The organism is Nonomuraea sp. GTA35 (assembly GCF_041950525.1).
Lineage (GTDB): Bacteria > Actinomycetota > Actinomycetes > Streptosporangiales > Streptosporangiaceae > Nonomuraea.
The window spans coordinates 359168-473991 of sequence record NZ_JBGNUV010000009.1 but is presented as its reverse complement, the minus strand read 5'-3'; the positions used below and the strand labels follow the sequence as shown (position 1 = coordinate 473991).

The 114824-nt window shown below is 69.3% G+C and carries 105 protein-coding genes, 2 tRNA genes and 3 pseudogenes (1 of these 110 cut by a window edge); 63 read left to right on the top strand and 47 right to left on the bottom strand.

From position 1 onward, the window contains the following. Both ACBJ32_RS36565 and ACBJ32_RS36560 read left to right on the top strand, forming a co-directional pair. Positions 1-547, top strand: partial view of a hypothetical protein gene (locus ACBJ32_RS36565; RefSeq protein ID WP_375130627.1) — the 3' portion only. It extends 275 nt beyond the left edge of the window; only the last 547 of its 822 coding nucleotides appear in the window; its start codon lies off the left edge, out of view; its stop codon occupies positions 545-547. A gap of 58 nt (positions 548-605) precedes the next feature. Further along, positions 606-1601 carry a WD40 repeat domain-containing protein gene (locus tag ACBJ32_RS36560; RefSeq protein WP_375130626.1) on the top strand — a complete coding sequence of 332 codons (996 nt, stop codon included), beginning with the start codon at positions 606-608 and terminating at the stop codon, positions 1599-1601. Positions 1602-1673: 72 nt separating this feature from the next. On the opposite strand, the gene ACBJ32_RS36555 is transcribed toward ACBJ32_RS36560, so the two are convergent. The 4 genes from ACBJ32_RS36555 to ACBJ32_RS36540 form a co-directional block, all read right to left on the bottom strand. Beyond that, entirely contained in the window at positions 1674-2579 is a 906-nt protein-coding gene (locus ACBJ32_RS36555) for an AAA family ATPase (protein ID WP_375130625.1), read from the bottom strand. 2 nt (positions 2580-2581) lie between these two features. Then, on the bottom strand, positions 2582-4060 hold the full coding sequence (locus tag ACBJ32_RS36550) for a Mu transposase C-terminal domain-containing protein (RefSeq protein WP_375130624.1): 1479 nt from the start codon (positions 4058-4060) through the stop codon (positions 2582-2584). Positions 4061-4139: 79 nt separating this feature from the next. After that, positions 4140-4796 carry a recombinase family protein gene (locus ACBJ32_RS36545; protein ID WP_375130638.1) on the bottom strand — a complete coding sequence of 219 codons (657 nt, stop codon included), beginning with the start codon at positions 4794-4796 and terminating at the stop codon, positions 4140-4142. A gap of 631 nt (positions 4797-5427) precedes the next feature. Next, positions 5428-6624, bottom strand: coding sequence for a hypothetical protein (locus ACBJ32_RS36540; RefSeq protein WP_375130623.1), 1197 nt, complete (start codon positions 6622-6624; stop codon positions 5428-5430). A 74-nt stretch (positions 6625-6698) separates the two neighbouring features. Here ACBJ32_RS36540 and ACBJ32_RS36535 point away from each other — a divergent pair, with 74 nt between their 5' ends. Continuing rightward, the gene (locus ACBJ32_RS36535) at positions 6699-7298 is read left to right on the top strand and encodes a hypothetical protein (RefSeq protein WP_375130622.1); all 600 of its coding nucleotides are present in this window, start codon (positions 6699-6701) and stop codon (positions 7296-7298) included. Between the two features lie 135 nt (positions 7299-7433). On the opposite strand, the gene ACBJ32_RS36530 is transcribed toward ACBJ32_RS36535, so the two are convergent. Genes ACBJ32_RS36530 through ACBJ32_RS36520 form a run of 3 tightly spaced genes read right to left on the bottom strand, consistent with a single transcriptional unit; the run spans position 7434 to position 11674 of the window. Next, entirely contained in the window at positions 7434-8780 is a 1347-nt protein-coding gene (locus ACBJ32_RS36530; protein ID WP_375130621.1) for a caspase family protein, read from the bottom strand. A 56-nt stretch (positions 8781-8836) separates the two neighbouring features. Then, entirely contained in the window at positions 8837-10078 is a 1242-nt protein-coding gene (locus ACBJ32_RS36525) for a hypothetical protein (protein ID WP_375130620.1), read from the bottom strand. Positions 10079-10099: 21 nt separating this feature from the next. Then, positions 10100-11674, bottom strand: a complete 1575-nt coding sequence (locus tag ACBJ32_RS36520) for a hypothetical protein (protein WP_375130619.1) — start codon at positions 11672-11674, stop codon at positions 10100-10102. A 359-nt stretch (positions 11675-12033) separates the two neighbouring features. Between ACBJ32_RS36520 and ACBJ32_RS36515 the strand changes: the two genes are divergently transcribed. Together ACBJ32_RS36515 and ACBJ32_RS36510 are read left to right on the top strand one after the other, a co-directional pair. After that, on the top strand, positions 12034-12369 hold the full coding sequence (locus ACBJ32_RS36515; protein WP_375130618.1) for an ArsR/SmtB family transcription factor: 336 nt from the start codon (positions 12034-12036) through the stop codon (positions 12367-12369). Positions 12370-12378: 9 nt separating this feature from the next. Continuing rightward, positions 12379-13608, top strand: coding sequence for a GNAT family N-acetyltransferase (locus tag ACBJ32_RS36510; protein WP_375130617.1), 1230 nt, complete (start codon positions 12379-12381; stop codon positions 13606-13608). A 799-nt stretch (positions 13609-14407) separates the two neighbouring features. Here ACBJ32_RS36510 and ACBJ32_RS36505 read toward each other — a convergent pair. After that, on the bottom strand, positions 14408-14779 hold the full coding sequence (locus ACBJ32_RS36505; protein ID WP_375130616.1) for an ArsR/SmtB family transcription factor: 372 nt from the start codon (positions 14777-14779) through the stop codon (positions 14408-14410). Between the two features lie 60 nt (positions 14780-14839). Then, on the bottom strand, positions 14840-15193 hold the full coding sequence (locus ACBJ32_RS36500; protein ID WP_375130615.1) for an ArsR/SmtB family transcription factor: 354 nt from the start codon (positions 15191-15193) through the stop codon (positions 14840-14842). Positions 15194-15517: 324 nt separating this feature from the next. On the opposite strand from ACBJ32_RS36500, the gene ACBJ32_RS36495 reads away from it, so the two are divergent. From ACBJ32_RS36495 to ACBJ32_RS36470, 6 genes are all read left to right on the top strand, one after another. Further along, complete coding sequence (locus tag ACBJ32_RS36495) at positions 15518-16519, top strand: PstS family phosphate ABC transporter substrate-binding protein (protein WP_375130614.1); 1002 nt, start codon at positions 15518-15520, stop codon at positions 16517-16519. Further along, positions 16516-17463 (top strand): phosphate ABC transporter permease subunit PstC, encoded by a 948-nt coding sequence (pstC, locus tag ACBJ32_RS36490; RefSeq protein WP_375130613.1) that lies wholly within the window; start codon positions 16516-16518, stop codon positions 17461-17463. Before ACBJ32_RS36495 ends, pstC begins: the two co-directional genes overlap by 4 nt. Beyond that, a complete protein-coding gene (gene pstA, locus ACBJ32_RS36485) occupies positions 17460-18353 on the top strand; it encodes a phosphate ABC transporter permease PstA (protein ID WP_375130612.1) in 894 nt (297 codons plus the stop codon). Before pstC ends, pstA begins: the two co-directional genes overlap by 4 nt. A 9-nt stretch (positions 18354-18362) precedes the next feature. Further along, positions 18363-19199: a phosphate ABC transporter ATP-binding protein PstB gene (pstB, locus tag ACBJ32_RS36480; protein WP_375130611.1), complete on the top strand. Its 837-nt coding sequence runs from the start codon at positions 18363-18365 to the stop codon at positions 19197-19199. Positions 19200-19221: 22 nt separating this feature from the next. After that, complete coding sequence (locus ACBJ32_RS36475; RefSeq protein ID WP_375130610.1) at positions 19222-19971, top strand: response regulator transcription factor; 750 nt, start codon at positions 19222-19224, stop codon at positions 19969-19971. Positions 19972-20083: 112 nt separating this feature from the next. Then, entirely contained in the window at positions 20084-20458 is a 375-nt protein-coding gene (locus ACBJ32_RS36470) for a metalloregulator ArsR/SmtB family transcription factor (protein WP_375130637.1), read from the top strand. A gap of 226 nt (positions 20459-20684) precedes the next feature. On the opposite strand, the gene ACBJ32_RS36465 is transcribed toward ACBJ32_RS36470, so the two are convergent. The 5 genes from ACBJ32_RS36465 to ACBJ32_RS36445 all read right to left on the bottom strand — a co-directional run bounded on the left by ACBJ32_RS36465 (position 20685) and on the right by ACBJ32_RS36445 (position 25640). Continuing rightward, on the bottom strand, positions 20685-22178 hold the full coding sequence (locus ACBJ32_RS36465; protein ID WP_375130609.1) for an alkaline phosphatase PhoX: 1494 nt from the start codon (positions 22176-22178) through the stop codon (positions 20685-20687). Between the two features lie 203 nt (positions 22179-22381). Continuing rightward, positions 22382-23734, bottom strand: coding sequence for an FAD-dependent oxidoreductase (locus tag ACBJ32_RS36460; RefSeq protein WP_375130608.1), 1353 nt, complete (start codon positions 23732-23734; stop codon positions 22382-22384). A gap of 22 nt (positions 23735-23756) precedes the next feature. Then, positions 23757-24158 (bottom strand): arsenate reductase ArsC, encoded by a 402-nt coding sequence (locus tag ACBJ32_RS36455; protein WP_375130636.1) that lies wholly within the window; start codon positions 24156-24158, stop codon positions 23757-23759. Positions 24159-24162: 4 nt separating this feature from the next. Next, complete coding sequence (gene arsB / locus ACBJ32_RS36450) at positions 24163-25272, bottom strand: ACR3 family arsenite efflux transporter (RefSeq protein ID WP_375130607.1); 1110 nt, start codon at positions 25270-25272, stop codon at positions 24163-24165. A gap of 26 nt (positions 25273-25298) precedes the next feature. Beyond that, positions 25299-25640: an ArsR/SmtB family transcription factor gene (locus tag ACBJ32_RS36445; protein ID WP_375130606.1), complete on the bottom strand. Its 342-nt coding sequence runs from the start codon at positions 25638-25640 to the stop codon at positions 25299-25301. A 323-nt stretch (positions 25641-25963) separates the two neighbouring features. Here ACBJ32_RS36445 and ACBJ32_RS36440 point away from each other — a divergent pair, with 323 nt between their 5' ends. Together ACBJ32_RS36440 and ACBJ32_RS36435 are read left to right on the top strand one after the other, a co-directional pair. Next, on the top strand, positions 25964-26617 hold the full coding sequence (locus ACBJ32_RS36440) for an arsenate reductase ArsC (protein ID WP_375130605.1): 654 nt from the start codon (positions 25964-25966) through the stop codon (positions 26615-26617). 219 nt (positions 26618-26836) lie between these two features. Beyond that, entirely contained in the window at positions 26837-27448 is a 612-nt protein-coding gene (locus ACBJ32_RS36435; RefSeq protein WP_375130604.1) for a low molecular weight phosphatase family protein, read from the top strand. 139 nt (positions 27449-27587) lie between these two features. Here ACBJ32_RS36435 and ACBJ32_RS36430 read toward each other — a convergent pair whose 3' ends face one another. From ACBJ32_RS36430 to ACBJ32_RS36390, 9 genes are all read right to left on the bottom strand, one after another. Next, positions 27588-28892 (bottom strand): M28 family metallopeptidase, encoded by a 1305-nt coding sequence (locus ACBJ32_RS36430; protein WP_375130603.1) that lies wholly within the window; start codon positions 28890-28892, stop codon positions 27588-27590. Continuing rightward, positions 28885-29166 (bottom strand): hypothetical protein, encoded by a 282-nt coding sequence (locus ACBJ32_RS36425; RefSeq protein ID WP_375130602.1) that lies wholly within the window; start codon positions 29164-29166, stop codon positions 28885-28887. Before ACBJ32_RS36425 ends, ACBJ32_RS36430 begins: the two co-directional genes overlap by 8 nt. 163 nt (positions 29167-29329) lie before the next feature. Beyond that, positions 29330-30388: an ArsO family NAD(P)H-dependent flavin-containing monooxygenase gene (locus ACBJ32_RS36420; RefSeq protein ID WP_375130601.1), complete on the bottom strand. Its 1059-nt coding sequence runs from the start codon at positions 30386-30388 to the stop codon at positions 29330-29332. Further along, on the bottom strand, positions 30385-30783 hold the full coding sequence (locus tag ACBJ32_RS36415; RefSeq protein WP_375130600.1) for a metalloregulator ArsR/SmtB family transcription factor: 399 nt from the start codon (positions 30781-30783) through the stop codon (positions 30385-30387). Before ACBJ32_RS36415 ends, ACBJ32_RS36420 begins: the two co-directional genes overlap by 4 nt. Before the next feature lie 32 nt (positions 30784-30815). Beyond that, positions 30816-32054 carry an MFS transporter gene (locus tag ACBJ32_RS36410; RefSeq protein ID WP_375130599.1) on the bottom strand — a complete coding sequence of 413 codons (1239 nt, stop codon included), beginning with the start codon at positions 32052-32054 and terminating at the stop codon, positions 30816-30818. Beyond that, on the bottom strand, positions 32051-32323 hold the full coding sequence (locus tag ACBJ32_RS36405) for a hypothetical protein (RefSeq protein ID WP_375130598.1): 273 nt from the start codon (positions 32321-32323) through the stop codon (positions 32051-32053). Before ACBJ32_RS36405 ends, ACBJ32_RS36410 begins: the two co-directional genes overlap by 4 nt. A 14-nt stretch (positions 32324-32337) precedes the next feature. Next, positions 32338-33750, bottom strand: coding sequence for an FAD-dependent oxidoreductase (locus ACBJ32_RS36400; RefSeq protein WP_375130597.1), 1413 nt, complete (start codon positions 33748-33750; stop codon positions 32338-32340). Positions 33751-33774: 24 nt separating this feature from the next. Further along, positions 33775-33933 (bottom strand): hypothetical protein, encoded by a 159-nt coding sequence (locus tag ACBJ32_RS36395; RefSeq protein WP_375130596.1) that lies wholly within the window; start codon positions 33931-33933, stop codon positions 33775-33777. 116 nt (positions 33934-34049) lie between these two features. After that, positions 34050-34391: an ArsR/SmtB family transcription factor gene (locus ACBJ32_RS36390; RefSeq protein ID WP_375130595.1), complete on the bottom strand. Its 342-nt coding sequence runs from the start codon at positions 34389-34391 to the stop codon at positions 34050-34052. Positions 34392-34444: 53 nt separating this feature from the next. On the opposite strand from ACBJ32_RS36390, the gene ACBJ32_RS36385 reads away from it, so the two are divergent. The 3 genes from ACBJ32_RS36385 to ACBJ32_RS36375 are packed head-to-tail and all read left to right on the top strand — an operon-like array spanning position 34445 to position 37792. Next, positions 34445-35512: a flavin-containing monooxygenase gene (locus tag ACBJ32_RS36385; RefSeq protein ID WP_375130594.1), complete on the top strand. Its 1068-nt coding sequence runs from the start codon at positions 34445-34447 to the stop codon at positions 35510-35512. A 1-nt stretch (position 35513) separates the two neighbouring features. After that, entirely contained in the window at positions 35514-36368 is an 855-nt protein-coding gene (locus ACBJ32_RS36380; RefSeq protein ID WP_375130593.1) for a hypothetical protein, read from the top strand. Continuing rightward, positions 36368-37792: an FAD-dependent oxidoreductase gene (locus ACBJ32_RS36375; RefSeq protein ID WP_375130592.1), complete on the top strand. Its 1425-nt coding sequence runs from the start codon at positions 36368-36370 to the stop codon at positions 37790-37792. The genes ACBJ32_RS36380 and ACBJ32_RS36375 overlap by 1 nt, the downstream gene beginning before the upstream one ends. A 406-nt stretch (positions 37793-38198) precedes the next feature. Here ACBJ32_RS36375 and gltX read toward each other — a convergent pair whose 3' ends face one another. The 3 genes and pseudogenes from gltX to ACBJ32_RS36360 all read right to left on the bottom strand — a co-directional run. Then, positions 38199-39614, bottom strand: coding sequence for a glutamate--tRNA ligase (gltX, locus tag ACBJ32_RS36370; protein ID WP_375130591.1), 1416 nt, complete (start codon positions 39612-39614; stop codon positions 38199-38201). A gap of 100 nt (positions 39615-39714) precedes the next feature. After that, on the bottom strand, positions 39715-40635 hold the full coding sequence (locus ACBJ32_RS36365) for a hypothetical protein (RefSeq protein ID WP_375130640.1): 921 nt from the start codon (positions 40633-40635) through the stop codon (positions 39715-39717). 207 nt (positions 40636-40842) lie between these two features. Next, positions 40843-41022 (bottom strand): annotated as a pseudogene (locus ACBJ32_RS36360) (helix-turn-helix domain-containing protein); the annotation flags it as partial. Between the two features lie 1093 nt (positions 41023-42115). On the opposite strand from ACBJ32_RS36360, the gene ACBJ32_RS36355 reads away from it, so the two are divergent. The 5 genes from ACBJ32_RS36355 (at position 42116) to ACBJ32_RS36335 (ending at position 46905) form a co-directional block, all read left to right on the top strand. After that, positions 42116-42922 (top strand): hypothetical protein, encoded by an 807-nt coding sequence (locus ACBJ32_RS36355; protein WP_375130590.1) that lies wholly within the window; start codon positions 42116-42118, stop codon positions 42920-42922. A 296-nt stretch (positions 42923-43218) separates the two neighbouring features. Beyond that, positions 43219-44277, top strand: coding sequence for a DUF4192 domain-containing protein (locus ACBJ32_RS36350; RefSeq protein WP_375130589.1), 1059 nt, complete (start codon positions 43219-43221; stop codon positions 44275-44277). 153 nt (positions 44278-44430) lie between these two features. Continuing rightward, positions 44431-44961, top strand: coding sequence for a hypothetical protein (locus ACBJ32_RS36345; protein WP_375130588.1), 531 nt, complete (start codon positions 44431-44433; stop codon positions 44959-44961). An 81-nt stretch (positions 44962-45042) separates the two neighbouring features. Continuing rightward, a complete protein-coding gene (locus ACBJ32_RS36340) occupies positions 45043-46065 on the top strand; it encodes a DUF932 domain-containing protein (protein ID WP_375130587.1) in 1023 nt (340 codons plus the stop codon). A 354-nt stretch (positions 46066-46419) separates the two neighbouring features. Further along, positions 46420-46905: a hypothetical protein gene (locus tag ACBJ32_RS36335; RefSeq protein WP_375130586.1), complete on the top strand. Its 486-nt coding sequence runs from the start codon at positions 46420-46422 to the stop codon at positions 46903-46905. A 135-nt stretch (positions 46906-47040) separates the two neighbouring features. Here the strand turns inward: ACBJ32_RS36335 and ACBJ32_RS36330 are convergent, their stop codons facing one another. From ACBJ32_RS36330 to ACBJ32_RS36300, 7 genes are read right to left on the bottom strand one after another with little or no spacing between them, the layout of a single operon-like run. Further along, positions 47041-47673 carry a C40 family peptidase gene (locus tag ACBJ32_RS36330; protein WP_375130585.1) on the bottom strand — a complete coding sequence of 211 codons (633 nt, stop codon included), beginning with the start codon at positions 47671-47673 and terminating at the stop codon, positions 47041-47043. Then, the gene (locus ACBJ32_RS36325) at positions 47670-48503 is read right to left on the bottom strand and encodes a replication-relaxation family protein (RefSeq protein ID WP_375130584.1); all 834 of its coding nucleotides are present in this window, start codon (positions 48501-48503) and stop codon (positions 47670-47672) included. Before ACBJ32_RS36325 ends, ACBJ32_RS36330 begins: the two co-directional genes overlap by 4 nt. Continuing rightward, positions 48500-50863, bottom strand: coding sequence for a type IV secretory system conjugative DNA transfer family protein (locus tag ACBJ32_RS36320; RefSeq protein WP_375130583.1), 2364 nt, complete (start codon positions 50861-50863; stop codon positions 48500-48502). The genes ACBJ32_RS36325 and ACBJ32_RS36320 overlap by 4 nt, the downstream gene beginning before the upstream one ends. Then, positions 50860-52581: a VirB4 family type IV secretion system protein gene (locus tag ACBJ32_RS36315; protein ID WP_375130582.1), complete on the bottom strand. Its 1722-nt coding sequence runs from the start codon at positions 52579-52581 to the stop codon at positions 50860-50862. The genes ACBJ32_RS36320 and ACBJ32_RS36315 overlap by 4 nt, the downstream gene beginning before the upstream one ends. Next, the gene (locus ACBJ32_RS36310) at positions 52578-53504 is read right to left on the bottom strand and encodes a PrgI family protein (RefSeq protein WP_375130581.1); all 927 of its coding nucleotides are present in this window, start codon (positions 53502-53504) and stop codon (positions 52578-52580) included. Before ACBJ32_RS36310 ends, ACBJ32_RS36315 begins: the two co-directional genes overlap by 4 nt. Continuing rightward, positions 53501-54952 (bottom strand): conjugal transfer protein TrbL family protein, encoded by a 1452-nt coding sequence (locus ACBJ32_RS36305; protein ID WP_375130580.1) that lies wholly within the window; start codon positions 54950-54952, stop codon positions 53501-53503. Before ACBJ32_RS36305 ends, ACBJ32_RS36310 begins: the two co-directional genes overlap by 4 nt. A 13-nt stretch (positions 54953-54965) precedes the next feature. Next, entirely contained in the window at positions 54966-56192 is a 1227-nt protein-coding gene (locus ACBJ32_RS36300; RefSeq protein WP_375130579.1) for a pilin, read from the bottom strand. A 236-nt stretch (positions 56193-56428) separates the two neighbouring features. Here ACBJ32_RS36300 and ACBJ32_RS36295 point away from each other — a divergent pair, with 236 nt between their 5' ends. The 3 genes and pseudogenes from ACBJ32_RS36295 to ACBJ32_RS36285 all read left to right on the top strand — a co-directional run. Further along, complete coding sequence (locus tag ACBJ32_RS36295; protein ID WP_375130578.1) at positions 56429-56905, top strand: hypothetical protein; 477 nt, start codon at positions 56429-56431, stop codon at positions 56903-56905. Next, entirely contained in the window at positions 56902-57906 is a 1005-nt protein-coding gene (locus ACBJ32_RS36290; RefSeq protein WP_375130577.1) for a DNA-methyltransferase, read from the top strand. Before ACBJ32_RS36295 ends, ACBJ32_RS36290 begins: the two co-directional genes overlap by 4 nt. A 248-nt stretch (positions 57907-58154) precedes the next feature. Next, a pseudogene (locus tag ACBJ32_RS36285) lies at positions 58155-59222 on the top strand (recombinase family protein); the annotation flags it as partial. Positions 59223-59793: 571 nt separating this feature from the next. Here the strand turns inward: ACBJ32_RS36285 and ACBJ32_RS36280 are convergent. Further along, positions 59794-59879: transfer RNA gene (locus ACBJ32_RS36280), tRNA-Leu, on the bottom strand. 399 nt (positions 59880-60278) lie between these two features. Here ACBJ32_RS36280 and ACBJ32_RS36275 point away from each other — a divergent pair. Both ACBJ32_RS36275 and ACBJ32_RS36270 read left to right on the top strand, forming a co-directional pair. Beyond that, the gene (locus ACBJ32_RS36275; protein WP_357880973.1) at positions 60279-60839 is read left to right on the top strand and encodes a hypothetical protein; all 561 of its coding nucleotides are present in this window, start codon (positions 60279-60281) and stop codon (positions 60837-60839) included. A gap of 317 nt (positions 60840-61156) precedes the next feature. Beyond that, the gene (locus ACBJ32_RS36270; RefSeq protein ID WP_375130576.1) at positions 61157-63244 is read left to right on the top strand and encodes a chaplin family protein; all 2088 of its coding nucleotides are present in this window, start codon (positions 61157-61159) and stop codon (positions 63242-63244) included. A 118-nt stretch (positions 63245-63362) separates the two neighbouring features. On the opposite strand, the gene ACBJ32_RS36265 is transcribed toward ACBJ32_RS36270, so the two are convergent. Next, positions 63363-63530 (bottom strand): DUF5703 family protein, encoded by a 168-nt coding sequence (locus tag ACBJ32_RS36265; RefSeq protein ID WP_236667176.1) that lies wholly within the window; start codon positions 63528-63530, stop codon positions 63363-63365. A 207-nt stretch (positions 63531-63737) separates the two neighbouring features. On the opposite strand from ACBJ32_RS36265, the gene topA reads away from it, so the two are divergent. The 11 genes from topA to ACBJ32_RS36210 all read left to right on the top strand — a co-directional run bounded on the left by topA (position 63738) and on the right by ACBJ32_RS36210 (position 76930). Further along, the gene (topA, locus tag ACBJ32_RS36260) at positions 63738-66455 is read left to right on the top strand and encodes a type I DNA topoisomerase (RefSeq protein WP_375130575.1); all 2718 of its coding nucleotides are present in this window, start codon (positions 63738-63740) and stop codon (positions 66453-66455) included. A gap of 120 nt (positions 66456-66575) precedes the next feature. After that, positions 66576-67826 (top strand): metallophosphoesterase, encoded by a 1251-nt coding sequence (locus tag ACBJ32_RS36255; RefSeq protein WP_375130574.1) that lies wholly within the window; start codon positions 66576-66578, stop codon positions 67824-67826. Positions 67827-67901: 75 nt separating this feature from the next. After that, entirely contained in the window at positions 67902-68459 is a 558-nt protein-coding gene (locus tag ACBJ32_RS36250; protein ID WP_357880984.1) for a helix-turn-helix transcriptional regulator, read from the top strand. Positions 68460-68600: 141 nt separating this feature from the next. Then, positions 68601-70643: a dTMP kinase gene (tmk, locus tag ACBJ32_RS36245; protein WP_375130573.1), complete on the top strand. Its 2043-nt coding sequence runs from the start codon at positions 68601-68603 to the stop codon at positions 70641-70643. Between the two features lie 9 nt (positions 70644-70652). Beyond that, positions 70653-71828, top strand: a complete 1176-nt coding sequence (locus ACBJ32_RS36240) for a DNA polymerase III subunit delta' (protein ID WP_375130572.1) — start codon at positions 70653-70655, stop codon at positions 71826-71828. A gap of 228 nt (positions 71829-72056) precedes the next feature. Beyond that, positions 72057-72584: a sigma-70 family RNA polymerase sigma factor gene (locus tag ACBJ32_RS36235; protein ID WP_375130571.1), complete on the top strand. Its 528-nt coding sequence runs from the start codon at positions 72057-72059 to the stop codon at positions 72582-72584. A gap of 119 nt (positions 72585-72703) precedes the next feature. After that, entirely contained in the window at positions 72704-73657 is a 954-nt protein-coding gene (locus ACBJ32_RS36230) for a permease-like cell division protein FtsX (protein ID WP_375130570.1), read from the top strand. Between the two features lie 109 nt (positions 73658-73766). Next, a complete protein-coding gene (locus ACBJ32_RS36225; RefSeq protein WP_375130569.1) occupies positions 73767-74612 on the top strand; it encodes a stage 0 sporulation family protein in 846 nt (281 codons plus the stop codon). A gap of 172 nt (positions 74613-74784) precedes the next feature. Further along, positions 74785-76284 (top strand): alpha/beta hydrolase, encoded by a 1500-nt coding sequence (locus ACBJ32_RS36220; protein ID WP_375130568.1) that lies wholly within the window; start codon positions 74785-74787, stop codon positions 76282-76284. Between the two features lie 57 nt (positions 76285-76341). Then, a tRNA-Thr gene (locus ACBJ32_RS36215) sits at positions 76342-76418 on the top strand. 38 nt (positions 76419-76456) lie between these two features. After that, positions 76457-76930, top strand: coding sequence for a DUF6461 domain-containing protein (locus ACBJ32_RS36210; RefSeq protein WP_375130567.1), 474 nt, complete (start codon positions 76457-76459; stop codon positions 76928-76930). A gap of 112 nt (positions 76931-77042) precedes the next feature. Here the strand turns inward: ACBJ32_RS36210 and ACBJ32_RS36205 are convergent, their stop codons facing one another. Continuing rightward, positions 77043-77624, bottom strand: coding sequence for a dihydrofolate reductase family protein (locus ACBJ32_RS36205; protein WP_375130566.1), 582 nt, complete (start codon positions 77622-77624; stop codon positions 77043-77045). A 66-nt stretch (positions 77625-77690) separates the two neighbouring features. Beyond that, complete coding sequence (locus ACBJ32_RS36200; protein ID WP_375130565.1) at positions 77691-78530, bottom strand: helix-turn-helix domain-containing protein; 840 nt, start codon at positions 78528-78530, stop codon at positions 77691-77693. A gap of 66 nt (positions 78531-78596) precedes the next feature. Here ACBJ32_RS36200 and ACBJ32_RS36195 point away from each other — a divergent pair, with 66 nt between their 5' ends. Both ACBJ32_RS36195 and ACBJ32_RS36190 read left to right on the top strand, forming a co-directional pair. Next, positions 78597-79238, top strand: coding sequence for a class I SAM-dependent methyltransferase (locus tag ACBJ32_RS36195; RefSeq protein WP_357881003.1), 642 nt, complete (start codon positions 78597-78599; stop codon positions 79236-79238). Between the two features lie 85 nt (positions 79239-79323). Beyond that, entirely contained in the window at positions 79324-80910 is a 1587-nt protein-coding gene (locus tag ACBJ32_RS36190) for a sulfatase (RefSeq protein WP_375130564.1), read from the top strand. A gap of 151 nt (positions 80911-81061) precedes the next feature. Here ACBJ32_RS36190 and ACBJ32_RS36185 read toward each other — a convergent pair whose 3' ends face one another. Continuing rightward, positions 81062-81973 (bottom strand): LLM class flavin-dependent oxidoreductase, encoded by a 912-nt coding sequence (locus ACBJ32_RS36185; RefSeq protein WP_375130563.1) that lies wholly within the window; start codon positions 81971-81973, stop codon positions 81062-81064. A 119-nt stretch (positions 81974-82092) separates the two neighbouring features. Between ACBJ32_RS36185 and ACBJ32_RS36180 the strand changes: the two genes are divergently transcribed. From ACBJ32_RS36180 to ACBJ32_RS36140, 9 genes are all read left to right on the top strand, one after another. Then, positions 82093-82767 (top strand): hypothetical protein, encoded by a 675-nt coding sequence (locus ACBJ32_RS36180; RefSeq protein ID WP_375130562.1) that lies wholly within the window; start codon positions 82093-82095, stop codon positions 82765-82767. Between the two features lie 83 nt (positions 82768-82850). Continuing rightward, complete coding sequence (locus ACBJ32_RS36175) at positions 82851-83381, top strand: DUF305 domain-containing protein (protein ID WP_375130561.1); 531 nt, start codon at positions 82851-82853, stop codon at positions 83379-83381. A gap of 58 nt (positions 83382-83439) precedes the next feature. Next, the gene (locus ACBJ32_RS36170; RefSeq protein WP_357881014.1) at positions 83440-84138 is read left to right on the top strand and encodes a FadR/GntR family transcriptional regulator; all 699 of its coding nucleotides are present in this window, start codon (positions 83440-83442) and stop codon (positions 84136-84138) included. A 19-nt stretch (positions 84139-84157) separates the two neighbouring features. Further along, positions 84158-85408 (top strand): ABC transporter substrate-binding protein, encoded by a 1251-nt coding sequence (locus ACBJ32_RS36165; RefSeq protein WP_375130560.1) that lies wholly within the window; start codon positions 84158-84160, stop codon positions 85406-85408. Then, entirely contained in the window at positions 85405-86256 is an 852-nt protein-coding gene (locus ACBJ32_RS36160; RefSeq protein ID WP_357881021.1) for a sugar ABC transporter permease, read from the top strand. Before ACBJ32_RS36165 ends, ACBJ32_RS36160 begins: the two co-directional genes overlap by 4 nt. After that, positions 86253-87065, top strand: a complete 813-nt coding sequence (locus ACBJ32_RS36155) for a carbohydrate ABC transporter permease (RefSeq protein WP_375130559.1) — start codon at positions 86253-86255, stop codon at positions 87063-87065. Before ACBJ32_RS36160 ends, ACBJ32_RS36155 begins: the two co-directional genes overlap by 4 nt. After that, the gene (locus ACBJ32_RS36150; protein WP_375130558.1) at positions 87062-89995 is read left to right on the top strand and encodes a glycoside hydrolase family 38 C-terminal domain-containing protein; all 2934 of its coding nucleotides are present in this window, start codon (positions 87062-87064) and stop codon (positions 89993-89995) included. Before ACBJ32_RS36155 ends, ACBJ32_RS36150 begins: the two co-directional genes overlap by 4 nt. Continuing rightward, positions 89992-91224: an enolase C-terminal domain-like protein gene (locus tag ACBJ32_RS36145; RefSeq protein WP_375130557.1), complete on the top strand. Its 1233-nt coding sequence runs from the start codon at positions 89992-89994 to the stop codon at positions 91222-91224. Before ACBJ32_RS36150 ends, ACBJ32_RS36145 begins: the two co-directional genes overlap by 4 nt. Before the next feature lie 9 nt (positions 91225-91233). After that, positions 91234-92670, top strand: coding sequence for a S10 family peptidase (locus tag ACBJ32_RS36140; RefSeq protein WP_375130556.1), 1437 nt, complete (start codon positions 91234-91236; stop codon positions 92668-92670). Here the strand turns inward: ACBJ32_RS36140 and ACBJ32_RS36135 are convergent. The 5 genes from ACBJ32_RS36135 to ACBJ32_RS36115 form a co-directional block, all read right to left on the bottom strand. Then, a complete protein-coding gene (locus ACBJ32_RS36135) occupies positions 92629-93459 on the bottom strand; it encodes a hypothetical protein (RefSeq protein ID WP_357881034.1) in 831 nt (276 codons plus the stop codon). The two genes, ACBJ32_RS36140 and ACBJ32_RS36135, sit on opposite strands and share 42 nt — an antisense overlap. 80 nt (positions 93460-93539) lie before the next feature. Next, on the bottom strand, positions 93540-93959 hold the full coding sequence (locus ACBJ32_RS36130; protein WP_357881037.1) for a peptidase inhibitor family I36 protein: 420 nt from the start codon (positions 93957-93959) through the stop codon (positions 93540-93542). 248 nt (positions 93960-94207) lie between these two features. Next, positions 94208-94978, bottom strand: coding sequence for an SDR family NAD(P)-dependent oxidoreductase (locus ACBJ32_RS36125; RefSeq protein WP_375130555.1), 771 nt, complete (start codon positions 94976-94978; stop codon positions 94208-94210). After that, positions 94975-95994 carry a DUF4432 family protein gene (locus tag ACBJ32_RS36120; RefSeq protein ID WP_375130554.1) on the bottom strand — a complete coding sequence of 340 codons (1020 nt, stop codon included), beginning with the start codon at positions 95992-95994 and terminating at the stop codon, positions 94975-94977. Before ACBJ32_RS36120 ends, ACBJ32_RS36125 begins: the two co-directional genes overlap by 4 nt. After that, the gene (locus ACBJ32_RS36115) at positions 95991-97157 is read right to left on the bottom strand and encodes a DUF4185 domain-containing protein (RefSeq protein ID WP_375130553.1); all 1167 of its coding nucleotides are present in this window, start codon (positions 97155-97157) and stop codon (positions 95991-95993) included. Before ACBJ32_RS36115 ends, ACBJ32_RS36120 begins: the two co-directional genes overlap by 4 nt. A 124-nt stretch (positions 97158-97281) precedes the next feature. Here ACBJ32_RS36115 and ACBJ32_RS36110 point away from each other — a divergent pair, with 124 nt between their 5' ends. The 4 genes from ACBJ32_RS36110 to ACBJ32_RS36095 all read left to right on the top strand — a co-directional run bounded on the left by ACBJ32_RS36110 (position 97282) and on the right by ACBJ32_RS36095 (position 102491). Further along, a complete protein-coding gene (locus ACBJ32_RS36110; protein ID WP_375130552.1) occupies positions 97282-98892 on the top strand; it encodes an ABC-F family ATP-binding cassette domain-containing protein in 1611 nt (536 codons plus the stop codon). 64 nt (positions 98893-98956) lie between these two features. Continuing rightward, the gene (locus ACBJ32_RS36105) at positions 98957-99760 is read left to right on the top strand and encodes a hypothetical protein (protein WP_375130551.1); all 804 of its coding nucleotides are present in this window, start codon (positions 98957-98959) and stop codon (positions 99758-99760) included. Between the two features lie 135 nt (positions 99761-99895). Continuing rightward, positions 99896-101311, top strand: coding sequence for an RNA polymerase sigma factor (locus ACBJ32_RS36100; RefSeq protein ID WP_375130550.1), 1416 nt, complete (start codon positions 99896-99898; stop codon positions 101309-101311). 79 nt (positions 101312-101390) lie between these two features. After that, a complete protein-coding gene (locus tag ACBJ32_RS36095; protein WP_375130549.1) occupies positions 101391-102491 on the top strand; it encodes an NlpC/P60 family protein in 1101 nt (366 codons plus the stop codon). Between the two features lie 6 nt (positions 102492-102497). On the opposite strand, the gene ACBJ32_RS36090 is transcribed toward ACBJ32_RS36095, so the two are convergent. Continuing rightward, positions 102498-102989, bottom strand: a complete 492-nt coding sequence (locus tag ACBJ32_RS36090; RefSeq protein ID WP_043615308.1) for an inorganic diphosphatase — start codon at positions 102987-102989, stop codon at positions 102498-102500. 83 nt (positions 102990-103072) lie between these two features. On the opposite strand from ACBJ32_RS36090, the gene dacB reads away from it, so the two are divergent. The 11 genes from dacB to ACBJ32_RS36035 all read left to right on the top strand — a co-directional run bounded on the left by dacB (position 103073) and on the right by ACBJ32_RS36035 (position 112886). Then, complete coding sequence (dacB, locus tag ACBJ32_RS36085) at positions 103073-104497, top strand: D-alanyl-D-alanine carboxypeptidase/D-alanyl-D-alanine-endopeptidase (protein WP_375130548.1); 1425 nt, start codon at positions 103073-103075, stop codon at positions 104495-104497. Positions 104498-104566: 69 nt separating this feature from the next. Next, positions 104567-105643 carry a zinc-dependent metalloprotease gene (locus ACBJ32_RS36080; protein WP_357881064.1) on the top strand — a complete coding sequence of 359 codons (1077 nt, stop codon included), beginning with the start codon at positions 104567-104569 and terminating at the stop codon, positions 105641-105643. A gap of 195 nt (positions 105644-105838) precedes the next feature. Then, a complete protein-coding gene (gene tilS / locus ACBJ32_RS36075; protein ID WP_375130547.1) occupies positions 105839-106840 on the top strand; it encodes a tRNA lysidine(34) synthetase TilS in 1002 nt (333 codons plus the stop codon). 10 nt (positions 106841-106850) lie between these two features. After that, positions 106851-107402 carry a hypoxanthine phosphoribosyltransferase gene (hpt, locus tag ACBJ32_RS36070; protein WP_253755145.1) on the top strand — a complete coding sequence of 184 codons (552 nt, stop codon included), beginning with the start codon at positions 106851-106853 and terminating at the stop codon, positions 107400-107402. 237 nt (positions 107403-107639) lie between these two features. Further along, positions 107640-109634, top strand: coding sequence for an ATP-dependent zinc metalloprotease FtsH (gene ftsH, locus ACBJ32_RS36065; protein WP_357881070.1), 1995 nt, complete (start codon positions 107640-107642; stop codon positions 109632-109634). Beyond that, the gene (gene folE / locus ACBJ32_RS36060) at positions 109631-110209 is read left to right on the top strand and encodes a GTP cyclohydrolase I FolE (RefSeq protein WP_357881073.1); all 579 of its coding nucleotides are present in this window, start codon (positions 109631-109633) and stop codon (positions 110207-110209) included. The genes ftsH and folE overlap by 4 nt, the downstream gene beginning before the upstream one ends. 120 nt (positions 110210-110329) lie before the next feature. Continuing rightward, positions 110330-111136 (top strand): dihydropteroate synthase, encoded by an 807-nt coding sequence (gene folP, locus ACBJ32_RS36055; RefSeq protein WP_357881169.1) that lies wholly within the window; start codon positions 110330-110332, stop codon positions 111134-111136. Continuing rightward, positions 111133-111579, top strand: coding sequence for a nuclear transport factor 2 family protein (locus ACBJ32_RS36050; protein WP_357881076.1), 447 nt, complete (start codon positions 111133-111135; stop codon positions 111577-111579). The genes folP and ACBJ32_RS36050 overlap by 4 nt, the downstream gene beginning before the upstream one ends. Then, complete coding sequence (folB, locus tag ACBJ32_RS36045; protein WP_357881079.1) at positions 111569-111934, top strand: dihydroneopterin aldolase; 366 nt, start codon at positions 111569-111571, stop codon at positions 111932-111934. Before ACBJ32_RS36050 ends, folB begins: the two co-directional genes overlap by 11 nt. Then, entirely contained in the window at positions 111931-112434 is a 504-nt protein-coding gene (folK, locus tag ACBJ32_RS36040) for a 2-amino-4-hydroxy-6-hydroxymethyldihydropteridine diphosphokinase (protein WP_375130546.1), read from the top strand. Before folB ends, folK begins: the two co-directional genes overlap by 4 nt. After that, complete coding sequence (locus ACBJ32_RS36035) at positions 112431-112886, top strand: DUF3180 domain-containing protein (RefSeq protein ID WP_375130545.1); 456 nt, start codon at positions 112431-112433, stop codon at positions 112884-112886. The genes folK and ACBJ32_RS36035 overlap by 4 nt, the downstream gene beginning before the upstream one ends. Here the strand turns inward: ACBJ32_RS36035 and ACBJ32_RS36030 are convergent. The 3 genes and pseudogenes from ACBJ32_RS36030 to ACBJ32_RS36020 form a co-directional block, all read right to left on the bottom strand. Then, the gene (locus ACBJ32_RS36030) at positions 112883-113068 is read right to left on the bottom strand and encodes a hypothetical protein (protein ID WP_375130544.1); all 186 of its coding nucleotides are present in this window, start codon (positions 113066-113068) and stop codon (positions 112883-112885) included. The two genes, ACBJ32_RS36035 and ACBJ32_RS36030, sit on opposite strands and share 4 nt — an antisense overlap. Continuing rightward, the gene (locus ACBJ32_RS36025) at positions 113061-114188 is read right to left on the bottom strand and encodes an acyltransferase (RefSeq protein WP_375130543.1); all 1128 of its coding nucleotides are present in this window, start codon (positions 114186-114188) and stop codon (positions 113061-113063) included. Before ACBJ32_RS36025 ends, ACBJ32_RS36030 begins: the two co-directional genes overlap by 8 nt. Continuing rightward, positions 114185-114824, bottom strand: a pseudogene (locus ACBJ32_RS36020) (NADH-quinone oxidoreductase subunit D); the annotation flags it as partial. The pseudogene ACBJ32_RS36020 and the gene ACBJ32_RS36025, both read right to left, overlap by 4 nt.

The following is a 114824-nucleotide window of genomic DNA, read 5'->3' as shown; positions in this document are numbered from 1 at the left end:
CTGTGCAGGGTTTCATTCCTGGGCTGCCAAGAATTCCGGAATCGACGGAGGCCAGACGACACTCAGGGTCTACGCGCAGGGTCGTTCAGAGAAGGCGGCGGTCATCACTGGAATAAACATTAATGTGTTGGAGAAGGGACCGCCAAGCCAAGGAATACCTGCCTCCTGTCCGACTGCCGGAGAAGTAACGTTCCGAACGTTTACCATCAATCTGGATGTCTCTCCCCCCAAGATCTCCTACGACTCGAATTCAGGCGCTCCATTTTCGTTCACCTTGGCAAAAGGTGAAACTGAGGCATTCACGATTACTGCTATCAGTAAACGTGCAACCTACCGATGGGCTTTGAGCTTGAATGTATTGGTCGAAGGGGAGCAGGCAACGGTACCCATCGGATCGCCAACAGGATTCACCACAACCGCCTTCAAAGTCCAAAGATATTGGGAGTGGGACTTCCATACAGCATGGACGCTCGTACGAGCCGACGGCAAGATTGCGAGACCTCTTCGCCTGATTCCCTCAGACGAGCCGTTACCTCCTTTAGACTGAAGGTGGAGCGATGATTTACGCTCGACTTCTACTTCCCCTAATTGGTGTAGTGGTGGGTATGCTAATCGCCCTGGCCCTTGTTGGCGAGGAAGTGCCTCCAACCTTGTTCGACGCGCCTCCGAAACGACTGCCGGAAACTTTAGATGGGTCCCATGTAACTGCGATTGGCTTCACCAGGGACAGCAGAATCGCCGTTGGCACAGAGACGGGACGAATCGAGATAAGGGAACACGATGGCAGTCCTACAGTTGCCGGCGGCCGTCAGCTAGATCTCTCCTCGATAGTTGCACTCGCCTTCTCGAGTGACGGAAAATACGTTGCAGCCGCGACTCTAAGATCTGTTTATATAGTCGACCTTTTCAGGTTGCAGACGATAATAAAGGTGAACCCCTTTGATGCGGACGATTATTTAGCCGGCATCAACTCTATAGCTCTGAACTCTCATGCGACACATCTTGCAGTAGGAGATCTGAATGTCACCGTTTATGATATACGCTCAAGAAGTCGCATAGCAGTCTTATCTTCCACTCCTTTTGGAGAATATGGAGAGCGTGGTGAATATAAAAGTTTGTCGTTCACGGACGAGTTTCTGTATGCCAGTGATGTTTTCGGGACTGATGTTTGGGCCAGTTGGACATGGAAGCTCGCTTCGAGTTTTCAATGCAGTTGCTTTCACGAACTAAAATGGAGCCCTGATCAACGGTGGGCAAGCTTCGGAACCGCTGACGGGCATGTCTTGCTATGGGATGGGGCTAGCAAGAGGCCCACAAAGGACGTAACCGCTGCAATCGCACCAGGCGTTTATACTGGCGATACCGCGGTCAGCAACGACGCTTCAATGCTCTTCGCAGGTTTGAGTACGGGCGAGGTTCTCGCATGGACCCACGGCGGCGATCTCCCGGCCGGGCGTGTGCGGGTCGGGACACGTCCGCTCCTCTGGCTGAGGCTCAGTCCGGATGGGCGGCAGGTTATCGCGGGCGAAGAGAGCGATGAGTTCATCGATGCGGCGAGAGCCTACCGGCACGATCTTTGGATGGTCGCCGTGAGACGCTGAAGGGCGGCGGGAGCATGCGTGGCTCATAATCTTGTTGGGAATCGAAACGATTTGCGACGCGAGGTCCTCTGCCTACAGGGAGCCGATGACGAGGGATTCGCGGGCGGTCTCGACGACTTCCTTGGTGATGGTGTGCAGGTCGTTGATCTCCAGGATGCGGCTGATCTGGGCGAAGAGGCGTTGGAGGAGCCGGAAGTTGCCGGTGGTGATGCGGTGCACGGCGGCGACGGCTTCGGCGTCGGTGAAGTCGTCGGCCGACAGGGGTAGTCCGAGGGCGGCCCAGTGGCGTTGCAGGACGAAGGTGAGCTCGTCGGCGGACAGCGGCCGGTATTCGTGGACGAATCCGATCCGGCTGTAGAGCTGGGGGTAGCGGGCCAGGCGTTTCTCGATGCCAGGCATGCCGATGAGGATCATGCCGAGGCGGCTGCGGTCGTAATGGTCGCGCAGCTGTTCCAGGCCCGCGGTTTTGAGCCGGTCGGCCTCATCGACGATGAGCAGTTCCGCGAAGGGGGTCAGCGCGTGCAGGCCATGGAAGGTGCGCCGGTCGTAGGGGTCAGGAGCGCGGATGCTGCTGAAGAACATGCTCATGTTGGTGAGCTCTTTGTCGATCAAGCGTGGAGTGGCGCTGACGGTTGGGGTGTAGAGCAGGGTGTGCCAGTCGTGGCGGTCCTGGCCTTCCCCCTCTCGAGCGCGAGATCCATGAAGAAGGGGGGCGAGTTCGTGCCAGTGGGCGTAGCGCCGAGCTGACAACGTCTTGCCAACTCCGGGCGGTCCGTAGCACAACCCGATGTAGCGGTCGCGGCGGACGGCGTCGGCGAACTCGGTGAAGCGGCGGTGTTCTTTGGTGAGGATGAAGTCGACCTCGTCATCGGGAACGTCGGGGATATCGGGGCCGGACAGTTGCGGGCCCGACGTGGCTCTCTCGACCCGGGCCGCCAGTTCCTTGAACTGCTCAGATTCGGTGTCGTCCCAGTTCACGGTCACTCCTCTCGGTACCGCTTGAGCCGCGACTTTGCCGGTGGCTTCGGGGCCGGCGCCTGGGCGGTGATGGGGAGGCCGGGCGCGACGGGTTGATGGGCTTCGATCAGCCGGTCGACGATGCTGGTCCGCTCGGTGATCTGGGAGCGCAGGTCGCGGCGGCGCGCGGTTCGGGCGGCGGTGATCTCTTTGAGGCTGATGGTGCGGTCGGCCAGCTCAGGGCAGATGGCCCGGCACAGGAAGCGGTCGTGGTGGAAGACGCGGATCTCGGCCATGTCGCGGGGGTCGTAGCGGATGACGACGTCGTCGCCGACGTAGGCGGCCAGCACGGGGTCGAGGTAGCGCAGGGCTTGGAAGTGGATGCCGTCGGGGTGGATCTTGCGGGGTTTGGCCACGGTGAGCAGCAGCAGGTCCAGTTGGTCGAGGGAGTCGGGCATGCGGGGGATGAACGCGCCGTCCTCCCAGCGCTGCTGTGGTGGCGTGCCGGTCTCGCTGTGCGGGGTCGCGTTGTAGACCTCGCGGATGAACGCGTTGATGGCGCTGTCCAGTTCGGCCAGGCTGAGGCGGGCTTGGCCGGCCCGGTCGGGGGTGCCGCGGGGCGCGTGGCCGGGCAGGGCCGGCAGGCACATCTGGTTGAGGGTGGAGAAGATCCGTTCCACCTTGCCCCGGCCGCGCGGCTGGCCGGGCAGCGAGAAGTAGGCCCGGATACGCAGGTCGGCCATGACCTGTTCCAGGTGGGCCGAGGTGAAGTCGGAGCCGTGGTCGACGTGGAAGGCGTCCGGGATGCCGCACACGTGCCAGTCCGGCTCGCTCTTGCGCCAGATCGCTTGGCGGAAGGCCAGCGCGGTGGTCAGCGCCGAGGGCGCGCTGAGGTTGACCGCGTATCCGGCGATGGCCCGGGAGTGGTCGTCTTCGATGACGGTGAGCCAGGGCCGGGCCGGTTTGCCGGAGGGTGCGATCACCCACAGGTCGAGCTGGGTGTGGTCGGCCAGCCAGATCTGGTTGGGCCGTTCGGCTTCGCGCCGGTACACCAGGTCGTACAGCTCCTGGTAGCGGCGCGTTCCTTGTTGTGCCAGCACCGTCAGGGCCGGGTCCAGGCTGCGGATAATGGCGTACACGGCGGCGTAGCTCGGCACCGGCCAGTGGTGCTCGGTGGCCACCGTGGCGACCTGGCGGTGGATGGTGGCGATGCTGGGCGCAGGCCGCCGCAGCGCCAGCCCTTCGATCAGCAACTGGAGCTCGTCCGGAAGGCGTCGGGTGCCAGCATCGCGTCGGGTACGGCGGGCCAGGCCGACCAGGCCGTCGCGGCGGTAGTCGGCCAGCCAGCGCTGCAGCGTGCGATACGGCCGACCGGCATGCGCGGCCACCCGGGCCAGCGGAACATCGTCGTCCAGATGCGGGCGCAGGATGCGATAGCGCGCCAGTGCCTGCTCGCGCTGCGCGCCGCTCAACTCGGCCAGTGACGACTGCGGTGGGTCCATCTCCTCACCGTCGCGCCGCAGGCCGCACTCGTACAGCCCTCATCCCAGACGTCGGCGAACAAGAGTGAAGATCCAGGCTCTACCGGTCGCCCGTCAGCTGGTGGAGGGCCGGGGACTCGGCCAGGGCCGGCCGGTCGCCGGTGGTGAGCTCGGGCACGTATTTGTAGATGGTGGAGCGGCTGACGCCGAGCAGCCGGGCGATGCTGGAGACGCTGTTGCCCGGGTGGGTGAGCAGGTCGCGGGCGTGGCGGATCTGCTCGGGGGTCATCGCCGGCGGGCGGCCCAGGCGCTGACCGCGGGCGCGGGCGGCCTGCAGGCCCTCGCGGGTGCCTTCGACGATGAGTTCGCGGATGAACTCCGCGAGCGCGGCGAAGACGTGGAAGACCAGCCGGCCGCCGGGGGTGGTGGTGTCCAGGGCTTCGTGCAGGGAGCGGAAGCCGATGCCGCGCTTGCGCAATTCGGCGACGATCGAGATGAGGTCTTGCAGGGAGCGGCCGAGCCGGTCCAGGGAGGGCACCACGAGGGTGTCGCCTTCACGGAGGTAGTTTAGCGCTTTGGCCAGTTCTTCGCGTTCGGCGTTCTTGCCGGATTTCTTGTCGGAGAAGATCCGCATGCATCCGGCTGCCTTGAGCGCGGTGGTCTGACGGTCGAGAAGCTGGCCAGCGGTGGAGACCCGGGCGTAGCCGATCAGGGCGCCGGAGGTGTTGGCGGGTTCGGCGGCCAACGGATCCTCGATGACAAGATCATTGGCGGGGGTGCCGGTGCTTCCGGCGGCAGTCGGGGTGATCGTCACCGCATCGTTGTATGAGAAACGGCGCCGTTGGAGTTGTTGGACACTCGAACTTTTCAACACGTTTCTTGGACACTCTAGCGGTGGCGATCACGGGATCGAAGTCATCTAAGTGATCTTGTCGAAAAACGTTCGATTCTCCGACACCCCACTCCAGGTCGTCCCAACCCCACGGCCGCGCAGGAGAACCATCCGACCTGAAGCCGTACTGCTGCGGCGCCAGGTCGTCGGGGACCCCGTGCTCGGCGCACAGCACTTCGCTTGCAGGCGACCAGCATCGCCTCCAACTGCGGGATGGGCCTCATTCCGGTCGCAGGCAGACTCGTACGCGATGGCGAGGCTGTTGCGGCTCATCAGAGAGTGTCGGGATGGTCAGGCCCCGCCAGCTCACAGTCGGCTCGAGGCGTTGAAGCGCAGCGGCGACATCATTAGCACCCGCTTGCCCGGCCGAACCCGTGCCTGCGCCCAGGACTGCTCCCGATCGGCCAACGTCGCCTCGCACAGGGGGATGGCCCGGCTCCGATCGCCCGTCGCCCGGTAGGCGCCGGCCAAGTCGTTGCGGAAGGAGCCCGGGGCGTCAGTCCTCACTGCCGACGACCGGCCTGAACCAAAACCACAATCCCGCCACGACAAGCGCACCCAGCCCGATGACGCCCAGCAGGAGACCTTCGACGCGGAGAAAGACGACCGCGAGCACGAGAAGGGCCGCCATCAGGCTGATCGTGGCCGGGGTGAACAGGCCCCACCATATTCGTTGCATGTTCTGGTAGAGCACCCAGGCAGCGGAGCTCGGCGGACGGCGTACCAGGCCGCGTCCCCGGAGGCGAGGTCGGAAGGGGAGAGGGACCGACTCTGCCCAGAACCGGGACGGCATGGTGAGGCGATCATACGCGTAGATCGTCGCGAGGTAGAGGGCGACGGACATCAGCAGGAATCCTGCCGCAAGCCGGGCCCCGGCCGGGCCAGGACCGCCCGCCGTTTCGAGCGCCTTCCAGCGCGCTGCGTCGAGGAACAGGGTGAGAAGCACGCCGAGCAAGAGCGTGATCACGCCGCCCAGCAGCTTCGCCACCTCCACCTTGGACTTGATCTTTTCGCGAAGATCCGCCTCTGCCTGGATGTCCGAGGGGGTGATCGCCCAGAGGAGGCGCGGCCGCCGTCGGCGGCGGCCCGCCCCTCGCTCCGCGAAAGCCAGACATACGATCTCACCCGATGCGATCGGCAGCCGCAGCCGCCTCAAGTGGAAACGTCCGGGACCGTCCTCGTCGCGTGCGAGTTCGTCGGCGAGGCGACCCAGCTGGGGCTGATGCCCCATGACCAGGACGGCGTTCTCCTTGCCTGCGGTGTTCGTGGCGGTCCCCCGAATATCCTCTATCAGGGTTGTGTTCCTCTGCCCGCTCAGGCCCTGCTCGACTCCCAGACGGCCGTCCTCGCTCACGCGGAACGAACAGAGGTTCGGAACGGTCACCGAATAGACTTCGCCCGGTGAGAGGTCGTCCAGGGATCGTGGGTCCGGCGAAAGGTCACCCAGGGTCCGGCCAAGCAGGACCATCGTCGAACGTGCCTCACGCGTGGGGGCGACGAAGGCGGCGGCGATTCGGATGCGGCCGGTTGGCTGCTCCACCAGGGGCGGCTGCCAACGTAGGTGCTCCAGGAGCCGGTCACCGACCAATTCCGTTGGATAGGGAGAATTCGCGTCCGCCGGATTGGTCCGGACCAGTTGGTGTCTTGTGTGTTTCGCATGCCGGCCGAGGAGGACATAATAGGGTTCACTCATGCTGGACTCCATAAATTGATCGTGTCTGGGATGTGTTCGCTCGCGTTTCGTCGTGATGTATCCGGAGGTCCGCAATGGTGCTGGCAGATCTCGATTTCGGGCAGACGGTGGTGGCGGGGGCGCTCAACTCCCTTTTCACCGCGCTTCTCGTGGGCGGTTTCGCGGCGCTAGCCGTGGCGCGATACCAGGCCCGCGCCTCCGACCGGAGGCGGGCGGCCGAGGAGCGACACGAGGCCGACATGCTGGCCCGGCAGCTCGAATACCAAAGCCGGGAAGCCCTGCGCGCGACGTATGCGAAGCTGCTCGTCGCGCAACGGCGATCGCGCGAGGCCTCGCTCGGACTGTCCAAGGCCGACCCTTCCCAGCGCGACCAGCTCGAGCAGCTCGAGCAGGAGGCCGTGCAAGCCCGTGATGAGTTCATCGACTCTTATCACCACCTGAATCTCGACGTCTCGCCAGAGATGTGGCGCGACGTACGCGCACTGAGAAGAGTGCTCGAAGACATGCTGAAGCATGCCAGGCAACACGACTCGGGCACGTGTGGAAATCTCGTGGAGGTCGCCAGAGACGCTCGCCAGAATCTTGAACGCAGTTTCCGCATCCGGCTCGGATACGAGCCGCTGCAGCGCCGCAAAGATTTGAAAGCCTATGACGTCAAGATTGCCGCTGAGTGACGGAACGTTCAGAGCATCGGGGCGAATTCGACGCGGGCAGTGGCCCGCTCCACTATGCCGTCCGCGCTGACCCCCGCGTCACCGAGGTGGTCGCCTAGCGGAGCACCCCTCGCAGACGCCCCGCCAGGCCCGGCTTCAGGTGGAGAAGGGGCGCACGTAGAGCATGTTCTCGGCGCCTCTGCCATACGTCGTCAGCACCGGGGTCGCGTCGGCCCTGCTGCGGTCCAGCAGCGCCCGGTGGAACTGGCTGTAATTGCCGGTGAAACCGCCGCGGTTCCAGGCGGTGATGATGTTGTAGGTAAACAGGCTGTACACACTTCCGGCGGGGGTGGTCTGCGCGTCGTTGCAGGCGGCCAGCGTGAGCATGGTTGCCTGGATCTCGGCCTGCTCTTTGGGCCCGGCCGCGTCCCTGACGGAGTCGTAGACGTCCTGGTTCTTGTCGTAGATGCCGGTCAAAGAATCGATCAGCTTGCCCTTGCCGGTCGTGCCGTCGGCGTAGAGATCTGCCAGTACCTCGAGCCCCTCGCCGACCGCGAGCGGGGCGATGCCTGCGCCGTCGGCTGCGGGCGGGGGTGGGGGCGGGGGCAGATCTTTGTCCAGCCGGGTGCGTAGTTCCTCCTCGGCCAGAGGGATGGTGCTGTACTTCTCGCCGCCCGAGGTCACGGTCTTGGTGCTCTCCTCGTAGGCCGTGGCGGCCTTCTCCATCTGCTCCAGGCGCTCGGCACGCCGCTGCCGGCGGTCCTGCTCCGGGGTGGGGGATCCGATCCTCTTGGCGGCGGTGCCGCTGTGGCAGGAGTCGAAGACGCCGATGACCCGCACCCCCCGCTGTAGCTCCGCCATCAGCGCGTAGAACTCGTCGTCGACCAGCATGCGGTCGTAGAAGCAGAAGGTCTCGTCGAGCCCGTCGGCCTCGGCGTCCGAGCCGTTGTCGGTGACCTGCGAGCCGTGGCCGGAAAAGGTGAACAGGAGCGTGTCGCCGGTGAACAGGTTGGCCGCGGCGTAGCGCATGAGCCCGGTGAAATTTGCGACGGTGGCGTTCTCGTTCTCGAAGATCGTGGCACGGTAGCCAACGGCCTCGGCGAGCGAGGCCATGCCGCGCGCGTCGTTGACGCAGGAGGGGAGCGCGAACGACTCGCCATAGTGGTCGGCGTCCAGCTCGTCTACGCCGATGTGCACGCTGATCCCGATCGGCTGGCGGCTCACGGCGGTCGAGTAGATGGCGTCCAGTTGCACGATGGTCTGCTTGCCGACGACGCCGTCGGCGAACAACCCGTAGTCACGCTGGAACGTCTCGACCGCCGTGGCGGTGCGCGCGCCGTAGAAGCCGTCGGCCTCGACGGACAGCATGTAGGACGAGTTCAGGTCGGCCAGCGCGGTCTGTACGGCACGCACCGCGCTGCGGTGCGTCTCGCCCCGGCCCATGGGCTTGTCGTTGCTCGCCACGAGCTCCAGGCGGGCACGGGTGTCAATGGTGGGCGTCACGGTGAAACGATGCGACGTCAGCATGGGGACCACTCTTCTTTCTGATCTTGGGAAAGTCACCAGGTGTAGGCGGGGTTCGGGCGGGGGGAGGAGGGCAGCTGGACGCAGCCGAACCCCACGATCAGGCACTCTGACGGCGCGGGAGGTACGGGGGTGGGGGTGCCGGACCGTGTCAGCCTCCTGATCCTGTCGATCTGCTCGATCCAGTCGGCGCGTCTCAGGACGGGTGAGCGGCGCCAGGACTGCCGCTGTGGTCCGATCACGAGTGGCGGCCGGCCTGGGCGCGGGCGGGGGCCTCCCACGATGCCCGTCCGGGGGAATTTCAGGGCGTTACCCGGCGGGCGCACGGTGATCGGCCGGGACGGCCCGCTCACAGCCTTGCGGCCGCTGATCTGCATGCCCACGACGTAGACCGACTGTACGTATCCCGGCATGAGCCCGGCGCGGCCGAGGCCGTCGGAGACGATCTCACCCGCCGCGAGCCGCCAGTCGTCCGCCTCGTACAAGCTTGCGGAGAACCAGGGCCGGCCGAGCTCCAGCACGGTGTAGCCGAACTCGCAGGTCCCCTGGGCCTGGCTGCTGAGGAAGGTGCCGCCCAACCCCGTCAGCTCACCGGGCACAGCAGCGCGCAGTTCGGAGAAGGGGACCCCGCTTCTTGCCCAGGTCGCCTCCTGGGCGGCGGCCAGCGGTGCGAAGTACGTCGGCGCGAAGCTCACCTCGCCCGCCCTGGGCAAGGTCTCCTCCGCCAGGTCGCCGCGCTCGCGCACGGCGTCGTCGACCGACGAGCGCCTAGCCAGCCGGGCCAGCAGCGCCAGTGCGTTCTCCACCTCGGACTTGAACCCGAGCGCCAGCCAATCGGCGTAGGCCTGCTCGATCTCCTCGGCGGGCCGCTGATCTAGCTCCAGCCGGTCCACCACCGCCTTCATCTCGCGGTAGGCCAGCAGTTTCTCCGAAATCGTCGGCCGTCCCGAGGCGTCACGCGGGTAGAGCAAAGCCCGGGCTAGGGCCAGCGCCTCGGCCTCTTGAGGAGTCAGCGGCTCCAGCGCGAACTGCATGCTGGAGAGCGTTTCCCGGTGGACGATCCAGAGCGCACGGGCGGGGCCGTACGGCTCGGCGGGGCGGCCACGGCGCGGCACGAAGTTGGCCATCAGCGCAAAGTCGGCCTCCACCGCCGGATTCTGCCGCGTCACGAGCGCGTCCAGCAGCGAGGGCTGGATGGGCAGCGGCCGTGGTGGCACCGACAGGAAGCCGTGATAGGACCGGCGCGCATCGATCCATGCGGCGATCGCGACGTGCATGCCATCGGGGAGCATCGGTGCTCAGAGCCACTTCTTGACGTCCGACGAGGGGTTGGGCCCCGCCGGTGTCGGCGTGCTCATGAAGGCCACGAGCTGCAGAGCGCGCATTGTGATCGAGGTCTCGGTCAGTTGGTAGGAAGACTCGCTGCTGACCCTCGACTGGCGGTAGCCGCCGCCGATCACGAAGGGTCCGATACCTACGGTGCCGCCGGCGGCGATGTCGTCGCGCTTGGTGTGCATGTAACTGGCCAGGTCGCTGGAGTGGATGGTGAGATTTCGCAAGAACATTGCAGTGACCGCATGGCAGGGCAGGGCTCCGGTCGGCGCCTCCGGATCGCCGTCCGACAGCCGGTCGGTCTGGTATTTGTCCACGAACTCGGTCTTGAGCCGCCAGCCACGCGAGGGAAAGAAACCTGGGTTGAACCACGGCCGCACGATCTGGACCTGGGTGTACTCGAACTCCATGCCGAACGTGCTGGACTTGAACCTCATCTCCGTCTCCGTCCGGCCGCCGCTGCCGCCGCCGGAGAAGTTGACGATCCCGAGGGGGAAGCCCACGCGCGCGGCGTCGCCCCGCGAGGTGCTGGTGTACTGGCTCGCCGAGTGCAGCTCGAGGTTCTTGAAGGTCGTCCAGCCGTCGTTCCTGGCGAAGCTCCCCGGCACCACAGTGGCGGGGAAGAAGGGATAGCCGAAGGAACCCTGGACGTTGTCGTCGATCTCGTCGACGTCGGAACGGAGCCGGGCCACCCACTGCACCATGCTCGTGCCGAGGATCTGGTCGAGGACGGCCTGGGCCCGCTCGACGTCGTTCTTGTAGCCCTGCGCCTCCCAGTCGGCCCTGGCCCGCTGGGCCCGCGAGCGGTAGATGCCGCCGCTGCGCGACCACTCGATAAGGTCGGAGGCCGATCCCGACTGCGAACGGGCGAGCCTGGTGGCGTAGTCGACGACGGCGTTTTCGTAGCGGGTGCGGTAGTCGGCGTAGGTCTTCAGGATGCGCGACTCCTGGATGACCGTGCGCTTTTCGCCAGTCAGGAAATCGGTCGTCTCCACGGTCTCCTGCAGCAGGGCGCGCATCTTCTGGATGGCTTCCAGCTTTTCCGGGCTGAGGTCGTCGTCGGCCACCTCGCAGAGCGAGAGCACGTCGCGGTAGACCTGAGAGAGGGTACGGCCGGCCTGCCCGTAGACAACCTGGGCGTGCCGGTGTTTGCCCTGGTCACGGTCGAGCCGCCAGCTATGTTGCGCCGGGCCGGATTGAACGATGGGGATGAAGTCGACGAGCCTGGACCAGTTCTCCCAGGTGCCCAGGAGGAATCCCTGGTACATGGCCTTCGCCTGCTTGATGACCTCGTCGCGAGGCATTCCAGGGTTGTCGCCCTGAATGGTCTCGGCCAGCTTCCTGAAGAAGTCCAGGGTCAGCGGCGAGGGCCCCGAGAAGGGGCCCGCGATGGCGAAGTCGAATTCGCTCGGGTGGAAGACCATTCCGGGTTGAATGAAATTGATGAGCATGTTGCCGGGAAGGGGCATTTCCGCATCCCCCCCGGTGAGGCCGGAGTAGAGCTCGTCTATTACCCGAGCCATCATGTTTTTGAGGTTCATCGCATGCTCCTGCCCCTGGTGACGATGATGGCCTCAACACAAGCACCTCAGCAAGAGCATGCCAAGGTCCGATTTTTGACACGATATTAGAAACTGCCACCCTGGTCTACTTAAGACCCTTCCACTCCAAGGGAATCAGGCGTTTCCGATCGGCTGAGAAGCGCGAGCAGGAAGGCGTGGACTCCTCAACGTCATGCAGGCCTGAACATATAGCGCCATTTATCACGCAAGGTCACAGCCGCGCCGCCATGATCGCTCATGTACGGGATAAGAGGCCGTTATCACGTACATAGAGCCCCCTCGGGAGGGATAGCATCGGGCTTCCACTTTCTTCCTTAATCGAATATCGTCGATTGACGATGAACGAGAACAAGGGGCCCTTGCCGCGCGCGGAGGCCGAGGAGTATGCCAGCTGGTTCAAGGCGCTGGCCGATGCCACCCGGATCCAGATCGTGTCGCTGCTGGCGCGGCGGCGCCAGCCGATGAGCGTGGGCGAGATCGTGGCCGCCTCCGGAGTGGGGCAGTCCACGGTCTCGCACCATCTGAAGATCCTGGCCGAGGTGCGGTTCGTCCTGGTCGAGAAGCAGGGCACCTCCAGCCTGTACCGGATCAACGAGAACTGCGTGAGCTGTTTCCCCACCGCTGCGGACGTGGTGATGGGCAACCCCGTGCCGGCCACGCCGGTCTGCGACTGAGGAGAACTCATGGCCCACGACGAGATCGTCGACCACTACTCCGCCCTGGCCCGCACCGCGCTCACCGGGCAGCGCATCACCGACTGCGACCCCGCCGCCTTCACTGACGGCGGCTTCGGCCCGGCCGGCTACGACGACACCGCAGAGCTTCCCGACGGGGCGGTCCGGGCCAGCCTGGGGTGCGGCAACCCGGTCGCCGTCGCCGAACTCCGCGCCGGGGAGACGGTGCTCGACCTCGGCTCCGGTGGCAGCATCGACGTGCTGCTGTCAGCGCGCCGCGTCGGCCCGCACGGCACCGTCTTCGGCCTGGACGCCAGCCCGGCCATGGTGGAGCTGGCCCGGCGCAACGCCGAGCAGGCGGGCACGTCCAACGTGCGGTTCCTGAACGGCACGATCGAGGCGATCCCGCTGCCCGGCCACGCGGTCGACGTGGTCATCTCCAACTGCGTGATCAACCTGTCCGACGACAAGGCGGCGGTGCTGGCCGAGGCGTTCCGGGTGCTGCGGCCCGGCGGCCGGTTCGGCGTCAGCGACGTCGTCACCACGCAGGCGCTCGACGAGCAGGCGCGGCAGCGGGCCGAGCAGCGCATCGGCTGCGCGGCCGGATCGCTCACCGTGCAGGAGTACCGGGACCTGCTGGCCGCAGCAGGCTTCGTCCAGATCGCCATCACATTGAGCGCCGATCACGGCGACGGGGTGCACTCGGCCATCGTCCAGGCAGTCAAGCCCGCCATCGGGCCCGGCCTGGAGATCCGGCCGATGCGCGAGGGCGACGCCGCCGAGGTGCTGGCGATCTACCAGCACGGGCTGGACACCGGCCAGGCCAGCTTCGAGACCACCGCCCCCAGCTGGGAAGGGTTCACCGCGAGCCGGTTGCCGCAACTGGGGTACGTGGCGACCGATGGCGACTCTGGCGAGGTGCTCGGCTGGGTGGCTGCCTCGGCGGTGTCGTCCCGCCCGGTGTACGCGGGGGTGATCGAGCACAGCATCTACGTCCACCCCGGCTGCCAGGCGCACGGCATCGGCCGCGCGCTGCTGTCGGCGTTCATCGCCGCCGCCGAGGACGCGGGCGTCTGGACGATCCAGACGAGCATCTTCCCCGACAACGCCGCCAGTCTGTCGCTGCATCAGGCGCTCGGCTTCCGCGTCGTGGGCACCCGCGAGCGCATCGGCAGCCACCATGGGCTGTGGCGTGACACGGTCCTGCTCGAACGCCGCAGCGACCGCGCTGGACGATAAGGCCGGGCGGGCAGGGGTGGCCTTCTCCCGGGGTGTGGCGTCAGGTTGCTCCGGCGTACGGAGCAACACGATGTGGACGCGGTTGAGCTGTCCTCTGCGTGGGCTGGCGAACAGGCGAGGAGATCGCCTGAGGCAGCCGTAGCTGTGTGGCCACAGCTACGCGGCCGCCGAGCACAGACGGGCCGACGTTCGCGTAGTGGCTGTACGGCTTCCAAGTGATCATCAACGCGCAGGTCAGGATGAGCCCGGTGCTCTGGGCAAGCATGATTCCCCAGCGGCGACGTTTCCACGCCAGCGCACCGGTCAGCGCCAGAACCAGGGCCACGGCCGTCAGGGACGTGTAGGCGACGGTCGTACGGGACTGCGTCCCCGCCTACCACTCCGCGCGGGCCGGGTTACCTCCGATGCACCGGAGGCTGCCTTCGTAGCAGAGCAGGCCCTGGTGCCGTACACGCTCCAAGATCCAATCGATCGCGGTGAGGAGTACCGCGTCCGCGAAGAGGACGGCGGTGACGGTCATGACTTGTCTGTCAACGGCCATGGAGATCCCACAAGTAGATGGCATGGGGCTTTTCGGTGCCTGGCGGCAACGCGAGAAACGGGAATGTGCCTGGGCGGGCCCGCTGATCGGCTGCTGCGATGCCGCCTGGCCGGGCTCGACGCAGACTTTGCCGCCTGTCCGCCCTGCAAGCGGAACTCACCTTGTCGTCGGCTGCCCTGTGTCCCGGATGAAGGCCGAGCCGCGGCCAGCGTCATGGGGCCGAAGGCAGCCGCAGCGGCCTGTTGTGATGCTGCAGGCTCAGACGCGTGCGAGTGTGTGGGGCAGGCGGGACAGCAGGTCTTGGCCGTCATGGGTGGCCCGATAGAAGAGCTGGGAACCATGCGGGCGCGCATCGAGCAGGCCGGCTTGCCGTAGCGCCTGGAGATGCTGGGCGACGATGGATGTAGGCAGGTGGAAGACGGCGTTGACATCGTTGTTGATGTCGCGAACCCAGGCCTGCCCGTGGGCGAGGACGAGACTCAGGATGCGCAGCCGTACGGGGTCGGCGGCTACCTTGAGCTGCTGGGCGAGCCTGACGGCTGCCGCACGGGGCAGGGGTGGTCCCGGGTGTGAGCCGGCACAGCAGGGGGCCGCTGGGAGAAGAGGCGCCGCCGCTTGACTTATAGACACACGTCTATCTTGATGGGCGTCTATATGGTTTGTCCAGCAGCCGCAACGCCCCCGCTGGTGTCATTGGGGGATGAGGCTCCGCAAGGCGTGCAGTCGCTGCGGGATGATGGCGTACCAGGCCCACTTGCCGCGCTTTTCTCGGGTCAGCAGCCCGGCGTCGACCAGGATCTTCAGGTGGTGGCTGACGGTGGGCTGGGACAGGCCGAGCGGTTCGGTCAGGTCGCAGACGCACGCTTCGCCGGCATCGCTTGCGCTGATCATGCTGATCAGCTGCAGCCGGGTGGGGTCCGCGACGGCCTTCAACGCGCCGGCGAGTTGTTCGGCCTGTGCCCGTGAGAGCGGTTCGGCGGCGACGCCGGCCTGGCAGTCGTCGGGCTCTGTCCGGCGGGCAAGGGTGATCTCGTCCTGGTGCACCAATCAAGTGTATGGATCGATGGTGGCCGATGAGTGATCAGAAGGTGATCGAATTCTGACGCCCGCCATGAGCTGCGCCGGCTCGCTGTTCCGGTGCGGCGAGCAGGGTCGCGGCGGCGGGTGGTGTGCGGAGGAGACTGTGGATGCCGCTACCCATCGGACCGTGCCCTGATTGCGGCGAGCAAGCTAACACATTGATATAGGTCGATGAATTTATCGCCAGATCAGCCCGTGTTTGCCGGTTGTTCACATAGGCGAGCTTCGATGCGTGGGTGATGGAGCCTGGTCGGGGCCGGGCCTTGTATCGAGGAAAAGGGATAGATCGTGAGAGATCGAGTGCGGACGGCGCGTGCCTTGCTTGCGGTGGCGGTGTGCGCTGTCGCGCTGGCGGCCTGCGGCGGCAACAACCAGAACCCGGGCGGCACCACCGGCGCCGAGGCGACCGGCGGAGCCGGGACGGCGGCCAAGGAACTGTCCGGTGACGTGAAGGTCGATGGCTCGTCCACGGTTGCGCCCCTGTCCACGGCGGCGGCCGAGTTGTTCGCCGAGCAGCAGGCCAAGGTGCGGGTCACGGTCGGCACCTCGGGCACCGGCGGCGGCTTCGAGAAGTTCTGCAACGGCGAGACCGACATCTCCAACGCCTCACGCCCGATCAAGGACGAGGAGAAGACGGCCTGCCAGGCCAAGAACATCGCCTACGAGGAGTTCTCCGTCGCCAACGACGCCCTGACCGTCGTGGTGCACAAGGACAACACCTGGGCCACCTGCCTGACCGTCGACCAGCTCAAGAAGATGTGGGAGCCCGGTTCCAAGGTGAACAACTGGAACCAGATCGACCCCAAGTTCCCGAACGAGCCGCTCAAGCTGTTCGGCGCCGGCACCGACTCGGGCACCTTCGACTACTTCACCGACGTGATCAACGGTGAGGAGGGCAAGAGCCGCACCGACTACAGCCCCAGCGAGGACGACAACGTCACCGTCCAGGGCGTGGCCGGCTCCAAGGGCGGCCTGGGCTACTTCGGCTTCTCCTACTTCGAGGAGAACGCCGACAAGCTCAAGGCCGTGCAGATCGACGGCGGCGACGGCTGCGTCGGCCCGAGCGTGCAGGCGGCGCAGGACGGCACCTACAAGCCGCTCTCGCGGCCGCTGTTCATCTACCCCAAGGCCGAATCCCTCAAGAGGCCGGAAGTGCTCGCCTTCGTCGAGTACTACGTGGCCAACCACAAGCAGATCGCCGAGGACGCCAAGTTCATCCCGCTGAACGCCCAGCAGGAGACGGAGCTGAAGGCCGACCTGGACAAGCTGAAGGCCCAGGCCGGCGGATGAGCACCACCGATACCGCGTCCTCCCCTCCCGGCCCGAAGGGGCCGCTGGGGAGGGCGCGTTCGCGCTACGGGGAACGCACGGTGCAGGTCGTGCTGGTGGCCGCCGCGCTGGTGTCGGTGGCCACCACCGCGGGCATCGTGGTCTCGCTGGTGCCGCCCACGATCGAGTTCTTCGAGGCGGTCGGCTTCGCGGAGTTCTTCACCACGACCCAGTGGGCGCCGCTGTTCGAACCGCCCGCGTACGGCGTGCTGCCGCTGGTCGCCGCGACGTTCCTCATCACGATCATCGCCATCGTGGTGGCGATCCCGCTCGGCCTGGGCGCCGCTCTCTACCTGAGCGAGTACGCCCACGCCCGCACCCGCAAGATCTTCAAACCGGTCCTGGAGGTCCTGGCCGGCGTGCCGACCGTGGTGTACGGGTTCTTCGCCCTGCGCTTCGTCACGCCCACCCTGCAGGCCTACCTTCCGGCCGGTCTGCAGCCCGACATCTTCAACGCCCTGTCGGCGGGGCTGGTGATGGGCGTGATGATCGTCCCGACCGTGGCGTCGTTGTCGGAGGACGCCATGTCGGCCGTGCCCCGCGGCCTGCGCGACGGCGCCTACGCGCTGGGATCGTCGACCCGGCTGGTGGCCGTGCGCGTGGTGCTGCCGGCCGCACTGTCGGGCGTGGTGGCCTCGTTCGTGCTGGCCATCTCCCGCGCCATCGGCGAGACGATGATCGTGGCGATCGCGTCGGGCAACAAGCCCGCGCTGTCGTTCAACCCGCTGGACGCCATGCAGACGATGACCGGCTTCATCGCCCAGGCCGGCTCAGGCGACCTGCCGACCGCCTCGCTCGACTACAAGACCATCTTCGCCGTCGGCGCCCTGCTGTTCCTGATCACGTTCGCGATGAACTTCATCAGCGCCCGCCTGGTGCGCCGTTTCCGGGAGGTGTACGAATGACCGCCCCCACCCTTCCCGGCCAGCGCACGCCATTGCTCGCCCGCAAAGGCGTTCCCTGGGCCGACGTGGCCTTCAAGCTGCTGCTGCGTCTGTGCATGTTCATCGCGGTGGCGTTCCTGGTGACGCTGCTGGTCTATGTCGTCTACAAGGGCTGGTCCCGTCTCGACCCCCGGCTGTGGGAGAACTTCCCCTCCATCCGTCGACCCGAGCGGGCGGGCGCGAGGTCGGCGCTGTTCGGCAGCCTGTGGGTGATCGGCATGACCGCGGTGTTCTGCCTGCCGGTCGGCATCCTGGGCGCGATCTACCTGGAGGAGTACGCCGACCACCGCCGCTGGTACAACCGGCTGATCGAGCTGAACATCGCCAACCTGGCCGCCATCCCGTCCATCGTCTACGGCATCCTCGGCCTGGGCATCATCGCCCGCGGCTTCGGTTTCGGCACCACCGTCATCACCGCCTCGATCACGCTGTCGCTGCTGGTCCTGCCGATCGTCATCATCGCCTCCCGCGAGGCGATCCGCGCGGTTCCGAACTCGATCAGGAACGCCTCCTACGGGCTCGGCGCGACCAAGTGGCAGACGATCTGGCGGCAGGTGCTGCCCTCGGCGGTGCCCGGTATGGCCACCGGCTCGATCCTGGCTCTGTCGCGGGCGGCGGGTGAGGCGGCGCCGCTGCTGCTGCTCGGCGGCCTGACCTACGTCGCCTACACCCCCGACGGGCTGCTCAGCGGCTACACCGTGCTGCCGATCCAGATCTACGGCTGGATCAGCCAGTCCCGTACCGAGTTCCACGACCTGTCCTCGGCGGCGATCGTGCTCCTGCTCGTCGTGATCATCGCGATGAACTCCATTGCCATCTTCGTCCGTAATCGCTCCCAGAAGCGGTGGTGAACCCTTTCCATGAGCTCCGACATCACAGTGAAGGCCGGCGACGACGTGACCAGAGAACTGGGTGACATCCTGGACCCGGTCTTCACCCTGGAGGACCTGTCGGTCTTCTACGGCGACTACGAGGCGGTGCGCGGCGTGAACATGCGCATCGCCCCCAGGGAGATCACCGCGCTGATCGGTCCGTCCGGTTGCGGCAAGAGCACCGTGCTGCGCTGCTTGAACCGGATGAACGACCTCATCCTGGACGCCCGCGTCGCGGGCAAGATCACGTACTACACCGAGGACCTCTACGGCGAGAGCGTCGACCCCATCGAGGTGCGCCGCCGGATCGGGATGGTGTTCCAGAAGCCCAACCCGTTCCCCAAGTCGATCTACGACAACATCGCCTACGGCCCCCGCATCAACGGCCAACGCCGGGGCCTGGACGACGTGGTCGAGGAGGCGCTGCACCGGGCGGCCCTGTGGGACGAGGTCAAGGACAAGCTCAAGCAGAACGCCCTGGCCCTGTCCGGCGGCCAGCAGCAGCGCTTGTGCATCGCCCGCGCCATCGCGGTCAAGCCCGACGTGATCCTCATGGACGAGCCCTGCTCCGCGCTCGACCCGATCGCCACCACCAAGATCGAGGACCTCATGCAGGTCCTGTCACGCGACTACACGATCGTGATCGTCACCCACAACATGCAGCAGGCCGCCCGGGTGTCGGAACGCACCGCCTTCTTCACCGCCGAGGTCGACGACAAGGGCGTGCGGCACGGCCGCCTCGTCGAGTTCGACAACACCGCACGCATCTTCAGCAACCCCGCCGACAAGCGAACCGAGGGCTACATCACCGGACGCTTCGGCTGAGCAGAAGGAGAGCCGAGCACCCATGAGCCGCGCCAATGCCGCTGCTGCTGCCACTGCCGCAGTGTCGCTGCCCGCCCCGCGCAGCAGCAAGGAGAGCACCAGGACCGGGCCCCTGCTGCTGGTCGCCGACCCGCGCGCAGAACTGGACGGCCTGGCCGAGCACGGGGTCACGGTCCTGCACTGCAGCGACGGCATGGAGGCGCTGCTGCGTATCGGCGCCGAGCAGCCCGACATCCTGCTGCTGGGCGCGGACCTGCCCGGCATCGACGCGGTCACGCTCATCGCCACCCTGCGCCGGCGCATGGACCTGCGGATCATCTTCGGTGTCGGGGCCGACGACGCCGAGATCGCGATGCGGGCCCTGCAGGCGGGCGCGAGCGCGTGCGTGGCCCGGCCGTACCGCATCCCGGAACTGCTGCCACTCCTGCAGGTCGCGCCCGGCTCGGAAGAACCGCTGCGGGTCGGCGAGGTGGAACTGGACGAACTGGCCCACGTGGTCCGGGTGGCCGGCGAACCCGTCCACGTGCCGCTGCGCGAGTTCGAACTGCTCGCCTACCTTATGAAGAACGCCGGCCGGGTGGTCACCCGGCACGAGATCAGCCGCCACGTGTGGCACAGCACCGTCTCCCCGCCCAACAACACCATCGCCGTGCACATCAAACGCCTGCGCCGCCGGATCGGCGACGACGAGAAGAATCCTGCCCGCATCCACACCGTGCGCGGCCTCGGCTACCGCTACGCGCTGCCCGACGACCCGGCCCAGGACGCCTGAGAGTGCCGCCGGCTGGGCCTGGCCACCCGCCGCAAACCGGGGATTGCTCGCGAGGGCTCGCCGGCACCACTGGACATGCCGCCCCCACACCCCCAAAAATAGATGAGTGTCTATGTATGAGGTGGGGCGGCCCCTCCTGCCTGCCGCTGAGGCCTGTTCCGGCTCAGCGGCCGGTCCGCCGATTCCTGCGCAGCTGGCCGCCGACCTGGCACGCCGGCTGCGTGTACTGGCCGACCCGGCCCGCCTGCGCCTGATGAGCATCCTGCTCACCCACGAGCACGGCAGAGCGGGCGTGCACGAGCTCACCACCGCCTTTGAGCTGGCCGAACCGACGATCAGCCACCATCTGAAGGTGCTGCGCGACGCCGGCCTGGTGGGCCATGAAAGGACGGGTGTGCGCTCCTTCTACTGGGTGACGTCGGCCGGGCAGGACCTGTTCCAGCACCTGGTGCAACTGCTGGACGACCCGCCTGGCGCCAGGCCATGACGATGACGCTTCCCCGCCCTGGTTGCCGTACCTGAACCACTCCGGCTGTCTTGGAGGTCCGCGTGCCGGAGCCGGACACAACGACGCCGACAGTTGGGCGATCACCGTCCCTGCGATCATCGCGCCCGCGTTCCTCGACGGCTCCGGCACGCTCGGCACCGACGGGCGCGATTCGTGCCGGCGAGGGCCGCCCGGCAGGGCCGGGCCCTCGCCCCCTCGGGGGCGTCTACAGGGGTCCGCGCTGCCAGGGGCCGCGGATGGCGTAGGTACGGCCGGGCGGCTCCAGTGCGGTGGTGCTGCCCAGGGTGTTGACGAACATGGCCGAGCCGTCCGGGCTGAAGCAGGCGCCCGCGAACTCGCTGTCGTCGCTGATGTTGACCGCGAACTCGAACGGCTGGCCGCCCGGATCCAGGCCGATCAGCCGGTTGACGTTGGCCAGGCCGGGTGCGAGCGGGTGCGGGTCGGCGTCGGCGTCGGAGGCGTCGTCCTCGCACAACACGATGCCGCCGCGCGGGGTGAAGACGAGGTTGTCCGGCGAGTCGAGCATCTTGCGGCCGGGCGACTCATACACCAGGACGAGCGTGCCGCCGTCACGCCCGCCGTCATACCGGCCGGGGATGTACTGCCACACCTGACCGTAGCCTTCGACGAAGCCGTCAGCGTTCGGTGCGTCGCCGTTCTTGGCGTCGCCGCCGCTGGTGGAGTTGAAGAAGACGCTGCCATCGCCGTACCAGCAGCCCTCCAGGCGGTTGAACTTCGCGCCGCCCTTCGCGAGCCCCTGCTGGGTGCAGGTCTGAGCGCCGCCTTCCAGGTCGGGGTCGGGGTCGTCGATGCGCACCCACTCGACCGGCAGCCGGGCGCCCATCTTCTGGCCTTCGCGGCAGTCGTAGCCATCGCGGCCCCGGATCTTGAGCATCTCCAGCACACCACCGGCGGCCAGGTTGCGCGGGTCCCGGGGGCGGAAGCGGTAGAAGCCGTCGGGCTTGCCGGAGTCGTCCTCGGTCTCGTACACATACCCGGTGCGCGGGTCCACCGCGACGGCCTCATGAGAGAAGCGGCCCATCGCCGTCAGCGGCTGGGACGCTGCAGGCTTGCCGGGCTTGGGGCCCTGCAGCGGCACCTCGTAGATGTAGCCGTGCTTGCGTTGCCAGCCCTGCGCGGGGCCGGCGGTGGTCTCCTCGCAGGTGAGCCAGCCGCGCTGGTGGATCATCATGCCGCCGGCGCAGTTGACGATCGTGCCGTTGAGGCTGACGAAGTGGCTGAGCACCTCGCCGCTGCGCAGGTCCACCTCCAGCGTGGTGGTGCCGGCCACGCCGAGCTCGTCGTAGCGCTCGGAGCCTTCGACGTACACGCGACCGGTCGGGGAGCCGGGCGTGGTGCGGACCTCGTGGTTGCGGATGAGGCGGACGGTGTGGCGGCGGCTACCGGGGAAGGCCGCCATCCCGTCGTGCGCGATCGGCGTGGGCACCCCGTCGCTCATCGGGGTGCCGGTCTTGCCGAGGACGATGTAGGAGAATCCGGCGGGCAGCGCGAGCAGTTCCTCCCCGGTGTTGCGGGACTTGGTGCGGCGCAGCTGGCCATAGCCGACCTTGTCCGGGTGGAAGGGGGCGCGGCCGTCCTCGGCCCAGGCGGCGTGCCCGCCGAGCGTGGTCGTCGCGACCCCGGCGGCCAAGGCGCCGCCGGTGGTGGCCAGGAAGGACCTGCGGTCTACGGAATCCATGATGATTCCCCTCATGAAGGATCAGAGCCACTCGATCCTTCAAGTATTGACAGACATCTATGTGTCTGTCCGGAGATCACCCGATGAACACGCTTTGATGGACAGATGTCGCCCGCAACGCCTGTGTCTCCGGGCTGCCGGCTGATGAGCTCGGCGGCCGGGCCACCACCCGCGCTGTCACAGCCGCGGTTTCCGGATGCGTGCTACGCCTGCGTCAGCCAGTGGCGGGCCGCGTGCTGCAGGGCGTCCCACGGGCTGCCGAGCGGCGGGGTGTAGGCGAGGTCCAGGTCGAGAAGTGCGCCGATGGTGATGCCGTGGTGGATGCCGGTGGCCAGGATGTCGATGCGTTTGGCGATCACGGCGCCGCGGCGTCCGATCAGCTGGCCGCCGAGCAGCCGCCCGGTGGTGCGGTCGCCGGTGAGGCGGACCTGGATCGGGGTGGCGCCAGGGTAGTACGCCTTGTGGTCGTCGGCGGTGGCCGCCACGGTCAGCGGCGACAGCCCCGCCTCGGCGGCTTCGGTGTCGCGCAGGCCGGTGGCGGCGGCCACCAGGTCGAAGACCTTGACCACCTGGGTGCCGAGCACGCCGGCGAAGATCCGGTTGCCGCCGGCGGCGTTCTCACCGGCGACGCGGCCCTGCTTGTGCGCGGTGGTGCCGAGCGGGAGGTAGGCCGGCTGCTCCAGCAGGCGGTGGTGGGTGTGCACGCAGTCGCCGGCCGCGTAGATGTCCGGGAGGGTGGTGCGCATCCGGCGGTCGACGGCCAGCGCCCCACCCGCTCCGGTCTCGGCTCCGGCCGCGGTGGCCAGGTCGGTGTCCGGCCGTACGCCCGTGACGACCAGAACCAGGTCGCCGTCGTACCGCTGGCCGTCCTGGTCGCTCGCCCTCAGGCCGCCGTCATCGCGGCGGGCGATGGCGGCCACGGTGACGCCGCAGTGGACGGCCACGCCGTTGCCGGTCAGCTCGGCGGTCAGGTGGGCGGCCTGGCCGGCGTCCAGGGAGCGGGCCATCACCTGGTCGAAGCGCTCCAGCACGGTCACCTGCAGGCCGCGGGTGGTCAGGGCTTCGGCCATCTCCAGGCCGATGTAGCCGGCGCCGATGACGATGGCCGTGCGCATGCCGGGCCGCTTCAGCGAAGCCATGAGGTTGGCGGTGTCGTCCATGGTGTGCAACTCGTGCACGCCATCCTCGGGGCCGAGCGCGTCCAGTCCGGCGATCGGCGGCCTCTGGGGGCGGGCGCCGGTGGCCACGACGAGCCGATCGTAGTCGTGCCGCCGGCCGGAGGCGGTGGTGACGGTGTGCGCGGCGGCGTCGACGGCCACGGCCCGCTCGCCGAGGTGCAGCTGCAGTCCGGCTGCCTTCAGCTCCTCGGCGCCGCGGTGGGCCAGGTTTCGGGCCTGCGGCACCTCGCCGGAGACGTGGTAGGGGATGCCGCAGATGGAGTAGTTCGGGTAGTGGTCGGCGACCAGCAGGTTTACCTCGATGCTGTCGTCTGTGGCGCGCGCGCCCAGGCCGGCCTCGATCCCCGCATCGCTGCCCCCGATGATCAGCAGGCGCATGGTGCTCGTCTTTCTGGACCGGTCAGCCGGTCAGCTCGCCGATGAGCTTGTCGATGCGGGTACGGATCTGATCGCGGATGGCCCGGACCGCCTCGATGCCCTGGCCGGCAGGGTCCTCCAGCTTCCAGTCCTCGTACCGCTTGCCGGGGAAGATCGGGCAGGCGTCGCCGCAGCCCATCGTGATCACCACGTCGGAGGCCTCGACCGCGTCGACGGTGAGGATCTTGGGTTGCTCGGCGGTGATGTCGATGCCCACCTCACGCATAGCGTCGACCGCGACCGGGTTGACCTGGTCGGCGGGCGCCGACCCTGCCGAACGCACCTCGATGCGGTCGCCGGCCAGGTGCGACAGCCACCCTGCCGCCATCTGGGAGCGGCCGGCGTTGTGCACGCAGACGAACAGCACGCTCGGCTTGTCGGAAATCTTCTCAGCCACGAATCGGCTCCTTGGGCGCGGTGGTGAACAGGCGGCGGCCGGCCAGGCTGACGTAGACCAGGCCGACCAGGACGGGGACCTCGATGAGCGGGCCGACCACGCCGGCCAGGGCCTGGCCGGAGGTGACGCCGAAGACGCCGACGGCCACGGCGATGGCCAGCTCGAAGTTGTTGCCGGCGGCGGTGAAGGCGAGCGTGGTGGTGCGCTCGTAGGACAGGCCGATTGCGCGGCCGGCCAGGAACGAGCCGCCCCACATGACGAGGAAGTAGGCCAGCAGGGGGAGCGCGATGCGGGCCACGTCCAGGGGGCGCTCGCTGATGGTGTGGCCCTGCAGGGCGAACAGGATGACGATGGTGAACAGCAGCCCGTACAGGGCCAGCGGGCCGATCCTGGGCAGGAGGCGTTCCTCGTACCAGGTGCGGCCCCTGGCGCGTTCGCCCCAGGTGCGGGTCAGGTAGCCGGCCAGCAGCGGGATGCCGAGGAAGATGAGCACGTACTGGGCGATGTCCCACATCGACACGTCCAGCGCGGCCTCGGGCAGGCCGAGCCAGCCGGGCAGCACCTGGAGGTAGAACCAGCCGAGTGCGCCGAACGCGATCACCTGGAAGACGGAGTTGATCGCGACCAGCACGGCGGCCGATTCGCGGTCGCCGCACGCGAGGTCGTTCCAGATGAGCACCATGGCGATGCACCGGGCCAGGCCGACGATGATCAGGCCGGTGCGGTATTCGGGCAGGTCGGGCAGGAAGGTCCAGGCCAGCGCGAACATCAGCGCCGGGCCGGCGATCCAGTTCAGCAGCAGGGAGGAGATCAGCATGCGGCGGTCGCCGGTGACGGTGTCGAGCCGGTCGTAGCGGACCTTGGCCAGCACCGGGTACATCATCAGCAGCAGGCCGAGCGCGATCGGCAGCGAGATCTCGCCGATCTTCACCGCCTCCAGTGCCGTGTCCAGGCCCGGGACGAACCGGCCGAGCAGCAGTCCGGCGGCCATGGCCGCGCCGATCCACACCGGCAGGAACCGGTCCAGCACCGACAGGCGGCCGACGACGGCCGTGGTGATCTCCTGCGCGGGCGCCTGAGCGCGGGCAGCATCCGAAGACATGTCGTTCTTTCGTGGTCGGGCGGCCGTCAGACCGTGGCGGGGACGTTCAGCAGAGCAGACAACTGGGCCAGGCTGTCGGGGACGAGCCGGTAGTAGATCCAGGAGCCACGCCGCTCGGAGGTGAGCAGGCCGACATCGCGCAGCACCTTCAGGTGGTGGCTGATCGTCGGCTGGGTCAGGTCGAAGACGTCGGTGATGTCGCAGACACATGCTTCGCCACCCTCATGGGCGCCCACGATCGACAGGATGCGCAGCCGGACCGGATCACCCAGGGCCTTGAAGACGCGGGCGAGCTCGGCGGCCTTGCCGGTGTCGAGTTGCTCGCGCACCAACGGTGGGCTGCACTCCAGGATCGGCAGCGGCTCCACGTGACCCCCTGATATAGACGTTTGTCGAACTCGGCTCCATATTGACATATGTCTATACATCCTTGTCAACCCAGCCCCCTGCCCTTGACCGCGACCTGGATCGCAGAGGAGGCAATGGCCAGTAAGTCCGCCGCGCGCGGGCGGCCGCCCCAAGGCGCGGTGGGAGCAGATCTCGCCCGGCTGCCACGCAAGTGGTGTCCGCCCTCGCGGGCGCCGGGCGGCGAGGAAACTGTTCATCTTCCCTTCGTCTGCCGGTCCATCGCCGATGTCAGCATGAGCTCCATCACATAGATGCCTATCGATGCGAATGGATGGGAGTGCTCATGAACGGCACCTACAAGCGCGACGATCTGACTGTTGATCAGCAACTCGCCCTGGCGAGCGCGGCCGGGCGGCTGGGCGAGGAGTTCGGCGGGACGTTCGGCACCGAGACCATCGAACGCTTCCTGCACACCAGCTATGACCAGTTCGCCGGCCGGGCCACGGTGGCGCACTTCCTGCCGCTGCTGGCCGAGCGCTTCGCCCGCCAGCGCTTGCGGGCCCTGGCGCGCGTCGAAGGCGAAGACGACGCGGGCACCCCGATCGTGCTGTTCTTGTGCGTGCACAACGCCGGCCGCTCCCAGATGGCGCTCGGCCTGTTCACCCGGCTGGCCGCAGGTCGTGCGATCGCCTGGTCGGGCGGATCCGACCCCGTCGACGAGATCAACCCCAGCGCCATCGAGGCCATGCGCGAGCGCGGCATCGACATTCTCGGCGAGTTCCCCAAGCCCTGGACCGCCGAGATCGTCCAGGCTGCGGACGTGGTGGTCACCATGGGCTGCGGCGACGCCTGCCCCATCTACCCCGGCAAGCGCTACCTGGACTGGGAACTGGACGACCCGGCGGGCAAGACGCTGGAGCAGATCCGCCCGATACGCGACGAGATCGAGCACCGCGTGCGCGCTCTTCTCGACGAGCTCGGCGTGCCCGCCGCTTGACCGCCGAGCCATCACTGGGCGTCGATCGGCGGCAGGGGACCATCCCCCACCCTTGCAACACATCGATATCCGTCTATATTGAGAGCGCGTTCTCCACCTGATGTCGATGGGATGAGCTTCGATGGAGCCTTTCACAGCGCCCGGCCGGGCCGGTCTCCCGCCGCGGTGGGAGCCTGCGGCACCGAGGGCATGCCGATGGAGCTGAGCCGGCCTGATGCCATGCTGCGCAGAATCGCCCAGCAGCTGCTGCCGCGCTTTCCGGGGATCTTCTCGATCGAGACGGTCGAGCGGTACGTGAGCCAGTCCTACGACTCCCTCGCCCGCGGCGCCCGCATCCGGCAGCACCTGTTCACCCTCACCCAGCGTCTGGCCGAGGAGCGGCTCACCGCACTGGCCCAAAGCCGGGGCCAGATCGGCAAACCGGTGTGCGAGGTGCTGTTCGTCTGCACCCACAACGCCGGCCGCTCCCAGATCGCCGCGGCCCTGACCAACCATCACGCGGCCGGCCGCGTCCACGTACGGACGGCGGGCACCGACCCGGCCCACGAGATCGAGCCCACCGTGCTCGAGGCGCTGGCTCTCATGGGCGTCACCGTCTCCACCGAGTTTCCCAAGCCGCTCACCGATGAGATCGTCCTGGCCGCCGACGTGATCGTCTCCATGGGCTGCGGCGACGCCTGCCCCCTCCACCCCGGCAAGCGCTACCTGAACTGGGACTTCTCCGACACCCGCGGCAAAGCGCTGCACGAGGTCCACGACCTGTGCCTGGAGATCGATCTGATGGTGCGCGACCTGCTGGACGAGTTGATCCCACACCCTGCCGCCCAGTAGGGCCGCCTGCTGGCGCCCTTCGGATATCGGGCGTTCGTGTGCGAGGAGGTCGACATGGCCCCTGATGCCTGCCATCGAACTGGCGTTGGCCAAATGATGCCCCAGGTGACGGAAACGGTTCCCCGCTCTGGCGGTCCTCCTAGGCGCTGAGCAGCATGACGGTCGCCACCAGCAGCCGGGCGGCGGCCACCAGCGTGTCCGACTCAATGCGATCTGGGGTCTCAGCCGGAGTCTGGTAGCCGGGCATGCCCATGCCAACGCCGATCGAGGCCAGGCCGGCGGCGGCGTAGCGGCGGTTGTCGGAGGCCATCGCGCCCGCCTTCAGCGGCACGCCGGTCAGGCGGGCGGCCTGGTCCAGGGTGGCCAGCAACGCGTGGGCGGGTCCGCCCGCCTCGACAGCTGCGGCCTCGTGCAGCTGCGCGGCACCGTCGAGGTTGATCACGAGCGTGTCCGGCGGCAGGGTGGGGGCGTGGTGGGCTGAGCCCCACGCGCCCGCCTCCTCCGCGTCCAGGAAGGCCACCGTCAGCTCCAGCGCCCCGCGCCGCGCGGCGGTCAGCACGCGGGCGGCCTCTAGGACCGCGGCCACCCCGGAGGCGTTGTCGGCGGCTGCGGGCAGGCGCTGGTCGGGGTCGTCGCCGACGCCGTCGTAGTGCGCGCTCAGCAATACCCGCAGCCTCGCGTTCCCGCCGACGGACCCGTCGTCGCCACGTCGGTGGCCGCCGGTCTCGGTGCGGGGAAAGCGCGCGTAGATGTTGCGGCCTCGGGTGGCGATCTGCCGCAGCGGCATGGAGCCGGTCACCTGGACCGGGCCGTTGTCCAGGGCTTCGCCCAGATGCCGGTGGGCCTCGGGGCGCACGGCGATGACGGGCACCGCGCGGGCAGGCGGCCCGGCGATCATCTTGGGCATCCAGCCGTCGGTGTCGGTGCCGCGTACGGTCAGCACTCCGGCCGCGCCCTGTGCTTCGGCCAGTTCACACGCTCGCCCCCAGGTGGTGGCGTCGGCCAGCACCCATCGGCCGCGCAGGCCGGTCTCCGGACCAGTCTCGGGGCCGGTCACGAGATCGGTCTCGGGGACCTTGGTCAGCAGGGCGGTGCGCGGGTGCGGCAGTTCGGCGGAGGCCAAGTGCTCGACGAAGTCGCGGCGGTGCTCCAGGTGCCGCGTCCGCCCGGCGCCGCTCCATTCGAGTACGGGCGTCGCGTACAGCTCGCGTACCCCTGCCACGTCGAACTCCGACAGCTGCACTTGGGCGCCCAGCTCGCCGAGTCGCGCGGCGAGCCAGGAGGCGGCGGCGCGGCCGCCGGGCGAGCCCACGCGCCGCCCGGCGTAACGGTCGCTGGCCAGCTCGCGCACCGTGGCGTGCATGCGGGTGGCCGACACCGCCTCCACCAGGGCGGCCAGATCAGGCCCGCCCTGGCCGAGCCGGATGCTGTGCTGGTCATCCACAGCACCCGGAGCCGCCCTGAACCCCGTCCTGAGAGCCGGCCGGGTGAGCGACCGGAGCGGGGGCCTGGCCGCAGCAACCGCTCTGGGCGGCCTGGCTGGCGGCGGCCGGGCTGCCGCAGCAGGCCGTCGCCGCAGCGGCCGGCTCGTTGCTCTCCCCGGCGACGCCGGACGGCTGGCCGGCGGAGGAAGGGGAGCCGCAGCAGCCTCCGGAGGCGGGTGGGGTGAAGGCCTCTTCCAGGTCGCCGAGGAAGCCGCCGCTGGTCTGGTTCGTCATCGTGGTCTCCCTATCGAGCAGAGTGGATCGCCCACCCCACCCCTAAGAGTTAGATGGATGTCTAATCAGTCGTCACGATCTCACGCTGTTTCGATGTCCGTCAAGATAGATGTGAATCTAATTAGAGAATGGTCGGGGTTCGCCAGGCGTGGCGCGAAGCTCTCTACAGCTGGGCGGTGATCTCGGCGGCGAGCTGCCGAGCGGTGCGGCCTGCGCCGATCAGGGTGGCCGAGGCGGGTCCGGTCCAGTCACCGTAGCCGAGCAGGTGCAGGCGGGGTTCGCCGATCGCCTGGGTGCCGCGGGTGGGGATGAGCCCGTCCGGACCGCGCAGGCCCAGGGGCGCCAGGTGGCCCAAGACTGGCCGGAAGCCGGTGCACCACAAGATCACGTCGCAGGCCAGGGTGCTGCCGTCGGCCCAGGCGACGCCGCGCGGGGTGATGCGGGTGAACATGGGCTCGGCCTTGAGCACGCCGCGGTCGCGGGCCTCGCGCACCGGTGGGACGGCGACAATGTCGCCCAGGTCGGCGATGCCCGCGGCGGGCTCGCCCGTCTGGCTGGCGCGGTGGCGGCGGGTGGCCAGGTCGAACAGGGCGCGGCCGTCGACCTCGTCCGGCAGAAGGCGTGGCGGGCGCTGGGTCACCCAGGTGACCTCGGCGAACGTGGACACCTCGGCCAGCAGCTGGGCGGCGGAGTTGCCGCCGCCGACGATGACCACGCGTTTGCCGCGCAACGGCTCGGGGCCGAGGTAGCCGGCGGTGTGCAGGTGCTTGCCGCCGAAGTCACGCAGGCCGGGATAGTACGGGATGTAGGGGCGCCACCAGGTGCCGGTCGCGCTGATCACGGCCTTGGCCTGCCAGGTGCCGTGGCCGGTCTCGACCAGGAGGTGACCATCACCGCGCCGCACCGCATGCACCCTCACCGGGCGCAGCACCGGCAGGTCGTAGCGGCGTTCGTAGTCGGTCAGGTAGGTGACGACCTCGGCGGCGCTGGGGTAGCCGCCGCCGGGTGGGATGGGCATCATGCGGCCGGGCAGCGAGCTGTACTGGGCCGGGGAGAACAGGCGCAGGCTGTCCCAGGCGTGCCGCCAGGCGCCGCCGCCGCTGTCCTGGGCGTCGAGGATGACGAAGTCGGTCTTCGCGCGGCGCAGGTAGTAGCCGGCGGCCAGGCCCGCCTGCCCGCCGCCGATCACCAGGACGTCGACAGTCCGAGGGGCGGCCGTCATGCGGGCAGCAGCTCCAGCTCGCTGCGTCCCGCCGCGGGCTGAGGCACGGGCCCAAGAACGGGCTCGGTGAGGGGGGCGAACAGGGCGCCGAGCCGGTTCACCGCCTCAGGGATGATGCGGTAGTACACCCAGGTGCCACGCCGCTCGCCGTCGATCAGCCCGGCCGTGCGCAGCACCTTGAGGTGGTGGGAGATGGTGGGCGCGGTCAGGTCGAAGGCGTCGGTCAGGTCGCACACGCACGCCTCACCGCCGGCATGGGAGCCGATCATCGACAGCAGCCGCAGCCGTACCGGGTCGGCGACCGCCTTGAGCATGACAGCGAGCTCGGCGGCGGTGTCCTCGGCCAGCGGTTCGCGGGCGATGGGGGCGCAGCACTGGCCGGTGGGGACGGTCATGACAACCCCTCCTGATTCGAAGTCTGTCGAAATTATAGGCGGTGGTAGGCGACCAGCGCGAACGCGGAGATCGCGCAGGCGGCGGCCACCGCACCCATCACCCAGCCATAACCGGCGGCCTGGGCGAGGGCGAGGGCGCCGAGCGGGGCCAGCGCCTTGTCGGCGACGGAGAAGACGGCGATGCGGCCGGCCAGGCTGGCGTAGGCGGCGGTGCCGTAGCGGCCGACCAGCAGGTGCGGCAGGGTGATGGAGGCGATGCCGAAGCCGAGCCCGAACAGCAGCACCGCGCCGATCGCGCCGGCGACGCTGCGCCCGATCAGCGGCAGGGCGAGGGCGGCCACGCCTTGCAGGGCGAAGATGGCGGCGGCGATGAGGGCGGCTGGCAGCCGGGTCTGCAGACCGGTGGTGACCAGCCGTCCGGTCACCGACAGCACCCCCAGCAGCCCGGCCAGCGTGGCGGCCAGCACGGGCGGGTGACCGAGATGAATCAGATAGGTGATGAGCAGGACCGCCACGGTGGCGACCGCGCCGCCGCTGGCGGTGAAGGCGATCACCAGCAGCCAGAACGGCCGAGCGCGGGTGGCCGCCTTGACGATGGCGGCCCGCTCCTGGGCTGTGGCGGACGCCTGTGTGCTTGCCGTACGGGTGCGGCGGCGTAGCACGAGGGCGTGTAGCGGGATCGCCGCCGTCCCGTAGATCAGTGCCAGGATCACCAGCGCCGTACGCCAGCCGTACCGGTCGACCAGCAGGCCGGTCAGCGGCAGGAAGATCGAGGAGGCGAACCCGGCCACGATGGTCAGCGCCAGCAGCCCGTTGGCCCGGCCGCGCTCGTCGGTGGCGTGGAGGGAGACGATGACCGCGAACGCCGCCTCGTACAGCACCATGGAGCAGGCGACCCCGACGAGCGCGAACACCGCGTACAGCTGCGGCAGGCTCTCCACCCGTGACCAGGCCAGCACCGCCGCGGTGCCGAGCAGCGACCCGGCGGTCATCAGGGCGCGCCCGCCGCCGGCGTCCAGCAGGCGGCCGACCAGCGGCGCACACACCGCGGCGATCAGGATCGACAAGGTGAGCGCCGCGGCGATCTGCGCGGGCGTGGCGTGCAGGTCCCGGGCCATGGGAGCGAGGAAGACGGAGAAGGCGTAGTAGAGCACGCCGTAGCCGATGGTCTGGGTGACGGCCAGCGCGGCGATGACCGGCCAGCCGTGCCGCCGACGTCGCTGAGCGCCGTCCCCGAGGACGGGGACGGCGCTCGAAGCGGGGGCGCTCACTCGCGCTCGCCGGGACAGGCGATGAGCTGCCTGCCGGTTGCGGTCGTGGCCCAGGCGCCGCCCGCGGTTTCGGTGATGAAGCCCTGGGCGTGCAGGCGCCAGGCCAGGGTGCCCGCCATCCGGGTGATCGCGCGGGCGTAGCCGGGGTTGGTGCTCGGCCGCCGGGCCTGCAGGAGGTGGCGGCCCAGGCGTTCGGTCTCCAGCCGTCCGTGGTCGCAGATGAGGCGTAGCGCCTCCTTCTGGGCGGCGGTGGGGTAGCCGTCGGACATCGGGGTGGGTCCTTTCAGCCGCAGCAGCCGCCGGACTCGGCAGTGGCACCGACGGTGGCGAGGGGGAGCGGGGTGGACAGCAGGCCGCCGCTGATGCCGGTGGCCAGGCCGACCCGCTGTTCCTGGGCCTCAGCGAGGTTGGAGGAACACACGCCGGTCTCGGGCAGGTCGAGCTGCACGTCGCGGGCCGCCTCCCAGTCCCCGGCCAGCGCCGCCACGACGGAGCGGACCTGCTCGTAGCCGGTGGCCATGAGGAACGTCGGCGCGCGGCCGTAGCTCTTGACGCCGACGGCGTAGTAGCCGGGCTCGGGGTGCGCGAGCTCGTCCACGCCGTGGGCGGGGACGGTGCCGCAGGAGTGCTGGTTGGGGTCGATCAGCGGGGCCAGGGCGCGGGGGGAGCCGAGCACCGGGTCGAGGTCGAGGCGAAGTTCGGAGGCGATGGAGTGGTCGGGGCGGTAGCCGTTGGCCGACACGATGCGGTCCACGGTGACGCTCTGCTCGTGGCCGGAGGGGTCGCGGCTGATCACCTCGACGCCCTGGCCGGTGGGGTGGACGCGGTGGGTGAAGAAGCCGGTCAGCAACTGGATGCGGCCGGAGGTGACGTGGGCGCGCAGCCGGGTGCCGAGCGCGCCGCGGGCCGGCAGCGCATCGGCCTCGCCGCCGCCGTAGGTGCGGGTGGCGTTGCCGGCCCGGATCGCCCAGGTGATCGGGGTGCGCTCCAGTTCGGCCAGCGCGAGCAGGGTGGTGGCGGCCGAGTGGCCGGCGCCGACGACCAGCACTCGCTGGCCCTCGTAGCGGTCGCGGTCGGCACCGAGGACGTCGGGCAGGGCGTGGTCGACGAACACCTCGTTCTCACCGTGGGCGGGCAGGCCGCTCGCGCCGAGCACGTTCGGGCTGGTGTAGGTGCCGGAGGCGTCGATGATCGCGCGTGCCGGCAGTTCGGTGCCGTCGGCCAGGCGGATCAGGAACGGCGCGTCGTCGCGACCGGCGGTGCGGACCCGGTCGTAGCCGAGGCGGCTGATCGCGCTCACCTTCGCCCCGAGCCGTACCTTGTCGCCGAACAGCTTGGCCAGCGGCGCGAGGTAGTCGTCGATGAGCTCGGCGCCGGTGGGCAGCCACTCGGGGTCCGGAGCACTCCAGCCGTCGGCCTCCAGGAGGCGGCGGGCGGCGGCGTCGATGTTGTACTTCCACGGGCTGAACACCCGCACGTGGCCCCACTGGGCCACCGAGGCGGCGACGCGGTCGCCTGCTTCGAGGATCGTGTAGTCGATGCCGCGCTCGGCCAGGTGGGCGGCGGCGGCCAGGCCGACCGGGCCGGCGCCGATCACGACGACGGGCAGGTGGCCCGGCTGCCCGGAGGCGGCCTGCTGAGGGGTGGCGAACTGCTCGATCTCGACGGCAACGGTGCCGCAGCAACTATCACTCATGACGGCTCTCCAGATGGGCGCGGGTCAGCGGAAGGACAGGGCAAAGGTGCGGGCGCGCTCGATGGCGGCCTCAGCGCGGCAGGTGCGGTCGCACACCTCCGCGGTCGCCTCGTTGAAGGTGAAGCCCGAGACGTCACCCGAGGTGTCGGCGGGGCGGCGCAGGCGGGTGAGCAGAGCGCGCATCGCGCACCTCCTGAATAGAAGCTCATCTAAACAGCTCAGATTCTGGACCACTGATTAGAGGATTGTCAAATTAGATGAGCGCCTAAGCTGAGGCGTGCGGCCGGCTCCGTGCCCGGTCAGCCGCAACCGCCGGCAGAGGGGCCGTCTCCCGGCGGGCAGCAGGCGGCCAGGGCGGCCTGCAGGTCGGCCAGCGCCTGCCGTGTCCCGTCGGGGTTGGCGCGGTAGTAGACGGTCTTCCACTCGCGCCGTGAGGTGAGCACGCCGCCCTCGCGCAGCGTGGCCAGGTGGGTGGAGGTGGCCGACTGGGCCAGCGACAGGCGTTCGGCCACCTGGCTGACGGTCAGCTCCACCCCGCCCTCGAACAGGAACAGGATCTGCTGGCGGGTGTCGCTGGCCAGCGCCTTGAGGAAGCCGCGCGCCGCGTCGGTGAGCTGGATGCCGCTGCCTGCCGTCTGCATGGCACGACTCTACCGTATTGTCATTTCTGGATATGAGGATATGATCCGTCGGCATGGACACCATCGTCATCGGCGCCGGCCAGTCCGGCCTGGCCGCCGCCCGCGCCCTGCGCGCCGCCGGCCGCACCCCCGTCATCCTCGAAGCCGGCCCGACGCCCACCGGCTCGTGGAGCAGCTACTACGACAGCCTCACCCTGTTCTCGCCCGCCCGCTACAGCGCCATGCCCGGCCAGGACTTCCCCGGCGACGGCGACCACTACCCCACCCGCGACGAAGTCGTCGCCTACCTGCAGCGCTACGCTGGCAGCCTGGACGCCGAGATCCGCACCGGCACCCGCGTCACCGCCGTGGAAGCCGACGGCGCGGGCGGCTTCCTCGTCCACACCGCCGCCGGGGACACCCTCCGCAGCATGGGCGTGATCGCGGCCAGCGGCTCCTTCGGCAACCCCAACATCCCCGCCCTGCCCGGCAAGGACGGCTACACCGGCCAAGCCCTGCACGTGGCCGGCTACCGCAACCCCAAGGACTACGCCGGGCAGCGCGTCGTGGTGGTCGGCGGCGGCAACTCCGCCGTCCAGATCGCCTACGAACTGGCCGAGGTGGCCGACGTCACGATCGCCTCCCGCCAGCCACTGCAGCTCATGCCGCAGATCGTCGGCGGCAAGGACGTGCACTACTGGCACACCACCACCGGCTTCGACCAGCTCCCGCCCGCCTGGCTGGCCCGCGTCGCCAGCGGCACCCTGGTCATGGACACCGGCGACTACGCCGCCGCCCTGGCCGACGGCCGCCTGCAGCGCCGTGCGATGTTCACCGCCTTCGACGGCGACCAGCTCATCTGGGCCGACGGCGAGCGCGAGCGCGTCGATGCGGTGATCTACGCGACCGGCTACCTGCCGCACCTGGACTACCTGGCCCCGCTCGGCACCCTCGACGAAACAGGGCTGCCCCTGCACACCGGTGGCCTGTCCACCACCCACCTCGGGCTCGGCTACGTCGGACTGGAGTTCCAGCGCTCCTTCGCCTCCAACACCCTGCGCGGCGTGCACCGTGACGCCGAACACGTGGCGGCGCCGATCGCCGCCTACGCCGGCGGAGTCCTGGCTGCCTACGGCCTGTGACATGGATTCTCCGCTGATCACCCTGGCGCTGGTCGTGCTGCTGCTGGCTACCATGCTGACCGTCGGCACCTCGCTGACGCTCGCCGGCTTCGCGGCACTGCTCCGCCGCGCGCTCGCCCTGACGGCGGCCGTGCTGGTGAATGTCGTGGCGGTACCGGCGATCGCGGTCCTGCTCGTCCGCTTGCTGCGCCTGGACGGCGCGATCGCCTACGGGGTGGTCCTGGCCGCCGCCGCGCCTGGCGGCGGCACCGGAGCCCTGCTCACCTATCACGCACGCGGCGACCTGGCCTTGGGAGTGAGCCTGCAAGGCACGCTCGCCGTCCTGGGCCTGCTCGCCGTGCCTGCCTGGAGTCTGGCCGCACCGTACGCAGGCGCACCCGTGGGAGGGGACGCGGGGCTCCAGGTGGTGGCGATGTTGCTGGCCCAGCTCATCCCGATCCTCGCCGGGATGTGGCTGCGCGCCCGATCGCCCGGCACCGCCGACCGGGTACAGAAGGTCAGCAGGCGGGTGGCCGACGTGCTGCTGGTGACCTCGACCCTCTACATCCTCATCACCACCGCAGACCGGCTGACCACCATCCCGATCTCCGGCTGGGCCGCCTTCGCTCTGCTGACGCTCCTGTGCCTGCTGGCCTATGCCACCCCGGGCCTCGAGAGCCCGTCGGCCCGGCGGGCCGTCGCCATGACCACCACCATCCGCAACCTGTCCCTCGCCCTCCTGGTCGCCGGCCTGTCCGCCGACGCGGCCCTCGTCAGCCTAATCGTGCTGGCCTACGGCCTGGTGATGTACGCCGTGGCCGGCCTGGCCCTGGCGCCGCTCCGCAGAACCGCTCGTCTTGGAAAGGACTTCGCCTGATGAACACCGCTTTGCCCGTGGCCGTCATCGGCGCCGGCCCCGTGGGCCTGGCCGCCGCAGCCCACCTGGCCGAACGCGGCCTGCCCTTCGCCGTCCTGGAAGCCGGGCCCGTCGCCGGCTCCTCGGTACGCCAGTGGGGACATGTGCGCATGTTCAGCCCGTGGCGCTACAACACCGATGCCGCCGCGACACGCCTGCTGCGCGCCTCCGGCTGGACGCCGCCCGATCCCGAGGCGCTGCCCACCGGCCAAGACCTCGTCTCCGCCTACCTCGAGCCACTGGCCGGCCACCCCTCGATCGCTCCGCACCTCCGCTACGGGGCGCGCGTGGCGGCGATCAGCCGCCTGGACATCGACCGGCTCCGCACGGCGGGCCGCGAGAACGCCCCGTTCGTCCTACGACTGGAGGACGACAGCGAGATCCGCGCGCGGGCGGTGATCGACGCCTCCGGCACCTGGGCAACACCGAACGTGCTCGGCGCCAACGGGCTGCCCGCCCGCGGCGAGCGCGAAGCGGCCGACTGGATCCACCATGCCCTGCCCGACGTGCTCGGCGCCGACCGCCACCGGTTCGCCGGCCGCCACACGATCGTGGTCGGCGCCGGGCACTCGGCCGCCACCACGCTGCTCGCGCTCGCCGACCTGGCCGAGCAGGCGCCAGGCACCCGCGTCACCTGGGCCATCCGCGCCGACGCGCCGGAGCGCGCCTACGGCGGCGGCGAAGCGGACGCCCTGCCCGCCCGCGGCTCCCTCGGCTCCGGACTGCGCCTGCTCGTCGACAAGGGCCTGGTCGACCTGGCTGAAGGCTTCAAGGTCAACGCCGTCCGCGTCCTGACCGACGGCACCGTCGAGCTCCGCTCCCGGCAGCACGCCGGCTCCGATCGCACCATCAAGGCCGATCATGTCGTGGCCGCCACCGGCTACCGGCCGGACCACTCCATCGCCGCCGAACTGCGGCTCGACCTCGACCCCATCCTCGGCACCACCCGCCTGCTCGCCCCGCTGATCGACCCCAACGACCACTCCTGCGGCACCGTCCGCCCGCACGGCGTGGACGAGCTGGCCCACCCCGAGCCCGGCTACTACGCCATCGGGATGAAGAGCTACGGCCGCGCCCCCACCTTCCTGCTGGCCACCGGCTACGAGCAAGCCCGATCCGTCATCGCCGCCCTGGCCGGCGACTGGGCAGCGGCGCGAGAGGTCCAGCTCGACCTGCCCGAGACCGGTGTCTGCTCGATCACCCTGGCCGTGCGCGCCATCACCGACGACTTCGGCCTGCCGCCCGACACCCCCGCCAAGCTCATGGCCGCCACCACCCGGCACCTCGGCCACCAGGCCAACCCCGCCGACGCGGTCATGGCGGCGGCGACCGAGCTGGGCATAGACCCGGCAGCGGCCGTCAAACTGGCAGCCCTGGCCGGATAGCCGCCACGGCTAGGCGCAACCTAGGCGCTTCATCTCCTGCACCGGCAACGCCGACAGCGTCCCCCGGCCGAGGCCGACCGGCAGGCCACCGCCGCGACGGTCGCCACTGGGCCGCCGGCAGACCTGCGGCGGGAGGCCTCCACCAGCCTGCTGGGGCTGCGCCCGATCGAGGTGATCGAGCCGGTCGACTTGGCCGCCATGGACGTGCGGGAGGAGGGCCGCCCGTGGTGCTGCTGCCCGAGGCCGACCCGCCCGGCGCGGGCAGCAGCACGCGATGAACGGCCCCCGCACAGCGGGGGGCCGGTTGCTTGTGCGGCCGCCTCTTCTCACAAGCCCTCGCCGGAGGCGACGCAAGCGTACGTGCGCAGTTGTGGCAAGCACTAACGCACGCCGCACGGCCGCTCGTTCACACCTCAGACAATCGCAACAGCGCGGCATCGAGACGCGCCAGCGTTTGATCGCGGCCGAGGACTTCCAACGACTCGAACAGGGGGAGGCCGACAGTCCGGCCCGTGACCGCGACTCGGACCGGAGCCTGCGCCTTGCCCAGCTTCAACTCATGTCTCTCGCCGACCGCCGTTAGCACGATCTTCAGCTCATCGGCGTGCCAACCAACGTTGGCATAGGCGGCACGCACGTCGCGTAGCAACTCCGCTGCCCCCGGCTTCATGGCCTTGGACCAGGAAGCTTCGTCGAACACCGGCTCGTCCAGGAACAGGAAATCCACGTTACCGGTGATCTCCGACAGGAGCGTCAGCCGGGTTTGCGCCAGAGGCGCCACTTCGGCGAACACGGCTGCGTCGAACGCCTCAGCCCGCCAGGGCGCACGGGGCTGGGTCAGCCAGGGCGCGCAGGCGGCGATGAACGCCTCGGGTGACAGTGCCCGGATGTACTCGCCGTTGAACGCCGTCAGCTTCTTCACGTCGAAGAACGCCGGCGAAGTGTTCACGTCCTCGATCCGGAACAGCCGCTCCATCTCCTCGTACGGCATGATCTCCCGATCGTCGCCCGGCCCCCAGCCCAGCAACATCAGGTAGTTGACCATCGCCTCCGGCAGGAACCCGTCGGCCAGGTAGTCCTCCAGCGCCACCTTGTCGCGCCGCTTCGACAGCTTCTGCCGCTTCTCGTTCACGATGACCGGCAGGTGCCCCCACACCGGTGGCGTGGCACGCAGGGCTTCCCACAGGAGCTGCTGCTTGGGCGTGTTCGACAGGTGCTCCTCGCCCCGGATCACCTGCGTGATGCCCTCGTCCAGGTCATCGACCACGTTGGCCAGCAGGAACACCGGCGACCCGTCGCCTCGGGCGATCACGAAGTCCTCGATCGAGGCGTTGGGGAAGATCGGCTTACCGCGGACGAGATCCTCCACCACGGTCTCGCCCTCGTCCGGCGTGCGGAATCGCAGCGCCCGCCCCTCGGCGAACTCCAGCCCGCGCTCACGGCAGAACCCGTCGTATCCCAGATGCTCAGACCCGGTCCGCTCCTTGAGCTGCTCGCGGGTGCAGTCGCAGTAGTACGCCCGCCCCGTCGCATACAGCCGCAGGGATGCCTCCTGGTGCCGCCCGGCGTTTTCGGACTGGAAGTACGGGCCCTCGAAGGTCGGGTCAGCGGAGCTGATCCCGATGGCCGCCAAGGCATCGATGATGCCCTGAGTCCACTCCGGCCGGTTGCGTGCTGTGTCGGTGTCCTCGATGCGAAGAACGAACGTGCCGCCGGATTGTCGCGCCACTGCCCAGTTGTACAGAGCCGACCGCGCCCCACCCACATGGAACATTCCAGTAGGGGAAGGCGCAAAACGCACGCGAACCGGAGACGTAGACACGCTGCAACTCTACCGACCGTGATGCGAGAGGTCTGGCTAATATCCGCTGCTCATGGCCATCGAAAAGGCAGTGGCTCCACAGTCCGGTCGAGCCATGGCCCTATACGGGGACGTTGTCGTGGTCGGGAGTCAGCATCGCGCGAAGGTCATTTACCGCGGGACGGCTTCGCTGATCGAACGGTACAGCCCGCAACACCATGCGTCCGGTCTCCATGACGAACACGTGGCGCAGATCCGATGGCAGCGCGTCGATCGCTTCAGCGGCATGGCGCATACCGCTGTCCACGGCTCCTCGGGTGACCATGCCCAGGGCTGCATGAAGATCGGCATTAGTTCGGTAGGGGCTGTTCTCCCGGGCGGCCCAATCGGCAGTCAAGCGGAGCAGCTCCTGCCGGGCAGCTTCGGCGAGCGTCTCTTCTCCTGCTGCGGAGTGGACCCAGCTTCGGGTGAAGTGGGTGTCCGCGCTGGTCCAAACTCCCTGTGCGTCCCCTCCTGCGCCCTGGTCAGCATGACGGAGCAGCACGTGCATCGTCTCGGACGCCTCACCCGAACGGCCCAGCATGGCGAGTGCCTTGGCCTTGGCGCCCACGAGCTTCAAGCACGGGTTGGGGATCACGATGCGGTGCGCATGCTCGACGAGCCGCAACACGGTGGTCGGAGAGCGCTGCCCGTATAGGCCGCAACTGGCTTCTTCAGCGCGGATCAACACGTTCAGGCTGTCGTCGCGGGAAGCGTCGGCCGCCTGGCGAGCGGTGTGCCACCAGCGCAGAGCAGCCCCATGGTCGCCCAATCGGGTCAGCGCGTTGGCCTGGATGGATGACAGCATGGCGGCCGTGCGATGGAGCTCGCGAAGGTCCTTGGCGGTGGACGTCTCCATCTGCTGACGCAGCGCGTAAAAGTCGATCACGAGATCGGTGACCACCTGTGCCGCCGGGCGGGTTCGCAGGCCGTGCAGGTGGTCGGCGCACGCGATGTTCCAGTCTTCCGCGCTCCGTTCAGCGCCGAGCGTCCACTCGAGCATCTGCCGAACCTGTTCGGTGGATCCGAGAGCCCCCATGCCGGCGCTCGCGGCCAACTGAAGTAGCCGTCGGCGTTCCGTGGCGTCCTCCCCAGCGTCGTCACAAATGCCGGTTCCGTCCATAATAGGCGCGGAGCACGCTATGCCGAGAGGGGTACGCGATTCCGTGGCGCGAGATTCGGCAACATCTCTCTCAAAAGCCGCAATAAGCTCACCACGCGCATTCGTGGCGACATCCAGCGCCTCAACCACTCTGATGGACGGCGTTCCGCGCCCGTTTTCTAGCTTATGGACGTAGCTGCAGGAGACACCAGCGGAGGTTGCTACCGCCTGCAGCGTTCTATGGCCGCGCCGACGGCGTAGTGCCTCCCCGAACGTTTCTGCCGACATGGCGCCTCCTTCGCGTCACTGTGTTTCCTGTCTTGCACTCTGCCGGTGAAAAGGAGTGGAAGAAAGTGTCTAGCCACTCTCTGGACGTGGCCCGCGTGTACTGGCCACGCTACTACTCAACAGCGCAAACGTCATTGCGATTCACTCGGGCAGAAGGGGCGACGAAGATGACGGGTGAACCACTGGAACGACGGAAATTCGCACCGGCGGTGGAGCCGGTCCCTTCTCGAACATCTCCCACTGCCAGCGGCCAACACGGAAATTCGGCGCTCGTGTGGGAGCCCTATCAGCCGCGACCTGGCGCACGCCTCCGCATTAGGGGTACCTCATGTTGTGGCAGATATGAGTTCGGTTCCGTGGCCGGCCAGTACTTGATTCTGCGCAGCTCCGCGGCAGGGCACGAGGAGACGGGGCGCGGACGATATCGGCAAGCTCTGGCGATCTGGGATGCGCTTGTCACTTCGGATCATGCCTGTGGGGAAGGCTGAGGCGGCGATCCCCGAAGAGGCGGCCACGGCCTCGCGTCCAAAGGCTTTCCCCAAGCTGTAGGTTGATGAGCAACCCCGGTTCTCGCCTGCAGCGCCCGTCCTGGCGCATCCTGCCTGCCGGGACGGAAGGACCGTGAGGCTGCGCTCTGGGACAGCGCAGCCTCACGGTCTTTTCTGCTGTCTGCCCTCGGCCAACCGGATGACCGGTCGTAGGCCAATGGTCGGCCACCTAAGAGTGGCCGACCTGGTGGTGGTGTAACCCCAGGTCGATGCACTTGGCGGTGCCTCGGCCGCCGCCCCGACTGTGCCGGCGTATCCCAGCATTCAGAAGAGCGGGGGTGGGCTCCTTGCCTATGGATCGACCACCTGAACTTTCGATTTGCCACGACCTCATTCTGTCCACCCATTCTTCTGTATTTTTAGGAATCGGCTGCATGGTTTCCATTGTTGGATCCTCAGTTAAATGCGAATGGACTTCCAGTTTCCTGTTCAGATTAATGGTAAAGACTCGCCGAATGTCGTTGATCCGCGCCTCGTTTCGGGATTGAATTGAAGTGAACAAAGGCAGTGCGGCACAGAATGTGCCGTAGAAATGGAGGCAGGTCATGTCGTACGCGGCTTCTGGTAAGAGCGTTCCCGCCAACGTTCCCGGAGAGAGCCTCACTCCGGAAGACATGGCGCGGGTGACGGCCGAGGACTGGGCAGAGATTCGGCGGTTGTCGGGCGGCTACTGCCGCACGGTGGACGCCACCCGATCCCGTAAGCGGATGGACGGAAGCGCCACGATCGTCAAGCAAGGGCATGCCCCGTACGGCACCGACGACGTTTCGGACGACGTCACTCAGGACGCGGTGCTGCTCTTCGCCCAGCGACTCAGGGACATCTCCGCGTCGTGCCGCAGGGCCACTGAGAGCACGGCAGAGACCCCCGCCTGGGTCTACGTCCGGCGCGACGGAGGCGAAATGACGATTTCTCGTGTGACGCTACGGAGGTGGGCAGTCCGTGACGCCGCTGCAAGGAACGGTTACCGAGTGGACGTAGTTCCCAGCGAGGTCGATGCCACACCTGGTGCGCAGCTCATGCGACCGGTGCCCCGCGCGGAGAACGTCACGCGAGCGGCTACGGCGTTCTGCGCCGCCCAGAACAGCGCCATCATCTTCCGGCAGGCGTTCGGGGACGGTCAGGACTTCCCGATCCTCCAAGACGTGATGGAGATCGCGGCGCAGGCTGACGATCTGGGGCGGGCGGGCATCCTGAGCCAAGTCGCGCAGAAGCGTTACGGCGGTGCATACGGTTCCCGGCGGGCGGTGATCCGGGCACGTGACGCCGCGCGCGCGGAGTGGAAGGAACTGTCCGAGCGTATCGACGACGCGCGGGACGCGCTTACCGGCCACGAATCAACGGAGGATTAGCCGAAGAGCAGAAAGGGCCTCAGAGTATCTCTGGGGCCCTTTTTTGGTGTGGAGGAGAAGGTGTCTGATGGCGGACGGTTGGATGGACTCGGCAGCCGTATTTAAGTGCGAGCGAGAATCGCGGGTTGCCGCCGATGGTGAGCGGTGCCGCCCTTAGATTGCAGCATTAGTCGCTGCGACTACGGACGGTCGAGCCATTCCGGTCCCCGTATTTAGGTGTGAGGCAATGCGCTACCTCGCTCGCAATGCCGCGTAGTCCTGAACAACAGCAGGACTTGTCATGTCTGGGAGGATCCATGAGCACTGCGTCCGAGCTCACCAACGCCATCACGATCAGGAAGCCTGCCGATGCGGTCGCCATCGTCCCGTATCTGCTGGGGTACCACCCGCAACTGAGTCTGGTGGTGCTGGCCATCGATGACGCCCGGGTGAGGGGCACCATGCGCCTGGACCTCGCCCTGGACGCAGCCAAGATGGCGGAGCGCATCCAGCTCCTGACCGACGTGCTGGCCGGTAACCACATTCATCAGGCGCTGCTCATCGGCTACGGAAACGGTTCCCTGGTCACACCGGCTGTGGACGCCGCCATGGAAGCTCTTCGCGAAGCCGGGATCAGCATCAGCGAGGCCCTGAGAGTCGATGACGGCCGCTATTGGTCTTACGTCTGCACGGACGCCACGTGCTGCCCTCCAGAAGGAGTCCCATTCGACCTCAGCGGCAGCGCTCCTGCCGCTGCCGCCGTGGTGGCGGGTATGCGGGTGCTTCCGGACCGGGAGTCCTTGGCCGCGACCCTCGATCCGCCCGCCGACTTCGATCGGGACAGCGCCCGGCGTGCCATGCGCGAGGTGTGCGACCAGGCCAGGCAGGCGTGTAAGGACAGTTCGGACTGGTTCCGGGACGGCGTGCAAAGCATCGTCACTGCCTTGGATCGCGTCCAGGCCGGAGAAGCCTTGGCCACCGAGACGGCCTCCTGGCTCGGCGTTCACCTGACCGCGAAGCCCGTTCGCGACATGGCCATGACGTACATACGCCAATACGGCCCAGAGACACACGTGCGTCTGTGGACCGAGGTGATCCGCAAGGTTCCGCCCGAGTTCGCGGCCGCCCCCGCGACCCTGCTGGCATTCGCCGCGATGTGCAGGCGAGACGGATCGCTGGCGAACATCGCTCTGGAGCGAGCGTTGTCGGCCAGTTCTCGCTACACCCTCGCGCTCCTGCTGCTGGAGGGGCTCAGGGTGGGACTTCCGCCGTCGAAGGTCTTCGCGCGCGACTGGAGCGAGCTGGCCAACGACATCATCGCGCAGGTACGGGAGTGCCCCTCTGCTGCTTGGCCACTGCTTCCCCAGGGCTGGTGATCATCCTGGCCTGCTGGCGTCGCTGTGTACACGGATGACGCTCCTCTGACCCCGCGCCCGCGATGCCGCCGCCGTGCCATTGATCGGCGCGGCGGCGGGCGCCTCCCGCGACTCAACGGCACCGCCTCAAGTCAGCAACGCGAAGGGATTTCGATGGACAACGGCAAGGTGAACGATCTCGTGCCCGAGATCGCCACGCACCTGGACGGCTTCATCACCCAGACCCTATGGGGGACGTCTTACCTGCTGGGACCGGACGGCGCACGCCTCGCCGTACACCCGCTGATGGGGCGGACGGAATGGGTCGTGGTGACCGGGGTCTACCCCGAGGAATCGCCAGACCTGCGACGCCACTCGATCATCGTGGCGGCCACACGCGGCCCGAGGCACGTCGCGAAGAAGATCACGCGACGGCTCCTGCCCAAGTACCTGCGCGACCTCAAGCAGCAGCAGGCCAAGGCCGCCGCCTGCACCGAGCAGGCCGACCTGGTGGGAACCCTGGCCACCTTCCTGCCGGGCAACACCATCACCGCGGGCGAGCAGGCAGTCGTCATCCGGTGGCGACTCGGCTCCATGTTCGGGGTCTTCGAGGTCCGTGACCACGTCACCAGCATCGAGATCAGCAACGCCGACCGCGAGCTCGCTGAACGAGTCGCATACGCGATCAACCACCGCTCGACGTGAACGCGCCGAACACCCCGCCAGGCACCGGTTCCGACCGGTGCCTTTCTCATTTCAACCGTTCGACGGAGAAGGAAGCACACCATGTCCCGTGAGTCCCTGGAATGGCTGAACACCAACACGCTGATCGGCCACACTGACAAGCGCGGCACCGCCTGGCACTACCGGGGAAAGCTGCAAGCGGAGGAGCCCAACCACTACCCGGGCCCGATCCCGGTCGACGATGTCAAACGACGCCTGTTCGGCTGGCAGGCCGTGTCGAGCGCGGTGTACGTGGAGGACCCGCGCGGAGGGCTCGCCCAGGTCCCCGGTCGGCAGGCGATCCTGCGCAGCGACAACGGCCACGTCATGGGCATCTTCTCCGACGGCTACGAGCCACACCCCTACGTGGAATGGCTCGTCGGCAACATCTCCCGCCTCCTGGACTCCGACCTGTCGATCGGATCGGCGGGGCTGCTGAAGGGCGGCGCGGTCGCCTGGGTGTCGGTGGAGGTCCCCGACAACATCCACACCCCTGAGGGAGTGGAGTTCCGCCCGCACCTGTTCGCCGCGACCTCCTTCGACGGCTCCCTGGCCACCACCTTCAAGCGCGCAATCACCAACATCGTGTGCGACAACACGATGGCTGCCGCCCTCGCCGAACGCGGTCAGCAGGTCAAGATCAAGCATTCGCGACACTCGAAGTTCCGGCTCACCGAGGCCCGAGAAGCGCTGAACATCGTCTACACCCTGGCCGATGCGTTCTCCCAGGCCGTAGGAGACCTCTGCCGGGTTCCGGTGAGCCGTCGGCAGTGGAATGCCTTCCTGGACGAACATGCCCCGATGCCGGGCACGCCAGGGCGCAGCCGGACCATGGCCGAGAACAAGCGGGACGCCCTGAGCAGGCTCTGGAACCACGACCTCCGGGTCTCGCCCTGGAGGGGGACGGCATGGGGCGTGGTCCAGGCGATCAACACGTACACCCATCACGAGCAGCACGTGCGCGGCGCCGACCGGGTAGAGCGCAACATGCTGCGCGCGGTCACCGGCGGCGTCGACGACCTCGACCGCGACACTTTGCGCACCCTGTCCACGGTGCTGGATCGACCGCTCGCCTTCGCACGCTGAAGCAACTGACCTGGTACGGCTCCCGCCCTCCTCCGAGGGCGGGAGCCGTTTCGATCGGAAGGAGCAAACACCGTGTTGCAGATACGCGGACGAAGCCGTTTCGCTCATGCCCGGCGCAACAGGCCGCGCCCACGAGAGCGACGACTGCGAAGCACGGAACTGCGCGCGATCCGCACCTGGTCGGGTCCCGACGCCGCGATCACGGCGTCTCCGCACCCACCCGTACGCTGACAGCACGCCTTGTGCCTCATGCCGCACCGCCGGAAAGCTTCTGCGACTTCTGATCCAGCACCGGGCCGTATCTGAAACCCTGGTGTGGCGGAGCACGCCGCGAGTGAGCTGGCCGGAGGCGACATGAACGAGGCGACCGCGCATCTGCTGTTCGACGTGGTGGAGCGCTTGGAGAAGAACATCCTGGCCCGGGAGTGCCCGGCCATGGTCGCCATAGACGGCACGGACAAGCTCCTGCTGAGCGATTACGACTACCTGCGCGACACCGACACGGCGGTGGCGTTCGAGATGAAGGCCGCGGAGAAGGTGCTGCAGCTCGATGCTGCCCGGTGGGTGCTGGCCGTGCCACAGGTGTGGTTGTTCAAGCCGCCGAGCACGATCGCGGTCCGGGCCGTCTCCAACCATCCCCTTCGAGAGGGGGAACAGGAGGCCATCACCTGGATGAGCTTCGATCACGAAGAGGGAATCGACTACGGGCGGGTGGCGTACGTGCGGCGCCCGAGCGGAGAGCCGGTGTTCGAAGATCCAGAGGTCTTCGACGTGGGCGTCAGGCCGGCGAAGGCCATGCCGGGGTTCGTTCTGCTGCAACGGTCTCTGGGCGAAGAGTGAGGGCCGGTTCTGGGAACCGGCCCTCGACCGACTTCACATCTGTGAACAAAGGCAGATCGAGGTCAGTCGCCGCGAGCTTACCGTCTGTTACGGGGTTCCCGGCATCTACCGCGACCCATGAGGGACGCCCCGGATTCACGAGACCGGTCGGATGACGCCGATGAATTCACCTTCGCGGTAAGGATCGCCAACCCAGGTGTCCGTGCGTACGGTGCTGCCGGTCGAGGGTGCATGCACCATCCGGCTGGCGTCGACTGCGATGCCGACGTGGTGAATCGTCGCCGGGCGGGCCGGATCGCGAGCGAAGAAGATCAAGTCTCCTGGACGGATCTGGTCTCGTGGAACGTGAACACCTGCGTTCCACTGCGTGGACGTGTGCCCGCCGATGCGGGCACCGGCCTTGGCCCATGCGTACTCGGCCAGGCCGGAGCAGTCGAACCCGCGGATGTGGGCGCCGTGTTCGATGCCGAAGCCGGGGCCGTCGGGGCCGCCGCCGCCCCAGGAGTACGGGACGCCACGCATGAGCAGGGCCGCCTGAGCGGCGATCAGACCACGTTCCGGTCCGGCAAGCCCTTCAACAGGTATCACGTCGGGGAACTGCCCGCACAGCGTCGCCGAGGCGGAGGCGGGTCGTTGTGTCTGACACATCGCAGAGGTCGTTGTCGCCGTGAGGCTCGCCCCGCCCACGAGTCCTGCGAGAAGTACGACACCGCCCATCAGGCCGGCGGCTGTGGCGAAGATCGGCGCCAATCCGGTTTCCAGGATCAACGGCGTGGTTCCTGCTGGCGCCAATGGTCGCCGAGTTCGGCCAGGCTCAGTCGCTGGTCTCGGCGGTCGTGTGGGAGCCAGACGGGACCGTGCGGGCCGGGGCCTGCGACGGCGGTGGCGCATGGCACCGCCGTCTGGATGGCACGAAGGCGAAGGCGTTCCTGCAAGTTGCCCTCTCTGCGTGACGAGTTCGTCAGGAACAGGACGGGTGTGATGATGCCGGTGGCTGCGGTAAGCGCGGCATAGCCGTCCAATTTGGCCACGACCCGGCCGATGGTCTCGCTGCCGGTGTCGTATTCGAGGAAGAAGTCCACCGTTCGGCCGTTCTCGGTCCAACGGCCATAGGCGTCGGGGCGGACATGCGTCCCCCACTGAGCGGCGCAGCGCCTCTCTGACCACCAGGTGTGCAGGTGGCATCCGCTGCTCCTGCGGGCGGTCCCGTACAGATGGGCGAATACGTCGTTGGTGCCGACCGTGTGGGCGAGACGCTGGCTGTAGGCGATGGACAGGACACGGTCGCGGCGATAGCCGAACTCGGCCAGCTCGGTGCCGTCTTCGGCGGACAGGACGGCGGCTCCGGACTCGCCGAGCACATAGTGCCAGGGGGCGGAGCCTGTGGGTGGCTTTGGGCGGAAGCGGTGCAGGACGCCGAGGTGATGCAGCTTGACCAGGCGGTGCCGCGCCGTGGTCGCGTCGTTGAAGGCGATGCGGGTTATCTGGTGGCTGGTCAGGACCTTGTGTGTCCAGATCAGGCGGAGCAGGTGCCGGTCGCGGCTGGTGAGCTGGGTGGCGAGTGAGGCCATGACGGTGGGCGTGTAGTGCTCGTTCATCCTTGGAGATCCCCTTCGGTGCTGGGTTGCTGTCGCGGGTCGTCCTGCGGCAGGGCTTGAGGGCGGGCTGGGGCACGGCCGTGGGCTTGGGCAGCGGCAGCCCGGATGCGCTGAGCGAGGTCGGGGTCCGAAGCCGGGAGGGGACGGGTGCGCAGGGTGAAGGGCGGGGCTTCGGCGGAGCGGACGACGAGGCGGGCGGCGGCTTGGTAGGCGCCGAGGTGGGCCAGGTCGTGGCGCGTGAGGTAGGGGCTGAAGTGATGCTCGGTGTCGCGGGCGTCTTCAGGTGACAGGCTGAAATAGATCTTGTTGCGGGCATCCGAGCTGACGGCCTGGATGAGGTCGCGGGGGAGTTGGGCGAGGTGCTGGTGGGCGAGCACGATCGACAAGCCGTAGGCACGGGCTTCGGCGAGCATGTCGGACAGGGCGCGGGGGAGATTGAGGAAGTTCTGAGTCTCGTCTACGTACAGGGCGGAAGGGGCGCGGCTGCGGCCGAGGCGGGCGCGGTGGGAGGCGGCTTGCCAGACCTGGGCGAGCAGGAGCGAGCCGAGCAATCGGACGGTGTCGTCGCCGAGCACCCCTTTGGGCAGGCGAGCGAGCAGGATCTTGCCGTCCAGGACGTCGCCGACGTCGAAGGTGGATTGGGCGGAGCCAAGGATGTCGCGGACGAACGGGCGAAGCAGGAACGCGCGGAGCTTGTTCATGATGGGCGCGGTCACGTGAGACTGCGCCTGCTCCGACAGACGCTCGTACCAGGTCCAGAAACCCGCCAGGAACGGGTCGTTCAGGCGGCTGGTGAGCTGATGGCGGTAGGCGGGATCGGTGAGCAGGGACGGAATGTCGGCAAGGGTTCCGCCGCTGCGCGACAGAGTGAGGGCGCAGCCACGCAGAATGTCGTCACTGCGCGGTCCCCACGAGTCGGCGTAGATCTTGTGGAAGATGCCGACCAGGTTGTCTACCAGCGTGTCTTGGTTCGGACCGTTGAGGACATTGAGCGCAGGCCGAGAGTGGGGATCGTCGGGGTCGATGAGCGCGAGGCGTTGCCCGGCTGCTTCGGGGACGAGGCCGAGTAGGTCGGCGACCAGGTCGCCTTTGGCGTCGATGACGGCGACGCCGCGTCCGGCCCGGATGTCCGAGAGGATCATCTGGGCGAGCAAGGTGCTCTTGCCGGTCCCGTTCGGGCCGAGGATGTGCAGATGGTGGCAGGAGTCCGGTACGCGGAGCGCGACCGGCCGCTGGTGGCCCGCGTCTGCGGTACCGAGCACCTTGCCGCTCTGGGCGACCTGCGGCGTGGGAGCGACCGTGTTCGCGCCTGCTCGACGCATCCCCGGGACGGCGGGATCGGTCGGCAGGTGCGCGAGCGAGGCAAGCTCGGAGACCGACAGGAGGAAGCCTCGGCAAAGACGGCGAAACGCCAGTGCCGACGCCGGCCGGAACAGCCGGCGCCGTTCCAGCCTGTTGTGCCCGGAGTACAGCGCGAAGGCGGCGGCAACCGCATGCGCCCGGCCTCGGATAGCGCGGTGGCGCAGCCTGGGCACGCCGCCGTCGTCCGCCTGGACGGCGTAGCGGATGGCCACTTCATAGCGCGGTTGCAGGGCTTTGTCCCGGATGGCGCGGGCCTCGGCATAGTGCTCCAGCCGCAGGGCGTGATCCACTTCCCGATGCTGGTGGGAGGGGCCCGGGATGGCGAGATCGAGGATGGCGCGCAGCGACGCGACAAGAATGCCGCCCGAGCGCGAGAGACGACGACCAGTGGCGGGACGGGCGAGGACCTGTACTGCGGTGTGTTGCCAGGCTGGCATGCCCACTCCTGCACCGAGCAGCGCTCGAAGGGGGTCCTGATCGTGGTCGCTCCGGATCGGCAGCCGCTCCTCGCGCGCGATCACGAACTGCCCGCCGGTCGCTTGCCCTGTCAGCGGCACCGGCGGGGCCGCTTCCACAACCGTGGTGCGCGCCGAGGGCCAGGCGGCCTCGACCGCGTGGTCAACGAGGTGCTGAGGGACGGTGCCCGGAACCCACATGAGGATTCGCACCCCACCGGCGCCGAAGTGGTACTCGAAGGCCAGGTGCGGCTGACCGAAGAGGACACGCTTCCACGCCGGACGGAGCAGCCCGAGCAGGTTGCCCCACAACGCCTCGGCACCGGGAAGCTCCGCGACCGGCGGGGCCAAAATCTCCAAGCAGCGAGCCCCACGAGTCGCAGCGCGATGGCGCAGCCTCAAGAGCAGAAGACGGCCGAGGCCCGCCACGAGGACCCCGGGTGGCAGCGCGACAACGACCTTCCAGCCGTGACCGTGCAGCCACTCTCGTACGAAGGCGAGCAGGACGTCCGGGTCGTAGAAGAGATGGTCGAGAAGCGTCACAGCTCCTCCTCGTACTGGGCGAGTTCTTGGGGGGAGGAGGTCACGAGGCGGTGTTCGGCGGTGCTGGCCAGGACGTGGAAGGCGACTCGGGAGGAGCCGGAGTCGGCGGCCAGGAGGCCGGTGCCGCGTTCGGCGGACAGGAGGAGCTGACGTTCGCCCTCCGACAGGTTGAAGGCGTCGGTGACCGCATCGATGGCCTGGGGCGCCTGGCGTAGCAGAATCTGCGTGGAGGAGTTGGCGATGATCGCCTGCCCGGCCGGCGACCCCAGCAGGTCGGCGGCATCCTGAGTGACGACCGATAGCCCCGCCCAGTGCTTGCGAGCCGCCTTCGCCATTCTGAGCAGAAACTTCGCCCCTTCCTGGTCCTTCATGAGCAGCCACGCCTCATCGACCACGACGAGCCGTGGACGCCGCCGGTCCGGGTTGGACACCCGCCGCCAGACGGCGTCCAAGGTGAGCAGCGTGCCGACGGCCTTCAACTCCTCGGGCAGGTCACGCAGGGAGAACACGATCAGGTGAGCGTCGGGCCGCGTGGTGGTGGGCCCGTCGAAGAGCCGGCGATGGCTGCCCGTCACGTACGGTGCGAGCCCGGCGGCTATGTCAGAGCCATCTTCGGTAAGAGCGGTTACCAGATCGCGCATCAATGGCGGAGGCCGATCCCAGGTGTCCGGATCGAAGGTGATCCCGGCCTGCTTGTAGGCGGCGAGGATGGCTCGATCCAGCGCGGCCTTGCCCGCCTTGTCGAGCGGTTCGCCGAGCATGACCGCGATAAGCGTGTGCAGGAACAGCACCCGGCGGGTCAGCGCATCGCGTCCGTCGGCGGGCAGATCGAAGGGGTTGAGCCGGACGTCCGGCGCGCCGAGATGGAGATAGGCGCCGCCGACCGCCTCACACAGCCGGGCGTACTCGTCCTCGGGGTCGATCACCGCGACCTCGACTCCGGTGTACAGCGAGCGCAGCGCCTCCAGCTTGGCCAGGTACGACTTGCCGGCCCCGCTGCTGGCGATGATCACCGAGTTGTGGTTGGGCTGGGCGAACCGATCCCAGGTCACCAGAGAGGCGCTGGCTGCGTTCGCCCCGTACAGCACGGCGGTCGGCCCCGTCGCGGCGGTCAGGTCCGGGCTGGTGAAGGGAAACGCGGCGGCCAGGGCCAGGGTGTCGAACGTACGAGTGGCTTCAAGGTTGTCGAAGGCAACCGGCAGGGAGGAAACCCAGCCTTGCAGCTGGCGGAAGGCGACCTGGCGGGCGTCCAGGAGCAGGGAAGCGGCCAAGGCACGAACCTGGGCACACGCCTCGTCCAGCTCGTTCTGCGTGGTGGCATGGACGGTCAGATAGATCGAGACGCGGAACAAGCGAGCCTGGCCACGCGCGATCCGGGACGCGAGCTCCTGGGCGTCCTCGGCGGCCACCTCGGCGCTCGGATCGAGGAGACGCCCATGCTGTTGATCGCTGCGCAACCCGGACTCGAGCCGAGCCTGTTGCCTGCGCAGCCGATCGGCGGCCACCAGGGACGGGATCGGATCGATATGGAGCGACACGTCCAGACGACCGGGATAGGTGAGTAGCGGCTCCAGCCATCCTGGGGCGACCTCACGCGGATACCCACTGATGGCCAGGGTCGTGCACAGCCCATCGCCGACTCGCAGGTGGGATGGCCGGACGAGGATCGCGTCCGGCCCGAGCCCATCGGGTGCCGGCTTCGCTCGTCGGAGTTTCACTGATGCTCTCCCCTCGTGACGACCTCGCCGGGATCGGCGAGCTGGCCGATGCTCAAGGGCGGCGCCGCCGGGTCGAAGCAGGACGCAAGTACAGCGCTGGTGGCGTCATCGTTCAGCAGCTTCACCGTGACGCCGCATGCCGGGAGCAGCCGCGTCGCCTCCTCCACCCGTCGCAGCGCTCGCGCCGCTGCGGCTTCCTGGCCGCCGCCGGTGGGTTCACGGACGACGAGCAGGACCTGACGGCGCAGTAGGTCATGCTGGGCGGACAGCTCGGCGAGGAACGCGGCATGCTCGTGCGCGGCGGCTGTCAGCGCCGGATGGGCGAGAGCGCCGGCGTCCTCCACCAGTTGGTTGATCGTCGGGGCGAGGTCTACTCGCTGAGCACGTACCAGGATCTGCGCCGGGCCGGACAGCGAGTTGAGCCAGCGCCCGAACGTCGCGACCAGCGCGTCCTGCTCTTCGGGCGTGCGCAGCGCGAAACTGACCGTGGACACCTCCGCCACCGCGGCGACGCCGTCCGGACCAAGATCGATCAATCCGTCGCCGAGCACGCCCCGCGCGGGCAGCCGCAGCGGCGCAGGCCGGGCGCTGGATCGGACGGCCATCCAGGCCGGAGCCGCAGGCGCTTGCTCCGGTGAGTGGGCCAGGCCCTTCGGCGAGATCAAGTGGCGCAGGGCGGCCAGCAGGTATCGATCCAGCGGGACGCCGTCACGCCGCCCCATTGCGAGCAGCAGCCCGGCCACCGCGATCGGCAACGACCCGGCTGCGAACATCAGCAGGTCGATATGGTCGCCGGCTATCACATACACGCCGTAGAGCAAGGCCGCGGTGCCGCCGAGGATGGCGACCTGACGTGCGGTGCATGGGCCGACGATTCGGTCGTCTTTTTCTACATCGGCGGGAATCCGCACTGACCAGCTCACTTGCGCTCACCTCCTGTTTGAGGTCGGGTACGCCGCTCTGGGCTTGTGGGGTAGACGGGCGGTAGGAACGTGGCAGGAGGAACTGACTGGCGGGTGGTCCGCGAAGGAGGTGCCTGGCCAGGTCCTGTAGGCCCGATGAAGAGCGGAGGTTGTTGCCACTGGGGCTGGGGCACAGGGCCCCTGTTCACGACCTGGACCGGTGGAGGGGGCGATGTAGGGTTCCGATGGCTGCTTGGGCGGCGAGAAGCGGCCGGTGACTGGTGGCCCTGGCCCGGTCCTCCGCGGGGAGCCGGTCCGACGGGTGGCCGAGGATTGCCTGAACCGGCCGGGCCTCTTGGCCCAGGCCGTCCGGGCGGGCGGCCAGGGGGCAGTGCTCTGCCTTGCACTGCACGGGTCCGCGCGCCGGTTGAGGCGCGGACGCCCCGGCCCAGGTGCAGAGCGTTCAGTACAGGTGAGGTGAGCTTGTAGGCCAGGGCGTACTTGATGATGCGCGTGATCGTCGAGCTGCCCCCGGCCGTTCTGGCGAAGATCGGGCGCATGATCCAGCGGGGGATGCGGACCAGGATGATCAACAGGCAGAGGGCGAGGACCAGGTTGATGAGCTGGCCGGACGGTATGAGTCCGAGTATCAGCCGGCCGTCCTGGTTGAAGAAGATCCGTACCATCATCACCAAGGTCAGCGACTGGGCCACCTGTGTGATCAGCAGCCCCGTGAAAGCGCGCCACCAGAAGCGGGCCAGCCCATCGGTGTAGGGGAGCGCCAGACAGGCCAGAGCGAGCGGTGCGGCCACGACCAGCAGCAGCACCATCGCGGCCCGCATCACGAAAGCGATCAGCAGCAGGACCATCAAGATGACCGCGACCAGAGCGAGCAAGATGTAGAAGCTCTCGTCCTGCGCCGGCGGCAGGATCATGGACCGTAGTGTCGTCAACGCGCGCCGGCCGTCGAAGTCCTGTCCGAGCAGTGCCTGTGAGAGCGCGTTGGCAAGCTCGATGACTTTGCCGCAGATGGTGAAGCTCGTGTTGGCGGCAAGGGCGGCAACCAGGAGGCGGGGCAGGACCTCCTTGACCGCGTATCGGGTTTGAACCGTCTCGTGGCCCATTGCCGCGATGGCACCGAGGGTGGCCAGCAGGACGAAGCCGCTGTTGGCAATCACGGTGCTGGCCTGCCACAGGTCGAAGACCCTGGCGTTGCCGGTTACGTCCGGGGTGGCAAGCAGGGTCACCGAGAGGACCTTCAGCATGGGCTCGATCGCCAGGGCCACGAGGTTGGAGAACCACGAGTTGATCCAGCCCGCGATCCAATCCCCGATGCCGAATCCGAGCCCCGGAGTCTCGACCGTGACGTCCGCCGGCGACGGAGACGGAGACGGAGATGGCGTGGCGGCAGCGGCGGCAGTCGTCGTGGCAAGACAGACGGCAGCGGCGGCAGAGGCCAGCAGCACCATGCGCGGCATCGGATCACTCGCCCACGATTCGCTTCAGCACGCTCATGAACAGCGGCGCCAGGACGGCCAGGGCGTAGCCGAAGGCCGCCGCCTTCAACGCGCCCTTGGCCTTCTGAATCTCTCCAGGGTCACCGCCTGCGATCAGATAGCGAAGCCCGCCGATGGTCAGCATGAGCGTTGCCAGCGTGGCAAGCATCCCGATCAGCCAGTTCCGCAGGTTGGTGAAGACGGTGTTCAGATTGGCGGGAGCGGCAGCGACGAGATCAGCGGCCAGAGCCCTGGTTGCCACCACGGCAACCAGGAGAGCGGCGACTGCCGCTGCGGCAAGGAGCGAGGCGGCAAGGCCGCACGGGCAGCGCTTCCTCTGCCGACGTGGCTGCCCTGCTTGCCGCCGCTTGGCCCGGCCGGCAACGGATGGGTGGTTAGGGGAGATCCGCGCGGAGCCAGGGATAGTGTCCCCGCCTCCTTTGCTGTCGGTTGCTGGGTCTGCATCCGGAGTTGCCTGACTCCGCGCGGAATCTGTGGGCGCGGCCCCTGGAGGTGGGGACGCGGAGTTACCGGCCCGCTGGCACAACTCGTGCAGCAGGGCCATGTCCTGGGAGGACGGTTTATGGGTGGGGTCCGAAGGGCGTAGGGGTGAGGGCTCCAGCCGGGTCAGGCTGATGAGATCGGCCTCGTGCTCGCTGAGGACGCCGTCGGCGATGGCGTCGATCAACACCAGCTCGGGGTGATACCAGGGACGCAGTGCCGCAGGCGGGTCACCCGCCGGAGCGCGGTCGACGAGGTAGCGGCGAGCGCGCTCTCCCGACCAGAGTGCTGCTTCGCACAGGCGCGGACGGATGTCCGTGAGCTGCGTGTCTACGCGGTGCAACCCCCGCAGGAAGCCCGCCAGGACCGCGATGTCGACGTCCACCGGATCTCCGCAGGGCAGCTCGCGGGTCAATGAGAGCGCGATCCGGCGCAGCTGGGGCATCGCCATGCCGACGGCCGCGACTGTCCAGGACGGCCCGGAACGGCGCGCCCGCGTGACGAGCTCCCGCCAGACGGCATCCCGTGCGTCATCGGTGATCTCACGGCTGGTGAGCAGCTCTCGGAGCTTCAGCAGCGCGATCGAGCCTCGGGGCAGACCTGGTGCGAGGGCAGTGCAGTCCAGGGCCAGGCTTCCCGGGCCGATGGTCAGCAGCCGGAACGAGGTTTCCGCAGTGTCCAAGGGCGATTCAGCAGGGCGACGAGCGCTCATGTGGTACTCCGGTCGAGATGAATCTCTGTGGTCTCGAAACCGGTCTACGCAGCCCCTCAGAAGCGGCTGAGAAACGCGATGGGCGTCCGCTCAGAAATTCGTCAGAATCTCGCCTTTCTGAGCGACTCGCGAATCCGATAAGTCGGCATTCCGGATCTTCGTACTCAGGCTTCTGAGTAGATTCTGAGCCTGCTGCTTGCCTGGTCAGCAGCCGCTCAGGCCCAATGTGGCCCTGGGTGGCACGCATCCGGAAACGTGTCCCGACAACAACGATGGAGAATTTCAATGAGATTCACGCGAACGACTGCCAGGCCGTCTCAACCTGCCTGCGGAGCCAGCAGCTGACGGTTTCGCCGGTCGCAACACAGACCGCACGGGCATTCACCGCCTGGACGCATCGCGACCTCAATCCGCCAACCCAGGCCGAAATCGTCCTCGGCGCCTTCACCGGAAACGGAACTCTGGTCGGCGTCGTGTTCGCCAGCGGCTCGGAGCACGGAGACGAGGCCACGGCTGAGGTCGTCTGCCTGTCCACCGACGGGACGCCCAGCGCAGACCGCGCGCTGCTCGGCGCTGTCTGGTGGGCGGCTCAGGTCAAGGGCTACCGGCTGATGTCGGTCGGCGCCCACCTGCGCACAGCCGGCTCCCAACGCGGAGGCGGCGGCGCGCCGGGGACGTTGTGGGTGGCCCGGACGATCGGGGGCTGCCGATGACCGAATTGAGGCAGCCGTACTGGAGCGACGGACAGGCCGCCGTCTACCACGGCGACGCGAGGCAGGTGCTCTCGGAGATGCCCGCTGGTTCGGCCGACTGCATCGTCACCAGCCCTCCCTACTGGGGGCTGCGGCACTACTGCGACGGCCAGTACGGCCAGGAACCCACGATCTGGGCGTACGTGGACACCCTGCGGGCCACCTTCGCCGAGGCTCGCAGGGTCCTGGCGGACGACGGCACCTGCTGGCTCAACCTGGGAGACGTCTACGCCGCCAACTCCGACGGCTGCGCCCGCGGCGCGACGTTCAACCCGCGTCAGCCCCTCGTTCGGCCCAAGGCCCGCCAGTCGGTACCGCCGAAGAACCTGCTCGGCATGCCCTGGCGAGTCGCCTTCGCCCTCCAGGACGACGGCTGGATCCTGCGCAACGCGATCATCTGGCACAAACCCAACGCGATGCCGCAGTCCATCCGAGACCGCCTCTCCAACCGCTATGAGCTGATCTTCCTACTGGTCAAGCAGCGGCACTACTGGTTCGACCTGGACCCGATCCGTGAGCCCTACACCGGAGACCGCCCGATCACCAGGAGGGCCCGCTCGGGCGGCAACAAACCGAACAGCATCTCCACCGCCTGGCCACCACCCGGCAAGTACGGGGACGGGACGGCAAGCCCTCGCCACGGAGCGGCAATGTGCCCCACGGGGAGACGGCATGCCGCCGCCCATCCGGATGGCAGGAACCCCGGGGATGTCTGGTCGATCTCCACCCGCCCGCTACGGGCGGCACACTTCGCCGCCTTCCCGATCGATATCCCGATCAAGGCCATTGCCGCCGGTTGCCGCCCTGGTGGCATGGTCCTGGACCCCTTCATGGGCAGCGGCACGACGGGCATTGCCGCCCGGCAACTCGGCCGCGCCTTCTCCGGCGTGGAGCTCAACGCCGACTACTGCGAGCTGGCCCGTGCCCGTCTCGTCGAGGAGGCAGGGGGCCAGGGTGTCTGACCGGCCACAAAGGGCCTGCTCGGGGCCTCCGCAACGAAGCCCTGAGGCGTACCCTGCAGGGCCCGAGGGCCCACAGGAGCTAGTCGATCTCCAGTTGCCGGATCGGCCGCCTCCGTTGACTCCGAGGGCCGCGAGGGCACTTCTGCGGCTGCTGATCAAGGCTCGCGCGGCCGAGTGAGTGACTTGTGCGCCAGCGCCCGAGGTGGACGCTGGCGCACACCCACAGAGAGAAAGGAATTCACTAGAGTATGAAATTGGCTTTCTGGGGCCGGTGCTCGACCGAGGATCGACAAGATCCCGAGGCGTCCCGCGCATGGCAGATGAGCAGGGCGAAGGCACTGATCGAGCCGCGCGGCGGCGTGATCGTCGTCGAGTACTTCGACATAGACAAGTCCCGATCGATCCCGCCCGCCCGCAGACCCAAGGCCAGCGTCTTGCTGGCAGACCTGGGCAACCCTGACCGTGGTTTCGACGCGGTCGTGGTGGGCGAACCGCAGCGGGCGTTCTACGGGAATCAGTTCGGGCTGACCTTCCCGCTGTTCGAGCACTACGACGTCCCGCTCTGGGTGCCCGAGGTCGGCGGGCCGATCGATCCCGCCAACGAGGCACACGAGTTGATCATGTCCATGTTCGGCGGGATCAGTAAGGGCGAGCGAAACCGGATCAAGATCCGCGTGAGATCGTCCATGGCTGCCCTCGCTCAGGTGGAGGGACGGTTCCTCGGAGGCCGCCCACCCTACGGATATCGCCTCAAGGATCTTGGACCACACCCCAACCCGACGAAGGCGTTCGACGGCAAGCGGCTCCACGGACTCGAACCAGACCCCTACACGTACCTGGTGGTAGTGAGGATCTTCGCCGAGTTCATCGCCGGAAAGGGTCTCTACGCCATCGCTGAAGGACTCACGAGCGATGGAATCCCGTGCCCCTCCGCCTACGATCCTGGCCGGAATCGCCACCGCAACACGCTGGCCTGGGGGAAGAGCGCCGTACGCGTCATCCTCACCAACCCGCGCTACACCGGTCGCCAGGTCTGGAACAAGCAGCGGAAGGACGAGGTCCTCATCGACGTGCAGGACGTCGCCCTCGGGCACATGACGAAGCAGCGCTGGAACCCGCGAGACAAGTGGATCTCGTCCGACCAGCTCACCCACGAGCCGCTGGTCAGCACCGAGGACTTCGAGCAGGCACAGGCGATCCTGGCCAGCCGCGGACGAGGCCCGGCCGTCCACAAGCCTCACCCGACCCGCCGCCCCTACGCCCTGCGGGGCGTGCTCTTCTGCGGCTACTGCAAGCGCCGGATGCAGGGCAACTGGAACAACGACCAGGCCTACTACCGCTGCCGGTACCCGGCCGAGTACGCCATGGTGAACAACGTCGACCACCCCAAGGTGGTCTACCTCCGCGAGATCGACCTGCTCGGCCAGCTCGACGCCTGGCTGGCCCGCGTGTTCGAACCCGGCCGGCGTGAGCAGACGATCAGGACTCTCGCCGAATACGGCCAGGACGCCTGTACGCCGGACAGCGCCTTGGAGACGGCTCGCTCGAAAGTCGCCGAGTGTGATCGAAAACTCGCTCAGCACCGGGCGGCGCTCGAAGCGGGAGCCGATCCGGGGGTCGTCACCCAATGGATCGCCGAGACTCAGACGCAGCGCGTGGCCGCCCAAGCTCAGCTACGGGAAGCGAGCGGGACGCGGCGGATGAGCAGGAAGGAGATCGACGCCCTAGTGACGTCCCTCGGGGATCTCGTGGGCGTCATCAGGAACGCCGACGCGAACGACAAGGCCGACATCTACTCACAGATAGGACTCAAGTTGACCTACCGACCCCAGAAACAACTAGTGGAGGCCCGGGTTGAACCCGACCTCCACATGTGCAAAAGGTTTGTGTCCGAGGGGGGACTTGAACCCCCATGCCCATCACTGGGCACTAGCACCTCAAGCTAGCGCGTCTGCCTATTCCGCCACCCGGACTTGGTGCCTGCACGCGAGACCGTCATCCCGCGTCGGCTCAGTAAGGTTAGCAAACTCTGAGGAGTGCGTCATACCAAGAATCGGTACCCCGGCAGAGAGATGTCTCATCGCCTACGGATAGGGCGGTCCAGGGCTCTGGATGGGGGTCTCGTGGGGGCCGGTGCGGCGGGATGTGGGGGTTGGGGTTGGTTCGCGGGCGGGGGAGTTGGTGAATTCCTGGGACTCAGGTGAAAAGCCCTTGCGACAACCTTGAGTGCTGCTACGGTTACGGACCGTTGAGGGGTGAGTCCACGGACCGGCCTCACGACGTGAGGCCGGTTCTGGAGCTCGGGAGGGCATGTGACGCGCGTGGCGGTGCAGCGGCTGAGGGCGATGGCCCGTGCTGCGTGCCGCCCGCGCGTGACTGTCCAGGCTGTCCCGGCTCCGGGCCCGACCACCGAGCTGGGTGACCGGATGGCGCGGTTCGCGGCCGGTGCCCGGCGGGTCGTCGTGCGGGCAGTCGCGATTGGCGCCCTGGTGGCCGCCGGGTGGCTGCTTGCTCTCGTGTTCGGCATGCTCACCGCCGCTCCGGCGGCCGCGGACTCCACCGCGGCGACAGGGGCGGCCGAGAGCTCCGACGCGACCCCGGCGGCCGGCAGCGTGGCCGCGCAGCACGGGCTCACCGCTCCCGTTCGTGTCTCGGCGTCGGACAACGCCGAGGCCATGGCCGGGCGTACGGTCGACGGTCTCAACAGCCAGCGGGACCCTGGCCTGCCCGCACCTTCCTCCGCCGGGAAGATCCTGGACACCGATGGTCTGGTGCCCAACGGCGGCGGCAGTGGTCCCTTCGGCCCTGCGACCGGGGATGCCGTGAGGTCCGGTTTCGACCCACGGCTCCAGGCCGGCCGTGCCCCCGTGGCGCGCCTGCTTCCCCCCGTCGTCCGCACAGCGGCGGACGACCCCTCCTTCTCACCTGACTGATCCCCGCACCTGGACGCCGGCTCGAATCAGGCCGGCCGGGGCGACGACGGCCCGGAGCGCTCGCTGAAGGCGACGCCTCAGTGAGCCCGGAGTTCAGCGTCAAGGCGCCGACGGTCCTGGTTCCCGGCAGTCCGAAATTTCACGGTAGAGCGGCGGAGTGTGGCATGAATCCCTCCGCCCGCGGGTGAAACACGTCAGTTCCCGTTCCACCGGTTCGCGCATCCCGAGACCCGCTGTGCACGTGCTCGACGCGTGCCCTCGGGCTGCCCGCGAACCCGTTCAGGTAATCCCCCCAAGAACCACTAGGAGCATTCATCATGCGTACGTGGGCGAAGGCATCGAGCCCCGCGGCCCTGCTGGCCGTGGCCGTCATGTCGTTCGGAGCCGGCGGCACCGCGCTGGCCGACACCTCGGGCAACGGGTCCGTCGGCGGCGGCAACCAGGTCGACCTGCCGATCTCCGTGCCGATCGACATCAGCGGCAACTCCGCCGCCGCGATCGGCAAGTCGGAGGCCACCTCCCAGGGCGGCGCCGAGGTCGTCGACCAGAGCCGTCCCGGCATCCCCAACGACACCTCGGGCAACGGCTCCGTCGGCGGCGGCAACCAGGTGAACGCGCCGATCAGCGTCCCCGTCAACGCCTGTGGCAACGCCGTCTCCCTGATCGGCAAGTCCGACGCGGGCTGCAAGGGCGGGGCCACGGTCCGCACCCAGGGCAGGGGCGGCGCGGGCGGCAACCGGACCTCGGGCAACGGCAGCGTGCTCGGCGGCAACCAGATCACCGCGCCCATCTCGGCCCCGATCAACGCCTGCGGCAACGCGCTGGCGATCTTCGGTGACGCGACGGCCGGCTGCACCGGCGGCGCCACCGTCAACAACACCGGGCGGGGCGCGGGCGGCAACCGTACGTCGGGCAACGGCAGCGTGCTCGGCGGGAACCAGATCGTCGCGCCCATCTCCGCGCCGATCAACATCTGCGGCAACTCGATCGCGGTGGTCGGGCGGGCCTTCTCCGGCTGCCGCGGCGGCTCGACCGTCACCAACAACGGCGGCCCGGGCCAGCGCTACCAGACCCGGCACATGGCCGCGGGCTCGACGGGCAACGACACCGACGGGCGGTTCGGGGCCGGCAGCGGCAACCAGGTGGTCGCCCCGATCAGCCTGCCGGTCGACGTCTGCGGCAACGCCGTGGGGAACGCCTCCGCCGGGTGCAAGGGCGGCTCGAAGGTCGAGCACTCGGGCTCCGGCGGCAACCGCACCTCGGGCGCGGGCGGCGTGCTGAGCGGCAACCAGGCGGTGGCCCCGGTCAGCGCCCCGATCGACGTGTGCGGCAACGCCGCGGCCGTGCTCGGCCACGCGTTCGCCGGATGCAAGGGCGGCGCCACCGTGCAGAAGTCCGGCAGGAACGCGGGCGGCAACCGCACGTCGGGCGCCGGTGGCGTGCTGAGCGGCAACCAGGCCGTCGCGCCGATCGCGGCGCCGATCAACGTCTGCGGCAACGCGGCCGCGGTGCTCGGCCTGTCCGAGGCCCGCTGCAGGGGCGGGGCGGGCGTCTGGGCGCACCACGGCGTCGGCGGGGGCGGTAACCGTACCTCGGGCGCCGGCGGGGTGCTGAGCGGCAACCAGGCGGTCGCGCCGATCGCGGCGCCGATCAACGTCTGCGGCAACGCCGCGGCCGTCCTGGGCGACGCCGCCGCCGGCTGCCTCGGTGGCTCGAACGTCGGCAGGCCCGGGCCCGGGCGTCCCGACGGGTTCGAGCGCTTCGCCCGCGCCAACAGCAAGGTCGCGGCGGCCAAGGGCGGCATGCTGCCCATCACGCCCTCCCTGCCGGTGCTGGGCGGCGCCCAGGAGGTCGGCGGCAAGGTGGCCGGGGTCACCCACCAGGTCCAGGGGCTCGGCAGCGCGACCGAGCTGACCAAGCAGGTCCCGGGCGTGAGCACCGTCACCAAGCAGGTGGAGGGCTACGGCAACGTGGCCGAGGTCACCAAGCAGGTCGAGGGTGTGGGGAACGTCACCGGCCAGCTCCCCGTCGTCGAGGACGCCTCCAGGACGCTCGGCCTCCCGGCGCTGCCCGAACTGCCCGGCCTGCCCCTGAGCCCCGAGAAGCCGAAGCGCACCGCGGTGTCCGCCCCGGTCGACGGCAAGGGCCGCGCCACCTCCTCGCGCTCGTCCTCCCCGCTGGCCCCGGCCACCGCGCTGGTCGCCTCCACCCCGGCCGGCGGCGCCGTGGCCTCGGCCACCCGCAGCCTGCCCGTTCCGGACGTCGGCCTGATGAGCGCCGAGCAGCCCGCGGGCGTGACCGGCATGAACGCGAGCTCGCTGCTCGCGCTGCTGGTCGGCTCGATGCTCGCCGCCTCGGCGACGATGTTCGCCACGGCTCGCCGGTTCCGGTTCGGCCGGAAGTAAGGAATTCAGCGCATACGTAACACGATGCGGCTACCGCTCACAGCCCGTGAGTAGTCCGCCATAGACGCTTTGCCCGTTCCGGGGGCGCGGCCCGGGGCGGGCAAAGCCATGTCCGGGTTCAAAGGGTGCGGCGTACTCGCATGATCTTCCTGCGCAGGCGTACGTGACGGCTGCCGTCGGGGTGCACGCGGACCCGCGCGAGCTCCCACTGCCCGTACTCTGCGTGTTCGGTGAGCAGTTGACGTGCTGCTTCGCGAGTGAGATCGCGTGGAATGAAGATATCCATGTAGGAGTAGTCGAGCACAACGATTAGTCTCCAGGGTGAGTCAGGGCGCCATGCCGCTCGATGGGCCTTATTCTGCGTGCTTGTGGGTGGACCCGGAAGCGAGTGGGTAGCCCGGGGGAAGGAAATTTCCGCGAGTCGGGTTACCTTTCAGTCTGTGCCGACTCCCGGCAGGGGGATTTGCAAGCGAACAGCGAGGTAGGAAGCAGCGTGCCAGCCAAGAACGGCAGCGCCGGCGGAACACGCCTGGTGATCGTCGAGTCGCCGGCCAAGGCGAAGACCATCGCCGGGTACCTCGGGCGCGGCTACATCGTCGAATCGAGCATCGGCCACATCCGCGACCTGCCGGAGAGGGCCGACGACATCCCCGAGAAGTTCAAGGGAGCCCCATGGGCCCGCCTCGGGGTGAACGTCGAGAGTGGGTTCGAGCCGCTGTACGTCGTCAACCACGACAAGCGCTCGCAGGTCGCCAAGCTGCGGCAGCTGCTCAAGGACGCCGACGAGCTCTATCTGGCCACTGACGAGGACCGCGAGGGCGAGGCCATCGCCTGGCACCTGCGCGAGGTGCTCAAGCCCAAGGTGCCCGTGCACCGCATGGTGTTCCACGAGATCACCCCGCAGGCGATCAGGGACGCCGTGGCCAACCCGCGCGACCTCAACCTCCGCCTGGTCGACGCCCAGGAGACGCGGCGCATCCTCGACCGGCTCTACGGCTACGAGGTCAGCCCCGTCCTGTGGAAGAAGGTCAAGCCGAAGCTGTCGGCCGGCCGGGTGCAGTCGGTGGCGACGCGGCTGGTGGTGGAGCGCGAGCGGGAGCGCATCGCGTTCACGGCCGCCCACTACTGGGACCTGCAGGCGCTGTTCGACACGAACAAGCCGGAGGAGCGCCCGCGCGACTTCACCGCCACCCTGACCGTGGTCGACGGCAAGCGGGTGGCGCAGGGGCGCGACTTCGCCAGCACGGGGCAGCTCAAGAGCGGCGCCGACGTGCTGCACCTGTCGGAGGCCGCCGCGGGCGAGCTGGCCGGGCGGTTGCAGGGGGTCTCGTTCGCGGTCAAGTCCGTGGAGCGCAAGCCGTACACGCGCAAGCCGTACGCGCCGTTCCGGACGACCACGCTGCAGCAGGAGGCCAGCCGGAAGCTGGGGTTCTCCGCCAAGTACACGATGCAGGTCGCGCAGCGGCTCTACGAGAACGGGTTCATCACCTACATGCGTACCGACAGCATCACGCTGTCGGAGACGGCGGTGGCGGCCGCGCGGTCGCAGGCCATCAAGCTGTACGGCGCCTCGTACGTGCCGGACAAGCCCCGCGTCTACGCCAGCAAGGTGAAGAGCGCGCAGGAGGCGCACGAGGCGATCAGGCCGTCGGGCGAGGAGTTCCGCACGCCGGGCGAGACCGGGCTGTCGGGCGACATGTTCCGGCTGTACGAGCTGATCTGGCAGCGCACCGTGTCCTCGCAGATGAAGGACGCGGTCGGCGAGTCGGTCACCGTGAAGGTGGGCGGCAGGTCGGCGGCCGGCGAGGACGTCGAGTTCAGCGCGTCCGGGCGGACGATCACGTTCTACGGGTTCCTGAAGGCGTACGTGGAGGGGGCCGACGATCCCGCCACCGACCGCGACGACTCCGAGAAGCGGCTGCCGAACCTGGCGGAGGGCGACGCGCTCAGCGTGACGCGGCTCGACGTGGCCGGTCACTCGACCAAGCCGTCCGCGCGTTACACCGAGGCGTCGCTGGTCAAGGAGCTGGAGGATCGGGAGATCGGGCGGCCTTCGACGTACGCCTCGATCATCGGCACCATCCTCGACCGCGGTTACGTGTTCAAGAAGGGCACGGCGCTGGTGCCGTCGTTCCTGGCGTTCGCCGTGGTCAACCTGCTGGAGCAGCATTTCGGGAACCTGGTCGACTACGACTTCACGGCCGAGATGGAGAAGGTGCTCGACGACATCGCCAACGACCGGGCGGAGCGGGTGCCCGAGCTGCAGCGCTTCTACTACGGGGCCGACGGCGACGAGGGCCTGAAGGAGATGGTCACCGACCTGGGTGACATCGACGCCAAGGAGATCAGCTCGTTCCCGGTCAAGGGCACGGACATCGTGCTGCGGGTCGGGCGGTACGGGCCGTACCTCGACAGGGACGGCGCGCGGGTCAACGTGCCCGAGGACATGACGCCCGACGAGCTGACGGCGGAGAAGGCCGAGGAGCTGTTCTCGCGGCCGACCGGCGACCGGCAGCTCGGGCACGACCCGGTGACCGGGCACATGATCGTGGCCAAGGACGGGCGGTACGGGCCGTACGTGACGGAGGTCCTGCCCGAGCCGGCGGCCGACGAGGAGGCTCCGAAGCGGCGTACGAAGAAGGCCGACGCGCCGAAGCCGCGGACGAGCTCGCTGTTCAAGTCCATGTCGCTGGACACGATCACGCTGGACGACGCGCTCAGGCTGCTGTCGATCCCGCGGGTGGTGGGCGAGCTGGAGGGCGAGGAGGTCGTCGCCCACAACGGGAAGTTCGGGCCGTACCTGAAGAAGGGCACCGACTCCCGGTCGCTGGCCACGGAGGACGATCTGCTGACGGTCACGATCGAGCAGGCCAAGGATCTGTTCGCGCAGCCCAAGCAGCGCGGGCGGGGCCGGGCCGCGGCCGCGGCGCCGCTGCGCGAGCTGGGCGACGACCCCAACTCCAAGAAGCCCGTCGTGGTCAAGGAGGGGCGGTTCGGGCCGTACGTGACCGACGGCGAGACGAACGCGTCGCTGCGCAAGGGCGACACGGTCGAGGACATCACGATCGAGCGGGCGGCGGAGCTGCTGGCCGAGCGGCGTGAGCGGGCGCCCGCGCCCAAGAAGGCCACCACGAAGAGCACCACGAAGAGCACCACGAGGAAGGCGCCCGCGAAGAAGGCTCCGGCGAAGAAGCCCGCGACGAAGTCGTAGGGTGCCCGTGTCGCAGGGTGCCCGCTTCGTAGGGGTGCCCATGTCGCAGGGTGTCCGTGATCACGCCGTGAACTGGGACGCATGCGCTGTTTCCGGGTTTTCCGGAAGTAGCATCGAGGTGTGTTCGTCCTGATCTTCGTGGCGCTGGTGTTGCTGGCGCACTGGTACCTGTGGCATCGGCTGGTGCGTCGCACGACCCGCCCGGGGCGGCTGCGCAAGACGCTGACCTGGAGTCTGGTCGCGCTGCTCGCGGTGCTCGTGACGACCTTCGTGGGCACGAGGATGGGGCTGGAGAGCTGGGTGGCCTGGCCGGGCTACATCTGGCTGGCGGTGATGTTCTACCTGGTCGTCATCCTCGTGGTGCTGGAGGTGCCGAGGGCGGTGGCGGCGGCGTTCCTGCGCCGGGCCGAGCGGCGGGAACGGGCGGCCGAGCCGGAGCCCGAGCCGGAGCCGGTCGCCGTGCCGGTGGGCGCGGCGGCGCCCGTCGAGGCGGCGCCCCCGGCGGAGGCGCCGCCTCGGCCCGCGGAGAGCCCCGCCATGAGCAGGCGGCTCTTCCTCGGGCGGACCACCGCCGCCATCGCCGGGGTGAGCGCGCTGGGCACGGTCGGGTACGGCATGTCGAGCGCGCTGGGCGACCCGGTGATCGAGCCGGTCAGGGTCACGCTGCCGAAGCTGGACCCGCGGCTGAGCGGCCTGCGGTTCGCCGTGGTGAGCGACATCCACCTGGGGCCGCTCACGGGCATCGGGCACACCGAGCGGATCGTCCGGATGATCAACGGGCTCGAGGCCGACGTGGTGGCGATCGTGGGCGATCTGGTGGACGGGACGGTGGCCCAGCTCGGGGCGCTGGCGCGGCCGCTGCGGAACCTCGAGTCCCGCTACGGGGCCTATTTCGTGACCGGTAACCACGAGTACTTCACGGCCGAGGGCCCCGGCGAGTGGATCGAGGAGCTGAAGGAGCTCGGCGTACGTTCCCTGCGGAACGAGCGCGTGGAGATCAGCCATCAGGGCGCCGTGCTCGACCTGGCGGGCGTGAACGACATCGGCGGCGCCGCCGGCGGCGACGGCCCGGACTTCGGCAAGGCGCTCGGCGGGCGCGACACCGGCCGCTCCACGGTGCTGCTTGCGCACCAGCCGATCCAGGTGGACCAGGCCGCCGAGCACGGCGTCGACCTGCAGCTCTCCGGGCACACGCACGGCGGGCAGATCGCGCCGTTCAACCTGGTGGTGGGGCTGCAGCAGCCGGTGGTGTCGGGGCTGGCCACGGTGGGCGGCACGCAGGTGTACGTGACCAGGGGCGCGGGCTTCTGGGGGCCTCCGGTGCGCGTCGGGGCGCCGCCCGAGATCACCATGCTGGAATTGCGTGCCTGACTTCCGGTAATCCGGTGGTCACGCGATGCCATGATGGCGTAGAGTATCCGCCCGGATACTTTGCGGAGGTGGTTCGTGGTCTCGTCGCCTGTGGAGCGGGTGCTGGGCCAGGAGGTCGCCCTCTGGGCCAGGCGCGGCGGGCTGCTGTTCAGGCAGGCCAGGCATGCCGCGAGCCTCAACCAGAAGGCGCTGGCCAGCGTGAGCGGCACGTCGCGCACGACGTTGTCGGCCTACGAGCACGGCAGGAAGTCGCCGACGCTGGAGACCGCGGGGCGCATCCTCGACGCGGCCGGGTTCAGGCTGGTGCTGGAGGCCAAGGTCGAGTGCGCGGCCCACACGTGCGCTGACGGGCGGGCGTTCCACGTGCCCAGCCGGCTGCGGCGGCTGCCGGTGGCGGCGGCGCTGGGCGCGCTGCGGCTCGGCGGGCGGGTCTACGACCTGTCCGACCGCGACGAGCGGCGGGCGGCCTACACCGCGTTGCTGTGCGGGGGCGGGCCTGGTGAGGTGCTCGGTCACGTCGACGGCGTGCTGCTCATCGACCTGTGGGACGAGCTGGTCCTTCCCGACGAGATCAGGGGCGCGTGGCAACCATTGGTGGAAGAGGCGCGGCAAGAGTCCGGAGTTATGAATTGATGATGTTTTTGTGGGCCTATTCGAGGTGTGTAACCTGCGCTTGGGGTCGTACACGTAATACCCTCGGCCACGAGCGGCCGGGAATATCCGGCTCGTCTCTTGTCCACCCACTTCCGGTCAACACCTGGATACGCTGAAATCATGACTGCCCTTGGCCGAAGCCGCCCGACCCATGTGCTGGCCAACGCGCCGTTCCGCCGGCTCTGGACGGCCATGTCGGTGTGCAGCCTGGGCGACTGGCTCAACCTGCTGGCGCTGACCGCGCTCGCGGGCAACCTCACGCAGGGTGACTACCGGGTGCAGTCGCTGGCCGTCGGCGGCGTGTTCGTGGCCAAGATGTTGCCGGCCGTGCTGCTGGGGCCGCTGGCTGGCGTGTTCGCCGACCGGTTCGACCGGCGGCTGACGATGTTCTGCGCCGACCTGGCCAGGTTCGCCGTGGTGCTGTCGATCCCGTTCGTCGACAGCTACCAGTGGCTCATCATCGCGACCGTCCTGGTCGAGTGCGTGAACCTGTTCTGGGTGCCGGCCAAGGAGGCCACGGTCCCCAACCTGGTGCCCAAGGCGCAGCTCGAGTCGGCCAACCAGCTCAACCTGCTCGTCACGTACGGCACCGCGCCCATCGCGGCCATGCTCTTCGCCGCGCTGTCGGTGGCGGGCGACCTGATCGCCGGCATCGTGCCGTTCCCGCTGGGCCGCGACGCGACGGGGCTGGCGCTGGTCGTCAACGCCTGCGCGTACCTCGTGTCGGCCTTCCTCATCTTCACCCTGCGCGGCATCCCCAAGCGCGACGGCGCGATCTCCACGCCCTCCGTGCTCAAGCAGGTCGTCGAGGGCTGGCGGTTCGTGGGCCGCGACCGCCTGGTGCGCGGCCTGGTCATCGGCATGCTCGGGGCGTTCGCCGCGGGCGGGGCCGTGGTCGGCGTGGCCAAGGTCTACGTGGCGGCGCTCGGCGGCGGCGACGCGGCCTACGGCGTGGTGTTCGGCGCGGTCTTCGTCGGCATGGCGCTGGGCATGTTCTTCGGGCTCAGGCTGCTGCGCGAGCTGTCGCGGCGGCGGCTGTTCGGGCTGTCGATCACCGTGGCGGGGCTGGTGCTGGTCGCCATCGCGCTGGTGCACAACCTGGTGATCGTGGTCATGCTGACCGTGGTGCTGGGGGCGTGCGCGGGCATCGCCTGGATCATCGGGTACACGCTGATCGGGCTGGAGGTCGAGGATGCCATCCGGGGCCGGACGTTCTCGTTCCTGCAGTCGACGGCGCGGGTGACGCTGCTGCTCGTGGTCTCCCTGGCCAACCCGCTGGCCGCGATCTTCGGGCTGCACGTGCTGGCGCTGGGCGAGTTCAGCTACCGTTTCGACGGCACCAACCTGGTGCTGGTGATCGGCGGGGCGCTCGCGGTGGGCGTCGGCGTGCTGGCGCTGCGGCACATGGACGACAGGAAGGGCATCTCGTTGGCGGCCGACCTGATCGCTGCGGTGCGTGGCGAGCGGTTCCCCGCCGAGGCGCCCGAGCACGTGCCCGGGCTGTTCGTGGCGTTCGAGGGCGGCGAGGGGTCGGGCAAGACCACCCAGTCGCGGCTGATCGCCATCTGGTTGCGCGACCAGGGCTTCGACGTGGTGCAGACCCGCGAGCCCGGCTCGACCAAGATCGGCATGCGGTTGCGCGCGATCCTGCTCGACGCGGCGGAGCGGGGGCTGTCGGCGCGTTCGGAGGCCCTGCTGTACGCCGCCGACCGGGCCGAGCACGTGGAGAAGGTGATCAGGCCGGCGCTCTACCGGGGCTCGCTGGTGATCACCGACCGGTACGTCGACTCGTCGCTGGCCTACCAGGGCGCCGGGCGGGCCCTCGACCCCAAGGACGTGTCCAAGATCAACGCCTGGGCGACGGGCGGGCTCGTGCCGCACCTGACCGTGCTCATCGACACGCCGCCCGAGGTGGGGCTGACCCGGCTGGGCGGGGCGGCCGACCGGATCGAGTCCGAGCCGCTGGAGTTCCACGAGCGGGTGCGCAAGGAGTTCCGCGCGCTGGCGGCGTCCGCCCCCGAGCGGTACCTCGTGGTGGACGGCACGCAGCCGCAGGACGTGATCACCCGGCAGATCCAGGACCGGATCAGGGAGATCCTGCCCGACCCGGTGCCGCGGGAGTCAGAGGACATCACGGGGACGATGCCCGCCATCCGCGACTAGCCTTGTGCCGTGACGGTTTTCGATGACCTCGTTGGGCAGGACCAGGCGGTAGCCGTGCTGTCGCGGGCCGCGGCGGCGGCCGGCGAGGTCGTCGCGGGCGGGCGCGGCGCCGGCATGACGCACGCCTGGTTGTTCACCGGCTCGCCGGGCTCGGGCAGGGAGGCCGCCGCCCGGGCCTTCGCCGCCGCGCTGATGTGCCCCGACGGCGGCTGCGGCCACTGCGACCAGTGCCACCAGGTGCTCATCGGCTCCCATCCCGACCTGGAGTCCGTACGCCCCGAGGGCCTGTCCTACAGCGTCAAGCAGACCCGCGAGCTGATCCTGCGCGCGGCCGGGGCGCCGACGCAGGGGCGGTGGCGGGTCATCCTGTTCGAAGACGCCGACCGGGCCACGGAGTCCGCCGCGAACGCCCTGCTCAAGGCCATCGAGGAGCCTCCGCCGCGTACGGTGTGGCTGCTGTGCGCGCCCGCGCCCGACGACCTGATGATCACCATCAGGTCGCGCTGCCGCCTGGTCACCCTCACCACCCCCGCCACCGAGGCTGTCGCCCACGTGCTGGCCACCCGCGACAGCGTGCCGTGGGAGACCGCCAGGTTCGCGGCGCGGGCCGCGCAGGGGCACATCAGCCGGGCGCGCGCGCTGGCGCTGGACGAGGGGACCAGGGCGCGGCGGGAGGCGGTGCTGAGCATCCCGCGCTCGCTGACCGGCGTCGGCGAGTGCGTGTCCGCCGCCGAGCGGCTGGTGAAGACCGCCGAGGAGGAGGCCGCCGCCGCCACCGCCGTGCTCAACGACAGCGAGACCTCGGAGCTGCGCAAGCTGTACGGCGAGGGGTCCAGCGGCAAGGGGCTCAACCGGGGGCTGGTGCGGGGCGGGGCCGGGGCGCTGAAGGAGCTGGAGGACCGGCAGAAGTCGCGGGCCACGCGGATCAAGCGCGACTCGCTGGACGCCGCGCTGCTGGAGCTCGTGTCGTTCTACCGCGATGTGCTGGCCATGCAGTTCGGGGCGGCCGGGGTCGAGCTGGCCAACGACGATCTGCGCTTCGATCTGGACCAGCTCGCCAAGTCGTCCACACCCGAGGAGTCGCTGCGGCGGATCGATGCGATCATGCAGTGCCGGGAACGGCTGGCGGCCAACGTCAATCCGCAGATGGCCGTCGAGGCGATGATGCTGTCGCTGCGAGCCTGACCGCGGCGCCGGTCCGGTGGAGGTCGCTGGTGCGGGTGAACGGCGGGGTCGTGCTGCCCTCGGGTTGAGGGCCCGTGACCACCGCTTCGGCGGTGCGCGGACGCCGGTGGCCTGCGCCTCCTGGCGTTGTCCACAGGCTGTGGACAGCCGAGTCCGGCCGGGTGCGAGCGAGCGGAAGATAATCGGGTGACCCGAGCAGCAGATGAGGCCGCGAGGCGTCTCTGTTATGTGGAAGTCGAACTACTCACCCAGCAAGAAGACCTCGCGCGGCAACGGGTCGACGTGGCGTCGATCTTCGCCGAGCACCACGTCGGCCTGGTGCGGCTGGCCCTGTTCATGGTCGGAGATCAGGCCACCGCGGAAGACGTCGTGCAGGAGGCGTTCGAGCGCACACACGCCGGCCGGGCCAGGCTGCGCGATGCCGACAAGGCGCTGACCTACGTGCGTTCGGCGGTGCTCAACGGGTGCCGGTCGGTGCTGCGCAGGCGGGCGACGGTGTTCCGGCGGGCGGTGCCGTACGAACCGCCGGTCTGGTCGGCGGAGAGTGCCGTGCTGCTGGGTGAGGAGCGGCGCGAGGTCCTGCTCGCGCTGCGCCGGCTGCCACGCAGGCAGCGCGAGGCGCTGACCCTGCGCTACTACTTCGATCTCGCTGACCAGGAGATCGCCGAGACGATGCGGATCAGTGCGAGCACGGCCAGGTCGACGATCGCGCGGGGGCTGGCGGCCCTTGGCCGAGCGCTTGGGGAGGATTCATGAACAGCCCGGTGGAAGAAAGACTGCGGGAGGCCCTCGCCGAGGTGGGCGCGGCGGTGGACACGAGCACGCTGAGGCCGCTGCGGGCGCCGGAGCGCAGGCGGTTCAGGGTGGACTTCCGGATGGTGACCGCGGCGGCGGCCGTGGTGGTGGTGGGGTCGGCGACCGCCGTGCTGGTGGGCGGCGGCGCGGTTGGAGGCGGCGACGGTGGACGCGTGACGGCGGCGACGGCCGCTGACGTGTTCACGCAGGGCGAGGCGGACATGACCGTGTTCCTGTGCACGGCGACGGCGCCGAAGGATTCTCGCTGTGCGGGAGCCGCCGACGCCGGGCAGCGCGAGGCGATCGAGCGCGTGGTGGAGGAACAGCTTCCGCAGATCGCCGCCGGGCAGTGGGTGAGCCAGGCCGTCGCCTACGACGCCTTCCGCAAGCGTTATGCCCACAACCAGGCCTTGCTGGACGAGGTCGAAGCCGCGGACCTGCCGCCGTCGTACCGGCTCAAGCTCCGGCAGGGCGCTGACCGCCGGCAGGTGGCGTCGGCATTCCAGCAGGTGGCGGGGGTGTCGGCCGTCGTCGACCACGCTTCCGGCCCGGCCGCCGAGGTAACGGCTCAAGAGCGGAAGTGGGAAGTCAGCGCCTTCCTGTGCAAGGCGGGGACGCGGCTGCCGGCGTGCCAAGCGAAGCCGGCGGACAGGAAGAAGGGCGACTCGAAGACCACCGAGGCAGGGATGGCGGCGACGCCCGCTCAGACGAAGGCCGTCCGGCGGCTGATCCAGAGGATGCCCGAGGTGGAGAAGTTCTCCTTCGAGGACGAGGCGACCGCCTACGAGAACTTCAAGGAGGCGTTCAAGGACAACGAGAAGCTCCTCCGGGCGACCCGCGTGGAGGACATGCCCGAGTCGTTCAGGATCAAGCTGAAGGCGGATGCCGCGGTGTCGGAGGTGGTTGACGTGCTGAAGCGGCAACCAGGCGTGGCCCAGGTCACGAGCAACCAGTGCGTTGCCGACCGGGCGGCCCTGTACACGGAGTTCGGACTGCAGCTACCGGATGGGGTGGTTTGTCCCGCGGGCGGGTGACCGGGTGACATCCACCCGCCCGCCCCTGACTTCTGGCGCATGGACCCACGTAATCTGGCAATGAAGGCCGTACGTACCCCCTAGGCCGTCAGGAGGCGAGCTCGAGCCCATGGGAATGATCATGGCCGTGAGCTTCACCCGCTACGGGAGGCTCTACTACCTCGATCCCGGCGAGCACAGCCCCAAAGTGGGCGACAAGGTGCTCGTCCCGACGGACTCGGGTTCGGAGGTGGCGGAGTGCGTGTGGGCGCCGCAGTACACGAGCGAGGACATCGACGGGCTGCCGGTGTGCGCGGGGATGGCGGGCGAGGAGCACCTGACCCGGGACGAGTCGAACAAACGCCGCAGGGCCGAGGCGCGCAGCGTGTCCAAGAGGCTGATCAAGCGGCACACACTGCCGATGAAGGTCGTCGGCATCGACTACCTCGACCAGGACAACGTCTACACCGTCTACTTCTCGGCGCCGCACCGGGTGGACTTCCGCGCCCTGGTGCGCGACCTGGCCCGCAACCTGCGGGCCAGGGTCGAGCTGCGGCAGATCGGGCCGAGGGACGAGGCGCGGCTCCAGGGCGGCATCGGTCCCTGCGGGCGCGACCTGTGCTGCGCCACGTTCCTGAAGGACTTCGAGCCGGTCTCCGTTCGCATGGCCAAGGACCAGGACCTGCCGGTCAACCCGCTGCGGATCGCGGGGGCGTGCGGGCGGCTCATGTGCTGCCTGAAGTATGAGCACCCGCTCTACCAGGAGTTCCGCGCCTCGGCTCCCCGGGTCGGGGCGAGCGTGGAGACGCCGCAGGGGGATGGGACGGTCGTGGGGCACAACGTGCCGTCCGACTCCGTGGTGGTGCGGCTCAACGACGGGGGACGGAGGTGTTCGTGCTCCAAGGCGAGTGTGTGCGGGCCGCGGCAGGCGTACGACTCGGCGTATGGGGGCGAAACGGGCGGAGACTCGGTCTAACGCGCCGTCACCGTCGGAGTTCAGCACCGCGTTCAAGCGGGAGGTGGGGGAGGCGCCGCTGCGGTACCGGCATCGGGTGCGCGGTGGTGCAGCATCAGACCGCGCCGAGCCGGTGCGGGTGGACGTCCACTGAGGCGGTCGGGAAGGGCTCGCCGAGGACGTGCCGCGGTTGATGCGCGGCAGGTGGTGCCGGGCGGCTGTTGTCGCCGGGGTGCTGACGATGGCGACGGCGACGGCGATGGCGATGGCGATGACGGGCCTGGAGCGCGGGCCGGAGCGCGCCGGGCGGCCGGTTGGCGCACTGACCTGGACGGACTGCGGTGGTGGCTTCGAGTGCGCGACCTTGCGAGTGCCGCTGGCACACCGGCGACCCGGCGAGCAGGTGGGGATCGCGGTGATCCGGTTGCCTGCCAGTGGTGGTGCGGGGGAACGGATCGGGTCGTTGGTGGTCAATCCGGGCGGGCCTGGGGCCTCCGGGGTGGAATATGCGAGGGCTGCTCGGGTCGTACTGGGGGCGGAGGTACGGAAGCGGTTCGACGTCGTGGGGTTCGATCCGCGGGGAGTCGGGAGGTCGGCGCCCGTCGAGTGTTTGAGCGACGCGGAACTGGACGCGTTCGTCGCGCTCGACGGCACACCTGACACGGCCGGGGAGCGGCTGGCGCTGGAGGAGGGGGCCAGGCGATTCGCGGAGGGGTGCCGCAGGCGGTCCGGCAGGCTGCTGCCACACCTCGGGACCGTGGACGTGGCGCGCGACCTGGACCGGCTGCGGCAGGCGCTGGGGGAGCGCAGGCTGACCTACCTCGGCAAGTCGTACGGCACGTTGCTGGGGGCGGTGTACGCGAGCCTCTTCCCTGGGCGCGTGCGGGCCATGGTGCTGGACGGGGCGCTCGACCCCGGCGGGTCACGGGTGCGGCTCGGCGTGGAGCAGGCAGCCGGGTTCGAGCGGGCGCTGCGGGCGTACGCCGAGGACTGCCTCGCGGCGGGAGGGTGCCCGTTCAGGAGCCGCACCGTGGGCGGGGCGGTGCAGGAGGTGAGCGGCCTGCTCCGGCGTGCGGACGAGCGGCCGCTTCGTGGCGACGGGAGGCGGAGGGTGACGCAGGCGGTGGCCGTACTCGGGCTGCTGGGCCCGCTCTACGACCGCGCCCTGTGGCCGGAGCTGACCGAGACGCTGCGCCGCGCCTTCCAGGGTGACGGTGCGCTGCTGCTGCGCAACGCCGACCAGCTCACCGGACGTCACGACGACGGGACCTACTCCAACGAGACCGAGGCCAACATGGCCGTCAACTGCGCGGACGGCCCCCATCCAAGGCAGCCGGCGACGTACGGGAGGAACGCGGCGGCGGCGCGCGAGCGGGCGCCGCGATTCGGGCCGTACCTGGTGTGGTCGTCCCTGCCGTGCGCCTACTGGCCGCACCCTCCGGCGCTCGGCCCCGTGACGGCGAAGGGCGCCGCCCCGATCCTGGTCATCGGCACCGAACGGGACCCGGCCACACCGTACGCGTGGGCGCGCAGGCTGGCCGGCGAGCTGGGGTCGGGGGTGCTGCTCAGGTACCGAGGCGATGGTCACACCGCCTACTCCAGCGGGTCGAGGTGCGTGGACGAGGTGGTGGAGGGGTATCTGGTGGCGGGGGTGGCACCGGAGGATGGGGCGGTCTGTCCGGGCATCGGGTGATCGATGGAGCGAGAAGTGCCCGAGCTCCTGTAGACTCTTTCAAGCTGCACAGCGCACGCCGCCTTAGCTCAGTCGGCCAGAGCACTTCACTCGTAATGAAGGGGTCTGGGGTTCGAATCCCCAAGGCGGCTCCAGCTCAGAAGCCCTCCGAGACTTCTCGGAGGGCTTCCGCGTGTCCATCCGCGAACAGGTGCACGCTTCTTTTTTCTGCGCGACGAACCGCTCCGGCCGAGTGGTCGGTGAAGGCTTCGGCGTGACTGGCGGCGTCTGCGCCCCCGGGGCGTCGGAGCAGACAGGGATGAAGCAGCTTGCGGTGGATCACGGCGTTGCCACAGCCGTGTCGCTCGATGCGCCGTTTCGGGTGCGATTCGCGTTGTCGCAGTCCGCGCTTATGGCCCATGCCGAGGCCGTGGCCCGGAGCGGCACCTACTCGCACGAATGTCAGGCGCGTGCGGGACCCGATCCCGACCGGCTGGTGGAGGAGATGCGGAAGGTGGGGCTGGATCCCGACCACGACTGGGAAGGGCCGGGGATCGACGGCACGTTCCCGCGGAGCTTCGCGCTGGCGAAAAGGATCACGGGTTTCCCGTTCTCCAAAGCCATGCTGGAGATGCGGTTCCTCGCTGCCGTGATCAAGAACGGGTGATCGGCCGTCAGCGAGCAGTCCGGTGATCAGAACGCACGGCGCGGAGAAGCGCGCGGTCAACGGAACAGGGGCACGACCGGATGTCCCTCGGCTCACACCCCGTTCGGGGCGGTCAACGGCGTACCCGGTAGCGCAGGTGGAGCACGCGGTTGCCTTTGATCACCACGTGGGCGTCCTCCAGCAGGTGCTGTGCGTCGACTGACCCGAAGTAGCGCTTGCCGGACCCGAGCACCACGGGCGCCACGTCCATGGCGACCTCGTCGACGAACCCGGCGGCCAGCACCTGGCCGCCGACGTCGCCGGCGGCGACCTCGACCGTGCGGTCGCCCGCGAGCTCCTGCGCCCTGGCCATGGCGGCCTCGACGCCGTCCACGAAATGGAACGGCGCTGCGGGGTCCCAGCCCTCGGGCATCGGCCGGTGCGTCACGACCACCATGTGGGCGATCCCGCTCGGCGGCTTGCCGTTCCAGCCGTCCGTCATGTCGAAGACGTGGCGGCCGACGACCGTCACTCCGATCTCGTCCCAGTACGGCTTGATGTAGTCGTAGGACGCCTGTGACACCTTGACGTCCCCCGACCCGTCCAACGGCACGTCGCCGCTGGACAACCAGTCGAACAGCGGTCCGACCTGGTCGTTCTTGTCCGCGATGAAGCCGTCCACCGACACCGTGCTGTACATGACGACCTTGCCCATGGGCGTTCTCCTCTGCTCGGGGAGTCCCCATACTGGCGTGCGGCAGCCGCCGGCTCTTGTAAGAAATCAATCGGCCGGGAGCGGCCCGACGTCGAGCGCGTGGCCGGGGTGCTCGCGCAGGAACCGCCGCCGGACGTCGACGTACCGGGTCGGCGTGAGCCCCGTGAACGTGCGGAACTCGTGGCCGAAGTGAGCCTGGTCGAAGTAGCCGGCACGAGCGGCGAGGTCGACCCAGTTGACCGGTCCGGCGGGGTCGATCGCGAGCACGGCGGCGGCGAAGCGGTAGGTGCGGGCGAGCCGCTTCGGCGTGACGCCGACGAGCTCCTTGAACCGCTGTGCCAGATGGGTGCTGCTGACGCCGGCCGAGACGCTCAGGCCGCCGATCGGCACCGCTCCCGTGGTCGCCGCGATGACGCTGCTCGTGTGGCGGACCAGCCCCAGGCCGGTGGTCTCGCGGAGCCGTCGCATCAGCTCGCCCTCCAGCATCGTCAGCATGACGTCCGGCCCGGCCGCCGCGGCCAGCCGCTCTCGCAGCTCAGCGGCTCTGGCGCGGCCCCAGACCTGCTCCACCGTCACCGGCAGGTCGCACAGCTCGGCCGCGGGCATCGGCAGGAACGGCGCCAGCCCCCACGGCTTGAAGTGCACGCCGACCGACCGGGTCGACGGGGGATAGCCGAACTCGAGGGCGCGGGTGGGCATGGTGACCACGCAGCCGTCGGCGTAGTCGGTGGGTTCGGCGCCGGCGCCGGCGCGGATGTGGAACGGCGTCCCGAGGTTGAGGACGAGGAGCGCCGACGGCATCGGCGGCAACGCCAGCCTGGGGTACGGTGGCGCGCCCTCCAGGTAGTAGAGGTCGTCGATCAGTCCGGCCAGCGGCGGCCGCGGCACTCTGGACACGTACTCCACGTGTCACAGCATCACCGATGCGAGAGCGCCGCCGCCAGGCCGGTGGAAATGGGGCATCATGGCGCGATGAGCGTGCGCTACGACGATGTGATCGGTGCACTCCGAGCGGCCTACGACGGTGGCGCGGAGCGGCGTGAGGCCGGCGGCAAGAGCCCGTGGAAGCTGGCGGAGCGCGAGGCGTTCCTGGGCCGGCTCAAGGAGCACGGGTTCAGGCGGCTGCTGGAGGTCGGCGCCGGCACGGGCCAGGACAGCCTCTACTTCCAGGAGAACGGGCTGGAGGTCGTCGCCGTCGATCTGTCGCCCGCCATGGTGGCTCACTGCCGGGAGAAGGGCCTCGACGCCCATGTCATGGACTTTCTGGGGCTCGACTTCGCGCCCGGGTCTTTCGACGCGGTGTACGCGCTCAACTGCCTGCTGCACGTGCCCAACAGCGATTTCCCGGCGGTCCTGGACACGATCCACACGCTGATGCGGCCCGGCGGGCTGTTCTTCGTCGGGGTGTACGGCGGGGGCCCTCTGCAGGAGGAGGGATTCTTCGAGGAGGACGACCACGACCCGCCCCGGTTCTTCTCCTTCCGCAGTGACGAGCAGCTTCAGGAATTCGCGCGCGCGTCCTTCGACATCGTGGACTTTCACATCGTGGGAGCCGATGAAAGCCGGTTCCAGTCCCTGACGTTGCGGCGCGTCCGTGAGCCCGGCGCAACCTGAGAGACAGTCCTTGATAGGTGTTCGGACGGGCATTAGCGTCGTTCCTCGACTCCGATCTCCCAGCATGGTCAAAGGGGTTGGTCACGTGATCGGGAACCTGCGCAGGGCCGTGGCGGTGGCGTTAGCCGTCGTCCTGGCCATGACCTCCGTGGCGTCGCAGGCCGGGGCCGGGACGGCGAGCAAGCCGAAGCGGCCGAACATCGTCTTCATCCTCGTCGACGACCTGTCGGCCGAGTTGCTCCAGTACATGGACGCTGTGCGCGGCCTGGCCAAGGACGGCACGACGTTCGGCAACTACTACGTCTCCAACTCGCTCTGCTGCCCGTCCAGGGCCTCCATGTTCACCGGGCAGTTCCCGCACAACACGGGCGTGGCCACGAACAAGGGCAGCGACGGCGGCGGCTATCAGGCGTTCAGGAAACACGAGGGCCGGACGTACGCCGCCGCCCTGGACCAGGCCGGCTATCGCACGGGTTACCTGGGCAAGTACATCAACGAATATCCCGTGCCGGCCGATTATCACGTGCCGGTCGGGTGGGATGAATGGCACGTGGCCGCCGGGGGCGGATACAGCGAGTTCAAGTATCAGCTCACCCGGTACATCAAGGAGGAGACGGCACAGGAGAAGCCGATCGATCCCTCCGGTGGCAAGTATCTGACGGACGAGCTCGGGCAGCGGGCCGTGGACTTCATCGACAGGTCACGGCGGTACGCGCCAGGGGAGCCGTTCTTCCTGCAGATCTCGCCGTTCTCGCCGCATTCCAGGATCGGCGCCGAGGCCGGGGACAAGGAGCCGCGTTTCCCGCCGGCGCGGCGGGACCGGCCGAAGAGCCAGTTCCCCGCCGGGGAGTTCCCGCACGGCGACTGCGGCGGGCCCGACTGCACGAGCATCGACGTCGCGGCGCTGCCGGCGTTCAACGAGGACACCGCCGACAAGCCCTCCTGGGTACGGCGGGAGCCGATCGGGGCGAACGCCGTCAAGGAGCTGCGCAAGGATTTCCGGGATCGCATCCGCATGGTGCAGTCGGTGGACGACATGGTGGAGCGGGTGCTCGCGGCGCTGAGCCCCGAGGAGCAGCGCACCACGTACGTGGTGTTCACCAGCGATAACGGGTTCCACCTCGGGCAGCACAGGCTGCTGCGTGGCAAGTCCACCGCCTACGACCACGACGTACGGGTGCCGCTGCTGGTCAAGCGGCCGGCGGCGGGGCGGCACGGCGATCTCGCCGTCGACGCCATCGCGCAGAACGTGGATCTCTTCGCCACCTTCCTCGACATGGCGGGGATCCGGGGCGAGCCGCGTGACGGGCGCAGCCTGCTGCCGCTCATCCAGGGGCACAAGGTGAAGGGCTGGCGCGAGGCGGCGCTGATCGAGCACGTCAGGCCGGATCCGGACGCCGCCGGCGAGCCGGATCCCGACGCCGACGAGCTGCAGGCGCCCGCGAACCCGGGGCCGCCCGGCTACGCCGCCGTCCGTACGGCCGGTGAGTTGTACGTCGAGTACGAGGGTGATTCGCGGCCCGAGTACTACGACACCGTGACCGACCCGCACCAGGAGTCCAACGACCCGGACAACGCCAGGACGGGCGAGCTGGCCGAGGTGCTCGACCGGCTGGCCGGGTGCGGCAGGCCCGGCGCGGTGGACTGCTGGAGCGCGGCACAGCTGCACTGAGCGGGGCGCAGCCGCACCGCGCGGGGCGCAGTCGCGTTGGGCGGGGCCCGCGCTGGGCGGGGCCGCGCAGCGCCGCGACCGTGAGCGGGGCCCGTCCGGCATCCGTGACGGAGGCGGGGCCCGCCAGGCGCCGCGACCGAGGCCGGGCAGATCAGCGTCGCAAGAGGTCTCTGGCCTCGGCCAGCAGGTCCACCTGTGCCCGCCAGTCACCGCCCGAGACGCCGAGTACCGCGTGACCGGCCCCGGCCGCGCGGTACTCGGCCAGCCTCTCGGCGACCTCCTCCGGCGGCCCGGTGAGCGGGATCCCGGCGACCTCCTCCAGCGGCCGCCCGTAGGCGCCGCTGATGCCGGACGCGATCTCCGCCTGCGCGGCGGGCCCGCCACCCACGTGGGCGGCCCCGCCGATGGCGATGACGGGTGCGGGCCGCCCGTGCCCGTCCGCCAGCTCGGCCAGCCTGACCCGGCCGCGGGAGACCTCCTGCGGCGAGATCAGGGACGGGAACCAGCCGTCCCCGAGCCGGGCGGCCCGCCGGATCGCCGCCGCCGAGGCGTTGCCGACCCACACCGGCGGCATGGGGACGGCGGGCGCGAGCTGAACGGGCTGGTCCGTATCCGCGGCGACGGCCTCGGGCAGCCGCACGGGCTCGCCCGCCAGCAACCGCGGCAGCAACTCCAAGGCGGTGTCCGTGCGCCGCCCCCGCTCCCCGTACGGCACCCCGGCCGCCGCCCACTGCGCGGGCCCGCCACCGGACCCGACCCCCAGCACGAGCCGCTCGCCCGAGACGTACTGCAGGGTCGCCACCTGCTTGGCCGCCCACGCCAGGGGCCGGATGGCGGGGATGAACACGCTGGTGCCGATCCTGACCCGGGTGGTGGCCGCGGCGGCGGTGGCCAGGGCGATCGGCGCGTCCAGCACCGGCCCGCCGATCGCCAGGTGATCGCCGTGCCAGACCCCGTCGAGCCCGGCCCGCTCGGCGTGCCTGGCGGCCTCGGCCAGGGTGAGGCCGTCCCGACGCTGTACGGCGACCCCGGGCAGGATGACGCCGATCTCGAAGCTTTCCATGAGACCAACGGTGCAACCTCCAGCAAGGTTGAGGTCAAGGCGGAAAACCCGTGGCGAACGGGGCGGGTCACGGGCCATCATCACCGGATGACCTCGACCACCATGGAAACGCGGCCGCTGTGAGCGGCGCCGGACGGCGGTTCGCGGGCCGCACAGAGCTGGCCGCCCTGGTGCGCGAGGTCTTCGGCGGCGATCGCCGCCTGGCCCACGTCGAGCGGCTGACAGGCGGCTCCAAGAAGGGGGTCTACCGCCTCTCCTTCCAGGACGCCGGCCCGACCGCCATGCTCTACGCCTGGTCCGGCGACGAGGACTACTGGGACTCCGCCCGCGTGGAGAGCCGCGAGCCCTTCGCGCACGGCTCGGGGCTGGCGCTCTTCGAGGCGGCGCACGCCCGGCTGAGCTCCGTGGGCGTACGCGTCCCCGACCTCTACTTCGCCGACGGCGCCCGCGAGCTCTACCCGGCCGACGTGGCCGTGATCGAGGACGTGCGCGGCGGAACGCTGGAGGCGCGGCTGGGCGGCGAGGACCCGAGGCCCTTGGCGCGGCTGGCGGAGAGCCTGCGCGCGATGGCCGGGTGCCGGTCGCGCGAGCTCGGGAAGGTCGCCCTCGTCGAGAGCGGCCAGGGCATCGGCAGGCCCGCCCGCCCAGCACCTGTCGCTGGTCGCGGGGCCGCTGCTCCTGCTGGACGGGGACTTCCCGGACCGCGCCTTCATGCTCGGCATCGCCAGGCAGCACACCGAGGAGACGCTCGCCTTTCTCCGCAAATAGCCCCATACCGGACGGCGCCATCGTAGGGTGAGAACCGGCCGCCGGCCCTTGCGTCGCCGGTCGATTTGGTCAACTCTTAGGAAGGTTTCCTAACAGTTGAGGAGGGCCGGTGCGCGGAAGACGTGTCCTGGCGGGCCTGAGCCTCCTGGTGGCCGCCGCCTGCGGCCAGGCGGCGAACGACGAGCCTCCGGTCAACGCCGAGGACGTGATGTTCGTCCAGATGATGGTGCAGCACCACCGGCAGGGGATCGAGATCGCCAAGGTGGGCACGTCCCGCGCCACCACCCCCGAGCTCAGGACGCTGACCGCGGCCATCGAGAGCACCCAGCAGAGCGAGGTCGAGATGATGCTGCGCTGGCTGCACTCCTGGGACCAGCCGCTCACGCCCGCCACCAGCGCCCACGACCACCACGGCGGCATGCCGGAGACGGACGCCAAGCAGATCCAGGCGCTGCGGAAGTCCGGGAACTTCGAGTACGACCTGTGCAACCTGCTCATCGCCCACCAGGACGACGCCGTCCAGATGGCCGCCGCGGAGGTGGCGGGCGGTGCGAACCCGGCGGTCCAGCAGTGGGCGGCCCAGGTGCAGAGCTCCCGCAAGGGCCAGATCGACATGATGATGGAGCTCATCAAGAAGTAGGAGCCGTCGAGAGAAGAATCGTAGACGCCGTGCCCATTAAGTGATTAGATCACTTGATATGTCCGAGGTAGCGCGGCCCACGCTTTCCGACGCTCTGACCGAGCGCATGCTGGAGCTCATCCGTACGGGAGGGCACCGGCCGGGCGACAGGCTGCCCTCGACCAGGGAGCTCTCCCAGCGCTTCGCCGTCACCACCCCGACCCTGCGCGAGGCGCTACGCAGGCTGGAGGCCACCGGGGCCATCGAGCTGCGGCACGGCTCCGGCATCTACGTCGGCGCCGCCATCGAACGGCTGGTCCTGCCCAACCCCAACATGCGCGAGATCCACGCCGCCCAGCTCCTGGAGCTGCTCGACGCGCGGATCCTGATCGAGCCGCCGCTGGCCGCCCTGGCCGCCCGGCACGCGGGCAGCGACGAGCTCGCAGCGCTCAGGCAGGCGCTGGACGAGGCGAGCAGGCACCTGCGCGGCGAGGACGCCGAGCTGCACGACGCGAACATGACCTTCCATCGGGCCACCGCCCGGATGGCGGGCAACAGCGTGCTGCACGAGGTCGTCGACTCGCTGCTCACGGTCCACGGGCCGGAGCAGCGCGAGATCCTGCAGATCTTCGACGACCGCCGCCGCGACCACGAGGAGCACCTGGCCATCCTGGAGGCCGTCGAGGCGCGTGACGAGGCGCAGGCCGAGCAGCGCATGCGGGCCCACCTGGTGGACGTGAAGACGGTGATCGAGCACCGGATGCAACCCCCCCGATGAGAACCAAGGAGGCCGGCCCATGTACCGGTCACGTGTGGCCACGCTCGGCGTGGCGGCGCTCGTCCTGGCCGCCTGCGGCGGCAACGGCGCCGAAGCGCCCCAGAAGAAGACCGAGCTGACCCTCTACAACGACAAGGGCGCCTGGACCAAGTACTTCGACGAGATGGGCGCCCTGTCCAAGCAGAGCATCGGCCTGGGCATGAAGCCGACGGGATACACGGACTCGGCGCAGTACCAGGCCTTCATCAAGGCGTCGTTCCGCACGAACGTCAAGCCCGACCTGTTCACCTGGCAGACCGGGGGGATGCTGGAGGAGATCGTCAAGCAGAAGCAGGTGGCCGACACCACGGCCGTCTGGCAGGAGGCGATCAAGGCGGGTGACCTGTCGCAGGACCTCGCCCCGTACTACACGATCGGCGGCAAGCAGTACTGCGTGCCGATGAACGTCGCCTACTGGGGCATGTTCTACAACAAGAAGATCTTCGACCAGTACGAGCTGAAACCGCCCCAGACCTGGGACGACCTCGTGAAAACGGCCGAAACGCTCAAGAAGAACGGCGTCAAGGCCTTCTACCACACCAGCGTGCTGTTCTCGTTCGTCTGGTTCGAGCAGCTCATGGCCGGCACCGACCCCGACCTGTACGACCGCCTGTCCACCGGCAAGGCCAAGTACACCGACCCCGGCGTGGTGCAGGTGATGGAGCGCTGGAAGCAGCTCATCGACGCCGGCTACTTCATCAACCCGGGTGACAAGACCGACCCCGGCGACGTGCTGAAGACCGGCAAGGCGGCGATGGTCTCGTTCGGCACCTGGTTCAACACCAGCATGACCACGCGCAGCATGAAGGCCGGCGCCGACTACGACTTCTTCGTCATCCCGAACGTCAACCCGGCGCTGCCGAAGACGTCCATGATCTTCGAGAGCGGGCCGCTGTGCTCGCTCACCAAGGCGGCCGACCCCGACGCCGGCATGAAGTACCTGAAGTGGTGGACCACCTCCGAGGCGCAGGACAAGTGGGCCAAGAGCCGGGGTGACGTCAGCGCCAACCCGAAGGTGACGATCGACGACAAGGTGCTCGGCGCGGTCACCAAGGACGCAGGCAGCGGGAAGTACCGGCTGGTCAACCGCTACTTCGAGGCGACGCCGCCGCCGATCCTGACCGCCGCGCTCGACGGGTTCAGCAAGTTCGTGACCGAGCCCGGCACCTACCAGGAGGTCCTGCAGACGATCCAGAAGGCGGCGGACGAGTACTGGAGCACGCATCAGTGAGTCGCGCCGCTCCCATCCTCGGCAGGTTCAGGTACGGCTACGTGGCGCCGGCGGCGCTGCTGGTCGCGGTGCTGCTGTACGCGCCGTTCGTGTGGACGGCGTACCTGAGCCTGACCCGCTACGACGGCCTGGAGTCGCCGGCCTGGGTGGGCCTGGCCAACTTCGCCGAGCTGTTCGACGACGCGGCGCTGATCACCTCGACCCGTAACACGCTGATCTGGGTGATCGGCACCATGGTGCTGCCGGTCGGGCTCGGGCTGCTGGTGGCGGTGCTGTCCTACGACATCAAGGGCGGCGCGTGGTACCGGGTGCCGTTCATGCTGCCGTACGCGCTGAGCGGCGCCGGGCTGGCCATGGTGTGGAGCCCGATCCTGTCGCACGGCGGCATCGCGAACCTGCTGATCGGCGTGGACACCGCGTTCCTGCAGGAGGCGCCGGCGAACACGTTCGCGATGCTGGCGGTCTGGACGTGGCAGCAGCTCGGCGTGAACACGCTGCTGTTCGTGGTGGGGCTGCAGTCCATCCCGAGGGAGCCGATCGAGGCGGCGCGGCTGGACGGGGCGTCGGGCTGGCGGCTGTTCCGGCACGTGATCTGGCCGCTCATGCGGCCGCTGACGGCGGTCGTGGTGGGGCTGGCGCTGGTGTCGAGCCTGAAGACGTTCGACATCGTCTGGGTGCTGACCCAGGGCGGCCCCGGGCGCAACTCCGAGACGCTGGCGGTGACCATGTACAAGGAGACGTTCGTGGCCAGCGACTACGGTTACGGCTCGGCCGTCGCGGTGATGCTGACCGTCGTGACGGGGCTGGCGTCGTACCTGTACCTGCGCAGGCAGGTGACGGCCGCATGATCAGGCGTGCCGTGCTCGTCCTGCTCGGGCTGGTCTGGCTCGGGCCGACGTACCTGCTGCTGGTCAACGCCTCGCGGCCGGCGGACGACTACGACCCGGCCGCGGCGTGGGTGCCGTCCGGCGACTTCGCGCTGCTGGAGAACTTCGCGCGGGCCGTGGACGGCGCGAACCTCGGCGGCAGCCTGGCCAGCACCGCGCTCTACAGCGTCGTCTCGCCGCTGCTCGGCGTGCTGATCGGGGCGCTGGCCGGGTACGTGATCGTGGTGCTGCGGCTGCGGCACGGGTTCTGGTGGTTCCTGCTGATCTTCGGCGGCACCGTCTTCCCCTCGCAGATGTTGCTCGTGCCGCTCTTCGTCGGCTACAGCGACGCCGGTCTGTACGACAGCCGCCTCGGCCTGATCCTCGTCTACACGGCGATCAACGTGCCGCTGGCCGCGTTCGTGCTGCGCAACTTCTACTCCGGCATCGCCTTCTCGATCTTCGAGGCCGCGCGCATGGACGGCGCCTCGACCTTCCGCGTCTTCTGGCGCATCTACCTGCCGATGTCGTTTTCTGCGTTGACGGCCGTGTTCATCCTGGAATTCACCTTCATCTGGAACGACCTCGTCTTCGGCCTCACCCTCACCCAGACCGAGGACGTGCGGCCGGTCATGACGGCCATCGCGGGCCTCATGACCGACGTCTACGCCGGCACCCCGGTCCCCGTCGGCCTGGCGGCGGGGCTGGTGGTCTCGCTGCCGACGGTCGTGCTGTTCCTCGCCACCCAGCGCCTGTTCGCCAGGGGCCTTTCTCTAGGGAGTGTTCAATGACCAGCCGGTTGCTCCAGCGCAGCCTGGGAAGCCCCGACTACGACGGGATCAGGCAGGCGCTGCGCGACGACACCTCGACGCCCGTGATCAGCGTGCGCGGGCTGGAGGTGCGGGTCGCGGTGCTGCCGCTGTTCACCCATGACGGCCGCCAGGCGGTCAGGGTCTCCAGCACCGAGCCGCTGACGCACGTGCTGGTCGGCGTGGACAGCGCGTCCGGCAGCGACGTGACGCTGCTGGTGCCCGAGGTGGACGAGCCGCGCGTGCTGACCCTGGAGTGCCGCGACGACGCCGGGGTGGTCGGCAGCGCGCGGATCACGGTGACGCCGCAGCGCAAGTGGCACGTGTTCGTGGTGCACCACTCGCATCTCGACATCGGTTACACCGACCCGCAGGGCACGGTGCTGCGCCACCACCTCGACTACCTCGACGCGGCGCTGCGGCTGGCGGAGGAGACCGCGTCCTGGCCGGACGACGCGAAGTTCCGGTGGACGGTCGAGTCGTCGATGCCGGCGCTCAGGTGGCTCGACAACCGGCCGAAGGAGATGGTCGACTCGTTCGCGGCGCTGGCCAGGGCGGGCTCGATCGAGGTGACCGCGCTGCCGTTCCAGCTCCACACCGAGGCGTGCTCGACCGAGGAGCTGCGCCGGCAGCTCCGCTTCACCACGCAGCTCGAACAGCGCTACGGCTTCGCCACCCGGTCGGCCATGCACACCGACGTGCCGGGGGCCGTGGTCGGGCTGGTGGACGCGCTCAGCGCGGCGGGCGTGCGGTATCTCGCGGCGGCGCACAACTGGGCCGGCCGGTCGGTGCCCTACCTGCACGGCGGCGACAAGCTGACCAGGCCGTTCCGGTGGCGGGCGCCGAGCGGGAACGAGATCCTCGTGTGGTTCACCGACACGCCGCACGGGATGGCGTACATGGAGGGCAACACGGTCGGGCTCACCGACTCCTACGAGCTGGCCGACGACCTGCTGCCGCGGTACCTGTCCGCGCTGGCGACGCGGGGTTACCCGTACGGTCCCGGCACGTTCGGCTGGCAGGGGCCCGACGCGCCGAAGGAGCCGTACGAGCTGGACGTGCTGCACCTGCGCGTGCAGGGCGCGCACGCCGACAACGCGGGCCCGTCGATCGTGCCCGCGACGATCGCCCGCCGGTGGAACGAGCAGTGGGCCTACCCGAGGCTGCGCTCGGCCGTGAACAGCGACTTCTTCGAGCACGTCGAGGAGCGTTACCACGACCGGCTGGCCGTGCACGAGGGCGACTGGACCGACTGGTGGGCCGACGGGCTCGGCTCCGGCGCGCGCCCCCTCGGCTACGTCCGCCGGGCGCAGTCGGCGCTGCGCGTGGCCGAGACGCTGCACACGCTCGCCGGGGTGGACGCCACCGAGCAGGTGGACGCCGCCTACGACAAGGTCGCCCTGTTCAACGAGCACACCTGGGGCGCGGCCAACCCGTGGGAGGACGCCGAGGAGGCGGGCGACTCCGGCGGCCTGCAGTGGACGCGCAAGTCGTCCGGCGCGTACGCGGCCCAGGACGACGCCGCCGACCTGCTGCACGCCGGGATCCGCAGGTTCGCCGCGGCGCTGTCGGAGTCGGGCGTCGAGGGCGGCGCGCTGGCCTCGTTCGCCGTGTTCAACCCCGGCACCCGGGCGCGCACCGATGTCGTGCGGGCCTTCCTGCCCAGGGACGTGGTGGGCGTGGACGTGCCGATCGCGCTGGTGGACGCCAGGACGGGGGCGACGCTGCCGCACCACGAGGAGTTCGTGGACCCGGACGACTGGCCGACCCGGCCGATCGGGCGGCACATCCACGCCGTCGTGCCTGACATTTCCGGATACGGCTATGTACGGGTGGACGTCGTTCCCGGCGAGAGCCAGGCGCCGGAGCCGGTCGAGCTCGACCTGAGCGGGGTGATCGAGAACGAGTTCTACCGGGTCGCGTACGACGTTCGCGAAGGGTACGTCTCCTCGATCTTCGACAAGCGGGCGGGCCGGGAGCTGGTCAACGGCGACGCGGCGGCCGGCTTCGGCCAGTACGTCTACGACCGCTACGCCACCGCCCCCCATTTCAACCACCTGTCGGGGCACGTGGGCGCGCACGACCGCACCCTGCTCGGCGACCGCGCCATCGGCACCCACGCCACCATCAAGGAGGCCAGGCGCACGGCCGTCGGCGAGAAGCTGGTCGTGGAGCTGCGCGGCAAGGGCGTCGACTGGATCCGCACCACGATCGAGCTGCACTACGGCGTGCCCCGCCTCGACCTGACCTACCAGCTCGCCAAGCAGGGCACGCCCGCCAAGGAGGCCGTCTTCCTGGCCTTCCCGTTCGCCGCGGGACCGGCCACGGCCTGGGAGCTGACCGGCGGCGTCGGCGGCCCCGACGTGCCCAGGGTGCCGGGCTCGGCCGAGTACATGCTGCCGATCAGGCACTGGATCGCCTTCGAGGACCCCGAGCTGACCGTCGCCTGGGCCACGCTGGAGGCGCCGCTGGTGCAGCTCGGCACCATCCACATGCCGTACGCGCCGTTCCCGCCGACGCTCGACCAGGAGGACGGCACCGTCTACTCGTGGGCGCTCAACAACATCTGGGACACCAACTTCCCCGCGCAGCAGCAGGGTGAGACCACCTTCCGGTACGCGGTCACCTCCCAGGCGGGCGCCGTGGGCAGGCGGCTGGGGACGGAGGCGGCCTCGGGGCTCACCGAGCCGTTCGTCGGCGCGCTGATCACCGACAGCCCCGCGAGCGAGGAGACGTACGTCCGCGTCGATCATCCTGACGTCCTGGTCACGTCCCTGGGCTGGGACGGCGTGCGGCTTCAGTCGCTGGCCGCGCAGCCCGTCGAGGTCAGGGTGTCGCGGCCGGGGCACGAGACAGCCGAGGTGACGCTGCCCGCCTGCGGGGTGGCCGTGGTCAGGGGGACGCGCCAGTGAAGATCGCCGACATCCGGGCCACCACGGTCGCGGTCCCGCTGGAGGCGCCGCTGCGGCACAGCAACGGCGCCCACTGGGGCCGGTTCGTCCGCACGCTCGTCGAGGTCGAGGCCGACAACGGGCTGGTCGGGCTGGGGGAGATGGGAGGCGGGGGCGAGAGCGCGGAGTCGGCCTTCCGGGCTCTCAAGCCCTACCTGGAGGGCCACGACCCGTTCCAGCTCGAAGCGCTGCGCTTCAAGATCGCGAACCCGACGGCCTCGCTCTACAACAACCGCACGCAGCTCCTGGCCGCCATCGAGTTCGCCTGCCTCGACCTCATCGGACAGCACCTCGGGGTGCCCGCCTGCGACCTGCTCGGCGGGCGGCTGCGGGACGCGGTGCCGTTCGCGTCGTACCTGTTCTTCCGGTACGCGGCCGGCGGCCACGGCGAGATCCGCACCCCGGAGCAGCTCGTCGAGCACACCAGGGGGCTCAAGGAGGCGCACGGGTTCACCGTGCACAAGCTCAAGGGCGGGGTGTTCCCGCCGGACTACGAGCTGGAGTGCTACCGGGCGCTGGCCGAGGCGTTCCCCGGCGACCGGCTCAGGTACGACCCCAACGCCGTGCTGTCGGTGGCCGAGGGGCTGCGCTTCGGCCGTGCCATCGAGCACCTGAACAACGACTACCTGGAGGACCCGGTCTGGGGGCTCGAAGGGCTGCGGGCCGTGCGCGAGCAGGTCAGGGTGCCGCTGGCGACCAACACGGTCGTGGTCAACTTCGAGCAGCTCGCCTCGAACGTGCTGCGCAGGGGCGCCGACGTGGTGCTGCTCGACACGACGTTCTGGGGCGGGATCAGGCCGTGCGTGAAGGCGGCGGCGGTGTGCGAGACGTTCCAGCTCGGCGTGGCCGTGCACTCGTCGGGAGAGCTGGGCGTGCAGCTCGCGACCATGCTGCATCTGGGCGCGGTGCTGCCGAACCTGACCTACGCCGCCGACGCGCACTACCACCAGCTCAAGGACGACGTGATCGAGGGCGGCAAGATGGCGTACGCGCAGGGCGCCATCGCCGTGCCGGAAGGCCCCGGGCTGGGGGTCCGGCTGGACCCCGAGCGGGTCGCCCGCTATGCCGAGTTCTACCGGGAGACGGGGGGCTATCCGTACGACCGCGATCCCGGGCGGCCCGGCTGGTACGCCACGGTCCCCAACGAGCGATTCGCCGATCCGGATATGTCTGTCGAAGTCACACCATAATTGGTCTACATGTCTGAAGAGTCGAAGCCGGCCACCCCTGCCGACAACCTCGTCACCACCTTCCACACCTTGCCGTCCGGGCAGTCCTACACCGCCACGACCGGCACCGTCGTGCTGCGCGAAGAGGTGACCACGGACGGCAGGTTCGAGGGATTGCGCCCGAAGGCCGAGGTGTTCGTCACCGCGTACACGATGGACGGTGCCGACCCGCTGAGCAGGCCCATCACGTTCGCGTTCAACGGCGGGCCCGGGTCGTCCAGCGTGTGGCTGCACCTGGGGGTGCTCGGGCCGCGCCGGGTCGTGATGGGCGACGCGGGGGCGCTGCTGCCGCCGCCGTACGGGCTGACGGACAACGAGGAGAGCCTGCTGCGGGTGAGCGACCTGGTCTTCATCGACCCGATCTCCACCGGCTACTCGCGGGTGGCGGAGGGGGAGAAGGCGGAGCCGTACCACGGCTTCTCCGGCGACCTGGAGTCCATCGGCGAGGTGATCAGGTTGTGGACCACCAGGAACGGGCGGTGGATGTCGCCGAAGTTCCTGGCGGGCGAGTCGTACGGGACGGTCAGGGCGTCCGGGCTGGCCGAGCACCTGCAGTCGCGCTACGGCATGTACCTCAACGGGGTGATGCTGATCTCCTCGGTGCTCGACTACATCACCGGCGAGTTCAACGAGGGCAACGACCTGGCCTACGCCCTGTACCTGCCGACGTACGCGGCCATCGCGCACCACCACGGCCTGCACGGCGACCGGCCGCTGGCCGACGTGCTGCGCGAGGCCGAGGCGTACGCCGATCGCGACTACCTGTGGGCGCTGGCCCGCGGCAACCGCCTCTCGGGGCAGGAGCGCGCGGCCGCGGTGGCGAAGGTCGCGGCGCTGACCGGGCTCAGCGAGGACTACGTGGACCGGGTGAACCTGCGCATCGAGCACATCCGCTTCTTCACCGAGGTGCTGCGCCCGCGCCGCCAGATCGTCGGCCGGCTCGACGGCCGGTTCACCGGCTGGGACCCCGACGCCGGCCGCGAGCACTTCACCACCGACCCCAGCATGGACGCCATCATGGGGCCCTACAGCGCGGCGCTCAACCACTACCTGCGCACCGAGCTGGGCTACGCCAACGACCTGCCGTACGAGATCCTCACCTCGCGCGTGCACCCCTGGTCGTACAAGGAGTTCGAGAACGCGCACGTGCAGGTGGCCTCCCGCCTCTCCTCGGCCATGCGCATCAACCCCCACCTGCGGGTGCACGTGGCCTGCGGCTACCACGACGGCGCGACGCCGTACTTCGCGGCCGAGCACACCTTCGCCCACCTGGCCGTGCCCGCCGAGCTGGCCGCCAACGTCGAGTTCAAGTACTACGAGGCCGGCCACATGATGTACGTGCACGAGCCCAGCAGGCTCCAGCAGTCAGCGGACCTTGCGGCCTTCGTGCTCGGCGAGCAGGCGTGAGGCCCGCTCCAGGCGCTGCCTGAGGTTGACGCGCAGGGCGGTGAACCGTTCGGGGTTGTCGCGGATGACGGCCCGCTGCAGTTCGGCGTCGGCCGCGTACCAGGCGGCGACCAGGCCGGACGACCACTTGCACGCGGTGTCGGCGGTCGCGGTCTGCTTCTCCTCCTCGGTGACGGCCGGCTCGTCGAGGTCCCAGCGGCTGTCGGCGATGGCCGCCTCGGGCGCCGGGTACGTGTGCCCGGCCCTGCTCATGCAGGCCGACCAGCGCTTGACCGCGGCGGTGACCGACGGGTGCTTGGCGGCCTGCTCCAGCGTGAGCGAGTCCTGCAGGGCCAGCCACGGCCAGTCCGCCTTGCGCACCCCCCTGTCCAGGTTGAGCGTCGCGCGGTCGAGGCAGCCGCGGTCGGCGGCGGTGCCGTACAGGCGGTGGCGGGTGCGTTTGGGCAGCTTGCCCGCCCAGGTCCCGGTGGTGTCGGGCGAGGGCGGCCTGGCCAGGTGGTAGCCGCTGCGCCTGGCCGCCTCGGGGTCGGTGACGCCGTAGCGGCGGGAGTTGCCGGGGTCCACCGCGGCCAGCATGGACGGGTCCTCGGCGGGCGGGGAGATGGCGATGCCCTGCTTGCGCATGCACCGCACGACGAGACGGTTGTGGGCGTTGCCCAGGACGGCCCGCTGCTGGGGAGTGGTCTTGTAGGCGTCGAACGGCAGCGTCAGCTCCGAGACGGAGGTGACGCCCCGTACGGGCGCCGGTGGCGCGGGCTGCTCGGCCCCGCAGGCCGCGGTGGTCGTCATCAGCAGCAGCGTGCTCGCGATAAGTCCGCGGCAGCCGGTTTCCGGCGGCCAAGCCCGGAAACCGGCACTCCCCTTAATGCTCAGTGGCACCAGATGTCGATCGCGCTGGCGCGGTTGTTGCCGATGGCGTTGTTCGCCAGGAAACCGTCGTTCGAGTTGTGCGTGAACGTGCTGTGGGCGCCGGTGTAACCGGGGTGCTGCCAGAGGGTGGCGCTGCAGCCGACCCGGTTCCTGATCGAGCTGGTCTCGTTGTTCATGCTGTGCCAGGAATTGCTGAAGTCCCAGTTCAGCCAGTTGTTGTCGGCGAAGTTCGAGTCGTCCTTGGTGAAGTCCCGCCAGTGGTCGACCTGGCCGCGGTTGTAGTCGAACCCGGCGTACAGGCAGACGCGACCTCCGTAGCAGGTCGAGCGGGGGCTTGCCGCCGCGGTGGCAGCGGGGGCGACCACGGCGAACATCGCGGCCGCGGCGACGAAGCCGGCGGCCTTCTTGAATAGCCTCACAGGTCTCTCCTCGATCGGTGAGTCATTTCGACCTCGTAACTTAGCGTGCAGAATCGAACACGAGTCGTTGTGACTCGCTGATCCCGTAAAGGCTTCGCGCCCGGGTGAGGGTCGCGTGCCCGGCCCGCCAGACCCACTCGTATCGTGCGGTGACCTGGGTGTCCGTCGCATTGACGCAACTGTTGCCACCTCGGGTGGGCGAGCGGAGGAACCCGTGACCCAGCCGAGGGGCAGTTATTTCGAAGTTGTCATTCGGGAAGGGCCGCGGGATTCTGCGCCAGCAGCCCGCCGTCCACGCGGTGCTCGGCTCCGGTGATGAACGAGGAGCGCGGCCCCGCCAGGAACGCCACCAGCTCCGCCACCTCCTCCGGCCTGCCCACCCGGCCCAGCGGATGGGACCGGCCCCACTGCGCGACCTGCTCGTCCTGCGACAGCTCGCCCCGCCACAGGTCCGCCGCCCAGCGCAGCATCGGCGTGTCCACCGAGCCGGGGCAGACCGCGTTCACCCTGACGCCGTCGGCCGCGTGGTCCAGCGCCATGGCCCGCACCAGGCCGTTCAGCGCCGCCTTGCTCGTGCTGTAGGCCGCCACCCGCGCCTGCGAGGCGAACGCCTGCACCGACGAGACCACCACGATCGAGCCGCCGCCGCGCTCGCGCAGCCTGGGGACGGCGGCCTTGCAGGTGAGGTAGACGCCCTTGAGGTTGATGTCCATCACCTCGTCCCAGACCTCCTCCGGGGTGTCCTCGACGGTTCCGTAACGTTGCACGCCCGCGCAGGTCACCACGACGTCGAGGCCGCCGTACCGGGTGACGGCCAGGTCCACCAGGTCGCGCAGCTCGCCGGCCCTGCGCACGTCGGCGATCCTGCCCGTGACGCGCTCGCCGTCCTGCTCGGCCTCCTTGTCCACGCCGCAGAACACCACCGACGCCCCGCCGGCGGCCAGCCGGTCCACCACCGCGCGCCCGATGCCCGTCGAGCCGCCCGTGACCAGCGCCACCTTGCCGTCGAACTCCTTCACGCCAGCACCTCCGCGCGCACCCTCAGTACCTTCGTCTCGTGCGGGTCCAGGACGAGGGCCGTGCCGTTGGCCACGGCGGCGGCCAGTCCGTCGGTCGGCATGCCGGCGAACGGCTCCAGCCCGACCGTGTACGCCCGTCCCCACCACGGGTAGCAGGTGGACGCGCCGAGCTCCTGCCACATCCACAGGTAGGGCAGCACCGTCGCATCCCATTCCACCCGCATAGCGATATCCCCAGAAATTTCGTACCAACCCTCGTCGCCGAAGCCGGTCAGGTAGACGATGTCGCTCGGCGCCCCCGGCCCCGGCACGACGCTCAGATCCGTCTCGCCGGCCCCGCTTTCGTGGGTGGGCACTGTAGGCCACGTCCATGGCCCTCCCGCCCGCACCCTGCGCTCCGGAGGATTGATCGCGCTCTCGTGCGGGATCACGGTGACGCCCGCGGGCAGCCTGATCCGGGCTCCCGGGCGCAGGAACGGCGGGCCGTACACGATGTGCTGGCCCCACATGGCGTGCAGCCGCAGGCCCGACTCGTTCGTGGCCCGCCCCTCGATCTCCAGCGCCGCCGTGCCCGACCGCAGCCGGAAGACCTTCTCCATCCGGTACGGCAACCGCCGCGTCCGCACGCTCAGCCGTACCGCGACCTCCTCGGGGGAGTCGGCCACGACCTCGCAGTCCCACGGCAGCCCCGACACCTCGCCGTGCTGCGCCAGCCGCGCGCCCCGGTACTCGCTCGGCGCGCCGCCGCTGGGGAAGATCTCCTGCCAGCCGCCCTCGTAGTGGTCGATGAACTGGGCGACGTCGTCGGCGGCGCCCTGGAGGTGGTCGCGCGGGTCGCGCAGGCCCTGCGGCGCCAGCCAGACGAAGTCGGTGTCGGTGGGCTTGTGCAGCAGCTCCACCACGTCCCCGCCCTTGCCGGGCAGCACGGTCACCCGCAGCCGCTCGTTCTCCAGGGTCACCGCCCGCAGCCCGTCGATCGTGCCGTGCCGCAGCCGGGCCGCCCAGTTGCGTCTCAACGGAACGTCACGTCCAGGAACCGGGGGCGGTAGATGGTGACGTCGCGGTAGTGGTCGGTGTTGACGAAGCTGTTGACGTTGTACGACACCACGAGCCCCGGGCCGTCGATCTCGGGGTGGGCGTGGGCGTTGTAGGTGAAGATGTTCCCGCTCGTCTCGGGCGTGGTGTAGACGTGCTGCTTGCCGGTGAACGGGCCGAAGGGGGAGCACGCGGAGTAGGCCACGATGTTCGGGCTCAGCACCTCGGTCGTGTCGTGCGTGATCAGCACGTAGCCGTCGCCGACCCGGCTGACGCTGTACTCGTTCGCCACCCCGCTCATCACCCTCGCGGAGTCGGCCTCGTTCGCCGACCAGGTGCCGTCGGCCTTGAGGTACTCCCAGCGCCCGAGCAGGCTCTGCCCGCGGACCCGGGCGACGTGCATGTACTTGGGCGAGCCGAGGTCCTCGACCCCGTAGACGTAGGTGTAGCCGCCGTCCTTCAGGATGCCCGAGGCCCAGGCCACGCCGTGCCCGCTCGGCAGGTCGTGCACGCTGATCGGCCGTTCCAGACGCCCCGGCGCGAACCTGGCGACCACGTTGCGATGCCAGCGCCAGTCCCACGCCCCCGTGCCGAACCGCTCGTACTCCTGGTAGGTGACCTCGACCACCCCGCCGGCGAGCGTCGCGTCACCGGCCCAGAACCAGTGCTTGGAGTCGCGCGGCGGCATCACGGCCGTCGGCTTCTCGGCGGTGCCGTCGTGGATCGTGGACAGCCGCCCGTTGCGCTCGACGGCGAAGGAGTTGTTCAGGAACACGGTCGTCCCGCCCTCCTCGACCACCGGCGGCCGGGACCCGTCGGGGTTGACCTGCCCGAGGAAGGTGTCGGAGAACACCCAGAGCTCCTTGCCGCTGGGGAGTCTCAGCGAGTAGGTGCCGTCGGCGCCCGTCCAGTCGTCCAGGCGGCTGTTGTCGTTGCCGTGGGCGGTGAACAGGCTGGTCAGCCGCGCGTTGGTGGCGGTGCCTCGCACGCTGGGCGCGCAGGCGGAGGCGGCCGTCGCGGCCTGCTGCTGCTCCTGGGCGGTGGGCACCGGCCTGGGCGGCGCGGCCCAGACGGGTTGCGGCACGGCCGTGAAGCCGGCCAGGGCGATGGCGAGGGGTGCCAGGGCGGTGCGGAATCGCGTCATCACACGTCCTAGGGGGGAGGGGTTCCCTACAGTTCTAGTCATTAGATCACTTACTGTCCAGAGTCCCCGCGAACGCGCGAAAATCCGGATGACCGCGTGGCGGGCCGCCCGTTAACCTGCCGGGATGGGCCACGTTGAAGTAGGACATCTGACGTACGTGCTGCCTGACGGGCGTCCCCTGCTCAACGACGTGTCCTTCAGGATCGGCGAAGGCGTCAAGGCGGCGCTGGTCGGGCCCAACGGCGCGGGCAAGACCACGCTGATGCGCCTGATCGCCGGCGACCTCCAGCCGGTCGAGGGCAGCGTGGCCAGCTCCGGCGGGCTGGGCGTGATGCGGCAGTTCATCGGCAGCGTGCGCGACGGCAGCAACGTGCGCGACCTGCTGCTGGGCGTGGCGCCGCCCGCCGTGCGGCAGGCGGCCGAGCGGCTCGACGCGGCCGAACTGGTGATGATGGAGCGCGACGACGAGAAGACGCAGATGCGTTACGCGCAGGCCATCAGCGACTACACCGACGCCGGCGGTTACGACATCGAGGTGCTCTGGGACACCTGTACGGTGGCCGCCCTCGGCGTGCCCTTCGAAAGGCTGAAATATCGGGACGTGTCGACGCTGTCAGGCGGCGAGCAGAAGCGCCTGGTCCTGGAGGCGCTGCTGCGCGGCCCCGACCAGACCCTGCTGCTCGACGAGCCCGACAACTACCTCGACGTCCCCGGCAAGGAGTGGCTGGAGCAGCAGCTCAAGGAGACGCCCAAGACCGTGCTGCTGGTCAGCCACGACCGCCAGCTCCTGGCGAACTCCGCCGACCGCATCATCACCGTCGAGTCCGGCAACATCTGGATCCACGGTGGCGGCTTCACCACGTACGCCGAGGCCCGCAAGGCCCGCAACGAGCGCCTCGACGAGCTGCGCAGGCGCTGGGACGAGGAGCACGCCAAGCTCAAGGCCCTGGTCAACATGCTGAAGAACAAGGCCCGCTACAACGACGGCATGGCCCCGGCCTACCACGCGGCCCAGACGCGGCTGCGCAAGTTCGAGGAGGCCGGGCCGCCCGAGGTGGCGCCGAGCGAGCAGAACATCAAGATGCGCCTGCGCGGCGGCCGCACCGGCAAGCGGGCGGTGATCTGCGAGGGGCTGGAGCTCACCGGCCTGATGCGCCCCTTCGACCTGGAGGTCTGGTACGGCGAGCGCGTCGCGGTCCTCGGCTCCAACGGCTCCGGCAAGTCGCACTTCCTGCGCCTGCTGGCGGGCGAGCCGGTCGCCCACGAGGGCGGCGCCAGGCTGGGCGCCCGGGTGGTCCCCGGCCACTTCGCCCAGACCCACGCCCGCCCCGACCTGCTCGGCCGCACCCCCGTCGAGATCGTCATGACCGAGCACGCCAGGCTCAAGAACGAGGCCATGAAGATCCTGGCCCGCTACGAGCTGGCCGGGCTGATCGCCGAGCAGCGCTTCGACACGCTGTCCGGCGGGCAGCAGGCACGCCTGCAGATCCTGCTGCTGGAGCTGTCGGGGGCCACGCTGCTGCTGCTCGACGAGCCGACCGACAACCTCGACCTGGCCAGCGCGGAGGCTCTCCAGGCCGGCTTGGAGGCGTTCGACGGCACGGTGCTGGCGGTCACCCACGACCGGTGGTTCGCCGCCGACTTCGACCGTTACCTGGTCTTCGGCTCCGACGGCACGGTCTACGAGTCGCCGGAGCCGGTCTGGGACGAGTCGCGGGTGGTGCGCCCGCGTTAAAGGTTCGGTACGGCTGGCGCGTGTCCCGCCCCGGCCGGGCCCATGCTCGGGTTATCACGGCAAAGTGATCCCGCGCAGCCGTACCGTCAGCCTTCTTGTCGCACTGGGGGCGATCTCCTTGTCCGCGTGTGCGAGCGAGGAGAAGCCCGTCCAGCAGCTCAAGCCGCTCGCTCTCAAGGAGCAGGCCTCCAACATCGTCAAGTCCGCCGACGGGTACGCCGTCACCTGGGCGGGCGTGCTCAGCAACGCCAATCCGTGGCACTTCGGCGAGCACGTGGTGGCCACGATCGTCGGGCACGACGCCCGGGGCGCCGAGGTGGTCAGGATGGACCAGCCGCTCGACGCCGTGCCGCCGGGCGGGTCGCTGGCCTTCACCGGCCAGGCCAGCGCCACCCAGAAGCCGGCGAAGGTGACGATCCAGTACCGGCCCGCGCAGTGGCGGCAGGCGGCGCGGATCGCCTCGGCGTTCCAGCGGTTCCCGACCTCGCGTGTCCAGACAATGCGCCAGAAAGATGGCACGTACCTTATTACGGGATATGTGGATAACCCTTATAAAATACCGGCGAGCACGCTGGTCGTGAACGCGCTGCTGCGCGACAAGGCGGGCAAGCTGCTCGGCGGCGGCAGCACGTTCGTGGACGAGGTGGAGGCGGGCAGCCCGCCGCGCTTCATCCTCACGGTGAGCGGCCTGCCGAAGGGCGCCGCCGTGGCCACCACCGAGATCACCGCCAGGACCTGGGGATCCACCGGCCGCCCCTACGAGGAGCTGGTGCTCAGCGGGGCCGTGCCCGTGCACACGGTCAAGCCGACGACCGAGCCGTTCGCCGTGGACCGCAGCACGCAGATCGTCTCTGAATATAAGCAGTGATTTCCGCAAAAATCGGGCCATCGATGGTGACCGTGCGCATTATGCGTACGAAATCCGGCCGCTCCGCCAGACAAGCCCATGCCATCGTCGTGAACAGGTAGAACTACTAGTTACCGATCCATTACCTTAAGTCACATGAATGACCGCGTCCTGGTCGAAGCACTCCGCGCCCGTGATCCAGGAGCACTGTCCGCGCTCTATGACGCCCACGCGGAGAGCGTCTACCGCTACTGCTGGTCCCTGCTGCTGAGCGCCGAGAGCGCCCAGGTGGCGCTGCGTGACACGCTGATCGCCGCCGAGGCGCACGCCGGCGCGCTCGCCGACCCCGAGCGGCTGCGCCCCTGGCTGTACGCGCTGGCCAGGGTCGAGTGCCTGCGCCGCCGCGCCGCCGCGCCACCGGGCGCCGCCGAAGGCCTGGCCGAGGCGCCGCCGCTGGACGATCCTGCGGACGCCGACGTGCGCGTCATGGCCTGGAACGCCGTCCAGAGCCTGCCCGTGGCCGAGCGCGAGGTGCTGGAGCTGGTCCACCGGCACGGGCTGCCCGCCGACGACCTGGCCCAGGTCGTCGGCCTCCCGCCGCGCCAGCTCGGACTGCTCCTGGAGGAGGCCGGCGAGCTCCTGCGCGACGCGATCACGGCCGAGGTCCTGGCCAGGAAGGGCCCGTACGACTGCCCGCGCCGCGCCCGCATCCTGGCGGGCTTCGCGGGCGAGCTGACCCAGGAGATGCGCGAGCACCTGGTCAAGCACCTGCCGCGCTGCGAGACCTGCGCCCCGCACCGCACCCGGGAGGTGTCGCCCGCCAAGGTCTACGACCTGCTGCCCGGCGCCGTGCTGCCCGAGTCGCTGCGCATCAGGGTGATGAGCTGCTTCGCCGACCCCGAGCTGCTGCCCTACCGCCGTTACGTCGCCAGGCGTACGGGTGTGCTGGGAGCCGCCGGGTTTCCCGTTCCAGCGGAACGGCAGGTTCGGCGGTGGCCTCAGGCGCTGGCAGGCGCGCTGGCGGCGGTCGCGGCCGTGGTGGCGATAGCGATGATCTTCGATCGGATCGGAAGGGACAACGGTGGGGTCACAGGCATCGCGACGGCCGCGTTCCCGGCGACGGGCGAGCCGCCGGGCATCCGGCTGCCCTGGCAGGCGAACCCGCAGGATGAGCCGCTGACCGTGGTCCCCATCGTCGACAACGCCACCACGCAGCCCCTCGGGGTGACCGGTTCGCCGTCACCTTCGACGCAGGCGCCGCCCCCCGCCGTGCCGTCGCACGTGCAGTCGTCGCCGACCAGCGGCCCGCCGCCCACGGAGCCTCCGGACGAGTACGAGGAGCCCGAGCCCACGGATCCCGGCCGGCCGTCGGAGCCGCCGCCCGGCAGCCCCCCGGAGGAGCCGAAGCCGTCCGACCCGAGCACCCGCACCCCCTGCCCGACCCCGACCCCGACCCCGACTCCCACGCCGACCCCCAGCCAGACCCCCACCCCGACCGCCACGCCGACGGAGCCGGCCACCCCCACGCCCACGGAGGAGCCCCCGGGCACGCCCTCGCAGACGACCTCCTGAGGCTGTCGGACCTTTACGTTACGTGCGCGAACCGGCGGGAACTGTGTGCATAGAGTAACCATTGGTTTCAGGGGGACCTATGCGCGCATATCGGGCGGGGCTCCTCGCAGGCTGCCTGCTGATGAGCCTGTGCCCGCCGGTGGAGGCCGATCGGGGGCCCTCCTCCCGTGATGTCCAGAAGGCCCGGCAGACCGTACGTGAGCGCTCCAAGGAGCTGAGCCGGACGACCGCCGAGCTGGCGACCGCCCAGTCGCGCCTGGACGCGCTGGCGGCCGAGGTGGAGCGGCTGGTGGAGGCGTACAACGGGGAGGTCGTCCGGCTGCGGCAGGCCGAGCTGGCCCACCAGCAGGCCGGGGTCCGGCTGGCGGCGGCCGACGCGGAGGCGGAGCGGGCCAGGCAGGCCGTGGCGCTGCTGGCGTCGGAGAGCTACGGCGGGCTCGGGATGGTGCACCCGATCGTCGGCATGCTGTCCGACCGGGGCGGCACGGACGGGTTCCTGCACCGTGCGGGCGTGCTCGGTCACCTCAACGACGAGCGGGCGGCCGTCCTCGGCCGGATGCGTGACGCCCAGGAGGTCGCGGCGATCCTGCGAGCCCAGGCCGCCGCCGCCCACACGGCCAGGCAGGAGGCGGCGGAACGCGCCCGGCAGGCCAAACTTGCCGCCGAGGAGGCGGTGCTGGGCCAGCGGCGCGAGACCAGGCAGCTCACGGCCCGCAAGGAGAGCCTGCAGCGCGCGGTGGACGCGGCGCGCAGCCGCGCGGAGCTGCTGGCCAGGCGGCGCCAGGTGGCGCTGTCGGGGCTGGTCGGCGGCGGCTCGGCGATGGGCGACGTGGCGGCCAACTGGGCGCTCACCCAGCTCGGCAAGCCGTACGTGTGGGCCGCCGACGGGCCCGAGACCTACGACTGCTCAGGGCTGTCGATGCGGGCCTGGGAGAAGGCGGGCGTCCGGCTCGACCACTGGACCGGCACCCAGTGGACCTCGGGCCCGCACGTGCCGCTCGACCAGCTACGCCGCGGCGACCTGCTGTTCTTCGCCCACAACGGCGACCCGTCGACCATCCACCACGTCGGGATCTACGTCGGGCGCGACCAGATGGTGCACGCCCCGCAGACCGGCGACGTGGTGCGGGTCGCCTCGATCTGGCGCGGGGACCTGGTGGGCGCCACCAGGCCCCGCTGAGGAGGCCTAGTGGTGGCCCTCCTCCTTGGCGCGGCGGAAGGAGCGCTCGATCTCGGCCTCGGCCTCGATGCGGCCCACCCAGTTGGCGCCCTCGACGGACTTGCCGGGCTCGAGGTCCTTGTAGACCTCGAAGAAGTGCTGGATCTCCAGCCGGTCGAACTCCGACACGTGATGGATGTCCTGGATGTGGTGCATCCGGGGGTCGGTGGACGGCACGCACAGCACCTTGTCGTCACCGCCCTTCTCGTCCGTCATCCGGAACATCCCCACCGCCCGGCACGTGATGTAGCAGCCCGGGAACGTCGGCTCCTGGAGCAGCACCAGCGCGTCGAGCGGGTCGCCGTCCTCGCCGAGGGTGTTCTCGATGAAGCCGTAGTCGGCGGGATACTGCGTGGAGGTGAACAGGAGCCGGTCAAGCCTGATCTTCCCGGTCTCGTGGTCCACTTCGTACTTGTTCCGTTGCCCCTTGGGAATCTCAACGACAACGTCGAACTCCACCGCGGTTCCTCCGCTCAGGCCCCCGGGCACCCCCGGCTGGGCGTTAATGTCTCGTAGGCGAACACAGAGAGAGGGCAGGCGACGTGGCGCGGCGCGACCGGTTGGTGATGCTGACCACCCTCGCCGTGCTCCAGATCCTCACGATCGTCATCGGCGTTTACGCGATGACCACCGAGTTCAGCCTGAGCGCGCTGACGAGCGGGTCTTCACCGACCAAGCCGACGGCGTCACCGGCGGAAGGCACTCCCTCCGTCCCCGTCGTCACCGCGGGGCCTGTGCTGGCCCAGCTTCCGGTGAAGCCCGGAGACGGACCTCTCCCGACTAAGGGTACTTTGACGAAGCAGTTGGCCAGCGCGCTGGGTGACGATGCGCTCGGCGACCGCGTCGGCGTCGCGGTCATCGACACCGCCACCGGGGAGCAGCTCTTCGCCGCCAACCCCGACGCCGCCGTCACCCCCGCCTCCACCACCAAGATCATCACCTGTTCCGCGGCCCTGGCTGCGCTCGGCCCCGACACCCGCTTCTCCACCAGGGCCGTCCAGGGCTCCGCGCCCGGCACCGTCGTCCTCGTCGGCGGCGGCGACCCCCTCCTCGCCGGCCCCACCGCCAAGCAGAGCGGCTACCCGAAGCAGGCCAGCCTCGCCACGCTCGCCTCCCGCACCGCCGCGACGCTCAAGTCGCAGGGCGTACGCAAGATCACCCTGTCCTACGACACGTCACTGTTCACCGGCACCGCCAAGGCGGCCGGCTGGAAGCCCAACTACATCCCCGACGGCGAGGTGGCCCCGGTCCACGCCCTGACCATGGACGTGGGCCGCCAGGACCCCCGCTTCCGCAGCCCCCGCGTCCCCGACCCGCCCCGGTACGCCGCCGACGCCTTCGCCAGGCTGCTCACCAAGTACGGCATCAAGGTCACCGGGTCCGTACGCCAGGCCAAGGCCCCCGCCGGCGCGGCGGAGCTGGGCCGGGTGGACTCCGCCCCCCTCTACGCCCTCGTGGAGCACACCCTCACCCACAGCGACAACGACATGGCCGAGGCCCTGATGCGCCACGTCGCCATCAAGGAGGGCCAGGAGGCGTCCTTCGCGGGCGGCGCCAAGGCGGTCGCCGCGGTCATGCAACGCCTCGGGATCGCCCAGGGCGTCTCCCTCGACGACGGCAGCGGCCTGTCCATCCGCAACCGCATCAGCCCCAACGCCCTGGCCAAGGCCATCGCCCTGTCCGGTTCCCCCGCCCACCCCGGCCTGCACGCCGTCGCCTCCGGCATGCCGATCGCCGGCTTCTCCGGCACGCTCGGCAACGGCCGCCGCTTCGTCGGCAGCGACAGCAAGGGCCAGGTCGGCCTCGTCCGCGCCAAGACGGGCACGCTCAACCACGTCAACACGCTGGCCGGGCTGGCCACGACCAAGGACGGACGGCTGGTCACGTACGCGTTCATGGCCGACCGCGTGCCGGTCAACGCCGAACCCGTACTCGACCGCCTGGCCGCCATCGTCGCCCGCTCCTGAACCGACCCGCGCGGAACGCGTACGGACTCCTTCGCCCACGCTCGGCCAGAAGCACGTACGGTGGACGGTATGCAGGTGATCGACTGGGATCTGGCCGTCACGACCGGCACGCGCCTGGTGCGCCCCGGCCCTCAGGTGAGCCGGGAGGAGGCCAGGCAGGCCGTCGCCGAGCTCCGCACCCTGTCGCGCGAGGCCGAGGGCCACGTCCGGCAATTCACCAAGATTCACACAGAGGCCGCGCCACAGCCGGCCACCGTCGTCGACCGGCCCGGCTGGATCAAGGCCAACGTCCAGGGCTTCCGCGTGGTCCTCGAGCCGCTCACGCAGCGCATGACCTCCGGGGCCAACCAGGCGCCGGCCATCGTCACCGCCGTCGGCTCCCGCATCACGGGCGTCGAGGTCGGCGCCGTCCTGGCCTTCCTCGCCTCCCGCGTGCTCGGCCAGTACGAGCTCTTCCTCCCGCCGGACCCCACCGGTCAGGAGCCCGTCGGCCGGCTGACGCTCGTCGCGCCCAACATCGTCCACGCCGAGCGCGAGATGAACGTCAACCCGCACGACTTCCGCCTGTGGGTCTGCCTCCACGAGGAGACGCACCGCGTGCAGTTCACCGGGGTGACGTGGCTGCGCGAGTACGTCCGCTCGCAGATGACCGAGTTCCTGCTCGCCTCCGACCTCGACCTGCCCACCCTCCTCGAACGCCTCCGCAACGCCGCCGACACGGTGGCCGACGTGGTGCGCGGCGGCGAGGGCAACCTCATCGACGCCATCCAGTCGCCCGGCCAGAAGGAGATCCTCGACCGCCTCACCGCCGTCATGACCCTCGTGGAGGGCCACGGCGACTTCGTCATGGACGCGGTGGGCCCGTCGGTGGTGCCGTCGGTGGCCGAGATCCGCTCCAAGTTCGCCCAGCGGCGCGAGGGCGGCTCCCGCCTCGACCGCACGGTGCGGCGGCTGCTGGGGATCGAGGTCAAGATGAAGCAGTACGCGGAGGGCTCGGCCTTCGTGCGCACGGTGGTGGACCGGGTGGGGATGGACGGCTTCAACAAGGTCTGGACCTCCCCGGAGACCCTCCCCACCACCCAGGAGATCGCCGACCCGAACGCCTGGATCAGCCGCGTCATCGGCACCCCGGCACTCCCGGCCTGACCCTCGCCACGCGCCGCGCTCGCAGCGCCGCGTCGGCAGGCTTACCGTGCGCCCACAACACACGTTGCACTCGCACGGCCGCGGCGGTGGGACGTGGTGCGGCGGTGTCCGGCGCCCTTGGACGGTGCCGGGCCCATACGGGTGGGCGAAGCGCCGGAGCCGCGTTGGATCGCGCATGACGCGTCAGGTGCGACGATGTCACCCGTGGGCCCACATCCAGCCGTAGCCGACGTCCGCCGAGCAGTCCGCGAGGCCCTGGCCGACGTGGACCAGGACGCCCTGGTCCTGGCGGCCTGCAGCGGCGGAGCCGACTCCCTGGCACTGGCCGCCGCCCTGGCCTTCGTGGCCCCCCGCATGCGCCTGCGCGCCGGCCTCCTCACTGTCGACCACCAGCTCCAGCCCGGTTCGAAGGACCGCGCCGCGACGGTCAGGGACCTGGCGGAGGGCATGGGCCTGACCCCGGCGGAGGTCCTCACCGTCACCGTGGGCAAGGAGGGCGGCCCGGAGGCGGCGGCCAGGGAGGCCAGGTACGCCGCGCTCGACGAGGCGGCCGGCAGGCTGGAGGCGGCGGCCGTCCTGCTCGGCCACACCAGGGACGACCAGGCGGAGACGGTCCTGCTGGGCCTGGCCCGGGGCAGCGGCACCCGCTCCCTGTCCGGCATGGCCGCCAGGTCGGGCCGCTACCGCAGACCCCTGCTCGGCCTCCCCAGGCAGACCACCGAGGCCGCCTGCCGTGCCCAGAACCTCACCCCCTGGGACGACCCCCACAACGAGGACCCGAGGTACACGCGGGTCCGCGTCCGCCGCACCGTGCTCCCGGTCCTGGAGGACGAGCTGGGCCCCGGGGTGGCGGAGGCGCTGGCGCGTACGGCGGCGCTGGCGCGGGAGGACGCGGACGCGCTCGACGAGTGGGCCGAGTCGGCGTTCCAGAATTGCGCTCTTAGCGATATCGGCGAGTCGGTAAAGCTGACCGTGGCCGAGTTGGAAAAACTGCCCGCCGCCGTGCGGCGCCGCGTGTTGCGGCGGGCGGCGATCGCAGCCGGATCCCCGTCCGGCGGTCTGTCGGCCACCCATGTACTGGCCGTGGACCGGCTGATCACGCACTGGCGCGGGCAGAAAGCCGTTGACCTGCCGGGGGGTCTGTCGGCCGTCCGGCGGTATGGCACCCTGATATTCGCCATCAGTCCCATCGCGTAAGGAACCACAGGTGGACGCTGCCGACATGGGCAATGACCTGGAAAAGGTGCTCATTCCAGAGGACGAGCTCCAGGCCAAGATCAAAGAGCTTGCCGGCCGGATCGACGAGGATTACGCGGGCAAGGACGTCCTGCTCGTGGGCGTGTTGAAGGGCGCCGTCATGGTGATGGCCGACCTGGCCAGAGCTTTGCACGTGCCGGTGCAGATGGACTGGATGGCGGTGTCGTCGTACGGAGCGGGCACCAAGTCGTCCGGCGTCGTCCGCGTGCTGAAGGACCTCGACACCGACATCTTGAACCGTCACGTGCTGATCGTCGAGGACATCATCGACTCCGGCCTGACCCTGCACTGGTTGCTGGAAAACCTGAAGTCGCGCAATCCGGCGTCGCTGGAGATCTGCGCCGCGCTGCGCAAACCCGACGCGGTGAAGGTGCCCATCGACGTCAAATACGTTGGCTTCGACATTCCCAACGAGTTCGTCATCGGTTATGGCCTCGACTACGCCGAGCGATACCGGAACCTTCCGTTCATCGGAACTCTGGCCCCACACGTTTACAAGTAGCAATCTCTGCCATGGCCGGGAACACCGCCCAACGTGACGTACGTTGATAGGGCAAGACCGGTGTAGCGGGCGGTCCCTCCGTGCGCGCTGCCGGTGTACCTTCAGACTCCGGGAGGGTGACCACGCGTCCCCTTCGGGTAGTCAGAAGTCGCGGTGCCGGATGCCGCGGCCCCGGGCGTGCCCGGGGTTCCAGGCCATGGTCAGGAAGGGACGGGCCCGCAAGGGGTTCCGCATCGGATGGATCTCAAGCGATTTACACGTGGGCCACTGCTGTGGATCCTGGGCATCGTCGTGCTGCTCCTCCTCGTCACCCAGCTCTGGAGCGGGGGCGGGAATTTCAAGACGGCCGACACGTCCTTGGTTCTTCAGCAGATTCGGTCCGGAAACGTCAGCAACGCCAAGGTTATCGACAAGGACAACCGGATCGAGGCGACGCTGGTCAACCCGATCTCGGTCAAGCCGGGTGACGCGCCGACGAAGCTGATCCAGTCGAGCTGGGTCACCGGGTACGGCAGCAAGCTGACCGACGAGCTCCAGGCTCAGGTGGACGCGGGCAAGACGAAGAGCTTCACCACCGAGGTGCCTCAGGAGAACATCCTGCTCAGCCTTCTGGTGAGCTTCCTGCCGATCGTCATCATCGTGCTGATCTTCCTGTTCATCATGAACCAGATGCAGGGCGGCGGCTCCCGGGTGATGAACTTCGGCAAGTCGAAGGCGAAGCTGATCACCAAGGACACTCCCAAGACCACGTTCGCCGACGTGGCCGGCGCCGACGAGGCCATCGAGGAGCTCCAGGAGATCAAGGAGTTCCTTCAGGCCCCGGCCAAGTTCCAGGCGATCGGCGCCAAGATCCCCAAGGGTGTGCTGCTGTACGGCCCGCCCGGCACCGGTAAGACGCTGCTGGCCCGCGCGGTCGCCGGTGAGGCCGGCGTGCCGTTCTACTCGATCTCCGGTTCCGACTTCGTCGAGATGTTCGTCGGTGTCGGCGCCTCGCGTGTCCGCGACCTGTTCGAGCAGGCGAAGGCGAACGCCCCGGCGATCATCTTCATCGACGAGATCGACGCCGTCGGCCGCCACCGCGGCGCCGGCCTGGGCGGCGGTCACGACGAGCGCGAGCAGACGCTGAACCAGCTGCTCGTCGAGATGGACGGCTTCGACGTCAAGGGCGGCGTGATCCTCATCGCCGCGACGAACCGGCCCGACATCCTCGACCCGGCGCTGCTGCGTCCTGGTCGCTTCGACCGTCAGGTCACCGTCGACCGCCCCGACCTGGAGGGCCGCAAGGGCATCCTCAAGGTGCACGGCCGCGGCAAGCCGTTCGCGCCCGACGTCGACCTCGACGTCATCGCGCGCCGCACGCCCGGCTTCACCGGCGCCGACCTGGCCAACGTGATCAACGAGGCAGCCCTGCTCACCGCGCGGGCCGACCAGAAGCTGATCACGATGGACGTCCTGGAGGAGTCGATCGACCGTGTCATGGCAGGGCCCGAGCGCAAGACGCGGGTCATGTCCGACAAGGAGAAGAAGATGATCGCCTACCACGAGGGCGGTCACGCGCTGGTGGCGCACGCGCTGCCGAACTCCGACCCGGTCCACAAGATCACGATCCTGTCCCGCGGCCGCGCCCTCGGTTACACGATGACGCTGCCGATGGAGGACAAGTTCCTGGCCACCAGGTCCGAGATGATGGACCAGCTCGCGATGCTGCTCGGCGGCCGCGCGGCGGAGGAGCTCGTCTTCCACGAGCCCACCACCGGCGCCTCCAACGACATCGAGAAGGCCACGGCCGTCGCCCGCCGCATGGTGACCGAGTACGGCATGAGCGAGCAGCTCGGCGCCCGTAAGTTCGGCACCGGCCAGGCGGAGGTCTTCCTGGGCCGCGAGATGGGCCACGAGCGCGACTACTCCGAGAAGATCGCCTCCACGATCGACGAGGAGGTCCGCCGGATGATCGAGTCGGCGCACGACCAGGCGTGGGACATCCTGGTCGAGTACCGCGACGTGCTCGACAACCTGGTGCTGGAGCTCATGGAGAAGGAGACCCTCTCCCGCGACCAGGTGCTGCAGATCTTCGCCCCGGTGGTCGTCAAGGAGCACCGCCCGTCGTACGCGGGTTACGGCAAGCGGCTCCCGTCCGACCGCCCGCCGATCCTGACCCCGAAGGAGCAGTCGGCCAACGGCTCGCTCACCACGGGCCGCCAGGACGCGCTGCCTTCCGGGGACAGTGCGTGACTCAGCACGACGTCGACCTCGGGCGGATCGAGAAGGCCGTACGCGAGATCCTCTACGCCATCGGCGAGGATCCCGACCGTGACGGCCTGATCGAGACGCCCGCCCGGGTCGCCAGAGCCATGGCCGAGCAGTATTCGGGGCTCGGCCAGACGCCCGAAGACGTGCTGAACAAGGTCTTCGACGTCGACCACGACGAGATGGTGCTCGTCCGGGACATCGAGGTCTACTCGACCTGCGAGCACCACCTCGTCCCGTTCCACGGCCTGGCCCACGTGGGCTACATCCCCAACGAGCGGGGCCAGGTCACCGGCCTGTCGAAGCTCGCGCGCCTGGTGGACGTGTTCGCCCGCCGCCCCCAGGTGCAGGAGCGCATGACCTCCCAGATCGCCGACGCGCTCATGCGGGTGCTGGAGCCGCGCGGCGTCATCGTGGTCGTGGAGTGCGAGCACCTGTGCATGACGATGCGCGGCGTACGCAAGCCGGGCGCCAAGACCGTCACCTCGGCCGTCCGCGGCGACTTCCGCACCAGCGACAAGACCCGATCCGAGGCCATGGCGCTGATCCTGGGGCGCTGACGAGCCGCTGGAGACCGAACGGGGTACCCACGATGTCACCAGGTGTGGGCAAGCGCCTAGGCTTGGCCCATGACTAGCGTGCCCATCAGCGTGCCGGGAGGTGCGGAGCGGTGCCTCGTCATGGGTGTGGTCAACGTGACGCCCGATTCGTTCAGCGACGGCGGCATGTGGTTCGACGAGGCGGCCGCCATCCAGCACGGCTTTGAGCTGGTGCGCGAGGGCGCCGACATCGTCGACGTGGGCGGCGAGTCCACCCGCCCGGGCGCGGCCAGGGTGTCCATGGACGAGGAGCTGGCCCGGGTCGTCCCGGTGATCAGGGCGCTGTCCGCCGAGGGGGTGGTGGTCAGCGTCGACACGATGCGCGCCGAGGTAGCCAAGGCCGCGGTGGAGGCGGGCGCGCGGATCGTCAACGACGTGAGCGGCGGCCTGGCCGACCCGGAGATGCCGCGCGTGGTCGCCGCGACCGGGGTCACGTACGTCGTGATGCACTGGCGCGGCCACAGCCACGACATGTACTCGCGCGCCGTCTACGCCGACGTGGTGACGGAGGTGCGGGAGGAGCTGAGCAAGCGGGTGGACCTGGTGCTGGCCGAAGGGGTCACGCCGGAGCAGGTCGTGCTCGACCCCGGCCTCGGCTTCGCCAAGAACGCCGAGCACAACTGGGCCGTGCTGGCGGGCATCCCGCGCCTGGCCGAGCTGGGCTTCCCGCTGCTCATCGGGGCATCGCGCAAACGTTTCCTGGGGCGGCTGCTGGCCGATCCCGACGGCACGCCACGGCCGTTCAGCCGCAGCGACGACGCCACGCTGGCGGTCACCGCGCTGGCGGCGCACGCCGGCGCCTGGTGCGTACGCGTGCACGAGGTAGGTCCCAACGCCGATGCCGTGCGCGTGGCGGCCGCATGGAAGAGAGCCGGAGCAGGCACATGAGCGTCGACACCGCCGCGATCGAGACGGTCAACCAGGAGTTCTACGCCGCGATAGAGAGCGCGGACCTGGACAAGATGACCGAGATCTGGGCCGAGGACACCACTGACGACCAGGTGAGCTGCGTGCACCCGGGCTGGACCCTGCTGGCGGGCCGCCAGGAGGTGCTGCGCTCCTGGGCCCTGATCATGGCGAACACCACCTACATCCAGTTCGTGCTGACCGACGTCAACACGACCGTGCTGGGTGACGTGGCCGTCCTGACCTGCGTGGAGAACATCCTGACCGCGGGCGAGGAGGGCGAGGCCAGCTTCGCCGCGGGCAAGGTGGTGGCCAGCAACGTCTACATCCGCACCTCGCAGGGCTGGCGGCTGTGGATGCACCACGGCTCCCCGGTCCTCCAGGGCGACGACGACGAGGAGGAGGAAGGCGAGCTTGAGCCTTGATCGCATCGCTCTCAAGGGCCTGCGGGCCCGGGGCAGGCACGGCGTGCTCGCTGCCGAGCGGGAGCTCGGGCAGGAGTTCGTGGTGGACGCGACCCTGTTCCTCGACACCGCGCCGGCCGCGGCCGGCGACGACCTGACCAAGACCGTCCACTACGGGGAGCTGGCGCAGGCGCTGGTCGAGGTGGTGGAGGGCGAGCCGGTCGAGCTGATCGAGACGCTCGCGCAGCGGCTGGCCGACGTGTGCCTGGCCAGCGAGCTGGTGCGCAAGGCCGAGGTGAGCGTGCACAAGCCGGCGGCGCCGATCCCGCTGCCCTTCGACGACGTGGTCGTCACGATCGAGCGGAGCCGCGCATGAAGGTGGTGCTCTCTCTCGGCAGCAACCTGGGACGCCGGTTCCAGACGTTGCAGGGTGCCGTGGACACGCTGTTCGACGCGCCGGGGCTGGAGTTCGTCACGGCGTCACCGGTCTACGAGACCGACCCGGTCGGCGGGCCCGGCGGGCAGCGCCCGTACCTCAACGCGATCGTGGTCGCCGAGACCACGCTCGCCCCGCGCACGCTGCTGGAGCGGGCGCAGAGCGTCGAGAACGCCTTCGGCCGCGAGCGCGTGGAGCGCTGGGGGCCGCGCACGCTCGACATCGACCTGATCGTGGTGGGCGAGACCGTCTGCGACGACCCCGACCTCACGTTGCCGCACCCGCGGGCGCACGAGCGCGCGTTCGTGCTGGTGCCCTGGTCGAAGGCCGACCCGGAGGGCGAGGTGCCCGGCCGCGGCCGGGTGGCGGATCTCCTCCAGGAGCTCGACGAGCAGGGCGTACGCCTGCGCGAGGACCTGAAGCTGCAGAGGCCCGATTGAAACCCACCCACCCCGGCCCCCTGGTCGGCATCGTCGTCGTCATGGCCCTGCTCACCTGGGTCGTGATCAGGCCGATCTACTCCGACCTGCCGCTCATGCCCTGGACGGCGATCCCCACGGTGCTGCTGCTTGCTCTCGGCGAGGCCTACAGCGGCTGGGCCACCAAGGCCAGGATCGCCAGGAAGCCGGGCACCAAGCCGGTGGAGCCGCTGGCGGTGGCCAGGCTGGCGGCGCTGGCGAAGGCCTCGGCGTACGCGGGGGCGGTGTTCGGCGGGGTGTTCGCCGGGTTCGCCCTGCACACCGTGCAGATCCTCGATCGGGAGACGCCACGCGGCGAGTTCTTCGTCGCGACGGGCTCGTTCGTGTCGTGCGTGGTGCTGGTCTGCGCCGCGCTCTACCTGGAGCACGCCTGCCGCATCCCCAAGGAGCCGGAGGACCGTCCTCGCGACTAGCGCTCGTCCGGCAGGCCCTCGACCGGGCGGAAACTGCCGGTGAGCAGGCGGTCGTGCCACATCTCGCGCTGCAGCAGGCGCAGCGCGCGGCGCAGGACGTCGCTCGGCCGCTCACCTTCCCGCAGCGCGGTCCGAATGATCCGCTCGTCTTCGGCGTTGGCCCGGAAGGCGATGTCAGCCATGGTCAGAGCTTATGGATCCGCTGACATCCGTGTCCTGCGTTTGCCTGACGGGGGCCCGCCGGCGGCCGAAGAGGTAGATGACCGGGGCGGTGCAGATGAGCGGCCCGATGATGGCGATCGGCCGCTCCAGCCACCACACCGAGTCCGGCGGGATCCGGTCCTCCAGCGTGCCGAACAACCACCACGACAGCCCCAGGGAGATCGCCATCCCGGTGGTGTGGAACAGGAACAGCGGCAGCGAGTACCGGTTGATGAAGCCGTTCAGCCGCCGCCAGCGCGGCCGTTCCAGCACCCGCTCCATGGCCGGCCGGAGCACCTCGACCAGCCCGATCTGGAACAGCAGCAGCGCCACGATCACGAACGTGGGCGGCGCCATGTTGGAGAACTTGTCGCCGGGGACCCCCACCATCGAGCCCGGGTAGATGCCCGAGTAGACCAGCCCGAACAGGGCGAACAGCCCGGTCCACAGCAGCGCGATGTCGTAGCGCCTGGGCAGCGCCACGACGCGGTCGTAGAAGAAGCCCGCCTGGTGCGCCAGCCCCCAGACGATGATCATGTTCAGCCAGGCCGCCCACTCGATCCCGTACCGGAAGCGCAGCACGTCCACCACCAGTGCCGCGCCGCCGAGCCAGATGAGGGTCAGCACGTCGTAACGCTGGTGCAGCCAGAGCGCGAGGGGCAGCAGCGCGATGAGCACGAGGTAGACGCCGAGGAACCACAGCGGGCTGAGCACCAGCAGCACCACCCGCCACATCCAGTCCACCTCGAAGGTGTACGTCACCACCGCCCCGATGACGATCCACACCCCGGACAGGAACAGCGCGGGTAAGGCCAGCGCGCGGATGCGCCGCCAGACGAACGCGCCGATGCCGGTGCCGCGCGCCCTGGCCCGGTGCCAGGACAGCAGGTGCACGTGGCCGCCGACGTAGAAGAACAGCGGCAGCACCTGCAGCAGCCAGGTGAGGATCCACAACCCGCTGGTGAAGCCCAGCGGGCTGGTGGGCTCGGGCCCGTGCGGCTTCCAGTCGAGGATCGTGAAGGCCCAGTGCCAGACCACCACGACGATCAGGCTGAGCGCCCGTAGCCAATCGACGTACTTGTCGCGTTCCTGGGCGTTCACTTATCGATGTCACCCACCACGAAGAACATGGAGCCGAGGATCGCCACCATGTCGGCCACGAGATGCCCGGGGAGCATCTCGCGCAGCACCTGGAGGTTGCTGTAGGAGGCCGAGCGCAGCTTGAGCCGCCACGGCGTCTTGTCGCCCTTGGAGACCAGGTAGTAGCCGTTGATGCCGAGCGGGTTCTCCGTCCACGCGTACGTGTGGCCCTCGGGCACCTTGAGCACCTTCGGCAGCCGCTGGTTGATCGGCCCGGGCGGCAGCGAGCGCAGCCGGTCGACGCACGCGTCGGCCAGGTCGAGCGAGACCTTGAGCTGTTCGAGCAGCACCTCGAAGCGGGCGTGGCAGTCGCCGGCGCCGCGGGTGACGACCTTGACGGGCAGCTCGGGATAGGCCAGGTACGGATCGTCGCGCCGCAGGTCGAGGTCCATCCCGGAGGCGCGGGCGATGGGGCCGCTGACGCCGTACTGCATGATCTGCTCGCGCGTCAGCACCCCCACGCCCTTGGTGCGGGCGATGAAGATCTCGTTGTGCAGGATGAGGTTCTCGATGTCGGGGACCCGGCTGCGGGTCTGCGCGACGGTGGCGGAGACGCGGTCGAGCCAGCCGTACGGCAGGTCCTCCTTCAGCCCGCCG

Bases quoted from the DNA above. Each gene is read 5' to 3' on its own strand.
- ACBJ32_RS36560 (WP_375130626.1), top strand. From the start codon at position 606: ATGCTAATCGCCCTGGCCCTTGTTGGCGAGGAAGTGCCTCCAACCTTG.
- ACBJ32_RS36550 (WP_375130624.1), bottom strand. From the start codon at position 4,060: ATGGACCCACCGCAGTCGTCACTGGCCGAGTTGAGCGGCGCGCAGCGC.
- ACBJ32_RS36540 (WP_375130623.1), bottom strand. From the start codon at position 6,624: ATGAGTGAACCCTATTATGTCCTCCTCGGCCGGCATGCGAAACACACA.
- ACBJ32_RS36535 (WP_375130622.1), top strand. From the start codon at position 6,699: ATGGTGCTGGCAGATCTCGATTTCGGGCAGACGGTGGTGGCGGGGGCG.
- ACBJ32_RS36525 (WP_375130620.1), bottom strand. From the start codon at position 10,078: ATGCACGTCGCGATCGCCGCATGGATCGATGCGCGCCGGTCCTATCAC.
- ACBJ32_RS36520 (WP_375130619.1), bottom strand. From the start codon at position 11,674: ATGAACCTCAAAAACATGATGGCTCGGGTAATAGACGAGCTCTACTCC.
- ACBJ32_RS36515 (WP_375130618.1), top strand. From the start codon at position 12,034: ATGAACGAGAACAAGGGGCCCTTGCCGCGCGCGGAGGCCGAGGAGTAT.
- ACBJ32_RS36510 (WP_375130617.1), top strand. From the start codon at position 12,379: ATGGCCCACGACGAGATCGTCGACCACTACTCCGCCCTGGCCCGCACC.
- pstC (WP_375130613.1), top strand. From the start codon at position 16,516: ATGAGCACCACCGATACCGCGTCCTCCCCTCCCGGCCCGAAGGGGCCG.
- pstA (WP_375130612.1), top strand. From the start codon at position 17,460: ATGACCGCCCCCACCCTTCCCGGCCAGCGCACGCCATTGCTCGCCCGC.
- pstB (WP_375130611.1), top strand. From the start codon at position 18,363: ATGAGCTCCGACATCACAGTGAAGGCCGGCGACGACGTGACCAGAGAA.
- ACBJ32_RS36475 (WP_375130610.1), top strand. From the start codon at position 19,222: ATGAGCCGCGCCAATGCCGCTGCTGCTGCCACTGCCGCAGTGTCGCTG.
- ACBJ32_RS36470 (WP_375130637.1), top strand. From the start codon at position 20,084: ATGTATGAGGTGGGGCGGCCCCTCCTGCCTGCCGCTGAGGCCTGTTCC.
- ACBJ32_RS36465 (WP_375130609.1), bottom strand. From the start codon at position 22,178: ATGGATTCCGTAGACCGCAGGTCCTTCCTGGCCACCACCGGCGGCGCC.
- ACBJ32_RS36460 (WP_375130608.1), bottom strand. From the start codon at position 23,734: ATGCGCCTGCTGATCATCGGGGGCAGCGATGCGGGGATCGAGGCCGGC.
- arsB (WP_375130607.1), bottom strand. From the start codon at position 25,272: ATGTCTTCGGATGCTGCCCGCGCTCAGGCGCCCGCGCAGGAGATCACC.
- ACBJ32_RS36440 (WP_375130605.1), top strand. From the start codon at position 25,964: ATGAACGGCACCTACAAGCGCGACGATCTGACTGTTGATCAGCAACTC.
- ACBJ32_RS36435 (WP_375130604.1), top strand. From the start codon at position 26,837: ATGCTGCGCAGAATCGCCCAGCAGCTGCTGCCGCGCTTTCCGGGGATC.
- ACBJ32_RS36425 (WP_375130602.1), bottom strand. From the start codon at position 29,166: ATGACGAACCAGACCAGCGGCGGCTTCCTCGGCGACCTGGAAGAGGCC.
- ACBJ32_RS36420 (WP_375130601.1), bottom strand. From the start codon at position 30,388: ATGACGGCCGCCCCTCGGACTGTCGACGTCCTGGTGATCGGCGGCGGG.
- ACBJ32_RS36415 (WP_375130600.1), bottom strand. From the start codon at position 30,783: ATGACCGTCCCCACCGGCCAGTGCTGCGCCCCCATCGCCCGCGAACCG.
- ACBJ32_RS36405 (WP_375130598.1), bottom strand. From the start codon at position 32,323: ATGTCCGACGGCTACCCCACCGCCGCCCAGAAGGAGGCGCTACGCCTC.
- ACBJ32_RS36400 (WP_375130597.1), bottom strand. From the start codon at position 33,750: ATGAGTGATAGTTGCTGCGGCACCGTTGCCGTCGAGATCGAGCAGTTC.
- ACBJ32_RS36395 (WP_375130596.1), bottom strand. From the start codon at position 33,933: ATGCGCGCTCTGCTCACCCGCCTGCGCCGCCCCGCCGACACCTCGGGT.
- ACBJ32_RS36390 (WP_375130595.1), bottom strand. From the start codon at position 34,391: ATGCAGACGGCAGGCAGCGGCATCCAGCTCACCGACGCGGCGCGCGGC.
- ACBJ32_RS36385 (WP_375130594.1), top strand. From the start codon at position 34,445: ATGGACACCATCGTCATCGGCGCCGGCCAGTCCGGCCTGGCCGCCGCC.
- ACBJ32_RS36380 (WP_375130593.1), top strand. From the start codon at position 35,514: ATGGATTCTCCGCTGATCACCCTGGCGCTGGTCGTGCTGCTGCTGGCT.
- ACBJ32_RS36375 (WP_375130592.1), top strand. From the start codon at position 36,368: ATGAACACCGCTTTGCCCGTGGCCGTCATCGGCGCCGGCCCCGTGGGC.
- ACBJ32_RS36365 (WP_375130640.1), bottom strand. From the start codon at position 40,635: ATGCTCGAGTGGACGCTCGGCGCTGAACGGAGCGCGGAAGACTGGAAC.
- ACBJ32_RS36355 (WP_375130590.1), top strand. From the start codon at position 42,116: ATGTCGTACGCGGCTTCTGGTAAGAGCGTTCCCGCCAACGTTCCCGGA.
- ACBJ32_RS36350 (WP_375130589.1), top strand. From the start codon at position 43,219: ATGAGCACTGCGTCCGAGCTCACCAACGCCATCACGATCAGGAAGCCT.
- ACBJ32_RS36345 (WP_375130588.1), top strand. From the start codon at position 44,431: ATGGACAACGGCAAGGTGAACGATCTCGTGCCCGAGATCGCCACGCAC.
- ACBJ32_RS36340 (WP_375130587.1), top strand. From the start codon at position 45,043: ATGTCCCGTGAGTCCCTGGAATGGCTGAACACCAACACGCTGATCGGC.
- ACBJ32_RS36335 (WP_375130586.1), top strand. From the start codon at position 46,420: ATGAACGAGGCGACCGCGCATCTGCTGTTCGACGTGGTGGAGCGCTTG.
- ACBJ32_RS36325 (WP_375130584.1), bottom strand. From the start codon at position 48,503: ATGAACGAGCACTACACGCCCACCGTCATGGCCTCACTCGCCACCCAG.
- ACBJ32_RS36305 (WP_375130580.1), bottom strand. From the start codon at position 54,952: ATGGTGCTGCTGGCCTCTGCCGCCGCTGCCGTCTGTCTTGCCACGACG.
- ACBJ32_RS36300 (WP_375130579.1), bottom strand. From the start codon at position 56,192: ATGAGCGCTCGTCGCCCTGCTGAATCGCCCTTGGACACTGCGGAAACC.
- ACBJ32_RS36290 (WP_375130577.1), top strand. From the start codon at position 56,902: ATGACCGAATTGAGGCAGCCGTACTGGAGCGACGGACAGGCCGCCGTC.
- ACBJ32_RS36270 (WP_375130576.1), top strand. From the start codon at position 61,157: ATGCGTACGTGGGCGAAGGCATCGAGCCCCGCGGCCCTGCTGGCCGTG.
- ACBJ32_RS36265 (WP_236667176.1), bottom strand. From the start codon at position 63,530: ATGGATATCTTCATTCCACGCGATCTCACTCGCGAAGCAGCACGTCAA.
- tmk (WP_375130573.1), top strand. From the start codon at position 68,601: ATGACTGCCCTTGGCCGAAGCCGCCCGACCCATGTGCTGGCCAACGCG.
- ACBJ32_RS36230 (WP_375130570.1), top strand. From the start codon at position 72,704: ATGGTGACCGCGGCGGCGGCCGTGGTGGTGGTGGGGTCGGCGACCGCC.
- ACBJ32_RS36225 (WP_375130569.1), top strand. From the start codon at position 73,767: ATGGGAATGATCATGGCCGTGAGCTTCACCCGCTACGGGAGGCTCTAC.
- ACBJ32_RS36220 (WP_375130568.1), top strand. From the start codon at position 74,785: ATGCGCGGCAGGTGGTGCCGGGCGGCTGTTGTCGCCGGGGTGCTGACG.
- ACBJ32_RS36205 (WP_375130566.1), bottom strand. From the start codon at position 77,624: ATGGGCAAGGTCGTCATGTACAGCACGGTGTCGGTGGACGGCTTCATC.
- ACBJ32_RS36195 (WP_357881003.1), top strand. From the start codon at position 78,597: ATGAGCGTGCGCTACGACGATGTGATCGGTGCACTCCGAGCGGCCTAC.
- ACBJ32_RS36185 (WP_375130563.1), bottom strand. From the start codon at position 81,973: ATGGAAAGCTTCGAGATCGGCGTCATCCTGCCCGGGGTCGCCGTACAG.
- ACBJ32_RS36170 (WP_357881014.1), top strand. From the start codon at position 83,440: ATGTCCGAGGTAGCGCGGCCCACGCTTTCCGACGCTCTGACCGAGCGC.
- ACBJ32_RS36165 (WP_375130560.1), top strand. From the start codon at position 84,158: ATGTACCGGTCACGTGTGGCCACGCTCGGCGTGGCGGCGCTCGTCCTG.
- ACBJ32_RS36155 (WP_375130559.1), top strand. From the start codon at position 86,253: ATGATCAGGCGTGCCGTGCTCGTCCTGCTCGGGCTGGTCTGGCTCGGG.
- ACBJ32_RS36150 (WP_375130558.1), top strand. From the start codon at position 87,062: ATGACCAGCCGGTTGCTCCAGCGCAGCCTGGGAAGCCCCGACTACGAC.
- ACBJ32_RS36140 (WP_375130556.1), top strand. From the start codon at position 91,234: ATGTCTGAAGAGTCGAAGCCGGCCACCCCTGCCGACAACCTCGTCACC.
- ACBJ32_RS36135 (WP_357881034.1), bottom strand. From the start codon at position 93,459: ATGACGACCACCGCGGCCTGCGGGGCCGAGCAGCCCGCGCCACCGGCG.
- ACBJ32_RS36115 (WP_375130553.1), bottom strand. From the start codon at position 97,157: ATGACGCGATTCCGCACCGCCCTGGCACCCCTCGCCATCGCCCTGGCC.
- ACBJ32_RS36110 (WP_375130552.1), top strand. From the start codon at position 97,282: ATGGGCCACGTTGAAGTAGGACATCTGACGTACGTGCTGCCTGACGGG.
- ACBJ32_RS36100 (WP_375130550.1), top strand. From the start codon at position 99,896: ATGAATGACCGCGTCCTGGTCGAAGCACTCCGCGCCCGTGATCCAGGA.
- ACBJ32_RS36095 (WP_375130549.1), top strand. From the start codon at position 101,391: ATGCGCGCATATCGGGCGGGGCTCCTCGCAGGCTGCCTGCTGATGAGC.
- ACBJ32_RS36080 (WP_357881064.1), top strand. From the start codon at position 104,567: ATGCAGGTGATCGACTGGGATCTGGCCGTCACGACCGGCACGCGCCTG.
- tilS (WP_375130547.1), top strand. From the start codon at position 105,839: ATGTCACCCGTGGGCCCACATCCAGCCGTAGCCGACGTCCGCCGAGCA.
- ftsH (WP_357881070.1), top strand. From the start codon at position 107,640: ATGGATCTCAAGCGATTTACACGTGGGCCACTGCTGTGGATCCTGGGC.
- folP (WP_357881169.1), top strand. From the start codon at position 110,330: ATGGGTGTGGTCAACGTGACGCCCGATTCGTTCAGCGACGGCGGCATG.
- ACBJ32_RS36050 (WP_357881076.1), top strand. From the start codon at position 111,133: ATGAGCGTCGACACCGCCGCGATCGAGACGGTCAACCAGGAGTTCTAC.
- folK (WP_375130546.1), top strand. From the start codon at position 111,931: ATGAAGGTGGTGCTCTCTCTCGGCAGCAACCTGGGACGCCGGTTCCAG.
- ACBJ32_RS36030 (WP_375130544.1), bottom strand. From the start codon at position 113,068: ATGGCTGACATCGCCTTCCGGGCCAACGCCGAAGACGAGCGGATCATT.